This is a genomic window from Arthrobacter sp. 2762, from assembly GCF_040548745.1.
GTDB lineage: Bacteria > Actinomycetota > Actinomycetes > Actinomycetales > Micrococcaceae > Arthrobacter.
On sequence record NZ_JBEPSI010000010.1, the window covers coordinates 57328 to 168423 of the forward strand.

At 61.6% G+C, this 111096-nt stretch carries 115 protein-coding genes, 1 pseudogene and 1 riboswitch (2 of these 117 cut by a window edge); of the genes and pseudogenes, 48 read left to right on the forward strand and 68 right to left on the reverse strand.

Annotated elements, in window-relative coordinates:
* The 4 genes from ABIE18_RS17815 to ABIE18_RS17830 all read right to left on the reverse strand — a co-directional run.
* Positions 1 to 1313, reverse strand: partial view of an ABC transporter ATP-binding protein gene (locus ABIE18_RS17815; protein WP_499723952.1) — the 5' portion only. 421 nt of this gene lie to the left of the window's left edge; only the first 1313 of its 1734 coding nucleotides appear in the window; its start codon is at positions 1311 to 1313; its stop codon lies beyond the left edge, outside the window.
* Between the two features lie 72 nt (positions 1314 to 1385).
* The gene (locus tag ABIE18_RS17820) at positions 1386 to 2288 is read right to left on the reverse strand and encodes a helix-turn-helix transcriptional regulator (RefSeq protein WP_499723953.1); all 903 of its coding nucleotides are present in this window, start codon (positions 2286 to 2288) and stop codon (positions 1386 to 1388) included.
* A 106-nt stretch (positions 2289 to 2394) separates the two neighbouring features.
* Positions 2395 to 3099: an AAA family ATPase gene (locus tag ABIE18_RS17825; RefSeq protein WP_499723954.1), complete on the reverse strand. Its 705-nt coding sequence runs from the start codon at positions 3097 to 3099 to the stop codon at positions 2395 to 2397.
* 9 nt (positions 3100 to 3108) lie between these two features.
* Positions 3109 to 3786, reverse strand: a complete 678-nt coding sequence (locus tag ABIE18_RS17830; protein ID WP_477513829.1) for an FMN-dependent NADH-azoreductase — start codon at positions 3784 to 3786, stop codon at positions 3109 to 3111.
* A 166-nt stretch (positions 3787 to 3952) separates the two neighbouring features.
* Here ABIE18_RS17830 and ABIE18_RS17835 point away from each other — a divergent pair, with 166 nt between their 5' ends.
* From ABIE18_RS17835 to ABIE18_RS17845, 3 genes are all read left to right on the forward strand, one after another.
* Positions 3953 to 4585 (forward strand): HAD-IB family hydrolase, encoded by a 633-nt coding sequence (locus ABIE18_RS17835; protein ID WP_499723955.1) that lies wholly within the window; start codon positions 3953 to 3955, stop codon positions 4583 to 4585.
* A 78-nt stretch (positions 4586 to 4663) separates the two neighbouring features.
* Positions 4664 to 5071, forward strand: a complete 408-nt coding sequence (locus ABIE18_RS17840; protein ID WP_431116661.1) for a winged helix-turn-helix transcriptional regulator — start codon at positions 4664 to 4666, stop codon at positions 5069 to 5071.
* Between the two features lie 15 nt (positions 5072 to 5086).
* On the forward strand, positions 5087 to 5773 hold the full coding sequence (locus ABIE18_RS17845) for a thioesterase II family protein (RefSeq protein WP_499723956.1): 687 nt from the start codon (positions 5087 to 5089) through the stop codon (positions 5771 to 5773).
* Between the two features lie 91 nt (positions 5774 to 5864).
* On the opposite strand, the gene ABIE18_RS17850 is transcribed toward ABIE18_RS17845, so the two are convergent.
* From ABIE18_RS17850 to ABIE18_RS17865, 4 genes are all read right to left on the reverse strand, one after another.
* The gene (locus ABIE18_RS17850) at positions 5865 to 6476 is read right to left on the reverse strand and encodes a flavodoxin family protein (protein ID WP_499723957.1); all 612 of its coding nucleotides are present in this window, start codon (positions 6474 to 6476) and stop codon (positions 5865 to 5867) included.
* Between the two features lie 47 nt (positions 6477 to 6523).
* Complete coding sequence (locus ABIE18_RS17855; RefSeq protein ID WP_499723958.1) at positions 6524 to 6769, reverse strand: acyl carrier protein; 246 nt, start codon at positions 6767 to 6769, stop codon at positions 6524 to 6526.
* 89 nt (positions 6770 to 6858) lie between these two features.
* Entirely contained in the window at positions 6859 to 7833 is a 975-nt protein-coding gene (locus tag ABIE18_RS17860; RefSeq protein WP_499723959.1) for a beta-ketoacyl-ACP synthase III, read from the reverse strand.
* Positions 7830 to 8882, reverse strand: coding sequence for an AvrD family protein (locus ABIE18_RS17865; protein WP_499723960.1), 1053 nt, complete (start codon positions 8880 to 8882; stop codon positions 7830 to 7832). Before ABIE18_RS17865 ends, ABIE18_RS17860 begins: the two co-directional genes overlap by 4 nt.
* A 181-nt stretch (positions 8883 to 9063) precedes the next feature.
* On the opposite strand from ABIE18_RS17865, the gene ABIE18_RS17870 reads away from it, so the two are divergent.
* Positions 9064 to 9900, forward strand: coding sequence for an alpha/beta fold hydrolase (locus ABIE18_RS17870; RefSeq protein WP_499723961.1), 837 nt, complete (start codon positions 9064 to 9066; stop codon positions 9898 to 9900).
* A 6-nt stretch (positions 9901 to 9906) separates the two neighbouring features.
* On the opposite strand, the gene ABIE18_RS17875 is transcribed toward ABIE18_RS17870, so the two are convergent.
* The 9 genes from ABIE18_RS17875 to ABIE18_RS17915 all read right to left on the reverse strand — a co-directional run bounded on the left by ABIE18_RS17875 (position 9907) and on the right by ABIE18_RS17915 (position 16877).
* Positions 9907 to 11436 (reverse strand): CYTH and CHAD domain-containing protein, encoded by a 1530-nt coding sequence (locus ABIE18_RS17875; protein WP_499723962.1) that lies wholly within the window; start codon positions 11434 to 11436, stop codon positions 9907 to 9909.
* A gap of 96 nt (positions 11437 to 11532) precedes the next feature.
* The gene (locus tag ABIE18_RS17880) at positions 11533 to 12018 is read right to left on the reverse strand and encodes an SRPBCC family protein (RefSeq protein WP_499723963.1); all 486 of its coding nucleotides are present in this window, start codon (positions 12016 to 12018) and stop codon (positions 11533 to 11535) included.
* 176 nt (positions 12019 to 12194) lie between these two features.
* The gene (locus ABIE18_RS17885; protein WP_499723964.1) at positions 12195 to 12566 is read right to left on the reverse strand and encodes a hypothetical protein; all 372 of its coding nucleotides are present in this window, start codon (positions 12564 to 12566) and stop codon (positions 12195 to 12197) included.
* 126 nt (positions 12567 to 12692) lie between these two features.
* Positions 12693 to 13028: a PRC-barrel domain-containing protein gene (locus ABIE18_RS17890; protein WP_499723965.1), complete on the reverse strand. Its 336-nt coding sequence runs from the start codon at positions 13026 to 13028 to the stop codon at positions 12693 to 12695.
* Entirely contained in the window at positions 13015 to 13443 is a 429-nt protein-coding gene (locus tag ABIE18_RS17895; protein WP_499723966.1) for a hypothetical protein, read from the reverse strand. The genes ABIE18_RS17890 and ABIE18_RS17895 overlap by 14 nt, the downstream gene beginning before the upstream one ends.
* Complete coding sequence (locus ABIE18_RS17900; protein WP_498698958.1) at positions 13440 to 14669, reverse strand: NRAMP family divalent metal transporter; 1230 nt, start codon at positions 14667 to 14669, stop codon at positions 13440 to 13442. The genes ABIE18_RS17895 and ABIE18_RS17900 overlap by 4 nt, the downstream gene beginning before the upstream one ends.
* Entirely contained in the window at positions 14666 to 15172 is a 507-nt protein-coding gene (locus ABIE18_RS17905; protein ID WP_499723967.1) for a hypothetical protein, read from the reverse strand. Before ABIE18_RS17905 ends, ABIE18_RS17900 begins: the two co-directional genes overlap by 4 nt.
* A 552-nt stretch (positions 15173 to 15724) precedes the next feature.
* Positions 15725 to 15883 (reverse strand): hypothetical protein, encoded by a 159-nt coding sequence (locus ABIE18_RS17910; protein WP_216926527.1) that lies wholly within the window; start codon positions 15881 to 15883, stop codon positions 15725 to 15727.
* Between the two features lie 229 nt (positions 15884 to 16112).
* On the reverse strand, positions 16113 to 16877 hold the full coding sequence (locus tag ABIE18_RS17915; protein ID WP_499723968.1) for an IclR family transcriptional regulator: 765 nt from the start codon (positions 16875 to 16877) through the stop codon (positions 16113 to 16115).
* A 112-nt stretch (positions 16878 to 16989) separates the two neighbouring features.
* Between ABIE18_RS17915 and ABIE18_RS17920 the strand changes: the two genes are divergently transcribed.
* The 4 genes from ABIE18_RS17920 (at position 16990) to ABIE18_RS17935 (ending at position 21159) form a co-directional block, all read left to right on the forward strand.
* Positions 16990 to 18369, forward strand: a complete 1380-nt coding sequence (locus ABIE18_RS17920) for an SLC13 family permease (protein ID WP_499723969.1) — start codon at positions 16990 to 16992, stop codon at positions 18367 to 18369.
* 40 nt (positions 18370 to 18409) lie between these two features.
* On the forward strand, positions 18410 to 19639 hold the full coding sequence (locus ABIE18_RS17925) for a CaiB/BaiF CoA transferase family protein (RefSeq protein WP_499723970.1): 1230 nt from the start codon (positions 18410 to 18412) through the stop codon (positions 19637 to 19639).
* Positions 19636 to 20490 carry an enoyl-CoA hydratase/isomerase family protein gene (locus tag ABIE18_RS17930; protein ID WP_499723971.1) on the forward strand — a complete coding sequence of 285 codons (855 nt, stop codon included), beginning with the start codon at positions 19636 to 19638 and terminating at the stop codon, positions 20488 to 20490. Before ABIE18_RS17925 ends, ABIE18_RS17930 begins: the two co-directional genes overlap by 4 nt.
* 87 nt (positions 20491 to 20577) lie before the next feature.
* Positions 20578 to 21159, forward strand: coding sequence for a dTMP kinase (locus ABIE18_RS17935; protein WP_499723972.1), 582 nt, complete (start codon positions 20578 to 20580; stop codon positions 21157 to 21159).
* A gap of 37 nt (positions 21160 to 21196) precedes the next feature.
* On the opposite strand, the gene ABIE18_RS17940 is transcribed toward ABIE18_RS17935, so the two are convergent.
* The 4 genes from ABIE18_RS17940 to ABIE18_RS17955 form a co-directional block, all read right to left on the reverse strand.
* Positions 21197 to 21559 (reverse strand): hypothetical protein, encoded by a 363-nt coding sequence (locus ABIE18_RS17940; RefSeq protein WP_477513843.1) that lies wholly within the window; start codon positions 21557 to 21559, stop codon positions 21197 to 21199.
* A 140-nt stretch (positions 21560 to 21699) separates the two neighbouring features.
* On the reverse strand, positions 21700 to 23016 hold the full coding sequence (locus ABIE18_RS17945; RefSeq protein ID WP_499723973.1) for an MFS transporter: 1317 nt from the start codon (positions 23014 to 23016) through the stop codon (positions 21700 to 21702).
* A gap of 30 nt (positions 23017 to 23046) precedes the next feature.
* Positions 23047 to 24234: a M24 family metallopeptidase gene (locus tag ABIE18_RS17950; protein WP_499723974.1), complete on the reverse strand. Its 1188-nt coding sequence runs from the start codon at positions 24232 to 24234 to the stop codon at positions 23047 to 23049.
* Positions 24231 to 25268, reverse strand: coding sequence for a succinylglutamate desuccinylase/aspartoacylase family protein (locus tag ABIE18_RS17955; RefSeq protein WP_499723975.1), 1038 nt, complete (start codon positions 25266 to 25268; stop codon positions 24231 to 24233). Before ABIE18_RS17955 ends, ABIE18_RS17950 begins: the two co-directional genes overlap by 4 nt.
* A gap of 220 nt (positions 25269 to 25488) precedes the next feature.
* Here ABIE18_RS17955 and ABIE18_RS17960 point away from each other — a divergent pair, with 220 nt between their 5' ends.
* The 3 genes from ABIE18_RS17960 to ABIE18_RS17970 are packed head-to-tail and all read left to right on the forward strand — an operon-like array spanning position 25489 to position 26632.
* The gene (locus tag ABIE18_RS17960; protein ID WP_499723976.1) at positions 25489 to 26283 is read left to right on the forward strand and encodes a GntR family transcriptional regulator; all 795 of its coding nucleotides are present in this window, start codon (positions 25489 to 25491) and stop codon (positions 26281 to 26283) included.
* The gene (locus ABIE18_RS17965; protein ID WP_499723977.1) at positions 26265 to 26429 is read left to right on the forward strand and encodes a glycerate kinase; all 165 of its coding nucleotides are present in this window, start codon (positions 26265 to 26267) and stop codon (positions 26427 to 26429) included. Before ABIE18_RS17960 ends, ABIE18_RS17965 begins: the two co-directional genes overlap by 19 nt.
* Positions 26426 to 26632, forward strand: coding sequence for a glycerate kinase (locus ABIE18_RS17970; RefSeq protein WP_499723978.1), 207 nt, complete (start codon positions 26426 to 26428; stop codon positions 26630 to 26632). Before ABIE18_RS17965 ends, ABIE18_RS17970 begins: the two co-directional genes overlap by 4 nt.
* Here ABIE18_RS17970 and ABIE18_RS17975 read toward each other — a convergent pair.
* From ABIE18_RS17975 to ABIE18_RS17995, 5 genes are all read right to left on the reverse strand, one after another.
* The gene (locus ABIE18_RS17975; protein WP_499723979.1) at positions 26577 to 27080 is read right to left on the reverse strand and encodes a hypothetical protein; all 504 of its coding nucleotides are present in this window, start codon (positions 27078 to 27080) and stop codon (positions 26577 to 26579) included. The genes ABIE18_RS17970 and ABIE18_RS17975 overlap by 56 nt on opposite strands.
* A gap of 336 nt (positions 27081 to 27416) precedes the next feature.
* Positions 27417 to 28325 carry a nucleoside hydrolase gene (locus tag ABIE18_RS17980; protein ID WP_499723980.1) on the reverse strand — a complete coding sequence of 303 codons (909 nt, stop codon included), beginning with the start codon at positions 28323 to 28325 and terminating at the stop codon, positions 27417 to 27419.
* 63 nt (positions 28326 to 28388) lie between these two features.
* Entirely contained in the window at positions 28389 to 29249 is an 861-nt protein-coding gene (locus tag ABIE18_RS17985; RefSeq protein WP_499723981.1) for a carbohydrate ABC transporter permease, read from the reverse strand.
* Complete coding sequence (locus ABIE18_RS17990) at positions 29246 to 30139, reverse strand: carbohydrate ABC transporter permease (RefSeq protein ID WP_499723982.1); 894 nt, start codon at positions 30137 to 30139, stop codon at positions 29246 to 29248. Before ABIE18_RS17990 ends, ABIE18_RS17985 begins: the two co-directional genes overlap by 4 nt.
* A gap of 53 nt (positions 30140 to 30192) precedes the next feature.
* Positions 30193 to 31494, reverse strand: coding sequence for a sugar ABC transporter substrate-binding protein (locus tag ABIE18_RS17995; protein ID WP_499723983.1), 1302 nt, complete (start codon positions 31492 to 31494; stop codon positions 30193 to 30195).
* 169 nt (positions 31495 to 31663) lie between these two features.
* Here ABIE18_RS17995 and ABIE18_RS18000 point away from each other — a divergent pair, with 169 nt between their 5' ends.
* Positions 31664 to 32656: a LacI family DNA-binding transcriptional regulator gene (locus ABIE18_RS18000; protein ID WP_499723984.1), complete on the forward strand. Its 993-nt coding sequence runs from the start codon at positions 31664 to 31666 to the stop codon at positions 32654 to 32656.
* Positions 32657 to 32793: 137 nt separating this feature from the next.
* On the forward strand, positions 32794 to 34635 hold the full coding sequence (ggt, locus tag ABIE18_RS18005) for a gamma-glutamyltransferase (RefSeq protein WP_499723985.1): 1842 nt from the start codon (positions 32794 to 32796) through the stop codon (positions 34633 to 34635).
* 8 nt (positions 34636 to 34643) lie between these two features.
* Here ggt and ABIE18_RS18010 read toward each other — a convergent pair whose 3' ends face one another.
* The 12 genes from ABIE18_RS18010 to ABIE18_RS18065 form a co-directional block, all read right to left on the reverse strand.
* Complete coding sequence (locus ABIE18_RS18010; RefSeq protein ID WP_499723986.1) at positions 34644 to 35243, reverse strand: NUDIX hydrolase; 600 nt, start codon at positions 35241 to 35243, stop codon at positions 34644 to 34646.
* A complete protein-coding gene (locus ABIE18_RS18015; protein WP_499723987.1) occupies positions 35240 to 35425 on the reverse strand; it encodes a hypothetical protein in 186 nt (61 codons plus the stop codon). The genes ABIE18_RS18010 and ABIE18_RS18015 overlap by 4 nt, the downstream gene beginning before the upstream one ends.
* A gap of 192 nt (positions 35426 to 35617) precedes the next feature.
* Positions 35618 to 37300 (reverse strand): daptide biosynthesis intramembrane metalloprotease, encoded by a 1683-nt coding sequence (gene mpaP, locus ABIE18_RS18020; protein WP_499723988.1) that lies wholly within the window; start codon positions 37298 to 37300, stop codon positions 35618 to 35620.
* Positions 37297 to 38544 (reverse strand): YcaO-like family protein, encoded by a 1248-nt coding sequence (locus tag ABIE18_RS18025; protein WP_499723989.1) that lies wholly within the window; start codon positions 38542 to 38544, stop codon positions 37297 to 37299. Before ABIE18_RS18025 ends, mpaP begins: the two co-directional genes overlap by 4 nt.
* Positions 38541 to 39359, reverse strand: coding sequence for a daptide-type RiPP biosynthesis methyltransferase (mpaM, locus tag ABIE18_RS18030; RefSeq protein ID WP_499723990.1), 819 nt, complete (start codon positions 39357 to 39359; stop codon positions 38541 to 38543). Before mpaM ends, ABIE18_RS18025 begins: the two co-directional genes overlap by 4 nt.
* 82 nt (positions 39360 to 39441) lie before the next feature.
* The gene (locus ABIE18_RS18035) at positions 39442 to 39579 is read right to left on the reverse strand and encodes a daptide-type RiPP (RefSeq protein WP_499723991.1); all 138 of its coding nucleotides are present in this window, start codon (positions 39577 to 39579) and stop codon (positions 39442 to 39444) included.
* Positions 39580 to 39641: 62 nt separating this feature from the next.
* Positions 39642 to 39767 (reverse strand): daptide-type RiPP, encoded by a 126-nt coding sequence (locus tag ABIE18_RS18040; RefSeq protein WP_263422335.1) that lies wholly within the window; start codon positions 39765 to 39767, stop codon positions 39642 to 39644.
* 46 nt (positions 39768 to 39813) lie between these two features.
* Positions 39814 to 39957: a daptide-type RiPP gene (locus ABIE18_RS18045; protein WP_431116704.1), complete on the reverse strand. Its 144-nt coding sequence runs from the start codon at positions 39955 to 39957 to the stop codon at positions 39814 to 39816.
* Positions 39958 to 39961: 4 nt separating this feature from the next.
* Positions 39962 to 41176, reverse strand: a complete 1215-nt coding sequence (gene mpaC, locus ABIE18_RS18050; RefSeq protein WP_499723992.1) for a daptide-type RiPP biosynthesis dehydogenase — start codon at positions 41174 to 41176, stop codon at positions 39962 to 39964.
* Positions 41173 to 42453 carry a daptide-type RiPP biosynthesis aminotransferase gene (gene mpaD, locus ABIE18_RS18055; protein WP_499723993.1) on the reverse strand — a complete coding sequence of 427 codons (1281 nt, stop codon included), beginning with the start codon at positions 42451 to 42453 and terminating at the stop codon, positions 41173 to 41175. The genes mpaC and mpaD overlap by 4 nt, the downstream gene beginning before the upstream one ends.
* Positions 42450 to 43478, reverse strand: a complete 1029-nt coding sequence (gene mpaB / locus ABIE18_RS18060) for a daptide biosynthesis RiPP recognition protein (protein WP_499723994.1) — start codon at positions 43476 to 43478, stop codon at positions 42450 to 42452. Before mpaB ends, mpaD begins: the two co-directional genes overlap by 4 nt.
* 144 nt (positions 43479 to 43622) lie before the next feature.
* Positions 43623 to 44147: a hypothetical protein gene (locus tag ABIE18_RS18065; RefSeq protein WP_499723995.1), complete on the reverse strand. Its 525-nt coding sequence runs from the start codon at positions 44145 to 44147 to the stop codon at positions 43623 to 43625.
* Between the two features lie 106 nt (positions 44148 to 44253).
* Between ABIE18_RS18065 and ABIE18_RS18070 the strand changes: the two genes are divergently transcribed.
* Positions 44254 to 44610 carry a hypothetical protein gene (locus tag ABIE18_RS18070; protein WP_499723996.1) on the forward strand — a complete coding sequence of 119 codons (357 nt, stop codon included), beginning with the start codon at positions 44254 to 44256 and terminating at the stop codon, positions 44608 to 44610.
* A 279-nt stretch (positions 44611 to 44889) separates the two neighbouring features.
* The gene (locus tag ABIE18_RS18075) at positions 44890 to 45099 is read left to right on the forward strand and encodes a hypothetical protein (RefSeq protein ID WP_499723997.1); all 210 of its coding nucleotides are present in this window, start codon (positions 44890 to 44892) and stop codon (positions 45097 to 45099) included.
* An 821-nt stretch (positions 45100 to 45920) separates the two neighbouring features.
* On the opposite strand, the gene ABIE18_RS18080 is transcribed toward ABIE18_RS18075, so the two are convergent.
* Genes ABIE18_RS18080 through ABIE18_RS18090 form a run of 3 tightly spaced genes read right to left on the reverse strand, consistent with a single transcriptional unit; the run spans position 45921 to position 49613 of the window.
* Entirely contained in the window at positions 45921 to 47243 is a 1323-nt protein-coding gene (locus ABIE18_RS18080) for an MFS transporter (RefSeq protein WP_498687592.1), read from the reverse strand.
* Complete coding sequence (locus ABIE18_RS18085) at positions 47240 to 48832, reverse strand: acetate--CoA ligase (protein WP_499723998.1); 1593 nt, start codon at positions 48830 to 48832, stop codon at positions 47240 to 47242. Before ABIE18_RS18085 ends, ABIE18_RS18080 begins: the two co-directional genes overlap by 4 nt.
* 16 nt (positions 48833 to 48848) lie before the next feature.
* Positions 48849 to 49613, reverse strand: a complete 765-nt coding sequence (locus ABIE18_RS18090) for an enoyl-CoA hydratase/isomerase family protein (RefSeq protein ID WP_499723999.1) — start codon at positions 49611 to 49613, stop codon at positions 48849 to 48851.
* 118 nt (positions 49614 to 49731) lie between these two features.
* Between ABIE18_RS18090 and ABIE18_RS18095 the strand changes: the two genes are divergently transcribed.
* On the forward strand, positions 49732 to 50625 hold the full coding sequence (locus ABIE18_RS18095) for a LysR family transcriptional regulator (RefSeq protein WP_499724000.1): 894 nt from the start codon (positions 49732 to 49734) through the stop codon (positions 50623 to 50625).
* A 101-nt stretch (positions 50626 to 50726) separates the two neighbouring features.
* Here ABIE18_RS18095 and ABIE18_RS18100 read toward each other — a convergent pair whose 3' ends face one another.
* Positions 50727 to 51068 carry a PadR family transcriptional regulator gene (locus ABIE18_RS18100; RefSeq protein WP_499724001.1) on the reverse strand — a complete coding sequence of 114 codons (342 nt, stop codon included), beginning with the start codon at positions 51066 to 51068 and terminating at the stop codon, positions 50727 to 50729.
* Positions 51069 to 51197: 129 nt separating this feature from the next.
* Here ABIE18_RS18100 and ABIE18_RS18105 point away from each other — a divergent pair, with 129 nt between their 5' ends.
* A complete protein-coding gene (locus tag ABIE18_RS18105) occupies positions 51198 to 51611 on the forward strand; it encodes a hypothetical protein (RefSeq protein WP_499724002.1) in 414 nt (137 codons plus the stop codon).
* 287 nt (positions 51612 to 51898) lie between these two features.
* Here ABIE18_RS18105 and ABIE18_RS18110 read toward each other — a convergent pair whose 3' ends face one another.
* The 7 genes from ABIE18_RS18110 to ABIE18_RS18140 form a co-directional block, all read right to left on the reverse strand.
* A complete protein-coding gene (locus ABIE18_RS18110) occupies positions 51899 to 53110 on the reverse strand; it encodes a Gfo/Idh/MocA family protein (protein ID WP_499724003.1) in 1212 nt (403 codons plus the stop codon).
* 4 nt (positions 53111 to 53114) lie between these two features.
* On the reverse strand, positions 53115 to 53864 hold the full coding sequence (locus ABIE18_RS18115) for a ThuA domain-containing protein (RefSeq protein ID WP_499724004.1): 750 nt from the start codon (positions 53862 to 53864) through the stop codon (positions 53115 to 53117).
* A gap of 1 nt (position 53865) precedes the next feature.
* Positions 53866 to 54969, reverse strand: coding sequence for a Gfo/Idh/MocA family protein (locus tag ABIE18_RS18120; protein ID WP_499724005.1), 1104 nt, complete (start codon positions 54967 to 54969; stop codon positions 53866 to 53868).
* A gap of 47 nt (positions 54970 to 55016) precedes the next feature.
* Positions 55017 to 55916 carry a carbohydrate ABC transporter permease gene (locus ABIE18_RS18125; protein WP_167267307.1) on the reverse strand — a complete coding sequence of 300 codons (900 nt, stop codon included), beginning with the start codon at positions 55914 to 55916 and terminating at the stop codon, positions 55017 to 55019.
* Positions 55913 to 56848, reverse strand: coding sequence for a carbohydrate ABC transporter permease (locus ABIE18_RS18130; protein WP_499724006.1), 936 nt, complete (start codon positions 56846 to 56848; stop codon positions 55913 to 55915). The genes ABIE18_RS18125 and ABIE18_RS18130 overlap by 4 nt, the downstream gene beginning before the upstream one ends.
* Positions 56849 to 56850: 2 nt before the next feature.
* Complete coding sequence (locus ABIE18_RS18135; RefSeq protein WP_499724007.1) at positions 56851 to 58161, reverse strand: ABC transporter substrate-binding protein; 1311 nt, start codon at positions 58159 to 58161, stop codon at positions 56851 to 56853.
* A gap of 199 nt (positions 58162 to 58360) precedes the next feature.
* Positions 58361 to 59356 carry a LacI family DNA-binding transcriptional regulator gene (locus ABIE18_RS18140; RefSeq protein WP_499724008.1) on the reverse strand — a complete coding sequence of 332 codons (996 nt, stop codon included), beginning with the start codon at positions 59354 to 59356 and terminating at the stop codon, positions 58361 to 58363.
* 441 nt (positions 59357 to 59797) lie between these two features.
* On the opposite strand from ABIE18_RS18140, the gene ABIE18_RS18145 reads away from it, so the two are divergent.
* Positions 59798 to 60694, forward strand: coding sequence for a hypothetical protein (locus ABIE18_RS18145; protein WP_499724009.1), 897 nt, complete (start codon positions 59798 to 59800; stop codon positions 60692 to 60694).
* Positions 60695 to 60961: 267 nt separating this feature from the next.
* Here the strand turns inward: ABIE18_RS18145 and ABIE18_RS18150 are convergent, their stop codons facing one another.
* Both ABIE18_RS18150 and ABIE18_RS18155 read right to left on the reverse strand, forming a co-directional pair.
* Positions 60962 to 61897, reverse strand: coding sequence for a hypothetical protein (locus ABIE18_RS18150; protein ID WP_499724010.1), 936 nt, complete (start codon positions 61895 to 61897; stop codon positions 60962 to 60964).
* A gap of 203 nt (positions 61898 to 62100) precedes the next feature.
* Positions 62101 to 63627: an nSTAND1 domain-containing NTPase gene (locus tag ABIE18_RS18155; RefSeq protein WP_499724011.1), complete on the reverse strand. Its 1527-nt coding sequence runs from the start codon at positions 63625 to 63627 to the stop codon at positions 62101 to 62103.
* Between the two features lie 352 nt (positions 63628 to 63979).
* Between ABIE18_RS18155 and ABIE18_RS18160 the strand changes: the two genes are divergently transcribed.
* The 14 genes and pseudogenes from ABIE18_RS18160 to ABIE18_RS18225 all read left to right on the forward strand — a co-directional run bounded on the left by ABIE18_RS18160 (position 63980) and on the right by ABIE18_RS18225 (position 77697).
* Positions 63980 to 64783, forward strand: a complete 804-nt coding sequence (locus tag ABIE18_RS18160; protein ID WP_499724012.1) for a hydroxypyruvate isomerase family protein — start codon at positions 63980 to 63982, stop codon at positions 64781 to 64783.
* Positions 64784 to 64836: 53 nt separating this feature from the next.
* Positions 64837 to 65733, forward strand: a pseudogene (locus tag ABIE18_RS18165) (2-hydroxy-3-oxopropionate reductase); the annotation flags it as partial.
* A gap of 127 nt (positions 65734 to 65860) precedes the next feature.
* Positions 65861 to 67636, forward strand: a complete 1776-nt coding sequence (gene gcl / locus ABIE18_RS18170) for a glyoxylate carboligase (RefSeq protein WP_498602063.1) — start codon at positions 65861 to 65863, stop codon at positions 67634 to 67636.
* Positions 67637 to 67661: 25 nt separating this feature from the next.
* Positions 67662 to 68828 (forward strand): glycerate kinase, encoded by a 1167-nt coding sequence (locus tag ABIE18_RS18175; protein WP_499724013.1) that lies wholly within the window; start codon positions 67662 to 67664, stop codon positions 68826 to 68828.
* Entirely contained in the window at positions 68821 to 70170 is a 1350-nt protein-coding gene (allB, locus tag ABIE18_RS18180) for an allantoinase AllB (RefSeq protein ID WP_314325763.1), read from the forward strand. The genes ABIE18_RS18175 and allB overlap by 8 nt, the downstream gene beginning before the upstream one ends.
* A gap of 11 nt (positions 70171 to 70181) precedes the next feature.
* Positions 70182 to 70913: a winged helix-turn-helix domain-containing protein gene (locus ABIE18_RS18185; protein ID WP_499724014.1), complete on the forward strand. Its 732-nt coding sequence runs from the start codon at positions 70182 to 70184 to the stop codon at positions 70911 to 70913.
* An 81-nt stretch (positions 70914 to 70994) separates the two neighbouring features.
* Positions 70995 to 71465, forward strand: a complete 471-nt coding sequence (bcp, locus tag ABIE18_RS18190) for a peroxiredoxin (RefSeq protein ID WP_498698867.1) — start codon at positions 70995 to 70997, stop codon at positions 71463 to 71465.
* Between the two features lie 178 nt (positions 71466 to 71643).
* The gene (locus ABIE18_RS18195; protein ID WP_499724015.1) at positions 71644 to 72813 is read left to right on the forward strand and encodes a PP2C family protein-serine/threonine phosphatase; all 1170 of its coding nucleotides are present in this window, start codon (positions 71644 to 71646) and stop codon (positions 72811 to 72813) included.
* A gap of 18 nt (positions 72814 to 72831) precedes the next feature.
* Positions 72832 to 74820 (forward strand): glycosyltransferase family 2 protein, encoded by a 1989-nt coding sequence (locus ABIE18_RS18200; protein ID WP_499724016.1) that lies wholly within the window; start codon positions 72832 to 72834, stop codon positions 74818 to 74820.
* Positions 74810 to 75142, forward strand: coding sequence for an STAS domain-containing protein (locus ABIE18_RS18205; RefSeq protein ID WP_224089065.1), 333 nt, complete (start codon positions 74810 to 74812; stop codon positions 75140 to 75142). Before ABIE18_RS18200 ends, ABIE18_RS18205 begins: the two co-directional genes overlap by 11 nt.
* Positions 75135 to 75554 (forward strand): ATP-binding protein, encoded by a 420-nt coding sequence (locus ABIE18_RS18210; protein ID WP_499724017.1) that lies wholly within the window; start codon positions 75135 to 75137, stop codon positions 75552 to 75554. Before ABIE18_RS18205 ends, ABIE18_RS18210 begins: the two co-directional genes overlap by 8 nt.
* Before the next feature lie 217 nt (positions 75555 to 75771).
* Positions 75772 to 76347 (forward strand): hypothetical protein, encoded by a 576-nt coding sequence (locus ABIE18_RS18215; RefSeq protein WP_499724018.1) that lies wholly within the window; start codon positions 75772 to 75774, stop codon positions 76345 to 76347.
* A 52-nt stretch (positions 76348 to 76399) separates the two neighbouring features.
* Entirely contained in the window at positions 76400 to 77410 is a 1011-nt protein-coding gene (locus ABIE18_RS18220; protein WP_499724019.1) for a C2 family cysteine protease, read from the forward strand.
* 8 nt (positions 77411 to 77418) lie between these two features.
* The gene (locus ABIE18_RS18225) at positions 77419 to 77697 is read left to right on the forward strand and encodes a hypothetical protein (protein ID WP_499724020.1); all 279 of its coding nucleotides are present in this window, start codon (positions 77419 to 77421) and stop codon (positions 77695 to 77697) included.
* 64 nt (positions 77698 to 77761) lie between these two features.
* On the opposite strand, the gene ABIE18_RS18230 is transcribed toward ABIE18_RS18225, so the two are convergent.
* The gene (locus tag ABIE18_RS18230; RefSeq protein WP_499724021.1) at positions 77762 to 78856 is read right to left on the reverse strand and encodes a pyridoxal-phosphate-dependent aminotransferase family protein; all 1095 of its coding nucleotides are present in this window, start codon (positions 78854 to 78856) and stop codon (positions 77762 to 77764) included.
* A 134-nt stretch (positions 78857 to 78990) separates the two neighbouring features.
* Here ABIE18_RS18230 and ABIE18_RS18235 point away from each other — a divergent pair, with 134 nt between their 5' ends.
* The 6 genes from ABIE18_RS18235 to purM all read left to right on the forward strand — a co-directional run bounded on the left by ABIE18_RS18235 (position 78991) and on the right by purM (position 84173).
* Complete coding sequence (locus tag ABIE18_RS18235; protein WP_499724022.1) at positions 78991 to 79821, forward strand: phosphatase PAP2 family protein; 831 nt, start codon at positions 78991 to 78993, stop codon at positions 79819 to 79821.
* A 155-nt stretch (positions 79822 to 79976) separates the two neighbouring features.
* Positions 79977 to 80486, forward strand: a complete 510-nt coding sequence (gene uraD / locus ABIE18_RS18240; protein WP_499724023.1) for a 2-oxo-4-hydroxy-4-carboxy-5-ureidoimidazoline decarboxylase — start codon at positions 79977 to 79979, stop codon at positions 80484 to 80486.
* Positions 80483 to 80824: a hydroxyisourate hydrolase gene (uraH, locus tag ABIE18_RS18245; RefSeq protein ID WP_499724024.1), complete on the forward strand. Its 342-nt coding sequence runs from the start codon at positions 80483 to 80485 to the stop codon at positions 80822 to 80824. Before uraD ends, uraH begins: the two co-directional genes overlap by 4 nt.
* A gap of 90 nt (positions 80825 to 80914) precedes the next feature.
* Entirely contained in the window at positions 80915 to 81259 is a 345-nt protein-coding gene (locus ABIE18_RS18250; protein WP_499724025.1) for a hypothetical protein, read from the forward strand.
* Positions 81260 to 81393: 134 nt separating this feature from the next.
* The gene (gene purF / locus ABIE18_RS18255; protein WP_431116741.1) at positions 81394 to 83019 is read left to right on the forward strand and encodes an amidophosphoribosyltransferase; all 1626 of its coding nucleotides are present in this window, start codon (positions 81394 to 81396) and stop codon (positions 83017 to 83019) included.
* A complete protein-coding gene (gene purM, locus ABIE18_RS18260; protein WP_499724026.1) occupies positions 83016 to 84173 on the forward strand; it encodes a phosphoribosylformylglycinamidine cyclo-ligase in 1158 nt (385 codons plus the stop codon). The genes purF and purM overlap by 4 nt, the downstream gene beginning before the upstream one ends.
* 189 nt (positions 84174 to 84362) lie before the next feature.
* Here purM and ABIE18_RS18265 read toward each other — a convergent pair whose 3' ends face one another.
* From ABIE18_RS18265 to ABIE18_RS18285, 5 genes are all read right to left on the reverse strand, one after another.
* Entirely contained in the window at positions 84363 to 85133 is a 771-nt protein-coding gene (locus tag ABIE18_RS18265; RefSeq protein WP_499724027.1) for a VOC family protein, read from the reverse strand.
* Positions 85130 to 85912: a VOC family protein gene (locus ABIE18_RS18270; protein WP_499724028.1), complete on the reverse strand. Its 783-nt coding sequence runs from the start codon at positions 85910 to 85912 to the stop codon at positions 85130 to 85132. Before ABIE18_RS18270 ends, ABIE18_RS18265 begins: the two co-directional genes overlap by 4 nt.
* A gap of 137 nt (positions 85913 to 86049) precedes the next feature.
* On the reverse strand, positions 86050 to 87321 hold the full coding sequence (locus tag ABIE18_RS18275; RefSeq protein ID WP_499724029.1) for an MFS transporter: 1272 nt from the start codon (positions 87319 to 87321) through the stop codon (positions 86050 to 86052).
* A gap of 76 nt (positions 87322 to 87397) precedes the next feature.
* On the reverse strand, positions 87398 to 89050 hold the full coding sequence (locus ABIE18_RS18280) for an amidohydrolase (RefSeq protein ID WP_499724030.1): 1653 nt from the start codon (positions 89048 to 89050) through the stop codon (positions 87398 to 87400).
* Between the two features lie 286 nt (positions 89051 to 89336).
* Complete coding sequence (locus ABIE18_RS18285) at positions 89337 to 89561, reverse strand: DUF3073 domain-containing protein (protein ID WP_024818182.1); 225 nt, start codon at positions 89559 to 89561, stop codon at positions 89337 to 89339.
* A 243-nt stretch (positions 89562 to 89804) separates the two neighbouring features.
* Between ABIE18_RS18285 and ABIE18_RS18290 the strand changes: the two genes are divergently transcribed.
* Entirely contained in the window at positions 89805 to 90674 is an 870-nt protein-coding gene (locus tag ABIE18_RS18290; protein ID WP_499724031.1) for a septum formation family protein, read from the forward strand.
* A gap of 8 nt (positions 90675 to 90682) precedes the next feature.
* Here the strand turns inward: ABIE18_RS18290 and clpB are convergent, their stop codons facing one another.
* From clpB to ABIE18_RS18315, 5 genes are all read right to left on the reverse strand, one after another.
* The gene (clpB, locus tag ABIE18_RS18295) at positions 90683 to 93340 is read right to left on the reverse strand and encodes an ATP-dependent chaperone ClpB (RefSeq protein WP_499724032.1); all 2658 of its coding nucleotides are present in this window, start codon (positions 93338 to 93340) and stop codon (positions 90683 to 90685) included.
* Between the two features lie 151 nt (positions 93341 to 93491).
* A complete protein-coding gene (locus tag ABIE18_RS18300) occupies positions 93492 to 94571 on the reverse strand; it encodes a sulfate/molybdate ABC transporter ATP-binding protein (RefSeq protein ID WP_499724033.1) in 1080 nt (359 codons plus the stop codon).
* Entirely contained in the window at positions 94568 to 95395 is an 828-nt protein-coding gene (locus ABIE18_RS18305) for an ABC transporter permease (protein WP_499724034.1), read from the reverse strand. The genes ABIE18_RS18300 and ABIE18_RS18305 overlap by 4 nt, the downstream gene beginning before the upstream one ends.
* An 8-nt stretch (positions 95396 to 95403) precedes the next feature.
* Complete coding sequence (modA, locus tag ABIE18_RS18310; RefSeq protein ID WP_499724035.1) at positions 95404 to 96195, reverse strand: molybdate ABC transporter substrate-binding protein; 792 nt, start codon at positions 96193 to 96195, stop codon at positions 95404 to 95406.
* Positions 96192 to 96602 (reverse strand): TOBE domain-containing protein, encoded by a 411-nt coding sequence (locus tag ABIE18_RS18315; RefSeq protein ID WP_416417530.1) that lies wholly within the window; start codon positions 96600 to 96602, stop codon positions 96192 to 96194. Before ABIE18_RS18315 ends, modA begins: the two co-directional genes overlap by 4 nt.
* Before the next feature lie 288 nt (positions 96603 to 96890).
* Here ABIE18_RS18315 and ABIE18_RS18320 point away from each other — a divergent pair, with 288 nt between their 5' ends.
* The 3 genes from ABIE18_RS18320 to ABIE18_RS18330 all read left to right on the forward strand — a co-directional run bounded on the left by ABIE18_RS18320 (position 96891) and on the right by ABIE18_RS18330 (position 99987).
* Positions 96891 to 98225 (forward strand): FAD-binding oxidoreductase, encoded by a 1335-nt coding sequence (locus ABIE18_RS18320; RefSeq protein WP_499724036.1) that lies wholly within the window; start codon positions 96891 to 96893, stop codon positions 98223 to 98225.
* A gap of 131 nt (positions 98226 to 98356) precedes the next feature.
* A complete protein-coding gene (locus ABIE18_RS18325) occupies positions 98357 to 99226 on the forward strand; it encodes a DUF4031 domain-containing protein (protein ID WP_499724037.1) in 870 nt (289 codons plus the stop codon).
* The gene (locus ABIE18_RS18330; protein ID WP_499724038.1) at positions 99223 to 99987 is read left to right on the forward strand and encodes a 2-phosphosulfolactate phosphatase; all 765 of its coding nucleotides are present in this window, start codon (positions 99223 to 99225) and stop codon (positions 99985 to 99987) included. Before ABIE18_RS18325 ends, ABIE18_RS18330 begins: the two co-directional genes overlap by 4 nt.
* Positions 99988 to 100058: 71 nt before the next feature.
* Here ABIE18_RS18330 and ABIE18_RS18335 read toward each other — a convergent pair whose 3' ends face one another.
* From ABIE18_RS18335 to ABIE18_RS18345, 3 genes are all read right to left on the reverse strand, one after another.
* The gene (locus tag ABIE18_RS18335; RefSeq protein ID WP_216926600.1) at positions 100059 to 100460 is read right to left on the reverse strand and encodes a YccF domain-containing protein; all 402 of its coding nucleotides are present in this window, start codon (positions 100458 to 100460) and stop codon (positions 100059 to 100061) included.
* 87 nt (positions 100461 to 100547) lie between these two features.
* The gene (locus tag ABIE18_RS18340) at positions 100548 to 100997 is read right to left on the reverse strand and encodes an SRPBCC family protein (protein WP_216926601.1); all 450 of its coding nucleotides are present in this window, start codon (positions 100995 to 100997) and stop codon (positions 100548 to 100550) included.
* Between the two features lie 285 nt (positions 100998 to 101282).
* Positions 101283 to 101879 (reverse strand): phosphoribosylanthranilate isomerase, encoded by a 597-nt coding sequence (locus ABIE18_RS18345; RefSeq protein WP_499724039.1) that lies wholly within the window; start codon positions 101877 to 101879, stop codon positions 101283 to 101285.
* Positions 101880 to 101975: 96 nt separating this feature from the next.
* On the opposite strand from ABIE18_RS18345, the gene ABIE18_RS18350 reads away from it, so the two are divergent.
* The 5 genes from ABIE18_RS18350 (at position 101976) to ABIE18_RS18370 (ending at position 105313) form a co-directional block, all read left to right on the forward strand.
* Positions 101976 to 102605 carry a HutD/Ves family protein gene (locus tag ABIE18_RS18350; protein ID WP_499724040.1) on the forward strand — a complete coding sequence of 210 codons (630 nt, stop codon included), beginning with the start codon at positions 101976 to 101978 and terminating at the stop codon, positions 102603 to 102605.
* Between the two features lie 57 nt (positions 102606 to 102662).
* Positions 102663 to 102728: riboswitch (guanidine-III (ykkC-III) riboswitch) on the forward strand.
* Positions 102729 to 102737: 9 nt separating this feature from the next.
* Positions 102738 to 103052 (forward strand): DMT family transporter, encoded by a 315-nt coding sequence (locus ABIE18_RS18355; protein WP_431116755.1) that lies wholly within the window; start codon positions 102738 to 102740, stop codon positions 103050 to 103052.
* A gap of 2 nt (positions 103053 to 103054) precedes the next feature.
* The gene (locus ABIE18_RS18360; RefSeq protein ID WP_499724041.1) at positions 103055 to 103441 is read left to right on the forward strand and encodes a DMT family transporter; all 387 of its coding nucleotides are present in this window, start codon (positions 103055 to 103057) and stop codon (positions 103439 to 103441) included.
* Between the two features lie 204 nt (positions 103442 to 103645).
* A complete protein-coding gene (locus tag ABIE18_RS18365) occupies positions 103646 to 104653 on the forward strand; it encodes an aldo/keto reductase (RefSeq protein ID WP_499724042.1) in 1008 nt (335 codons plus the stop codon).
* A gap of 9 nt (positions 104654 to 104662) precedes the next feature.
* Complete coding sequence (locus ABIE18_RS18370; protein WP_499724043.1) at positions 104663 to 105313, forward strand: MBL fold metallo-hydrolase; 651 nt, start codon at positions 104663 to 104665, stop codon at positions 105311 to 105313.
* A 130-nt stretch (positions 105314 to 105443) separates the two neighbouring features.
* Here ABIE18_RS18370 and ABIE18_RS18375 read toward each other — a convergent pair whose 3' ends face one another.
* On the reverse strand, positions 105444 to 107195 hold the full coding sequence (locus ABIE18_RS18375; protein WP_499724044.1) for a DEAD/DEAH box helicase: 1752 nt from the start codon (positions 107193 to 107195) through the stop codon (positions 105444 to 105446).
* A 285-nt stretch (positions 107196 to 107480) separates the two neighbouring features.
* The gene (locus ABIE18_RS18380) at positions 107481 to 108896 is read right to left on the reverse strand and encodes an MFS transporter (RefSeq protein ID WP_499724045.1); all 1416 of its coding nucleotides are present in this window, start codon (positions 108894 to 108896) and stop codon (positions 107481 to 107483) included.
* Between the two features lie 68 nt (positions 108897 to 108964).
* On the opposite strand from ABIE18_RS18380, the gene soxR reads away from it, so the two are divergent.
* A complete protein-coding gene (soxR, locus tag ABIE18_RS18385) occupies positions 108965 to 109426 on the forward strand; it encodes a redox-sensitive transcriptional activator SoxR (RefSeq protein WP_498698814.1) in 462 nt (153 codons plus the stop codon).
* A 5-nt stretch (positions 109427 to 109431) separates the two neighbouring features.
* Here soxR and ABIE18_RS18390 read toward each other — a convergent pair whose 3' ends face one another.
* Positions 109432 to 111096: the 3' portion of an FG-GAP-like repeat-containing protein gene (locus tag ABIE18_RS18390; protein WP_499724046.1), read on the reverse strand. Its footprint extends 333 nt past the window's final position; only the last 1665 of its 1998 coding nucleotides appear in the window; its start codon lies off the right edge, out of view; its stop codon occupies positions 109432 to 109434.

The following is a 111096-nucleotide window of genomic DNA, read 5'->3' on the forward strand; positions in this document are numbered from 1 at the left end:
TCGCTGGCGTCAGGTTTGCCGTATTGAAGGTTGCTGCGGACGGTGCCTGAGAACAGATACGGCCGCTGCGGTACCAGGCCGATGTGCCCCCACAAAAGGTCCGGATGCAGATCCCGGATGTCCACGCCGTCCATCCGTACCGCTCCAGCGGTGGCGTCAAACAGCCGCGGCATGAGGTTCACCAAGGTGGTCTTCCCGGCGCCCGTGCTGCCGATGATTGCTGTGGTCTGGCCGGCCAGGGCGGTGAAGGTGACGCCGCTGAGCACGGGCTGCTCGGCACCCGGGTAGGCGAATCCGACGTCGCGCATTTCCAGTTCTCCACGGCGGATACCGCCGGTAACAGGATTCGACGGCGGCTGGACACTTGAGGCGGTCTCCAGCACCTCCCCGATCCTGTCGGCAGAAACGGACGCGCGCGGGATCATCACGGCCATGAACGTGGCCATCATGACGGACATGAGGATCTGCATGAGGTAGCTGAGGAAAGCAATCAGCGTGCCTACCTGCATGGAACCGTCCTCAATCCGGAACGAGCCGAACCAGATCACCGCAACACTGGAAATGTTCATCACCAACATGACCACAGGAAACATGAGCGCCATCAAACGGCCGGCCCGCAGCGCGACGTCAGTGACGTCGTCGTTCGCCCTGCCGAACCGGGAGGTCTCCATGTCTTCACGCACGAACGCCCGGACCACGCGGATGCCAGTCAGTTGCTCGCGCAGGACGCGGTTGACGGCGTCGATGCGAACCTGCATTTTGCGGAACAGCGGCACCATCCGTGTCACGATCAACCCGACGGCCACCAGCAATACCGGAACACATACCGCGATCAGCCAGGACAGTTGGGCGTCCTGCCGCACCGCCATGATCACGCCGCCGATGCTCAGCATGGGCGCCGCAACCATGAGCGTGCAGGACATGAGGACCAGTTGCTGAACCTGCTGGACATCGTTGGTGGACCGTGTGATCAAGGATGGCGCCCCGAATTTGGTGACCTCCTGCTCTGAGAACTCCCCCACCCTGGCAAAGATGGCGTCCCGTAGGTCACGGCCCATTCCCATGGCTGCCTTCGCGCCGAAGTACACGGCCACCACGGCACACGCGATCTGCAACAGCGTGATCAGCAGCATGAGGCCACCCATGCGCAGGATGTAATCGGTATCGCCGGCAGCGACGCCGTTATCGATGATGTCGGCGTTGAGCGTAGGCAGGTAAAGGGACGCGATGGATTGCGCCAATTGAAAAACGACGACGGCTACCAGCAACCGCTGGTGCGGCTTCAGGAACCGGACGAGAACCTTCCAAAGCATGGGGACTCCGAACCAACGTAGTGAACCGAAGGCTAGTTTACGTCTGGTTGCTGTGGGCAACTAGAGGGAAAATCAGCCCACTGCTTTCCTGTTCAAACCTTGCAGGGCAGCCTGCGTTCCGGTACCGCTTTTTGGTAGGTAAGTGAAAAGACGGAGGGCAGGGAACTGCGGGACACCCAGCACCATGGGAGCGAAGCTGAGGCGGCCTGCCGCTGGGTGGTCGTACACAACGTCCACGTGGTACGAATCGCCAACCACTTGCCGCTGCCATAATTCCCGGAAGGCTTCCGAGACCTGGCATAGGCCGCGTGCCACGGCATCGAAACGGTGATCGTCCGGAAAGTTGGCTGACTGTGCACGGAACTGCGCCACCATGGAGCGGGCCATCATCTCCTTGTGCACGTGGGGCCGGGCGAGCTCCGGATCCGTGAAAAAGCGTTGGAGGCAGCTTTCACCCACACGGGTATCGAAGGTTTCTGCAGCCGCGGAATTCATGGCCACGACGCTCCAAAAAGGGTCAGCGACGTAGCTGGGGTTCGCCATGGCATCCACCAGTTGCTGCAGCAGAGCGAGCTGGGCGTCGTCTACGTCGAAGCTGTGACCGGTGGCCTGTCCCAAAGCCGGACCGCCGGCCGCGCTGTCCTTGCTGCCGGACAGGCCAGAGCGGCGCCCGGACGCAAGCCGCCGGACATAGGTTCGGTCCTCAGGACTAAGCCGCAGTGCGTTCGAAATGGCATCAAGGATTTCCTCCGAGGCGCCAATGGCCCGCCCCTGCTCCAGCCACGTGTACCAGGAGACACCAACATTCGCCAGGACGGCCACCTCTTCGCGCCTGAGTCCGGGAGTCCGGCGTCGTGGGCTGACCGGTAACCCGACATCCTGAGGACGGGTCTGCTCGCGGCGGGTGCGGAAGAACTCGCCAAGGCGGGCGTGGTTGGAGCGGGCTTGATGGGCAAGGGACTGGTCGGTAGGCAATGGGGTCTCCAGTAAAAAGACGAGCGTCCGGCCACCCGCTGGGCAGCTACGGCACAGCGGATGGCCGGACGAACCGGTGAGCAGGATCCAAACGGATGTTTCCTGGTTACTGCAGGACCCTCTCCCGCTCGGAGCGCACGTCCAGCTGCGCGTATTCCTCGGCTGCCAGGCGTGTGGCCTCCTGGGGACTCATGCGCGGCTCAAGGTTGAACAGGGAAGCAATCCGGACCAGACGCTCCTCCACGGAACCTGACACAACATGGAAGGGGATGCCCAACTCGTCCATGGTGTGCTGCAGGATCTCATCGGACATGTTCCGGAACTGATCGTTGACCGGGCGGTGTCCATCAGCAGAGAGCGGAAGCTCGTTCTTCAAGTGCACGAACACATCGAAGGAGTTCTTGACGTGCCTCTTGAAGCTGTTGCCCAGGCTGGTCATCACCTCTTCGAAGAATGCGAGTTCAGGAGTCTTCTCCACGCTCTCCCCCGCCGCCAGGTGGGCTGAGGCACTGGGGTTCAGCCCGAGGGAAACCCTGACGGACCCGTAGATCCATTCCTGCAGCGATGAACCGTCGGAGATGAAACCGGCCGAGAGCTTGTCCTCGTACACGGCACGCTCCACATGACGGGTCACGATCATCTGGATGAGCTCCGCCGCAGTGCATTCCTCGAGGGTCTTGCCAGGGGCGGCCTCGGGCAGGATTTCCCGCATGGTCCTGGCCTTGGTGCGGGGCAGCCCCGTGTAGTGGGACAAAGCCATGGACGTAAACGTCTTGCCCGAGGAATAGGTACCCGAAATGCCGATGCGCACAAGGAGCTCCTAGTCGTTGACGAGCTGGAGGGTACCCGCGGCGCTGAGCTTGCCGGCGAACTCGATTGCAGCGTCGCTCAGGTCCGCTTCTGCAACCTTGCGGGTGCCATCGACGTCGCCGTTCAGGACGGTGGGAGCGAAACGGACGTGGGTTGCGTCCTCGATGCCCACAAAGTTCAGCCAGTCAGCGAAGAACGTGCTGCTGAAGTCGGAGCCGAAAGCGGCCGGAACACCCGGGGCGTAGACCCCGCTGGTGTGGATCGCAAGGGCCTGCTTGCCTTCCATGAGGCCGCGGTAGCCCTGCTCCGGGTCGAAGCCGAAGCTCCAGCCAGGCTGGGTGATGATGTCGATCCACTGCTTCAGCACGTAGGGGACTCCCGAGTTCCACATGGGGATATTGAAGACATACGCGTCGGCTGCAGCGAACTGATCGAACACAGCGCGGGCGGATTCCCATGCGGCAACCTGCTCCGGCGTCTGGTCCTGTCCGGTGAAGACAGCCATCTTGGCGGCAGCCGCGATCCGACCGAAAACAGGCAACGCACCGTCGTCGAACAAGTTCAGGGTCTCCAGCTCAAAGCTCTCTGGACCGGCAGCCTGGACGGAGTCGATGAAGTGCCGGGCCAACCGCAGGGAGTCGCTGTTGGCGTAGCGCGGAGAGGCGTTGATGTGGAGGATGGTAGGCATTGGCTTCCTTTCGAGGCTTTGCTGCGGGGACGTTTTGTGCCCCGTATTCGATCCTCACGGACATCGCATCAGCGCGTAAGAACGCACTTTTTTGTGCCTAGGGCACCTCAAAGTGCCCTCCCTTGGAAGGCTTCCATGTGCCGGAGCGGTCCCTAGGATTCTTCCTGTGGAAGAATCCGGAAACCCCTTGCATGCCGCCTACACCGACATCGACGGCACCGTCACCGCCTACAACACCATCTTCGAATTCCTCCGCTTTGACGCCGGCAACTCCCGCAAAGCCGAAGCGGAGGTCTTCCTTGAGGGCCTGCGGGCTGCAGCCAGGAACGGCGTACCAAGGTCCGTGACGAACGCCCGGTACTTCAGCTGGTGGCGGGGCCGCAGCGTGAGCGAAGTCCAGGAACTCGGCGAGCGCTGGGCAGATTTCCAAGCCGCGTCACCGGACAGCTGGTCCTTCCTGGAACCCGTGACCTCCCTCCTGGACAAACACACCGCGGCGGGGCGGCGCATTGTGGCCGTTACGGCTTCGTTCGAGCCCGCTTTGGTACGTGTTCGACGGCGGTGGCCCCACCTCGAGCTGCTGTGCACGTTCCCTGCTGCTGCGAATGGCATCTATACCGGCGAAATCAAGGAAGCTCTGGTGGCCGACGCCAAGGCCCGGGCCGTGGCAGCGCACGCCGCCGAATTCTCGGTGGACCTGTCAGGCAGCTTCGCCTACGGGGACCACAGCTCGGATCTTCCTTTCATGGCATTGACCGGAGAATCGCTGCTGGTCACGCCAGCGGCAGTCAAGGGGTGAGTCGCCGTTTCCCCACCAGTAACAACCCCCAAGTAAACTGTGGCAAGCAGTCCACTTGATGAGGAAAGTATTGGGGAAATGACTCTCACGGCTGAACAGAAACGCATGAACGCCCAGAAGCACTACAACGCTTCCCTGGATCTTTGCCCGGCACGCCAACTGCTCGAGGCCATCAGCAGCAAGTGGGTCACCTTGGTGATGCTCGCACTGGAGGACGGGCAGCAGCGTCACAGCGACCTCCGCAAACGGATCCCCGGCGCAAGCCAGAAAATGTTGACGTCCACGCTCCGCTCGCTTGAACGGGACGGGCTGGTCCTAAGGCATGTGACCGTCTCCGTCCCCGTGCGAACTGACTACGAGCTCACTCCGCGCGGACATTCCCTCCTGCGGATCATCTTCGAGATGAAGGAGTGGGCCGAGGAACACATGGACGACGTCGCCGCGTCCCGCATGGAACACGACCGTCACCGACTCGCTTTCAACTAGCGCCAGGACGCCGGCATGCACCTGTTTTGCCTGCACCACGCCGGCGGAACCACAGCCAGTTTTGCCGGCTGGCGTTTCGACGGCGTGCACGTCACCAAGCTCGCATACCGCGGCAGGAATTTCCGTTCCGTTGGCGGTGCCGCGGCCGCCATGGCCGAACGAATCGCAAGCTCGCAGTCCGGGCAGGTGGCGCTCTATGGCCACAGCATGGGCGCCGTGTTCGCCTTCGAGGCCGCCCTTCGGCTTCAGGAAACCGGGCGGGTGGTGCACGTGTTCCTCGCAGCCGCGCGGCCGCCGTCGGGAGTGTACGACGGCGGTGCTGCCGCGGCAGCCGCTTCCAGCGCCCGGTCCGGGACGTCGCCCTCCGTGGCAGCCCTGTCCGAGCACGTGCTCAGCACGACCGCCCTGTCCGAGCGGGCCCGGGAAGTACTGCTTGAGGATCTGGCATTGTTGGAGAGCTATCCCGGCAGGCTGCCCGCCCGCCAGTTGGAGGTACCCGCCACAGTCCTCTACAGCTCTGACGATCCTGTGGTTACGGCTTCAGAGTCACTGCGCTGGGCGGACTGGTGCGCGCAGAAGCCACGATTGATCGAGGTGGTGGGCGGTGGCCATCTGTTCCATGTAGGCAACCCGAAGGTCAGGGCGATCGTGGCAGCCACCCTGTCCGCCGAGGCGACTCACGACACCCATGCCCCGTTATGACACGCAAACTGTTCGGCGCCACGGAAAAAGACTGGCGACGCCCGGATATGGGCGTCGCCAGGCTTTTCCGTGGCCCTGAAACGAGAAAGCCCTATGCTCCCGTGCTCACGAGTTCACGGTCAAGAGCGGTCTTGCCGGCAGCGAAGATAGCGGCCATCTCAGCAACCCGCCGCCCCAAGTGCCCTGCAGTAGCGATGTCTGCAGGGTGCACGCCTTCCACACCGACGTCCGAGAATGTCTGGGCGGCGGCACCGTTGAAGTAGCCAAAGCGGTTGAGATCATTTTCGCTGCCTTTGGTGCTCTTCCATCCCGGAAGCAGGCCCAGGTTGATCCAGTTCATGCCGTGCTGGGCTGCGAAAGTGGAGAAGTAGTCCAGGGTGGAATTCTTGTCACCGGCCTTGCAGGCGGCATTGGTAAAGCCGGCACCCAGCTTGTTGTGCCATTTCTGCACGGCCCAGCGGCCTGCGGTCTTCTCTGCGAACGCATGGAAGGCCGCAGGCGCGGTGCCCATGTAGGTGGGGGCGCCGAAAATGATGGCGTCCGCTTGGTCGATGAAATCCCAGGATTCCTGGGTCAGCTCATCCACGCGCAGGAGAGCCGTTGTGGCTCCGGTGGCGGCGGCAGCGGAAACCACTGCGTCTGCCAGGACCTTGGTGTGGCCCGAACCTGAATAATAAACAACTGCAATCGCGGGAGTGGCCATGGGTGTCCTTACTGTTTGTACTGTGTGGTCTTCTTGTGATGATGTGACTAGATGGCGGGCTGCAGGGCCAGCTTTTCCGTGAGCATGCTGGCTGCTGCGCGGGCACTGCCTGCCTCGGTGAGCTCGAATTCATCCACGCGAACCCCGAATTTGTTGCTAAGGATCACGGCGGCCTCAACAAGTGACAGCGAATCGATGTCAAGATCAGCGAACGAGTCGTCCGGCCCCATGTGGCCGAGCTCGTCCATGGTGGACCCGATCGCCCCTACGACGTCCATAGCTGTAATTTCCATTTGCTTCCCCCTTTTACAGGTGGCCCGGGTTAGCCGGCGCCACAGTGGTCCTGCACGGCACCCCGGCCTGCAGGAATCGGTGTCCGGCCCTAGTGCGGGTCGACAACCGAGATCGATGGCCATGTCATGGCAATGGCTCCCCAGGTGGTTCCTCCGCCAAAGGCAGTCAGGACCACCTTGTCTCCGGGGCTCCTGTGGCCTTTGGTTCCGGCGTCGGTCATGGCCAACGGGATGGATGCGGCTGAGGTATTGCCCACCCTGTCCAGGTGGACTTCGGCCCTGGATCCCGGAATGCCGGTCACGGAAGCAACGGTGTTCAGGATTCGAAGGTTCGCTTGGTGTGCAATCAAGGAATCCACGTCATCGGCAGCCCAGCCAGCGCTGGCGAGTACTGTTTCCACAGAACCGGACATCGCTGCGACTGCCTGAGTGAAAACCTCCTTGCCCTGCATCTCAAAAAATGAACCAGGACCTTCCGGCACGTGGATGAGCGTTTCGCCCTCGCCATCGGAGTGCAACGTTGACGCCTTGATGGCTCCGGGTTCGTCTGCTGTTCCAGCCGACAGGTAAGCCGCGCCCGCTCCGTCCCCGAAAATCACCGAAGTGGTCCGGTCCGTCGGATCGAGCAGGCGGGTGAAGGTGTCCGCACCGATGACCAGTGCCGAGTCCACGGATCCCGAGCGGATGGCCCACGTGGCGGTAGTCAATGCATAGACAAATCCGGAGCAAACCGCGGACACATCGAATGCAGCGATGCCCCTCAGCCCCAGGTTTGCTGCCACTTTGGGTGCCGTGGCCGGGCAGACCTTGTCCGGCGTCGAGGTCGCCACAATCAAGAGCCCAGCCGAATCGACGCCGGCACTGGCCAAGGCGCGCCGCCCGGCCGTGGTGGCCAGGACGCTGGTGCTTTCCGTTTCGTCAGAGTGGCGGCGTTCGGCGATGCCTGTCCTGCGCCTGATCCATTCGTCCGAGGTGTCCATGACAGCAGACAGATGCTCGTTGGTGACCACCTTCCTGGGCAAGGCGCCGCCCAATCCCCGCACGACTGCGGATGCCGCACTCATTTCTTATCTCCCACGGAAGCACTTGCGGCCACAAGGTGGGACGGCAGTTGGTGGGCAACGCTGCAAACTACTTCGCCGCCGTCGAACGTTCCTACGACGTCAGCGCAGCGCCACCATCCGCCGTCCTTTTGGATCACCCGGCTCTTCTGCAGCGCCACGGCAAGGCCGGTCCCCTGCCCGCCCCCATTCTTCGGGCAGGAGCCGCTGAGTGTGATGCGGGTTTTGCGCATCCACAAGGTGTTGCTGTCCGCGCGGTTCATGGAATCGAGCCGGTACAGGAGAACCTGTCCCAGCTGCAGCGAGGCAACAAAGTACTCGACGGCGGATAGCGCCTGTGGGTAGGCGGCCTCCAACCCGCGGCGGTCATCCAAGCGTCGGGACAGTGAGGGCTGCTGGCGGAATGAGAGCTGCGCGCGGGCCATTCCTTCGCCGGCGTCTCCTTCACTCGGATCCAGGACGACGTCCAGCAGCGAAACCTGCCGTTCTGCCCACAGCCCACCATAGAGTCGCGTGCTGGCGTCACCCACCAAAGCTTCCTCGGACGGCGATTGGACTGACGCGAGCCCGAGTTCGGCGTGCTCATGGGCTACTTCCAGTACTGCGGTCATGGACGCAACAGAGCAGCGAAGGACCGAAGCGTGTCCCAGGTCGTGCAGCGTCGCCCGGCATTCGAGATCGCCCAGCGTACCTTCCACCGGCTCACTGCCACCCGAGATGGTCACCGACGCCAGGTAGGCGGCAGCCAACAGTTCAGGAGAATACCGGCTGGCCAGCAAAGCCTCTGCCATCCTGGCAGCCAAAACAAGGACATCCGTGGTGCCAAGGTGTGGGGTTTGCTCGGAGTTCCCCTTGATGGACCACGTACCTTCTACGCCAAGGGCGGCGCGGGCCGTGAGCGTGGATTCGGAGACTGTATGGTTCACGCGGAGTTCCCGCAGCCGTGGGTTGGTGGTCTTGTAGCCGTGGCTGAAGAACCGACGGCGACCGTCGCCCAGGAGTTCGTCGATGGAGGTGTAACTCCGGGTGCTGGAGCGTAGGGCAAGTGGCATGGGTATTCCTAGGATCGTCATCGGCGGTGATCCTAGAATCCATCGCGCAGCCGCCGGCAACCAGTGTCCGTGGATGGTGGTGGTGGGAACACCACCCTCTGCGCTGACGGGCGTGTCTGCGGGTGCATGGACAGTAGGCTGGACGTGTTCCACCCATGACCGCTATGAAGGGACTTGAGTTTTGGCTTACATCACCGTCGGAAACGAAAACAGCACCGAGATTGAGCTTTACTACGAGGACCATGGGACGGGCCAGCCAGTGGTCCTTATCCACGGGTATCCGCTGGACGGTTCATCGTGGGAGAAGCAAACTGCTGCCCTGCTCGATGCCGGCTACCGCGTCATTACCTATGACCGACGAGGCTTCGGAAAGTCCAGCAAGCCCACGGTGGGCTATGACTACGACACCTTCGCCGCAGATCTCAAGACCCTCCTGGAAACCCTGGACCTGAACGATGCCGTGCTGGTTGGCTTCTCCATGGGCACCGGCGAAGTTGCACGCTACATCAGCACTTACGGTTCCGCCCGCGTGGCGAAGGCCGTCTTCCTTGGTTCCTTGGAGCCGTTCATGCTGAAGACCGATGACAACCCGGACGGCGTTCCGCAGGATGTCTTCGACGGGCTGTATGAGGCCGCCAAGGCCGACCGCTACGCCTTCTTTACCGACTTCTTCAAGAACTTCTACAACAGCGACACCTTCCTGGGGACAGAACGCCTCAGCCAGGAATCCGTGGACGCCAGCTGGAACCTTGCAAGCCAGGCGGGCGCCTTCGCGTCCGCGGCCGCCCAGCCCACATGGCTGACGGACTTCCGCGCGGACATCCCGAAGATCGATGTGCCGGCTTTGATCGTTCACGGCACCGCGGACAACATCCTCCCCATCGACGTCACAGGGCGGCGCTTCAAGAACGCGCTGCCCAGCGCCGAGTACCAGGAGATCGAGGGCGCACCGCACGGTCTGTTGTGGACGCACGGTGCCGAGGTCAACGAAGCGTTGCTGACCTTCCTTAAGAAGTAGCATCCCCTACTTCTTGAGGCGGAGCTTCCGGGCTTTCTTGCCGCTACGCAGATACTCCTGCTGCGCGGCGTCGGCCTTTGCGCGTTCGGCGGCATGAAGCAGACCGTACGTGAAGGCGCTGTTACCGGCGCCGGACGCAGACCCCAGCTTCAAAAGCTCGGCACGGGCCATGGCGCTGTCCTGATGTTCACCCAAAATGGTCTGGACATCATGGGCAGCGTCCGCGAGCTTTGCGGCGCTCTTCCCGTGGACACTTTCGGCGGTGGCCGCGGCGAAGCGCAGCTTCTTGGCAGTCTTTCGGACATCGTGAAATGCCGTGTCACGTGAAGGTCCGACGGCGGCACCCACCGCGGCGTCGTGGCGTTTGGTGAGGCGTTTAGCCGCTTTGTTAACGAGCTTCGCTGTGGTCTTGCGTGCGGGGCCGGTTCCTAGCGGCGCAATTGCGGGAGAGTCCAGGAAGGCTTCGAGCCCATCCAGAAGCCGGAAATAGCGGGGACTGTTGAGCCGGGTCCTGATTGCTGCCATCGCCGTGTCCGCCCGAACCTTCATCCGCTCACCCAGCTCAGCGTGAAGCGGACCCAAAACCAGCTTCATTGGCAGTTCGTCCACATCCTTTCGGAGCCGCTCATGAAGGACCTCTACATCCCGGTAGCGTCCAAGAGTCGTGGCCAACGATTTCAGTTCGAGCTCAAGTTCCTGGACCGGGGAACCCTTGAAAAGCTTGCGGTAACTGTGGAGCACCGAGCGGATCCGCCGGGTCAGTGAGCGCATCTTATGCACAGAATCGTCACGGTTCATTCGCACATGCGCGTCCTGCAGGAGCAACTTGGCCACCTGGGCGTCGAGGTAGTTCAGTACGGGTACAACGGCCGGGCCCTTGCCCCTGGGGACCTCGCGGCCGGCCCCCTTTGCACGCGGCCAGGAATCTCCCAGGGCCGTTGCCAGTTTGGAAGTGCGTTCGCTTGGACTTGCCCCTGCCTGTGTGAGCTGGGCTGCGACGGCATCCAGGATGTCATCGCCGTTTTCCGCGTGCCCGCTGCCGTTGAGTTCCACTTCCCATTCGCGCCACCGTTGTTCAGTGGAATTCCCCAGCGAAACAAGGGCCCGCACGTGGTCGTCCACGAACTCCGCCACCCGTCCGCCGTCGTCCTGATAGAGGGGGTAGCTGGTGCGTTCGGTGTTGAGTGTGGCGACTGCAATGACGGCGTGTCCGCGCGTGCAGGCAAGGATCCGATCCATCAGTTCCACCGGCACGGTATCGGCCTGGCCCAGGGGTGCGTGGATTTCGGTGCGACGTCCTGGGCTGTGGGGAAGCTTGAGGTGCCAGCCGGCGTCGGGACCACCTGTCCGCCGTCGCAAAGTTATTCCGCGGGCCGCAAGCGCGAGATCGCCGGTGTCGAAATAGACCGCTTCCAGGCTATGGGTGACTGGCTCTCCCACGCGGGCAACGCCGTCGATCTTTTCAAGCGTGGGAAGCGGCGTGGAAGGATCGACGTCGAACTTCCGTTCTGCCTCTACGTTGCTGGACGTTGCCATCACTTCTCCTTACTGGAGCTTATTCTTCGTGGCACCCGTGGAGGCCGGCCCGTTCGCTGGCCGACCTCCACCGGTAAGAGGCTTACACGAAAACCTTTAAGCCAATGCTCCTCCGCCTTCGTCCACATCGCCACCGGTTACTGTGCCACGCCAGGCTCCGGTCTCATGGCCTTGGGCCTCGATGAACTTCTTGAACTTGTCCAGGTCCGCGCCCACGCGCAAACTGTCCACTCCCACTGCCGAGCCGGCCTTTTCTGCGAGGGTGTCCGGCTCCCAGTCGATCTCTACATTGACGCGGGTGCGCCCGGCGTCCAACGGTTCAAACGTCACCGTTCCCGCATTGCGCGGTCCGTCCACGCTCGCCCAGCTGACCAGGGAATCAGGCACCTGTTCGATGATCTGGGCGTTGTATTCGCGCTTCACGCCACCCACGTTCGTTGCGAAGTGGAGGGCAGTATCATCGATCTGCTGCACGGACTCCACCCCGTTCATAAACTCGGGAAAAGTCTCGAACTGCGTCCACTGGTTGTAGGCAACGGACACGGGGACATCTACTTCAATTGATTTATTGACGGTAGCCATAAGGTGTCGCTCCTTCAATGTTCTCGTCTTGTAGTGCGTTTAGTCTTGTAGTGCTTTTATATGTACTGCGCTTTAATGTGCCGGCTCTTTTGAGCCAGGTAATGCCGGCGGCGCGCCAGCCGGCTGGCTGCATAACCGGTGGCGCGCCTGTCTTATGGGCGCGCCGGAGTTACGGCCTAACCTGCGTCGAAATTCTCTTCGTCGTCGTCCTTGGGTGACTCGTCCCGGGGCAGATCATTGCCGCTGCCATCGGCCAGGGAGTCGGCGGGCTGGTCCAGATTCTGCTCGGCATGGGACTGTTCGTCGATACCGCCAAAGCGGCCTGCCCCGGGTTCGCCTGCGCTGTCCGAGTCCTCGGGATCCAGATGGCTGAGATTTGGTGCGCCGGTTGCATATGTTTCGCCATCAGGGCTGTCCTCGCTCAGGCCGGCTTCGCTGAGATCCTCTTCCACGCGGGGCTGCGCCTGCGATCCGCCCGCTTCCTGCTCTGCGGTGGGGGTGCCGTAGCCTCCCGCTTCCTCTTCAGGCGTGGCGTTCTGCTTGTCCATGTGACCTGTCCTTTCCATGCGGTGGAACGTGTTAATGGAACACTTCGAACCTATAAGGACGATTGGCGACGTGTCCATGCTTTGAAGAAATTAGTCAGCAAACTTAGCAATTTCATGGTTGAGGCACTATCGTGGCAGCCCCGATTCGTAAGCCACGAAGTCCGGACGAAGCACCACCTCCTGTGAACCCATCATCGCGATGTCCTCCCACAGCACCAGGAACGATCCCCGATGCCACCAACGCAACAACTGCGCCACCGGCCATGGCTGCGTCATCCCTTGCCTCTCATACCCCAGGAAAGACGACGCAGTCCGCGGACTCACAATGATGCCCACCACGCGGGCTTGGCTCAGGAGCTGGGCCGGAGCCGAGTCCAAGGCGAAGCGGACATCTGAAACCTCTCCCAGCCGGTCACCATTGCTATCCACCACTTCACTGCCGAGCACGTCAGTCAGGATCATGGCTACCTCCGGGGATCCGGCCAATGACGTGGTTTCGAAGCCAGCGTTCCACCCACGAAGCATCGAGCGAGTCCGAGCGCACACCCACCGTGATTACGGTGTCCACACCGGACACGACGTCCCAAGGAATACGGATCAACCTGTTCGACGGCGGCCTGCCGCCGAAGATCCGCGTGCCCAGTACCGGACCTGTCAGCAATGCCGTTATGCTCGGCGGTGCAGCACCTTCCGGGATGGGCTCATCAGGCGCGGGACCGCTCAACTCGAGGTCGTCGACTGTGGTGACGGGCACGCCGTCGACGTCCAACACCTGCCGGTCCAGCAAGTGCAGCTGGGCGTCCAGGACCAAGCCTGCCGGGCGCGGCGCAGGCCTGATTTCGTGCGGCTGGATCTTCCTGCGTTTGGGCGTACTCATGCGCCTGCTCCGGTAACGATCATGAGTGGAATGGCGGCCAAGGACGCGGCAAGAATGATCACCAAATACACCAACCCGGCGATATTCACGGCCCTGTTATTGACGTGCTCGCCCATATATTGGGGATCGTTCGCGACAATCAGGATTGGCAGATAGGTGAGGGGCAGGGCGATCGCGGAGAACACCACCGAATACTCGGTCACAAGGATGGGATCCACCCCAGTAGCGAGGACAGCTGCGCCCGCCAGAAGGACCACGATCATGGACATGTGGAACCTGGCTGCCTGGGCCGGCCGCCGGAACTTTCCCCAAGACCATCCAAAGAACTGCGCCAACGTGTAGCCGCTTGAAAGCGTCGTCTCCAGAGCTGCCCCGAATGTAGCGGCCACAACGCCCAGAATCAGCACGGCCAAGGCCAGCTGTCCTCCCGCCTGGGCAACGGGCAACGCCACTTGCGACAGCGTGGTGACGCTGATCCCCGCAGGCAGGAGGACGACGGCGGCGCAGGCGGCGATCGCCACGGAAAGGAACCCACCCAGCGGGAAACCGAGCAGAACGTTCATTCGGGCCTGCAGCAGATCCTTGACCTTCCACTTTTCCTCCACAGCGCCCGAGGAGAAGAAGAACACCTCGTAGGGGGTCATGGCAGCTCCGAACAGTGCGATGGCAAAGTACCAATACACGCCGGGGCCTTCCTCCTGCGAAACGGACGGCGCGAATGCCTGGCTGGCCAGGACACCCCAATCGGGCTTGAGCAGGAAAAGCGCCACGGCAAAAACTATCAAGGAAAGTCCCAGGAGCCCGGTGACGTTTTCCATGATCTTGAACTTCACCCGCCAAATCACCAGCCACACGGCCAGCAACGCAACGGGGACCCAGAGCAGGTAAGCCACGCCGCTGGCCAACTGCAGGGCCAGGGCGATGCCGCCGATCTCGGCGGTGACCGTCATCAGGTTGATCAAGAAGGAAGCAGCGAGGTTGGCCAGCCCGGCACGCGGCCCCATGCGCTCACGAATCACCTCGAAGGTTGCCCGGCCTGAGACGGCCGCCACCCGTCCTGACATATTGGCAAAGAGGCAGATTCCGACGACGCCGACCACCACCACCCACGCCAGGGAAAGCCCAAAGCGTGAACCTACTACGGCGTTGGTCACCAAATCCCCGATGTCAACAAAGCCCCCGATCGCCGTCAGGATGCCCAGTGCAACACCGAGGAGCCGCTTCACTGGATGCCGGCCTTGGTCATGAGGGCTTTGAGTTGATCGGTGGCACCGCGCAACTCACCCAAGACTTCGGGCAGGCCGTGCGCGGCTGATCCCGGTTGCCCCTGTTCAGGGCCCCCGCTCGGGGCAGTCAAAGCATCACGGGCATGAAGCAAGGCGCGCGAGATGGTGGCGAAGGAGGTCAGCATGTCATCCCGCAGCGACTTTTCCTCCTCGGTGGGAGCGGTGAAACCTTCAACTTCATCGGTAGCGGACTCGACCTCGCCCAACATGTCATCTGCCGCAGTGGACCCGGCGGCCGCCGTCGTGCTGTTTTTGATCCTGAGGTCCACAGCCAAGGTGGCAGCTTGGACGGCGGAGAAGACGTCTTTCGCCGGTCCCTTAAGCGCCTCGGGGGAGGGACGCTGTGAGCATGCGGTCAGTGCTCCGGCGAGTACCGCCAGAGCCAGGAGAATCGTCGCTAGGCGCCTGCCGTACTGGCTCACGATGGCTGCGGAACCTGGCAACCGGCATGTGGATCCATCCCTGTGTAATTAAGGGGCCCGGCCACAATATTCAGGGCGATGGTCGCAAACTGCGAACACTGCGCGGGTGGGGCGTTGTAATAGCCGCGTTGGCCAGCCGCTATTGCTCCAATGACGAGCCACACAACTACGAACAGCCCAATAATTGAACCGATTCGCATTTCTTCCCCAATCGATAAAACGGAATTACGCCCAGCTATTAGTACCGGGTGGGTGACCAAAGGGCGCGGTCGGGGCCGGGATCCCTTCCCTGCCCGCGACCGCAAAACCCATGTCAATCCGAAGGATTGGTTTCGGTCGTCAAACCGCGATCGTCTGCGGTCCGCTCATCCTTTTCTTCTGCCGGCCCGGGTGGATTCGCTGATTCATTTCCCCCGGCATCGGCGGCATCTTCCGAACCTTCCCCGGATGCGTCGCCAACAGGTACCTGATCATTGGAGGCGGGTGCCCCAAGATCACGTGGGATCGGATGACCCGGTGTCGTGATCCCATCGTGTACCTGGCTGAAGCCGGCAACTTCGGTTGGATCAGTTGTCATACGCGTGACCGGCCCCGGCCGAGAACCCAGCCGATGAGCGCCAGGACCAGCAAGATAATTCCTACCCACAGCAGGAAACTCAGGGCCTGGTTAAAACCGCCAACAAGCAGCAGCACGATCGCAATGACGCCGGCAATCACCAATAGTGTGTTCATCTAAGCTACGCATCCCTTCAAACAAATTTGTCCAGTTAGGAAGGCGTCCGCTGGGACTCCAATTGGAGCTCCACCCCAAAGCAACGGGCACCGAACGGAGAAATGATCTCCTTATTCCGTACTTACCCCAAATGACAACAGTTCAAACAGAACCGCTGCCCTCCGAAGCACGTGCACAGCATCATGATAGGCGCGCATTCTGTTCCGGCGAAGTATTTCGACAGGAAACTTAGTACCTCTTCGCCGAAAAGGCTCCGAGTGCCTGGCTGATCTCCCGCGCAGTACCCGCAGCGGCCTCTCCGTATTCCTGATACTTGGCGGGCACGATCCTGCTTGACGGCCCCGAGATGGAGATTGATCCTGCCGCCACGCCGCCCGGTCCCAACAAAGGAACCCCGATTGAGGTAATCCCCGTACTGAGGCCCTGTTCATTGATGGAGTAGCCGCGGGCGCGGGTTTCCGCGATCATGGCCCGGAGCTGCGCCGGGTCCACGACGGTTTGCGGCGTTAGGGCTTCAAGGGGTGTGGCCAGATATTCATCCACGATTTCGTCCTCAGCGGCGGACAAGTAAGCAATCCCTGTGGAGGAGGCATGCATCGGCAGTCGGGACCCCAGAGGAAGGAAAGCCCTGAGGACGTGGGGCGTGTCGAGACGTTCGATGATGAGCATGTACCCGCGGTCCGGGACCGCGAGGTGAACAGTCTCCGTGGTGTCCAGCTGCAATGCATTCAGGGGCCCCATGGCGGCGTCGCGGATGACCGAGCCGCTGCTTCCCCGGCTGGCCACGGCAAAAGCATGGTTGGTCAGGACCCACTTTCCCGCCTGCGCTTCAGACTGGGCCACCCATCCCAATTCCGCCAGGGTCCTCAGCATGCGAAGGACCGTGGCCTTGGGGACGTCCACCTCACGGCTCAGCTCCGACAGGCCCGCCGGCTGGTTGTCCGACACGGCTTCAAGAACCCGGATAGCCGTGACCACACTCTGCGTACTCATTCACACTCCCCCTTGACCGCTCGCTTTCCTATGACCTACGGTACAGGCGATTTCCCAGAATGAACCATTGGTTCATCCAGTGAACCGACGATGTTTGATTGGAGAACGGGTCTTGGAACAACAAATAGCTGCCCTCGCCATCTTTGTGGGCGTCTTTGTCCTGGCAACCCTGCGCAAGGTGCACATTGGCGTGCTCATGTTCGCAGCGGCTGCCGGCGTTGGCGTTTGGATGGCGGGGATGACCATCGACAAAGTGGTGGCGGGCTTCCCCATTGGGATCCTCGTCCTGCTGGCAGGTGTCACGTATTTCTTCTCGATCGCCCAGGCCAACGGAACGATCGACCGCATCATCGAGATGGCCATCACCAAGGTAGGTGACCGCGCCTTCTTTCTGCCCATTGCATTTTTCGCGCTTACCATCGGTATCTCAGCCATGGGCTCCCCCTTGGCAGGCTTGGTCATGGCCCCCATCGGCATGCCACTTGCCAAACGCTATGGCATCGACCGCATGCTGATGGGGATCGCCATTGGGTCAGGCCTGAGCGCGGGTGGCTTCGCGCCAACCAGCCTGTTCGGCATTGTCACGTACGGCACAGCCCGGGCAGCGGGAATCGACCTTGATCCCCTGGTCCTCTTCAGCGTCGCCCTGGGAACCAATCTCCTTCTGCTGGCCGCCGCTTACGTCATGTTCGGTGGGTTCAGGCTGCTCAACACGCGTACCGCTGACGGTTTCGGCACCCAGCTGCCATCCTTCAGCGCAAGCCGCCCGACGCCGTCGCACCCCTTTGAGCGCGAAGGCAACATTGCGCGCGGCAAGCAAGCAGCCGTCCAGGTCCTTGACCCGGCAGCGGCGCCGGAGGTACCGGCGTCGGCCTCAAAGCTCAACCGCAACCAAATCATCACGGTGCTGTGCATGGCCGGGCTGGTTGTCACCGTCATCCTTATGTCTGTCCTGGGCTCAAATCCGGACATCGGCGTTCTCTGCTTCGCCTTCGCCTCAGTCCTCACCCTCTGCGATCCGCAATCCGGAAAATCGGCTGTCGCGAAGATCGACTGGTCCACCGTGTTGCTGGTGGGCGGGATCATCACGTTCGTCGGAGTGCTTCAGACCATGGGAGCCGTTGCAATGCTCGGCGAAGCAGCGGGCGCCGTCGGGACTCCCCTGCTGGCCGCGCTGGTGATCTGCGGGATCGGCGGACTCATCTCCGCGTTCGCCTCCACCACCGGAATGCTCGCGGCGCTGGTGCCGCTGGCACTGCCACTTGTGGCCTCCGGGGACATTGCCGGGTGGGCTGTCATCGCCGCGTTGGGCGTGTGTTCCTCGATCGTTGACGTCTCACCGTTCTCGACCGTCGGCGCCACCTTCGTAGCCACGGTCGATGCAGACGAGCGGCCCCGCATCACCAGGCTCCTCACCCGTTGGGGCTTGTCCATGGTGGTGGTCGGACCCCTCCTTCTGGTCGGTGCGCTGGTAGTTCCGTCCAGCCTCTAGCTTCCTTTGCACACTCTTCTACGCACGAAAGGTGCCCACCATGCTCAAACCACTCCGCGGAATCACCGTGGTCGATCTCAGCCGAGCCCTCGCGGGACCCTACTGCACTGCGCTCCTGGCCGATATGGGTGCCCGGATCATCAAGGTTGAAAGCATCAATGGGGGCGATACCGCCCGCCAATGGCCGCCGTTCCAGGATGGCCACAGCCTCTACTTCGATTCTGTGAACCGGAACAAATCCTCTGTATGTGTCGATTTCTACTCGGCCGAGGGGCGCGACATCCTCTCCACGCTGATAGCCGAAGCCGACGTCCTGGTGGAGAACTTCAAACCCGGCACCCTGCAGAAGATGGGATTCTCCTCGTCAAGATTGGACGAACTCAATCCCGAACTCGTCGTCGGATCCGTCACCGGGTTCGGCAATACTGGACCCCTTAAGGACGACGCCGGACTGGATCAGGTCATCCAAGGAATGTCCGGGTTGATGTCGGTCACGGGAGCAGGCCCCGGTGAAACGTACCGCGTGGGGATACCGATCGTGGATATCACCTCCGGAATGGTGTGCGCGTTTGGGATCCTCGCAGCGCTGCTCGGAGCCCGCAACGGTGAGAACGCCAGCAGGGTGTCCACTTCGCTTTTGGAAACCGCGCTGAACCTGTCCGCTTTTCAGGGGCAGAAGGCGCTCAGCCTCGGTGAGGCGCCCACACCGCAGGGCAATAACCATCCCGTCATCGCCCCCTACGGCAAGTTCGCCACTGCCACCGAACCCATCAATATCGCGGTGGGCAGCGACAAACAATGGAAGGCATTCTGTGGCCTGCTGGGCATTCCCTTGGCAATAGAGGATCCCCGCTTCATCACTGGGGCGGACCGCTCGGCCAACAGGCAGCTGCTTACCGAACTCATCGAAGCTGCTTTGGCGGCCAAACCGGCGGCCGAATGGGTGCCCTTGATCAGCCAGGCTGGGATCCCCTGCGGCCCCATCTACAACTACACACAGGCTCTGGCCTCCGAGCAGGTTGCCGCTCTGGGTCTTGTCCAGCACAGCCAGCGGCGGGATGGCTCTGAACTTCCACTCCTACGCGGGCCTCTGAGCTTGGACGGCGAGGCCAGCGAAATACTGTCGCCCCCGCCGCTTCTGGGCGAACACACCACCGAAGTACTCATGGAACTGGGAATGACCCACGACGACGTCACCCGGCTTGAGCGCGAGGGTCGCGTTCTGTGCGGGCCGGCATCGGTTTCGGCAAAGATTGGAGTCCTGCGATGAGCACAGTTTCCCAGGCGTTTCGTGTTTCCCCTGTTTCCCCCGAGGGCCTTGTGGGCCGCCTGGCGGTCTCGGTGGCTGATGGCATAGCGACCGTGGAAATCTGTAACCCTGCGCAGCGCAATGCCCTCACCAAAGCCATGTGCCTGGAAATCCAGGAGCTGATGCCCAAGCTCGACGCCGATCCCGATATTGCCGTGGTGGCTCTACGCGGTGCGGGCGACACTTTCTGCGCAGGGGCTTCCATCAGCGAGCTCTCGTCCGTGCTGTTGGATCCCCAGCCGGACGGTTCTGTGGTTGACCACCTCAGCCTGGCCGATCACGCCATTGCATCTCTTTCCAAACCCACAGTGGCCTTGGTTGACGGCGCTTGCATGGGCGGAGGGTGGCAAATCGCCTCTGCCTGCGACTTCATCATCGCCAACGAACGTGCCGTCTTCGGGCTGACCCCGGCAAAGATCGGCATCATCTACCCACGCCCAGGGATTGAACGGCTGGTCCGGCTGGTGGGGCACGCCAATGCCAAATACATCCTCCTTACCGGGCAAACATTCAGCGCAACGCAAGCCCAAGCGCTGGGCTTGGTGGCCGACGTCGTTCCTTCCGCGTCCTTTGAGCAACAGTGCGAGGCGCTTCTTGGTTCCCTGCGGAGCCGTTCGCGTTTCTCGGTGCATTCCATGAAGCGGTTGGTGGACCTGGAAGCTGCGGATGCTTCGGATGCCGGGCAGCCTGACATCGATCAGGAGTGGGCTGCCGCCTGGTCCGCGATGCCCGATAGTCCTGACATGGAAATTGGCATCAGCGCGTTCCTGAACCGCGAACAACCCCGGTTTACGTGGCGGCCTCTTGGGTGAGCAGGGCTTGCCCGAGACGTGATCTATGCCTCAATCAGGGACAAGGCCGGCCTTTCCTCCGTTGAACTGGAGACGACGGGAGGCCCCATGCTCATTGTTCTGACAGGAATAGACGGTTCAGGAAAGACGACGGCGGCCCGCGCCTTGGTGGATAGGGCCCGCGCTGAGGGGCGGAACGCGCTGCTCCTCAGCAACCACGCTGCACGGCGACGGATGTCGCTCATTTCGGACCGATTCGGGTGGAAGTTGCCGCCACGCGGTGCCGATTTTGTAGAGACGTGCATCCGCGTGGGCAACGTCCTTGTTTCACATGCGCGAGCCCGGAGTTTCAGCGGCCTGGTGGTCATGGACAGGCATCTATACTGCCAACTTGCGCTGCGCCGCGCTGCTGGATTGAGCCGGGGCCGGTTGCTCCCCTGGCTGCTGGAAAAGCTCCCCGATCCGGACCTCATCATCCAATTGGACGTTGACCCGCGCCGTGCTCATGAACGGGTCCTGGCGCGCGGCACGGACCAGGAAGAGCTGGCTGAGCTGGAAGCTTTCCGGGCCGCCTACCGCTCCCTCCCCGAGTTCGCCGACTTCCTCGGGGTTGACGCCAACGGAACCCCCGACGACGTGTTCGCCGAGTTGAACCAGGTCATCGCCGCGAAGGAGTGCGTCCGGGTTTGAACCCAACTGAGTCGCAGATGACGTCGTTTTCAGCGCTTTATTCGCCTGAGCTTGGCGTTGGCCACTTCCAACGGCCATCTTCTGTGATCTCGTAGGACACTTGGCCGAACAGAAGGTCACTGGTGCCCGCAGGGTTGCCGCCGTGAGCCCGGTATTTCGCCTTGCTCTCCACGCCACGTCGCTTGAGGAATCGCAAGAGCCACCACACTGACGCGGCCGCGCAGAGCAACGGGATAATGACCAGCGCCCATTGCCGCACACCAGCCCAGTGCAGGATGAACAAAGGGACCGCATAACCAAGGGCGCCCAAGACCACCACCTGAAACCCGACCCAAAACCGAAGCTCACCGTTCGACGGCCGGTTGTCAACGTCGAAGAGGTAGTCATCCAGTGATTTCACACTGCCTTTCCTATCAGATCGCGTCGGCTCAATTGCGGGATGAGGCGCGGATTTGAATTATCCCTTCCCTTCAGATGCAACTTGAGGGGAGGGACACTTCCGTTCCCTCCCCTCAAGCACGACGCTGTTTTGCCTTGCGGCTAATTTGATGCTGCAGCCGCGTCCCTGCCTTTCAGGGCAAATACGGCGACCAGTCCGACAATCAGCGCGGCAAAGATGACATAGTACGCCGGTGAGATTGGGCTGCCGGTGGATCCGATGAGCCAGGTTGAGATGAAGGGTGCGGTTCCTCCGAAGCCGGCCACAGCGATGTTGTAGCTGACGCCAAGTCCTGTGTATCGGACGTCTATGGGGAAAAGCCGGGTGGTGGTGGTGACCGCAGTTCCTCCAATGAGCGAGACAATAGCGGCAAACAGGACCTGTCCAAGTATCACGGAGCCCACCGTCCCGATCGCGATGAGCTGGAACAGGGGCACGACGCAGATGATCATGAGTGCTGCGAAGGCGATGAGCAACTTCCTGCTGCCGACTTTGTCGGCAAGAATCGCGGCGAATGGAATCAAGATCATCAGGACCAATAGCTGCAAGGAGTTCCCGAGCAGGGCGTCCGTCAGGCGTACCTGCGTTGTGGTCTTGATATAGGTCGGCAGGTAAGTAGAGAACATATAGATGCTTACCGAGTAGCCGATGGTAATTCCGATGGCGATGAGCCCTTCGGAGCGGTAGTTCCTGAACACCGAACCAAGTGGGGTCTTGTGCGGTTTCGGTTCTGATTGGGCTTTCCTGAATTCCGGAGTGTCTTCCAGTTTTGCCCGAAGAATAAGCCCCAGCACACCGATGATGCCGCCGAGGATGAAAGGAATCCTCCAAACCCAGTCACGGAGGGCCGCGTCCGAAGACAACAGGCCGCAGAGTGCTGCAGTCAGCGAGCCCACCAGGGTTCCCGCGGACGCGCTGACTTGAACCCAGCTGCCGTAAAGGAAACGACGGTTGCGCGGCGCATATTCGACTGTGTAGACGGAGGAGCCGCTCCACTCCCCGCCGGCCGAGAAGGCCTGGACAAAACGAAACAGGACGAGCAAAGCGGGTGCTGCAATGCCAATTGACGCATAGCTGGGTGTCAGGCCGATGGCGACGGTGGCTGCGCCCATGAGTGCAACAGTGGCCAGGAGTACGTTCTTTCGCCCGTGCTTGTCTCCAAAATGACCGAAGAAAACGGCGCCGAGGGGGCGGATAAAGAACGAGGCCGCGAAGACGGCAAAGGTCGACAGGAGGCCCGCCGTTGGGTCCTGATTTGGGAAGAAGTTCGCTGCGATGATTACGGCGAACAGTCCGTAGACAGCGAAGTCATACCATTCCACCATGTTGCCGATGGCGCCGGCGAGCACTGCACGTCGCCTGATGGAGCTGGTGACGGTTTCGCTCACCACGGGAGTTGCTTTCGTTGTTTCATTCATTTTATTTTCCTACCTTTCTGGGCAGCCGGGTCAGGACAAGAGGTCTTCGTCGTAGGGGAAGTTTGTAAGCATTTCGTAGCCGTTTTCCGTGACAAGTACGGTGTCTTCAATCTCGACGCCGCCTACTTCCGGCTGGTCAGGTGTGCAGGCGGCAGGCTCGATGTTGATGACCATTCCGGGCATCAACACGTCGTGCACTCCGGGTGCGATGACCGGAGCCCCGTGAAGGCCATAGCCGAGCTGGTGGCCGGACGCCCAGGGCATGGTGTACTCGCCGTATCCTTCCTGGATGAGGACATCGCGTGCGATCTTGTCGATGGAGGCACAGGTGACTCCGGGCCGGATAGCGTGGATGGCTTCCTGCTGGGCGAGCCAGGCGGCCCGGTAAAGCCGCTTTTGAGCTCGGGACGCTTTTCCGCGAACAGTCCCCCGTGCGAAATCTCCTGTGTAACCGCGGTAGACGCACCCAAGGTCCACGATGACCATATCCCCGTCGTTGATCCGTCGTTCGGTTGCAAGCCGTTCGAAGATGGCTGCGTTTGGTCCGGACGCCACGTTGGTAATGAAGGGCGTCATTTCCGATCCCGCGAGGCGCATTTCGTACTCCGCTGCGGCAGCAACATCAATTTCACGTGGCGCATCCGGCCGACGAATTGTGTCCAAGGCGACCCTCATTCCGTCCTGGGTGATGGCCAGCGCCTGCCTTAGGAGGGCGATTTCTTCGGGCTCCTTGATTTTGGTTGCCTCGGTCCACAGCGCCGATGCGTCCACGAACTCGGCCTTGGGGAGCCGGTTTTGGAGGTCTCGGTCCAGGTCATGGGTTAGGAAGTCAAAGCCAATCCGGCCCTTCGTCAGGCCGTGCAGGGTGAGAATGTCTTCGACGGTTCCGGCCCATGTGCTCCGGCTGCCAAGTTGCACAACCTCGTCAGCCCTTGAGCGTGACATTGCCCGGGCGCGTTCGCCGCTGAGTGCGGTTCCGAGAATTACCGGGCCATTGTTGATGAGTAGAGCCAGGTACTCGATCTCGATAAAGGGGCGGTACCCCTTTGCATAGAACCCGGTTATCCACCGCACGGCGTCGTGCTTAATGAACAGGATTGCATCAAGCCCCCTCTCGTCCATAAGGGTTCGCATGCGCCGGACTTTGGTTTCCTGTAGGCCGTCACCGCCGTAAAAGAGGGGTGACTCCATGGATGTCTCAACTGTTTTCATGTTCATGGCAAGGTCCTAAGGGTCTGCAGATCGGATCCGGTGGGCACTCTTCCTGCAACCGGCAGCACGGCGTGCGTCCAGTCACCGATCCTTGTGGCGGGAACTGTTCGCATTTCACCGATAAGACCGCCATGCGGGGCGCGAATTTCGTGAAGCTGCTCGCCGAAGGGATCCACAATCTCGCCCAGGACCTCTCCCGCCTCTACGGTCTGTCCCAGAGCTACACGGTGCAGAAGGAACCCGCCGGTTGGTGCCTGCAGGAACTCCCCTGTCTTCGCTGCGCGGACGATGGTGTGATTCTCTGTGTAAGGGATCGTCCATTTTTCCGATTCCGGAACCATGCCGAGCCGCAGGGCAACACCGGCAAGTGTCATTCTGGCCTGTTCCGCCAGGTCCTCCCGCATGCGCCCTTCCGACCCGATTTCGACCAGAATGGACGGCACTCCGCTCTCGGCAGCGACCAACCGCAGAACGTTCTTGAACGGCACGGCCGCATACAAAGTTTCAATACCGGTTGATTGAGCCAGCTTGAAGGACTTCTCACCGATTTCCCCTGGGCTGTCATCGAAACCGACAAACGGCATGAGGCCAAGAGTCATTCCGCCGCTGTGCATGTCAAGCAGGTAGTCCGCTCCGGCCATGATGTGCGTGACCAGCGCATCTGCAACGCGTTCAGTCAGGAAGCCATCAGGGTTACCGGGAAAGCACCGGTTTAGATCCAGGTGGTCTACCGGGCTGTGCCGGGAGAAGCTTTCAAATGCCGCGGGGTTGGCCTGTGGGGTGGCGACTATAGCCCCGGAAAGCGTGGATGGATCAACATCGGACAGAAACCGTCGAAGACCTTCGCAGCAGTCGTACTCGTCTCCGTGCACCCCAGCGATCAGAGCCAGTCTCGGGCCTGGCTTGGCACCGTTAATCACTACCAGTGGGATGCCCAAGGGCGTCCCATCCGGCCTGGTGCCCAGCTTGAGCCAGCCCTTCTTTTTCTCTCCTGGCTCCACTTCGAGCCCACCGACGGTCAAGTTCGGGTTTTCAGTCATCTGACAATGCCTCCTTGCGCAGTCCTGACAAACCGCTTATTTGTACGTTCATTTACGGTACATGTATTCTCTCGGTCTTGTCCAGAGATCTAAAAGGTTGTCTTTTAGTGGCCGGAGATCGTGAGGACTGTCCACAGGATTGACTGCAGAGCGCAGTGGCTGAAGCTGGCAGTATTAGCTATGGTTGTATTTGTACGTACAACCGAGCGAAGGCTGCAGTGTGACATCATCGATCGAAACCCTCGACGCCGAAACACTCCTCACCGACATCCGCGATGCCGGGCCGTTGCCAGGGGAAAAGCGACACGAATGGCTTGGCAGGGCATTGCGTGAAGCCATCAAGATGAACGTTCTGCCTGAGACCGCCATGCTGCCCACAGAAGCCCAGCTAGTGAAACAGTTCGGGCTAAGCCGCCAAACCGTCCGTAAGGCCTTGGAAGAACTCGCCAGGGAACGACTAATCGTACGAATCGCCGGCAAAGGTACGTTCCTGGCGCCGTCAGGGGAGACTGGACGGCAATTCAGCTCGGCGAGGGACCTGCTCTCATCGGTTCATGATTCGCGCTACGAACTCGTCATTCCCCTTCATAAGCGCATCGAACTGGCCGCGGCAGGCAGGCTCCGTCTGCCAACCGACGACGTTGCGTGCGCATCCTTCCGGCGCCTTAACGACCAAGGTGCCTTTTGCTACACCTCGGTGTTCATGCCCCCTCACATCGGCGAACTGCTCCAGAATGTAAGCGAACTAAAGGAACCCGGGACCGCATCGTATAGGACTGTGGCCGAAATCCTGGATGAACGCATCCCTGGAGGCATCGCAAGCGCAGAGCAGAGCATCACCGCATCGGGCTTGTCACCAGAGGCAGCCATGAACCTTCAACGCGAAGAGGGAGAAACTTCGCTGCGCATCGATCTTGCCTATTACGACGATCAGCACGCCATGGTCGAACTTCAATCCAGCTATTTCCTCCCGGAGTCCTACTCGTACAGGTCCCATTGGCAGCGGCTTTCATAGGAGTTCCACTCTGCGGACCACACGGGGCGCCGCCGGTATTTGGTCCGCAGAAGGGCTGCTGCCCCGCCGAAGTTTCAACGCTCGACGCCGGCCTGGCGCACTTCGTTTCGGTGCTCGCCGGCTCTGGGGCTACTGCGATCTTGTGATCACTGGCGAGGGCAGTATCGACGAGCAGACGCTCGCAGGGAAGCTGCCCGCCGCCGTCGCCCGCCGTTCCGGCACCCGGCCCATCATCGCCGTCGCCGGCCGCTCGCTGCTGCCGCGAGAGCGGTGGGCCGAGATGTCCTCCGCCGCTACTCCAGTTCTGCGCAGATGTCCCGCTGCTGGCCTGAACTACTCACCAGAGTGAAAACGCCTGTAACAGGATCGATGTCGTAGACCAATTTGCCGATGTAATGCGTAGTCGTAGGCCCTGCAGGAATGTCCGTCGGAAACAGGATCAGCCCGTTGTGGCCAGTTGCCGTGACCGTGAGCGTCCCATCAGCATTGACCCGCGTGCTGGCTACCGAACCGTCAGTCCGGATCGTGACTGACTCCCCGGTATCGAGGTTGGTGTAAGTCAGGAGGACGCCTTTGCCGGCTTCCAGGAGACGCACCACGTTGCCTTCTTCGTCCTTGAACTCTGTTGTGTGGATGATGCCGCCAGATCCATCAAGCTTCAGAGCAAACGCGCAGCCCTCCCCTGCTGGAAGGGATATGGGTAATTGCAAGGCGGCTGCCGCCGGCACAGTCGGGTAAAGCGTGGCAGCGACCAGCACTGCAACCGGCGCGAGCCTGAGCGCGTTTTTGTTTTTCATGGGGTTCCTCGATTTCGAGCGGAGCGAGTGTATTCCGCGGCACCATCCATGAGTTGTGGAAGGAGACCAAGTGCCTGCGCTCACGGGACAAGTCCCTAACAGCGGCCATTCCCCGAGACCGCCAAGCCAATGCCTGCGAAAAAGGGGCATCGGGCCAGAGATTACTCTCCATCGAATAGAAAAACCACACGTTGCGGCCTTCCTAAGAAAATCAGCCCGAGCCGTGAAGCGATCGGGCTGATCATGGGGACAGCAATCTAGCCCCGGCTACCGGCCGATCCCCGTAACTGCTGAACGAAGCACGCGCTTCGCCCAGCAATGACGGCATGGTCAGGCTCAGGGAGTTTCGACGTTGTGCAGCAGCCTGCCCGCCTTGACTATTCTGGTGCTGATTTCGTTCGCGACTGATTTCGCGTCGATCGTGGTGACACGGCGAACCCGGCCCTCGGAATCCGGGGTGAACGTGCTCAATCCCGCCGAGTCGCCGTCGCACGTGATCGAGACCGTGCCGGGTGCGGACACTTCGAAGAGCTCGGGGCGAAGCAGCGTCAGGACCGTGATGGGGTCGTGCGGAACATTCCATTCCTCGTTCCAGAACGCCCACCACTGCCGGATATCGGCGTCGAGCGCTTCCCCTAGCGGGCCGGCCGCAGCGATCAGTTCGAGCTGGTCCCGGCGCATCTCCACTTGGCGCGTCACTTCAAGGCCGGTGACGGTGATATTAAGGGCGGAAGCGAAAACGGTCCGCGCTGCTTGGTCATCACTGCGGAAGTTGTGCTCGGTTTCGCCCGTACCGAACGCTCCGCCCATGATCCACAGATGCCGCACATTGCGCTCGAACGTTGGATCAGTTTCAAGGGCCGCTGCGATGTTCGTCAGGGGTCCAATCGCTATGAGGTCGATCTGTCCGGGATTGTTGGCGACTTCCCGCACCAAATATGCCACGGCGTCCTCGGACTCGATGGTTTCCTGCGGGAGTCCGTCATGCAAGGAACCTTCGTGACCGGGCCACCACACTTCACGGCCTGACTTCGGGCTGGCAATTCCCTGATGCACGGTGATGTCTCGTCCCGACAGTTTGCCGAACCGCTTTGCGAGCCGCGCCCGCAGCAGAGTGTCGCCGTACACCGTGGTGACGCCAAGGAGTTCAGCCTCGGGTGAGCCAAAGATCAGGGCCAAAGCCAGTGCGTCGTCGACGTCGGATCCAATGTCAGTGTCAAGAATGATGCGGTGCTGAGCACCCATGGTTGTTCCTTCTGTAGTTTGCTTCGGGCAGGGCTGCGCCATGCCGAGGTGGTTGATGGGGAGTTACTTGAGCCCGGTGGTGGTCACGGACTGGATGAAGTAGCGCTGGAAGCCAATGATGATGGCGAGCGGAATCACCGTAAGGACTATCGATCCAGCGAACATCACGCCGTAGTCCACGTTGAATTGGCCTTGGAGATTGGACAGGGCGATGGGACCGAGAATGTGCTGCTCGTCCGTGCCGTTGAGCAACGGCCAAACGTAGGACTGCCATTGGAACAGGAAGAGCGTCAGTCCAGCGCCAATGAGGGACGGAACGGACAGCGGCAGATAGATCCGCCGGAAGATGCCCCACCAGCCCAAACCGTCCAGGCGGCCTGCCTCCACGAGGTCCTTGGGGATGGCCAGGAAGAACGTGCGTAACAGGAATATCGCCATGCCGTTTCCCAAACCCGGAAGGATCAGCCCGGCATACGTATTCTGCAGGTTCCAGTCACGGAAGAGATCCGCCAAGGGAATGGCGATCGCGTCGAACGGGATCAGGAAGCTCACCACCACTACCACGAAGACGGCGCCGCTTCCACGAAACGGGATGGCGGCAAGGGCGAAAGCTGCCATGGAACAAATCACGAGGCCGATCACCACGGTGGCCGCGCTGACGAATATCGAGTTCAGCATGGCCAGCCCCAGGTTGCTGCGCAGCAGCTCGGCATAGTTGTCCAGGCTCGGAGTCATGGTGAAGAACGTTTCCCACTGCAACGGGTTCAGGTACCGGAAGGTATCGCCACCGGGTCGCAGTGAATTAACGAACGTCCACCAGAGCGGGATCAGGAACAACAGTCCAACACAGGCGCCCAGGACACTCAGTGCGATGTAGCCAAGGCTCCGGCGCCCTGATGCTTTGGCCGCCGCGACCGCACTCATGCCGCATCAGAGCTCCGAAGCAGCCTGAATTGCAAGGCGACGACGGCGAGGGTCAGTAACACGAGAATGATCACTTCCGCTTGGGCTTTACTTAGGTCCCCGAGGGTGTAAGCCCGGGTGTAGATGTCATACATGAGCAGGTTGCTGGAACCTGACGGACCGCCTTTGGTGAGTATCTGGACGGGCGCGAAGATCAGGAAGTTGGAAACGGTGTCGGCAACCAGGACGAAGGCAAGGGGTCGACGGACCAAGGGGAACGTGACGGACCAGAGCTTCCGCCAGGCTGAGGCTCCATCGATGGATGCGGCCTCATAGAGCTCGTTGGGAACATCGTTGATACCGGCGATCAGGAACAGCATCCAATAGCCGACGCCGATCCAGCTCAGGAGCACCATGATGGACGCGAGCGACTGCTGCGGCGAGGTCAGGAACGGCTGCGCCGGAAGTCCCAGAAGGTCAAGGAATGAATTACCCAGGCCGTCGGGCCGGTAGATGACGCTCCACACGACCGCCGAAACTGCGGGCGGGACTGCTATGGGAAGGACCACCAGGGAGCGCCAAACCTTTGCGCCGGCAGCCTTGCGGGTGTAAAGGACAGCAAGCAGGAACGACACAGCAATCTGGAGAGGGTTCACGATTGCCGAAAAGACCAGCGTCACCAGGAGGGCGTTGTTGAAGTCTGCATTGCCAAAGAGGTCGGCATAGTTCTCAAAGCCCACAAACACTGTTCCACCACGCAGGAAGCTTTCACGGAACAGGCTCTCCCACAGGGCCACAGCCGCGGGTGCAAGACGAAGCACTATCAGGCTGATCAAAGCGGGAGCCAGGAACGCGGCCGCCACTGCCACCAACGATGCACGCCTCCTGCGACGGACCGGAGGCACCGCCACGGCTCGATGCTGCGTTGCAGGTGGACGATTGGTTGTTTGCGAGGGGGACATGGCTAGAGCTGCTTCCAAGCATCGGCGATCTGTTGGGATGCCTGCTTCAGTCGCTCGTTGACCGGAGTTCCGTTGCGGATATCAGCGAAGGCTTTGCCCATGATTTCTTCGAACTGGATATAGCCAACGCTGACCGGGCGCGGTTTCGCTGTCTGAGTATTTTCGTGGGCGATCAACTCGGCCAGTCCCTTGCTGTGGTCACCGCCCAGCGCTTCGAGCTTGGGCAGATACTGGGCCGTTGCCGCGCTGTTGGCAGGGATAATGGTGGTCGCCTCAGTGGTGGCGAGGTTTCCCGCCGTGTCCAAGGACGCAAACTCCAGGAACTTCTTTGCGGCTGCCTTGTTCTTGGATGCGGGATTGATGCCCCACGACCACGAGCCTGTTGGCGTTACCTGGCTTCCGCCGTCGAAGTACGGCATGGGTGCCACGCCCCAATCGATGTTCGTCTTGGCGAAGCCGCCAACATCCCAGGGGCCCCCAACGAAGTACGCCACATTGCCGGACGTGAAGACCGGGCTGGTCTGGAAACCGCCAACGCCGCGGGGAGAGAGCCCCGACGCGAACGTATCCGCATACCACTGCATGGCCTTTTCCCAGCCCGCGTTGTTGATGTCGGTGGTCAACATCTTGTCGCCCGTGATGCCGGATCCACCACCTGCAGACTCAGCCAGTGGCTGCAGTTGGTAGTAAGCCTCGACTTGTTCCAGGAGCAGGCCGTACTGCGTTCCCGCCGCCTGGACTTTCTTGGCATCCGTGGCTATCTGTTCCCACGTCATGCGCTGGGAGGGGTCAACCGATGGATGCTTCACGCCGGCCGCATCCAGGGCTGTCTTGTTGAAGAACAGCATTTGGGTGGAGTTCCAGATGGGCAGCGCCCATAGCTTGTCATCGTAAAGGTTCACACTGAACTGCGCGTCCGGAACAGCGGCTTTGGCCGGCTCCTTCAGACTGCTCAGGTCCTCAAGGAATCCTTGGGCGGCCAACTGGGACAGCCGGGGCTGATCCACGGTGTAGACATCGATCGTGTCGTCCTTGGCCCCAAGGCGCTGCTGAAGCGTTGGGTTGAGTTGGTCGAACGGCACCTGCGAATACTTGATGGAAATGTCCGGATTCTTAGCTTGGAAAGCGGCAATGACTGGGGCGAAAGTGGCGGGATCTTCAGGACCAAGAAGATTTACTGTGCCCGTTCCGGAGCCATCACTTCCTAGTGCAGATGGGGAGTTCTGGGGGCTCGTAGAGCAGCCGGCCAGGAAGATTGCTCCGGCCGCAAGCAGCGAGGTGGCTGCAAGGAGATTGTGCTTCACGGGAAGCCTTTCTGGAGATTGAGTCGGATGCGAAACGAGCATCTAACCGGTTAGACTACGCGGAGGAAATAGCTTTGACAAGAGATTTCCGAACAGTTGAATCACCGGGCCCGGCAGCTATGATCAACAGATCTACCCGGTTAGACCGCTAGCACATCAGGAGAAGCCCATGCCGACAGCCAGAGACGTGGCAAAACTGGCCGGAACGTCCAACGCTGTTGTCAGTTACGTGTTCAACAACGGCCCCCGCGCGGTTTCCGCAGCTGCCCGTGAACGCGTGCTCAAGGCTGCCAAGGAACTGGACTACAAGCCAAACGCTTTGGCGCGTGCACTGAGCGCAGGTAAGACGAGGTCCATCGGCCTGATAGTTCCGGACATCGCCAACCCGTTCTTCGCCGAACTTGCCAGGGCCGTCGAGATTGCGGCCGCCGAACGTGGCCATCTGCTGTTGATCGGCGACTCCGCAACGGTGGAGGAGCAGGAACGCCGCCTGATGGAGTCCTTCATCGAAAGGAAGGTGGACTCCATCATCCTCGTCTCACTCCTGGACGAGCCCGATCTCAAACCGATCAATGTGGCCGGCCTTCCCGTCGTGGCCCTCCACCCGCTCTCCGCCGGACAACACGCATCATCCCTGACCATCGATTACGAGGAGGCCGCGTACGTGGCCACCCGTCATCTGTTGGAAGAGGGCTACCAGAGCATCGGACTTCTGAACGGGCCACTCGACTCCGTGGGCACCAGGCAGCATGCCACCGGTTTCGAGCGAGCCGTTTCCGGAACATCCGTGACAATCTCCAGACGGGCATCGCCGATATCCAGGGCCGGAGCGGCCGAAGTTGCCTTGGAATGGCTCCGCGCTGCCGACGCACCCAGGTCCATTTATGCAACAACGGACGAACAGGCGCACGGCGTCCTGTTCGCCGCCTACACACTTGGCCTGAATGTTCCGGACGAACTTGCGGTGATCGGCGTCGATGGCACTGCCGCCTCCGAATTCTCCGTGCCTCCTCTGTCCTCCATTCGGCAGCCAACGCAGTCCATTGCGAACCGCGCCGTTGAGATCCTGGTCGACGGGAACGTCGACGCCGACGGGGACAAGACAATCGTCAACGAACTCTTTGACTTCGAGCTGATCGTTCGCAAATCGTCCCGCGCCTGACAAACCGGACCGTTCAGAGGCTGAGCCCCATGGCAGCTTTTGGCGGCGAAAACAACCGTTGAATCTCCCCAATGTCCCGAAGTAGGGTGGCCGGACCGTCCAACCACATCATCGTCTGGGAAAAATCTGGGAGAACCATGACACATGTGAGACGCCAACTGGCTGCGGTCACCGCAGCCCTGGCCCTGAGCGTGACTAGCGGAGCGGTGGCGAGTCCTGCCTTCGCCGATCCTCGCGAAACCGACAAAAACCCCACTGCCACCGGGTACGGCGGCGCCGTGAGTACCGTGGATCCGGAGGCTTCAGCAGCCGCTATCGAAGTCCTTCGCAAAGGTGGTAACGCAGCCGACGCCGCAGTCGCTGCGGCCGCCACTCTTGGTGTAACAGAACCGTATAGCGCCGGCATTGGAGGCGGCGGCTATTTCGTGTTCTACGACGCCAAGACCAAGAAAGTCAGCACCATTGATGGCCGCGAAACGGCGCCGGCAACCATGCCGAACGATGCGTTCATCGATCCCGCCACCGGCAAGCCCTATCTCTTTACGACCAAGAGGCCCGAACTGCCAACCAGCGGCGTCTCCGTCGGCGTCCCCGGCACCCCGGCCACTTGGGAACGCGCACTTGAGCGTTGGGGAACTTTGGACTTGGGCGAGGCACTAAAGCCGGCAATCAAGGTAGCCAACCGAGGGTTCGTGGTGGACGAGACGTTCCGAAACCAGACCCTGGACAACGAGTTCCGCTTCAATACGTTCACCTCCACGCAGGACCTGTTCCTCCCCGGCGGTGACGCTCCCGCCGTCGGGAGTATCTTCAAAAACCCCGAGCTGGCCGAGACGTACCGCCTCCTGGCGAAGCAAGGCACCAGCGCTTTCTACACGGGCCCGCTCGCGGAAGAGATCGTGTCCGCAGTAAAAGCGCCGCCGAAATCAGGCGAGACTGATCTGCCCGTGCCAATTGGGTTCATGACCACCGACGATCTGGCTGCGTACAAAGCCATCGACCAGGATCCGACGCACGTGAACTACCGCGGCTATGACGTCTACGGAATGGCGCCATCCAGCAGCGGGGGCACCACGGTTGGCGAGTCGCTGAACATCCTGAAAACCTTCGATCTGAAGGACATGCAGCCGGTGGACGCGCTGCACCACTATTTCGAGGCCAGCTCGCTGGCGTTCGCCGACCGTGGCGCTTATGTGGGCGATCCGGCCTTCGTCAAAGTCCCGACTGACGTCCTCACCGACCCGGTTTTCGGCAAGGAACGCGCTTGCGAGATTGATCCGACGGCGGCAGCGCCCAAACCGGTGGACCCCGGTAACATCACAACATACGACGGCGCGTGCCCGGCCGCGGCTGCACCGCTCGCCGATGAGACTGACACCGAGAACATTTCCACCACCAACCTGACGGTCGCCGACAAATGGGGAAACGTGGTGGAGTACACCCTGACCATTGAGCAGACGGGTGGATCGGGGATCGTCGTCCCAGGCCGCGGATTCCTGTTGAACAATGAGTTGACTGACTTCAGCGCCGAATATAAGGCGACTGATCCCAACAGGATCCAGCCAGGCAAGCGTCCCCGTTCTTCGATGTCGCCAACCATCATCCTGCAAGACGGTAACCCGTTCCTGGCCCTCGGCTCCCCGGGCGGATCCACCATCATCACCACCGTGCTGCAGACCATCCTGAACCGCGTTGACCTGGGGATGGATATCTCCGAGGCTATCGCCGCTCCACGAGCTGCTCCTCGAAACGGTCTCACCGTGAGTTCCGAGCCGGCGTTCATTGATGCTTATGGTCCCGCGCTGGAATCGTTGGGCCATGATCTGGTCCCGGCCGGTGATGCTTTCACCTCGGCAGCCGAAATAGGTGCAGCTACGGCGATTGAGTTCGGCGAAGGCGGAAAGCTCACGGCTGCAGCTGAGCCGACGCGACGTGGAGGTGGATCGGCGATGGTTTTGAAACCAAGTAGCGGGCCGTGATTGACGTATTAGCCGGGAAACAGGTCTCGGACCGTTGCCTGCAGCTTGTCCAATGCAGGGCTCCGTTGGGTGCTGGCAGCGAACTTCATGAGTCCGCGGCAAGCGAGTCCCGCGTCTGTCAGCTCACCGCTCAGCAGGAAATCCATCAGTTCATCGCTTGGCAATAGCCGTACGAAGCCCGCCTCGGAAGGGTCCCACGATGGGTCGCTGCCGAGGCGGGCTTCTGCTGCAATGATCAAATGCTTCCGCCGGGATGAGTTGGCGGACCACCATTCGGATCCTGCGTAGTAGACGGCCGACGATTCATAGCCTGTTTCCTCGGCCAACTCGCGTTGGGCGCCATCTACCGGAGTTTCGTTCTCATTCAGGTAGCCCCCGGGCAGTTCCAGCAACGTCTTTCCTGGGCCGACGCGGAACTGCTCAAACAGCACCACATCTGTTCCGCCCTCCGTGAAGGCGAGAACCGCTGCGGAGTCGGGGCCCGCGATGACGTCCCAGGTTGAAACTGAGCCGTCAGCCTCCAAGTAGGTGTCCTGATTGATGGTGACAAAGCCTTTGTACGCACGCGTAGTCCAGAGTTTTCGCCACAATTCGTCCGAATTGTTCACTCTTGGCGGTTGGTCTTGAGTTCCCGACAGAATCTCCACAACATCACCAACGAAGCTGCCGCGATGATGATTCCGGAAATGAGGGACCACACAGACTCGCTGCCGCTTGAGATGAAAATGTAAGCGGCGTAGGAGGCCATGACGAGGGCGAGAAGCAGCCATACCATCGGTTTACGATTCACAATGAGTTCCTTGATTGAGTGGTAGTTGTCAGGCCAAGTCACGCTTGGAGAACACAGGCAGGCTGCCCCCAAGACGATTAACCGCCAAGCAGCGGCCCCGAAGAAAGACTTCGACGCCGGTATGTGGACTGCCGCTTGATTCGCCCAGTCGGCAGTTTGGAACGGGAAATCCTTCGAAGCTGGCGTGCATTGTCATGGGTGCCCTTTCGTGTGGTCGTCGCGTTCGGGTTGTCCAGGCCATAACGGGGATTGTGAAAAGGTTTGCCAGAGCCACTCCCCCAAGGTTGCTTGGCCTCGGCTGGCTACTTCCGCCCGCCCCGAAGCAGGGAGGGATGTGCTTTCTGCCACCTGACCTACGTAGGCCAACACGGGCAACGTGGTGCCTGCGAGCGCCAAGGGAACGATGGTGTCCACAGGTGCAGTGGATGACGACGGCGGGTGGTCACCGATAGTGGCCCGCCCCAGGTTTTCGTGAATGACCATTCCCTGCGATTGCAAGGCGACGCTGTCGCCCGGTTCCAGCTCGCGATTGTCAGCTCCGTTGGGCGTCACGATGAGCAACTCGCCGTTCATGTAGGTGTAGCCCGCTACGGTCATCCGACTCACAGGCATCACGGCGAGAAGCGTCCCTATGGCAAGAGAGCTTATGAGCATGAAAAGGACACGCCTCCACAGTGGGCTGCCGTTCTTCGCAGCCGCGCGGAAAAACTGAACCACACTCCTGCACGCCATCACTACGAGCAAGCAGAGGATGGCAAACACCACGATGTGCCCTGTGTATCCGAGCTGCAGGAAGATCGGCACGATGCGTTGAAAGCCAATAATCATGAAGCCGACGCCCGCGATGAAGCTCGCCAATCCAAACCATGGAAGCAGACCGTTGCCGCGAAAGGTGGCCCGCGCTCCAAGAATCCGGGAGCCAACGACGTCGGCCAGCGCCTTAAGGGATTTCTGGCGAAGGTGGGGAATGTCCACAGCCGACATCAAGGCAACGTAGCCGTCCAGCTTGATGAACGGGAAGAGATTCAAAATGGCGACAGCCCAACAAATAACGCCATAGAGAAGAGCCGCATCCTTCACCGAGGATGCCGGAAGGAAAGTCTGTAGCGCCAACGCGCTGGCCCCTAGGCCAAGGTGCACCAGCGGCCCAGCGAGCGCGATCACCACTCGCTGCTTGCGTGAGCTCAACCGCCAGCCATCGGTTACGTCGCAGAAGAAGGCCGGAGATAGGTAGAACAGCATGATGCCAATTCGCCGGGGCGTGCCGCCAAAGTAGCTGAGGGCCATTCCGTGGCCGAATTCATGCAGCAACGTGGAGGCAAACATCGCCCCAGCAACATAGAGATACACCCCAAGTGGCAGCGGCGTCGCCAAGACCCGCCAAATGTTCGGGCCAGCCGTCAAGGCGCCCAGCATCCCGCCAATGAGAAGCAAGGCAAGTGGCAGCGCAGCGATTGGCCGCGCAAAGGCAGCTACCACTGGGCGGAACCGCAGTAGGAGCGGCGCCGGATTGAACAAGGTGAACTGCACCGTCAAGGGAGCCCGGAACTGAACGCGCCGGTCCCTCGGCGGGGGTGCACCGCCGTCGAAGATGCCAGTGTGCGCCAGCTGCCGAACGATCCCCATGACGTCGGCAGCCGTCCACGGCAACCCCAAAAGCTGGGCCACCTGGGCGGGGTTTCGCTCACCGTCAACGGCTCTGAGGACGGCGGCCACATCTGCTGAAACCCGGGATTTTGGGACACTGTTTATGGCAACAATCCAAGGACCACCGTCCACTAGCGGTTGATCAATGGAGGCCGATGGCGCCAACTGAACCGGCCACTGAACGGGTGTCCGAGTCTTGGGCGATCCGAGCATGGCGAGCTTTCTCATATCAGCGGGTGGGGTGTTAAGGACATACCGGAGGGGTCACAGACCGAACCGGACGGCATCTGGACCAGTCCTTTGGTTTCATCCATCGTCAGCGGAACAGCGCCAGGACAAATCGCCTTGCCCGCTACCCACCCGAGCTCCTGAATTGCCGCTGGGAGGCGGTGGGTGAGGCTGACCCAGTGTGATCGAATGTCTCGCCCCGCCAAAAACTTCACCAGGACGTCGACGTTCGGAATGGGCTTGACCTGCGGAAAGTGGGCAGGCCTGAAGGTTCGAACCCACAAAAGTAATTCAGCCAGAGCTTGCCCGGTGGTCCAGAACTCGGCGCGGGATTCGTCGTCGATCACTTGCGGCGATGGAACTGCCGACGGCATCCGTGAAAGGAAGAGTTCGCGAATCTGCAGGCCTTCCTGCAAGGCTCCTCTCAGAGCGGCGACGGGGTCGGCGGCCGCCTTGAGTCCAACAGCACCGAAGTGGCCGTGCCCGGTGTCACCAGTGATGAAGCAGACCGCAATATGCAAAGGACTTTTACCCTGTGGGATGAAGGCAAGTGTTGGGGCGATGTCAGTTTTGCGTGCAGCCTCCAGGAGCAGAAGTAGACCCCGGGTGCCCGGAGCGACGAGCACATCGGCCGGCATCGCCCCAGCCACGAACTCGTGGAGTGGAACCCTTTGGCGCCAGGCAGAAAGGAAGGCATCCCGTTCTATCACTTCACCGATGCCAGATGCTTGCGCGAAGCTTTCTGACGGACCGGACGCTGCGCCATTCGGCGATGGATCAAAGAACCCGCTCCATGGATCCGGATGCGTGGATCCACCAGCGGCGTAGTCCACCGCAGGAGCCGGTACGTGTGATTCCTGGCCTGTCAGCAAGTCCGTTGCCCGGTACCACGGGAAGTCGAAGGCGAGGGCGGAGGCACGTCCCAACCCGGCGGACACAAAATCGATGCGCTTGTCCGTTGCGTCTCTCGCCGCACGGTCTGTCGCCGCACGAAGGTGCTCAGAGTCCGCGGCCATGGGCGCCAACGCGAAACGCTCTACGGCCTCGCCTGCGCCCCGCGTCATAGAGGAACGCTTCTTCACGTCAAAAGCTCCGACGGCGGTCGCGAACCCCTTCCCGTCAGGCCTCCCATTAGCGAGGGAGGCTACGGTTCGCCAAAGCCCTACATCGTTGGGCAGATAGACCGTCGCCGAGGACACTAGTCCCAGCGAAGGATCAAGGGTAAGTACTGGATCGATGCTCATCTGCCACACACCCACAGCTCGACGTCATCCAAGCCAGGCACCTGCGTGGCGATGCGGACGGGCCGACGCTCGAGGATGGTGAGGCCTTCTGCCAGCACTTCTTCCTCGATGAGGCTGTTACTGACGAACGCGATGTCGCTTGAATACGCGGACGATCGGTACGTGCCGCCTTCATCGAAGCCAACGTGGATCATGGTTACGTGCCGGGCCCCGTTGACCGGATCACGACTTTCCACAGTGATAAGGAATGCGTCCTCGCCCAGCGCCGAAACCGTCGTTCCGCCGTCGTATCCTTCCGATGCCTCATGACTGTCGGCGTTGAGTACCGTCAACAGGAAGCGTCCGTCGGGCATCAAGCAGTCACGGACGCGGCGGAACAACTCCCTCCTGTCTTGGGGGTCCAGGAGCGTGATGGAACTGGCGCCGAGAACGACGCAACCGAAGCCGCCGTCGATCTCAAATCGGGACATGTCCGCCTCGAGCAATTCCACCGGCACTTCGCGGGGATTAAAGGCTTTGGTGCCGATCCTTTCCGCGAGCATCGCGAGCATTTCCGGCGAGGAGTCGACGGCGGTCAGAGGACGTCCCAAGGCGAGGAGCGGCCGGGTGATCCGGCCTGATCCCGCAGCCAATTCCAGAATGGGGCCGGTGGTTTTACGTGCTGCAGCCAGGATCTCGGGAAGTTCGGTCAGATCGTCAGCGGTGATCTGATCGTAAAGACGGGACCCTGCAACGCTGTATAGATCCTCGGGAGGATCCAGGTGGCCAAGGACGCGCAGGATGGCATCAGCAGATTTGTCGGGCGGGATATTCATCAGCTCGTGTTCTCCGGGAGTTGGTAGGAGTCGGGGATCCACGCGGGCGGCGGCGAAGCGTCGCGCCACCCGCGTGCACCAGCTAGGTGGCGGCGATTCCGATGAAGATGCCGGCGATGATGATGACGTCACCAACGCGCATGTACCACGGGGTATCGTCCGGGGTGTCGAGGTTCTCCAGTTCTTCGATGGTCAGCTGAAGGTTCGAGTTTGCGATCATTTGCGTTCTCCTTGCTCTTGTTGATCGTTCTGTTGTTGGGCCCTTCCGTTTCGCGGAGGGGGTTAGGTGATGCTGACGGCGATAATGCCGATTGCAACTCCCTGGGACACTCCGATGAACCAGTTGTTGAAGTCCGGGGTGTCCAGCGATTCGATCTCCTGGATGGAGATGTTGAGCTGTTTCTGCATTGCGTTCACCTCCCTTCGATGCGGGTTGAAGGACTGCGCGTATTCGTCAGGTGATGCTGACGGCGATCCCGATCAATGCGAGGCCAACGGTGATGCCGTGGATGCGTTCGCTCCAGTCGTCAGGGACGTCGATGCTTTCCAGTTCCTGGACGGTGAGGTCCAAAGTCCTGGGTGCAAGAGTGCTGCTCATGTGCTCACCCCCTTTCCCTTACCGCTCGTAGCTCACCCACTGGGCCTGGCAAGATTTGTTGTTCCAGCGCTGCCTTGGAGAGGACATACTGGACCTGCACGCCATCAAGGCCCCGCAGCATCGGCAGCCCGCCACCCCAGTTCCGGAGAGCGGCGGCAGTAGTCTTCATCAACGCCTTCTCGCTAATGGCGTCCAGGCGCGCGATGCCCCACCGCCACATCAATTGGTTGATGCCCTTGGCGGGGTTGGAGTCCAATGACGGATCCGCATCTGTAACCACTGACCAGAGCTTTAGAAGGCGGTTACGGTCACCCCAGGATGCCGTTCCGTGGAGAATCTCCTCCCAGATGGGACTGATCACGGAGGCTGTGGCGGTCATCTTTCTGGCCCCTGTCACATGGGCGAGTTCGTTGGCGACATACCAGTGCTTCGCTCCGTAGGGGTCCCGAGCTACCAGGGCCCAACCGGTGTGCGTCTCCATGCTGAGGTGGGCCGCCGTCAGTCTCAGCCCCGGCCCATCCTCACGCGTCACTCGATTGCCGAGCCTGACGATCCGCGCCAAGAGTGAGTAACCGTCGTCGTCGAAAATGTTGGAGCTGCTGCCAATCAGGGTCCCCGCCACCCGGAGGAACGCCTCCAGCAGCCCTTCGAAAAGCAGCTGCCTCGGCAGGGTGGCGAGATTGCCGGCGTCGAGCACTGCCACGTCACCTGACAGGTGACGTGAGGCGATCAAACGGCGCCCGACGGCGGTGTCCAGGCACGCTACAGCGCTGACTTCGGCGCCGGTCCCCACAGTTGACGGCAGGAGGACGGTCCGGGGACGCTCATTTGGATAAGCGACCGGAGGCAGAACGATGAGACCCGAGCGCTTGGCATGGCGTTCGACGAAGATCGTGAGGCTCGGGTCCGCGGTGAACAATGCCGCCAGTTTTACGGCGTCCATCACTGAACCGCCGCCAAGTCCCACAACGGTCTGAAGCCCTTGTTTGCGAATGAAGCCGCCTACAAGCCGCATGGTCTCGACGTTGACCGGGCCAGCATCCAACTCCAAGGTTGGCGCTCCCTTTAAGTCGCCGGCCAAGAGGGCATCCCTCTGTCCTGGGAGTGCACCATCCACCACGAGTCCGGTCCGGCCGCGGGTAAGTCCGCCGATGTATTTGGGTGCCATCCCTGAGTGGAGGACGACGCATCGCGTGCTCCATGTGCGATCCGCGATCATGCGAAAACTCCGTCGTGTTCTGCCTTTGCCAGCCCGTGGACAATGGCCGCGTGCAGTTCCTCGAAGTTCTCCTGCGTGAAGGTCAGCGCTGGCAGGAGTTGGATCCGACCTGGCCCAGGCTGCACGATGGCTCCGGCTTGATGGATCCGCCGCACGACGGCAAGGACACCGTTCGGAGAAAGGGGTGATCCACTCTTGGTTCGCAGCAGGATTCCCCTCATACAGCTGCGTCCTGAGGACTCGCCGACCCCTGGAACGTCCTGGAGATTGACAATGAGCGTGTCGAGGCCTTCTGATACCCGCTGAGTCAGAGTGCTGTGATCCAGCCGTTTCATCTCGGAGATCGTGCTGAGAATGGCGGCGCAGGTTGCTGGAGTTCCGGCTTGGGTTTCGCCGTGGACAAAGACGGCTTCATTCTTATCGAAGAGCTGGGTTATGCGCCGGCCGATCAGAAGGGCGGCGCATGCGCTGGTGCCGTTGGTCAGTCCCTTGGAACTAACAATGACGTCCGGGGCTTCCCGCCACTCATCTGAAGCGAACCATCCTTTAATACGGCCGAATCCGGTGGCGACTTCGTCAGCCACAACAAGGAAGCCATGCTCCTCCCGGTGTTTGAGGAGTGCGCTCACGAAAGCGTCCGGTACGACTTTCGCACCCGAACCTAAGACGGGCTCGACGATGACGGCCGCAATGCGATGCCCCTCCCTTTGCATGAGATGGGCCAACTGGGCGCCACCGTCGTCGAACCGGACATGCCGGATGTTGCGCCTGTCGACGCCATAGACGGCTTGACCGAGGTCGTCGCCGCTGAGTGCCTGGCTTCCGTACGTGAGCCCGTGGTAGCTCCCCCTTAACCCGACGACGAGTTTGCGTTCGGGTTGTTTGTCCAGGACAAAGTAGTGGCGGGCGAGCTTCATGACGGCGTCGTTGGCGGCACCTCCGGAGGTGGAGAAGAGTACGCGCTCGAATTGATGCTTGGGCAATTCAAGGAGGGCTTTGGACACCTCGATTGCCTTACTGTGCGCGGTCCGGAAGAGCGGGAGGTAGGACGCTGTTTCGAGTTCTTTGGCTATTGACTCCGCAATCCGTGCGTTGCCGTAGCCGAGGTTCGCGTTCCATAGGCCGCTCTTCGCGCAGAGCCGTCGTCGTCCGTCTTCGAAGGTCACGTGGACGCCTTGGGCACTGACCGCTGTGTGGCTTGCTGCCTCGAAATCGTGTTGGCTTACCAGCGGGACCCAGAGTGGGAGCTGGGTCCGGGGTTCCAGGGGTGGGGTCATCGTTTTGTGCCGATGAGATCAATACCGAGCTGCTCGAACTGATTCAGGATTGCCGTCACGGATCCTGCGGCCACGGCCTCTGAGACGTTGAGGGCGGGTGCTATGACTGCGGCAGCAGCGCTGACGTCCCGCAGGTTGGAGATGGCTTCGATGATGGTGGCGGCGTCAACCCCAATCTTGAAGACGCGACCCGACTTGGTGTCCAGCAGCGTGTACTCCCCTGCCCTTTGGACGATGAAAGGAGCCGAAGCCGAAGGGACTCCCGATGCTGCGCTGAAGAGGCTGGCTCCGAAGCCCACAAAGCTGGTGGTCTCGCGGGCTTCACGGGGGATGAACTTCCATGCATCCAAAGCGGCAAGGTAGCGCGGAATCCAAGGGTTGGCTTTGAGGGCCTCAATGTCCACACAGTTGGGCGCAGCCATGGCTGATGCGGGACTCAGGGCAGCTGACTCGGCGCGCAGGTCTTCGATCGCATCGCCGGTCCGGCCAATCTCTGCTCCATAGGGGCCGCTGAGAATTCTTCCATCCCAAGTGATGTGCAGCCTTGCCAAGGAGATGTTCTTCTGTTCTATCCCTGTGAGCAAGGCACGCTCGGCCAGAACAGCATTCACTTCCGTCAGCTGCCAGACGAAGTGTCCCGAACGCCGGGCTTCTTCAACATCGTCAAGGAAGGCCTGCCAGTCCTCTTTGGTGGTCATCCTGACCACTGTTACGCCCACCAGATTGACGAAAGGTATGGCCACGTAGTCCTGGATTTCCAGGCTGAGTGTGCCGTCTACCAGGAGTTCTTCCCCGGCGGCGTCGAACGAGCCGGACACTGTTGTGATGGCTTCATCGTCTTTGTCCCCGTTGAGAGCAAGGATGACCGAGCCCTCGGTTACCAGCGTCTTCACGTAGTCGATGTGCTCGGGATTCTCCACGAAAACGACGTAGCCTGCGATGCGCCCTGGCATGCCGGTAATCCACTGGTCCACAGCTGCGGCAATGGTCTGCTGCTGACTTAGCGTCAATTCCCCAACCCCCAATAGTCCTTCGTTCTTGAGACGAAGCTATGGGCCAGAGTGGGTGCCATGGTGCAGGAAATTGAAACTAGGTGGTGGAATGCCCCAAAGATAGGTGGTGCGTGGGGCTATCTAGGTGGAGGGGAAAGGTGGTCTAGGTGGTGGGAATCAATGCCCGACCATGTCGAGGCAACCGCCGTCCATGATGCCTCCACCCGTCTCCACTGTGGCCGGGCCCGTGAGCGGAACGTACCCGTACAGACAGCCTCCGATGGGTACTGTGACCCCGAACCTGACGCCGTTGCCGCCGTCGTCAGTCTGTACTTCCTTGAGGCTCAACGCCGTGAACGCCATCTCGACGTCGTCCGCGTTTGGCGGCCTCGTGAGCGAGTCCAGGGCTTTGCGCGCGGGACCGACGTACGCGTCAAGCTGTGCCCGCATTTCCGGGGTCAGCTTCCTGCGTTGACGGTAGGTTTCGTTGGCTGCCATGGCCGCTTCGCCGTCGTACTGGGCACAGGTACTGTCCGTCCGTGGTTCCGTGCCTGCGACCGGGCAAGCGGCGGTTGGCGACAGCGAGGTAAGGGTTGACCTTGAGGCCACCGTTCCTGGAACACTGCACCCGACCACGGCGGAAAGCACGACGGCGGTGATCGTAAGTCCCGCTGCCACGTGCCATGAACTTGTTTGCCCCATCCAAGGGACCTTACGGGAAGGGTTGTGCGCGGGGTAGTTAATTTGTCCAACGATTTGAATATGTTACTTTGGAGTCCGCATCGTCGAACGATTTTGGGGGAAATCAATGACAGCGAAGCCCAGCAAAAAGGCGAAAAACTACTGGATGGCCGTGTCCGCCGCGTATGGCGGGACGTTGGCGATTGTGGTGATCACCGAATGGCCCTGGCCGCTCATCGCAGGTGCCGCGCTTGTCCTACTACTAATTCTGCAGCGATTCCATGGGCATGCAGGACACAAGGACAGGGCTGAACCCGGAACGGAAAGCGCCACGCTGGGATTGTTGAGCTCCACCTTCGGTGCGGCTGCCATCCTTATCCACGGATCCGATATCGCGATCTGGGCGGGGCCTCTTCTGGGTCTGATCACATTTGTTGCCTTGTACTTCTGGCTTGCCAGGCAGGGCATGATCCACCAGCACTGAATGCGAGAAGGGCTGGGCCGAACGCCAATGTGCGCCGAATTTGGCGGTGGCATGCGTGCTGTTCGGTTGGTTCTTTGCGGTTTTGTCAGCGTTGCACTGATGATGTTGGGTCTGGTTCCGGCATCCTTTGCGGCAGGACCATCGCCCACTGCCTCACGGGCTACCGACCCCAAAGTCAGTCCACCGGCCGCTCTACCCAAGGTGAAGGCACCACAGTCGGTACTGCCAGTTGCCAACAGGGAGACGGCGGCATCGGCGCCGTGGCTAATGAGTTCGCGAGTGGCCTCTGACGTGGTGGTGACCAATCCCAGTGACTGGACAGTGAGCCTGGCGATGGTGGTTGACACCGAAGTCCACCGGACGGCGACCGTCAACAAGACTTTGACTGGATCCGGAATGACTGTGGAGATCCATTCGCTGACGGACAGCCCATGGAGCAGGCCGGCATCAGCGACGGCGATCCGACTCACTCGTCTCAGCGGCCGCTGAATCGGTCAAAGTGCCTCCGGCGCCACATGCGGTAAGACCCCCAACCAGCAGAGTGGACATCGTAACTGCGCGCGCCGGCAGGCCTACTGTGGGCGAGAGTCCTCGACGGTTGCTGGCGAAGCAAGGGGTTCCTGAGCGCCGGCAGGGTGACGATAGGAAACTACGGCAAAAGCAATTCCGACCAAGATTCCCGCTATCCACCCAATTACTCCGGCGCCGCCGGGCACGGGCACGTCGTGAAGTACGGAAGAAACTATTAAGCCACCGCAGAGTAGAGCCACGGCGCCTGTGACGGCGGCTTGCAGCATTCTTGACGCTTTCTTGGGGACCAAGATTCGTGCCATGAGGACGAGCAGCGCCACAACGAGCCCAAGAAGGATTCCCCCCGGTATCTCGAAAATGAAGAGGTTAGCCATACCCCACATGAGAGTGGCAGCGTTGACGTGCCCGATCATGTAATTGAGGTTGAAGGCAAGTGCCCCGGCTGCCCCGGAAAATGCACCGAGCCACAAAAGCCTCGATGGCAATTTTCCGGAGCGCCACCAACCAAGTGGTTTACTTTTCGCCATATTTTAGAACCGCCTGTCGAAGGTTTGCCGCTTGGTTCTCTGGTCAGCCTTGTACTTGACCAGTTGAAGGGGTCTTCCATGTGAAATTCCAGGCCAAACATTGCGTCATCGTCTCGGTCCTCGAAAGCCTCGCCCGAGAGCTTGTATGACGAAACCAACTCGGACATTTCTTCTGCAGTGAGGTTGTAGAAGTCATTAGTGTCTGTTGGCCCAGTGTAAGGACGCAACCCAGCCCCTCGCCAACGGAACGAACTACAAAACCGTCGTCCTCGACAACGATAGGTTCTTCGTCTCACGGAAGAACAGGACCACGACCACCGCGGACACTAGAGCCATGCCCATCAGGTAGAAGGCCGGAGCCAGCGGCGTCCCAAAGCCAGCCACCAATCCCGTAGCAACGAACGGAGCGGTTCCACCGAATAGAACGTAGGCCAGCGTGTAACCAATAGCGGACCCCGAAGCCCGAACCGAGGAAGGGAACATCTCCACCAAAGCCGGAACATTTGAGGTACCGATCACAGCGACCAAAGCGCCCAGGATGCTCGTGCCCAGGATTGCGAAGCCGAGACCCAGCGGCATGATCGAGAAAGCCGGAATCGTCATGACGACGAATCCCACACACGCCACCAGCAGCATCCGCTTGCGTCCGTAGCGGTCGCTGGCACGGGCGGCCAGAGGGCAGACCCCCGTATAGACGAGCATCGTGATCACACTCGTGATCATCGATTCCGTGCTGGAGTAGTGGAGGCTCGAGGTCATGTACGCAATCATGTAGCTGCTCATCAGGTAGTAAGCGATGGCGTTTGTGATGCTGTAGCCGAAGAGCGTGAAGATCTGCCGTGCGCAGAGACGAATGGCGTCACCCAAGGGCTTCTTGGCTACGTTGCCCTTTTTCTCCAGACCACGGAAAACGGGAGTGTCGTCCACTCTGGACCGAATGTACAAACCGATCAGACCCAGCGGCGCTGCGAGCAGGAATGGGATGCGCCAGCCCCAAGCCTGAAGGTCGGCGGGGCTCAGTGTCGCGGTGATCGCGGCACCCAGCAGCGCACCTGCAACTGAAGCCAGGCCGACTGTTGCAGGGATAATACTGGCGTACGTCGCCCGCTTGCCTTCCGGCGCATACTCAACGATGAAGGCGGACGAACCCGTGTACTCGCCACCGGTGGTGAAGCCCTGCACGGCGCGGAACAGGAACAGCAGGATCGGAGCCCACACACCGATCACCGCAAACGTCGGCAGGATACCAATGCAGAACGTCGCCGCGCTCATGATCAGCACGCACAGGCCGAGCATCTTGTTGCGGCCAATCCGGTCACCGTAGCGTCCAAAGAACGCCGCCCCGAGCGGCCTGGCGATGAAGCCGCCGGCGAAGATCGCCCACACGGCCAGAAGTGACGCCGTCGTGGAGTAATCGGGGAAGAAGAGCTTCGCGATGGTGACGGACATGACCGCATAAGCCGCGGAGTCGAACCATTCGACGAAATTTCCGACGGCGGCTGCCGCAGCGACGCGCTTCAGGCTGCGCCGGGGGGAAGACTCAGTTTCAGCAACTTTCTCGGTCATCGTATTCATGATTGTTGTCCTTCGAGGTGGGGAGAGGCTACAACGTGTGGGAGTTCGCGGAGCTGGGCCCGCTGGACTTTTCCGGTGGCCGACTTCGGCAGTTCGGATACGTACTCAATGAATCGTGGGTACGCGAATCGGGAGAAGTTCTCCTTCACGTGCGCCACGATGATTTCGCTCAGGTCCGCTCCCCCAGCGTGACCGGGCATCAGTTCGATCCAGGCCTTGATGGACTGGCCGCGCAGCTCGTCGGGCACGCCAGTCACGGACACGTCCCGCACGGGATCGAGTTCGCGAATGACTGCCTCCAGCTCATACGGCCCCACACGGTAGCCGGACGTTTTGATGACGTCGTCGGTCCTCCCCAGGAACCAGAAGTAGCCGTCGTCGTCCGCGTAAGCCTGGTCCTTGGTGTGGTACCAGACGCCCCCGAATGCGGCGGCTGACGCCTCCGGCATCTTCCAGTATCCCAAGGGAAATTGCGGGTTGGAGCGTGCACGAAGGCAGATCTCACCGGTCTCACCGATCGGGACTTCCTGCTCGTTTTTGTCCAGTAGGCGGACTTCCCATCCAGGAAGTGGACGCCCCATGGACCCGGGCTTCACTGGCACATCCGGGTAGTTGCCGAGCAGAGGGTACGACTCGGTAGAACCGTAGTAATCGAGCAACGTCACGCCGTACTGCGACTCGAACCACGTGATCAGGTCCGGTGTCAGCGGCTCATTGGACGAGCAAACCGTCCGCAGGGACAGCGGGAACCGAGTACCGGCGTCGGGCACGTCTTCGCGCATCTTGCGCAGAAAAGTCGGGTTGACCAGAGCGCTGGTGACGCCCTGGCGACTCATGCTGTCCAGCAGGGCTGCGGGGTCGAAGCCGCCGTTGGGCCGGAAAACCAAGTGTGTTGCGCCTAGCCGGAGCGGTCCCATGAGCTTGGCCAGCGACCATGCCCAATCCCCCGCACCGTAGAAAACATCGCCGTCGCCGATCTGGTGGCAGTACTCGAACTCGTTGTGGCCCAGCAAGGTCCGGTGCGCGTGGACGATTCCCTTCGCCCGGCCGGTGGTGCCCGAGGTGTAGAAGATGAGCGCGGCGTCGTCGGCTTTGGTTTCGACATCCTGGAACTCCGTGGGCGCTTCTTTGATGGCCGAACCATCGATGTCGATGAAAGTGCCTTCGTAGTCCTTGAACAGATGCTTCGCGGACTCCTCGGCGATGATCACCAACGCGCCACTGTCCTCAAGCCGAAAACGGATAGGTTCCGCTGCCCAGAGCAGGGACATGGTGACCAGGATGGCGCCGGTTCGCAGCACGCCGAGGTACGCGGCCGGGGTGTCGGAACGCTGGGGCAACAGAACAGCGACGCGGTCGCCCTTCTTGATGCCGGCTTTTTGGAGAGTGGCCGCGATCTGCCGGGAGCGGTCCTGGATTTCGCCCCAGCTCACCTCTCGTTGACCTTCGACGGCGGACTCCAGTATGAGTGCCAGCTTTTCTCTTGGGTGCCGGTCGGCGACGTCGACGGCCATGTTGTAGAGCTCCGGAACTTCCCAGCGGTGGCTGTTCCGCAGTTCGGTGTAGCGGTCCTGGGTTGCTGTTTTCATGGTGTTATCCGTCCCTTCAGCGGCGGCCGGCGAGGAAGCGGGCCATTTCGCGCTGCGGCTCACCGGTGCCGTAGGCCTCGCGGTGCACGCGCTTGGCTTCTGCCATGGCATCGCTGAGGTCGTCGTCTTCCAGGCTGCGCAGGCGGTTCTTGGTCAAGCGGACGGCACCCGGAGGAAGGAGGCTCAAGCGGGCGGCGAGGTCCCGTGCGTAAGCCAACACGCCGCCGTCGTCCGCCAGGTAATTAAGGAGGCCGAGCCGCTGGGCCTCGGCAGCGTCCACGAGCTCGCCGGTGAGGACGAACTGGGAGGTCTTGGACTTGCCGAGGATGCTCCACATGGCCCAAATTCCGGTGATGCTGGGGATGCCGGAAAGGACTTCGGGCTGGCCCATGCGGACTTTGGAGTCGCCGACGCGGAGGTCCGCGAGCAGTGAGTACTGGAAACCGGAGCCGGCGGCGACGCCGTTGACCGCGGCGATGGTGATCTGGTCGAGGTTGCGGACGGCGCGGTAGAGGCGGTCGAAACCGTCGATCCAAGCTTCTGCGGACTCGTGGTCCTCAGGGTTCATGGACGCGGTCTCGGCCAGGTCCTGACCGGCGCAGAACGCCCGCCCACTGCCTGTGAGGATAACCGTGCGGACCTCCTCGTTGCCCTTGAGGCCTTCGAGGTAGTCGATGAGTTCGCTGCGCATGGCCTCGGTCCAGGCGTTGAGCTTGTCCGGGCGGTTGAGCGTGATGATGGCGGTGGGGCCGGTCTGTTCGAAGAGGACGTCCTGGGACATTGGGGCGTTTCCTTTGCTGGTTTGCTGGGCTTCTTGAGTCCCATCAGACCACCGGCGAATGTGACCCGTCTAACATCAATATCTACTCGTCTTGATATCAAACTGATATGGTGCGGCGATGGACCTTCACCATCTCAAGTACTTCGTGGTGCTCTCCGAGGAGCTGCATTTCGGGCGTGCGGCGCAGCGTTTGCACATGGCCCAACCGCCGCTCTCGCAGCGGATCAAGGACCTGGAGAAAGAGCTCGGGGTTCAGTTGTTTCACCGTCGACGGACGGGCGTGGAGTTGTCCGAGGCTGGGGCGTTGCTGCTGGAACACGCGCGCGGGGTGCTCGATCACGTGGCCATGGCGCAGGAATCGATGCGGCGGATCCGGCCGGGCGCTTCGGGTGTGCTGCAGGTGGCGGTGCCGCCGGATACGAACCCTCTGGCTCTATCCACGATGGTCTCTTCGTTTAGCTCGCTTGCCCCTGATGTCCTGTTGAACTTGCACGAGCTCACCACCGTGGAGCAGGTTGAGCGACTGCGCGACGGCGAACTGGACGTTGCGGTGGTCCGTCACCCTTTGAGCAGCGTGGGTTTCGAGTCGGGGCCGGTGTTCTCGCGTGCGCTGGGGGTGGTGCTGAATGCTTCGCATCCGCTGGCTGCTCTTTATGCCGTGCGGCTGGGCGACCTGGCAGGGAATCCGCTGATCATCTTCCCGCGGCACATGGCCCCCACACTGTACGACTCGTTCCTGCACACGTGCCGGGACGCTGGGTACTTACCGGCGGCGATCGTTCACGCCAGAAACCAGCACTTCACGCACGGGCTGATCATGGCCGGCCGTGGGGTGCACTTCAATGAGGATCCCTGGACGCCGTTGCCTTCGGGAATTGTGTGGCGGCCGCTGGTTGGTGATCCGTTGGCTTGGCGGACGTCGGCACTGTGGTTGAAGAGCCGACGGTCAGCTGAGACGGATGCGTTTGCTGCGGCTGTGGGGGCGGGGTTGGCGGCGGGTGGGCATGGATAAGTGCCCGCCGCGGCGGCGCATTAATAAAGGTTGAAACTCCATCAAGGCTCTTCGAGTACCCAGGCGTTCGATGATGCGGCACCCCAATGTAAAGTTACGCTCTATTCCGCGCTCAATAAGGCCAACAGCGCCTTTCGCAACTCCTTCCACGTGGCATGTCGCTGCTCTAAAGCTTCATACCCCGCTGGCGTCAATTCATATCGCTTTCGGGGCGGACCGGTCGGCGACAATTCCCATCTGTAACGCACTAGGCCTTGTCCGCTAAGTCGATTCATGAGCGCGTATAAGTCACTCTCGCACGCAAGTAGCTCATGGGCGTCCCGCAACTGGCGAGTCATCTCATATGCATGAGTCGGGCCCTTTCGCAGAACCGCGAGTACCGCGAGTACTACCAACGCACGACGAATGCTGCTTCGATCTCCGGCTTGCCCCCAGCTAACCATGCACGAACGGTACCTCCTACAGCGTTGTAGATCAAAGTCAAGTCTCACTTATGTTCAAACCATCAAAGCAATTCGGCTTTGACCCGAACGATGAGACTCGGCCTCAGGCCGTTTTCAATAGGGGGAACCATGCAGACTGAAGTTCTTAAAGCGCAGCCAAACAGTGAGTGGAAGCACTCCAGGAACGGCACGGTGAGAAACACAATTCTTGCTTCCGTCATCGCTATCGGCGCGGTGCTGTTACCGCTGACCGCGGCGCCTGCCCAAGCCTCAACCGGTGGTGTCGACTATTTTTGTTCGAGTAGCTGGGGAACAACCGTTTGGAACGGTCACGACCCGTATGCATGCAGCGGTACTCTGACGGGTTACCGGGATGGCTACAACGTGGGCTCCGTCAACATGGTGCAGCTAATCGCCGACCAGCCCGCGCGCACCGAAATCGATTTGAACCAGTGGTGCACCAACAACTCGTTTTACTGCATGACGGCCGGAGGAGCATTCTGGGCCTTCGTCAGTGGCGTCTGGGGAGCGGCAACTAGCTGAACTTCGAATCGATATGACGCTACCAGGGCACTGTTGCCGTGGTAGCGTCATCTCATGAAAGTGACTCCTCGAATGCGTCGCACTCTCATCGTTTTCCTAGCGGGATTTGTCCCATTCGCCGTATTCTGGCCAATTTATGGCGCCCTTGCGGCCCTTGGTATCGGCCTTATGGTGGCAGCCGCGGTGATGGCAATTGATGCCTTAGTAATTTCGCGTCGTAAAACTCGAAGAGAAGCGTAGGCCATCGCCGTTTTGCGCGGTAAGGACTGGCGTAATCCCGGACTCGCCTATGCTACGCCAGCGATGAGAGCGCGTTGAGCCATGGTCTCGCCCGCAAATGCCGATCCTTCCACTGCCGTCACCGTGCTCCTGTTTCCGGCAGACTCTTCCACCGCAGCCAACACTCGCTGGATTTGCAGCCCGTCACTGAACGACGGCGAGGGCGCCTCGCCCGCGCTGATGGCCAACAGGAAGTCCCGGATCTGGTGCGTGAACGTGTGCTCCCAGCCGATGATGTGTCCCTGCGGCCACCAAGCCGCAGCGTACGGGTGTTCGGGCTCGTTGACCAGAATCCGCCGGAAACCCTGCTCCCGCACGGGAACCGTAGCGTCCAGGAAGCCGAGTTCGTTGAGGTTCTCCAGGTCAAACGTCAGCGAGCCCAGCGACCCGTAGATTTCAATCTTGAGCGAGTTCTTCTGGCCCGTGGCCACACGGGATGCTTCCACCGAAGCACTGATGTTTCCTGTCATTCCAAGAGTCGCCCACGCGGCGTCGTCGACTGTCACTTTCTCCAGCCCAGCGGCACCGGGGCGTTCGGCCACAAAAGTCCGCAACGTCCCCGTCACCTCGGTGACGGTTTGCCCCGTAAGGTGCTGGACCTGGTCGATGGCGTGGGAAGCTATATCCCCCAAGGCCCCGGAACCGGCGGTTTCCTTGCGGAGCCGCCAACTCATGGGGGCGTCGACGTCGGAAAGCCAGTCCTGCAGGTACGCGGCACGGACGTGCCGCACAGTTCCGAGACGTCCTTCGGCAATCGACTCCCGAGCCAATGCCAGCGCAGGCACGCGGCGGTAGTTGAACCCGATCATCGACTGCACGCCCCGGGCCCGCGCCGAAGCAGCCGCTTCCGCCATCAACTCAGCCTCACCCAGAGTGTTGGCGAGCGGCTTCTCCACTAAAACGTGCTTTCCGGCTTCCAAAGCCGCGATGGCGATCTCGGCGTGCATCCAGCCGGGCGCGCAGATATCCACGATGTCGATGTCGTCCCGTTCAATTACGGAACGCCAATCCGTCGCGGACTCGGCCCAGCCATACTTGGCGGCAGCCTCTGCAACCAGGACTGCGTCCCGGCCAACGAGCACTTTCTGCTCGAAGGCCGGAACGTCGAAGAAGCTGGCCACGTTCCGCCACGCGTTCGAATGGGCCTTCCCCATGAAGGCGTAACCGATCGCGGCCACGCCCAACGGATGGCCGGCGGTAGGGGTGAGAGATGTGGTCATTTTCCTAGGCCTCCTCGAACCACCCACGTGCAGGGTTGGAGACCTCGGGCGCATCACGGAAAACGCCAGGCTGGGCCACCCAACCAACACCGTTGGCGATGACCTTCTGAATCTGCGGCTGGTGGTACACCGGGTATTCCTGGTCGCCGGGGCTGAAGTAGAAGATCTTGCCCTTGCCGCGGGAGAACGTCACACCGGAGCGGAACACCTCTCCCCCGGCAAACGAGCTGATGAAGATCAGGTCATCGGGTTCCGGAATGTCGAACAGCTCCCCGTACATTTCCTGCTTGGGGATGACGATGGGGCTTTCAATCCCGGCCGCGATCGGGTGCGACGGCTTGACCGTCCACACGAGTTCGCGTTCGCCCTCGTTGCGCCACTTCAGGGAGCAGGTGGTCCCCAGCAATCGAGTGAAGATCTTGGCGAAATGCCCGGAATGCAGCACCACCAAGCCCATGCCTCCCAGCACGTGTCGCTGCACGCGCTCCACTACTTCGTCGCTGACTTCCTGGTGCGCGATATGCCCCCACCACAGCAGCACGTCGGTCTGCGCAAGGACCTCCTCGGAGAGCCCATGCTCGGGATCGGCCAGAGTGGCTGTCGAGATTTCGGAGTCAGGGTAGAACCCACGAAGGCCGGCGGCGATGGCACCATGGATCCCTTCCGGGTACATCTCGCCGATAGAGGCGGGCTCGTTCCGGGCCTCGTGCACGGCCTCGTTCCAGACAACAATCTTCAATTTCGAATCAGACATTTCAGAGCACCACTTCACGTTGTTCGAGGGCGGATTTGTAGCAGGCATCAAGCACCAGGGCGCGGCTGAGGGCAAGGGACCCGTCGTGGCTTCCCCATACAGTCTCGCCACCGCGAACGGCGGCAATGAAATCGTCGACGACGGCCTGGTGGGCTCGCCCGGGTTCGGCCACCACCTCGAAGTCGGCGTTCTCGCCGTCCTTCTCGGTGAAGACGTGGACGTCCGCTACCGGATTCTCGGAGGCGCCGACCGAGCGCAAGTCCGCACCGCCGTCGGTCCCGTAAACGGTGAAGTCCATCAGGTCCTTCTCGTCGCGGTACGTGGCCCATCCCGCTTCCAGGATCAAGGTACCGCCGCCTTCCAGCCGGATGAACGCAGATGCGAAGTCTTCCACTTCAAACTTATGACTGGAGTTCGAAGCTGTGTAGCGGGCGTTGCCGCCGAGACCGCGCGGGCCGAGTTCGGAGTGGGTCGACGCCGAGACGGCCAGAACCTTGGGTTCTCCGAGGAGGTGCAGCGAGTAGTCGAGGACGTGCACGCCGATGTCAGCCAGCGGACCGCCGCCAGCGAGTTCCGGGTTGGTGAACCAGCTGCCCAGCATCGGGATACCTTGCCTGCGGAGCCAGGATGCCTTGGCGTAATACGGACGTCCCAGCGTTCCGGCGTCGATCACTTCCTTCAGCGCCTGGATGTCGCCGCGGCGGCGGTGGTTGAACGCGACATCCAGCACGCGGCCAGCTTTGCGGGCAGCGTCCACCATCTGTTGGCCTTCGACGGCGTTGCGCGCCAACGGCTTCTCGCTCAGCACATGCAGCCCTCGCTCAAGCGACGCAATGGCGATCGGCGCGTGCAGGAACGTGGGCACGGCCACGCTGACGGCGTCGAGGCCTTCGAGCTCGATCATGTCTTCCCAGCGGGCGAAGGCGTGGGGAATGCTGTATTCCTCCTTCAGCTGGGCGAGAAGGTCAGCTTCCATGCCCGCGACGGCGACAATTTCGACGCCGTCGATGTTGCTGTACGCCTTGAGGTGCTGCTGGCCGGCCCAACCGATGCCCACAACTCCCACCTTGAGGGTTGCGGACGGGGCCTGCTGCTGAATGCTCACGTTGTTCCTGTTCTTTCTGGGGTTTCTAGGTTCGGGTTGAAAAAGGACTAGCCCTTGACGGCGCCAGCCGTCATGCCGGAAACGATGCGCTTCTGGCACACGAGCACCAGGATCACCAGCGGGACGGTGATGATCACCGACGCGGCGCTGATGGTGCCGAGGGGTTGGTCGAACTCGCTGGTGCCGCTGAAGAACGCAATCGCGACCGGTACGGGCCGGGATTCCGGCGAGGTGGTCAGCGTTACAGCCAGGAGGAATTCGTTCCAGACCGAGATGAACACCAGGATCGCCGTCGTCGCCAAGCCGGGGACCGCCAGCGGCAGGATCACCTTGCGGAAGGCGACAAAGGGCGTGGCGCCATCCATGTACGCGGATTCCTCAAGCTCACGCGGGATCTCCTTGAAGAAGGACGTCAGCGTGTAGATCGCCAGCGGCAACGCGAACGTCAGCTTCGGGATGATGAGGCCCAGCAAGGTGTCGTACAGGCCGATTTCGCGCCAGATGGAGAACATCGGAGCCGCGATGGCGATGGCCGGGAACGTGGTGACCGAGAGGATCAGCGTCAGGATCATCGCCTTGCGGCGCATCTTCAGCCTGGCCAGCGCATAGGCGGCAAAGGACGCGAAGACCAGCGCCACTGTTGTAGTTACGACGGCGATAATCACCGAGTTGCGCAAGGCCAGGAGGAACTCGGGGTTCTGGAAGACCACAAGATAGTTCTCGAGGGTCGGCTGGCTCGGGAAGAGCTCGCCCTGGGACAGGCTCGCGCCCTTCTTAAGGGAGGTGTTCACCAGCCAGTAGAACGGGATGAGCGAGAAAGCCATGACGGCCACCACGAACACCCATACCAGGGGGTGCAGTTTTGATTCCCCACGCAAGCGACGCTTCGGTGCCTTGGGGCGCGTGGCGAGTTCCGCCGTCGGGCGTTCTGCAATCAGTGTGCTCATTGTTCCTCCTTCGCGACGTCGCGGATGTTGCCGCCGGCGAAGCGGACGTAGATGACCGAGACCACCATGACAGTGAGGAAGGTCAGGATGGACAGCGCCGAGCCTTCGCCCACCAGCCGGTTTTCGCGCAGTTGGGTGTAGGCGAGCATGGACATGGATTCGGTGCCGTTGGCGCCGCGGGTGAGGACGAACGGCAGGTCGAAGACGCGGAGGGCATCCATGGTGCGGAAGATCGCGGCGAGGACGATTGCCGGGCGCAGGAGCGGCAGGGTGACGTTCACGAAGGTCTGCCATTTGCTGGCGCCGTCGAGTTCCGCGGCCTCGTACGTTTCTGCGGAGATGATCTGCAGGCCGGCCAGGATGATGAGCGCCGCGAACGGGGTGGTCTTCCAGACGTCGGCCATGACGATCACGGCCATCGCGTAGCCGTGCTCGCCGAGCCAGACGACATCGCCGCCCGGCAGTCCCAGCGTGGAAAGGACGTTGGTGACCAGGCCCATGTTGGGCTGGAACATCGTTTGCCAGGTGATGGCGCTGACCACGGTGATGATCGCGTACGGCAGCAGAACCACGGTGCGCAGGACGGCGCGGCCCTTGAACGCGAGGTTGAGCAGCAGCGCCATGGCTGTACCGAGGACGAGTTCCAGGCTGACCGAGAGGCCGGCGAAGAGGAACGTCTGTCCGAACGCTGCCCACCACTCTTGGCTTGCGAGGGCGTTGATGTAGTTTTCCAGTCCGACAAAGCGGGACAGGCCGGCGGTGCGGACGCTGTACTGGTTCAGCGAGAGCCAGATTGCGTAGCCGATGGGGACCGCCGCCACCAGCGCCATGATGACCAGCGACGGGGCAGTCATGCGGAACGCGAGCTTGCGCTCTGCGCGGTCGCGGCCGCTTTGCGTCTTGCCTCCGGGGTGGAGTGTTTTGATGGCCATGGCTAGAAGCTCGCCTTGGCGGCAGTGATTTCCTCGGACATCTTCTGCACGGCTTCCTCGGTGGAGGCGGTGCCGGAGAGGACGGCGTAGACGTTCTTGTAGATCGCCTGCGAGATCTGCGGGTAGACGGGGGAGATCGGGCGCGGCTTGGCACCCTTCACGGAGGCGAGGAGTTCAGTGGCGAACGGCATCTTCTGCAGAACCGCGGGGTCAGAGTAGGCAGCTTCGTTGACCGGGGCCTGCGAGTAGTCCATGGCCACGTGCTTCTGCCATTCCGGGCTGGTGGCGTAGTCGATGAACGCGACGGCCCCGGCCTGGTTGGTGGAGTGGGTCGAGATCGCGAGATTCCAGCCGCCGAGCACGCCGGAGGCCTCGCCGCCTTCCCATGCCGGCAGCGGCGCGACCGCGAAGCTGGACGCCAGCGGTGTCGCGTTCAGCAGGCGGTAGACGTGCGGCCAGTTGCGCTGGTATCCGAAGTCGCCGGACTCGTAGGCGAGGCGGGCCGGGTCTTCGTTGTAGGTGAGGACGGCGCGGTCGGCTGAGCCGTTCTTGAGTCCGTCGCTCATGAAGTTGAGGACGTCGCGGGTTTCCTTGGAGTCGATTGTGACGTCGCCCTGGTCGTTGAGAACTTCGCCGCCTGCGCTGTAGAGCATTTCGAGGAAGTTCACCGTGAGGCCCTCGTACTGCTTGCCCTGGTAGACGTAGCCGTTGCCGGGAGCCTTGGCGGCTTCAGCGTAGAGCTGCTGCCAGGACTCGGGTTTGGCTACCTTGTCCTTCTGGTAGTAGATCAAACCGGCGTTGGTGAAGAACGGCGAGCCCCAGTACTTGTCCTGGTACTTGGTGGTTTCCACAGTGGAGGGAATGAGCCGGTCCTTGTTGGCCTCCACCAGCTTGGTCTGATCCAGCAGCCAGCCCTGGGAGGCAAACTCGGAGGTCCAGATGACGTCCGTGAGGAAGAGGTCGCACTCGGTGGACTTGCCCTCAAGCCGCTGCACGATCTGCGTGCGGGCTTCGTCCGTGGTGGCGCCGATCTCGGTGTACTTGGCCGTGACCTTGCCGTTCGCCTTTGTGAACGCCTCAGCCGTGCCCTTGTAGATGCCGCTCGCGTCCTTGACGCCGCAGATGTTGACGTCACCGCTGGCATTAGCGCCCGACGCCGGATCGGCAGCTGCCACTTGTTCGGCACCTTGGGGTGCGGCTCCCCCGCCGCACGCGCTGAGGAGAAGGGCTGCTGCTATTGCGGTGGCCGCTAGGGCTTTGCGGTTTCGTGCGGCTTTGTTCTGGAGCGGGAGAGCAGGTCGGTTCAAGTCCACAAGTGGCTCCTTTGGGGTCTGTGGGCGGAGGATTTCAATGCGCGCTTTTGGTGTCCCGCGTGCTGAGGGTGGCTTCTTTGCAGGGTGCTTTTGTTGAGTTGTGGAATCGATTCCAAATGTTGATCGGAAAAACGGCCTTGCGGCCGTGGAATCGATTCCAAAGTAGTGTGACAGGGACCACTCGGGCTGTCAACCCTCTTTATCTGGTGGAGTCCCTTACGACGAGTTCGTGCGGGAGGAACGTTCTTCCGCGGCGATGGGCGCCGGGGATTGTCATGCGTTCGAGGAGCTCGGCGAAGGCTACGCGACCCATTTCGTAGGCTGGTTGTCTTACCGTTGTTAGCTCTGGGACGCACATCTCGGCTTGAGCCGAGTCATCGAATCCGGCTACGGCGATGTCCTCGGGGACCTTTAGCCCGGCGTCCGTGAGTTCCCGAACGCAGCCCGCAGCGACTACGTCGGTTCCGCAGAAGACCGCATCAGGAAGGTCTTTTGCTTTGAGGAGCTTCTTTGTGAGTGCTCTGCCCGAGTGGAAACCGAAGTTGCCTTCGCCGAGCAGGATCTGGTCTTCTTCTAAGCCCGCCTCCCTGAGTGCTTGGCGGAACCCTTCTTCGCGTAGCCGGCCCGAGCGGGCACCTCTATGGGCGATCATGGCCAGCTTCTTGGCACCGGTGTTGATCAGGTGTTTGGTGATGTCGTAGGCGGCCAGGCGGTCATCGATGGACACCCCGAACGCAGCTTCGGCATCGACGATTTCACAGACCTGAACGACACTGAGTTGCTCGGCGACGGTGTTGACGTCCTCGTCCGGCATCGTCGGCGAAAAGATGACTAGTCCGTCCACGGAGCCGTTCCTGAGCATATCGACCAGTTGCTGTTCTCGATCCAAGTCCCCGTCGGTCGCTGCGATGAGGCTGACGTAGCCAGAGTCTGCAGCCGCGTCGCCGACACCACGGAAGACTTCGCTGATGACGAGCGAGTCCAAGTTCTTGGCGAGTGCAAGGACGCGCATTGTGCGGTCTCTTCGAAGATCCCTCGCTGAGGCGAGAGGCCGATAGCTGAGCTCCCGAATGGCAGCGTTGACCTTCTCCTTGGCCGCCTCGCTGACGGCCGGACTCCCGTTCAAAACGCGGGACACCGTCCCTACAGACACGCCCGCCGTCTTGGCGACGTCCTGAACTGTCGGCCGAGCCATTCGAATTTTCCCTCCGCGAGCATCGCCGATGATCCTTGCCGCCGCCCACTGCCGCGCCAAGTGGCGTTCCTCAGCTTAGCTGTAGCGGACAACAGCCGGAGGGCCGCGCTCCTAGAGAAGGCAACCGCGCCATGACGGCAATTGGCCGCGCCGCTCATATGCTAACCGCCGATGCATCAGCGTCGAGTCGCCCGTAACGCGACAGCGCCGCTGAAGGAGCGCGAACCTGGGAGTGGGTCATTGACCATGGTTTCCAATCCCATCGGCCCGTACATGGACGGCTGACGAAACCGATAGTTCATGGCGTGTTGCCTGAGCTGGACAATATCCGTTGCGTACTCTGTAAGGAGTGCTGATGGTCTAAATGGCTAAGACGGCAGCCTTCATTTGCCTTCTGGCCTCTAAGAGCTGCAGATGTTCGTTCGAACCGAACCAGCGCACGTGTCCACAATTGAACTTGGAATTAATCGCACCCCTGCACGCGTGAGCTTTAAGAAGAATGCCGGGCAAAACAACCACTTCCTCATCACGGTCTTGGTCGGTTTAGACTCTGTGCGCGAGGGGAAGGCTGGTCTCAACGATGAATTTTCGACATCTTGGAGTCCCAAGGACGTAGAGCGTTCTGCTCTTCGTAGTCGCGACTACGCACTCGTAACATCACTTGCTTGGATCACCGATCTCATTGATGTTTATCGAAAGCGGCTTCAAGGAATGAATTCGGTGTTTGAGAGCGCATTTTCTGCGAAGATCAATGCGATCGAGGGGCGTGCAAATCGCCTATCTGGTGTCGCTTCAGCTCTGGACATTTCGAAAACTGATTCAAACCTGCTCCTGACACTATTCGCGATCAAGTGGCGGAACACGATCGTGCACTCAGATGCTGTTACTCGCGTTAGCAGCACCCTGAAAGCGCATCTCTTGAACGCGGCAGATGAGATCTCAGAGGCTCATCGTGGCATGGACGTTGAACGATCCATTGCTGCTTTCGAGCAAGGGCATGCACCAACGTTCAAGGAAGTGGCTTCTTTCATCTCTGCCGCCCAGGGGCTTGTGCAGGCGTTCGACGCTGCAGCACTCGCCAAAATGGACATCGATAAGTACGCGGAGTCGACGCTATCTGCATACTTCTCCCACGTGTTTTCAAAGAACACTCAAGTCTTTTCCCAGTTCTGGCCCGGGAATCCTTCGAAAAGTCACCAGAGACTGGCCAAGTTACTCACGCAGTGTGGGTTCAGTGAGGCGCCTGGAATTTCGCAATTGAGTTCTGATTACTTGGGAGCTCTCGCAAATTTGACGGCAAGGAATGCTCGCAGCCGATTCTCCCAACCACCCACGTAGTTGTGACGGCCACCCCAGGGCCGAACTCGAGGTGGACATCAGCGCAGGTCGAATATTCTCCTTGCGCTGAGAAGTACCGCCAACAAAACAGCTCGTTGTAGTCCTTGTCAAAGTGGATTCCCAGGATGAGTCCCATGCCGCGGTCCGGACGGTAATTCCGAAGAGTATCGCTGACGGTTGGCTGGTTTAGATAGCTGCTGTCCGGCGAAACATTGGCCATATTTGTCCAAGGCCAAATTGTGAACAGAAGCGTTTCGCAAGCTCGTACTATTGGACGCGCTGTCTAATTAGGCTGGCCCACATCGTAATGATCTCAGCGTCATCGGCTTTGAGTATCCGAACATGTGCTAGTCGATTCCTAATAGGCAGCACTTGCTCTTGAAACTTGCGCCAAACAGCGGAACCCAAACCTAGGTTGTTGCACCTGTCAGACTTCACAATATCCATGAGCTCGCCCAGAGTCAGCCATTCCAAGGGATCGCGAAGATCGGACACAGACTTCGCGGTTACGACAGAGTCCAATTGCGCCCGCCGGAGGATCTCATCCTTCAATCCACCGACGATCGAAGATCGCCAGCCAGACGAAAACTTGGTCATGGCCGATGCTCGGACTGCGTTCCGAATTCGTCGCTCGATGTACCATAGTCCGCTAGTTACCTCAGCGAGACTGTTTGCCGGCGCTACGGTCTCACTCACATGGCCCGCCAAAGCCTCACGCAGCTCTTTGACCTGCCGAGGTAGAGCCAGAGCTGGCCGGCCGCCTTCATCGATGAGCAGGATTCCGGCCCCTCGCAGTGCCTCAACTTCACGAGCTGCGAGAAATTCAAGTCCTTCAACACTCTTGGGGCTAACTTCGTACAATGCATGGTCCAAGGCTGCTATTGTCCCCTGCCCAGCCTCCGCCAGGACATCTCGGAAAGTATCAACACTAATTGGTGAACCGAAAGCTACCGACGGCCACAAGCAACCTGCCGGCGGATATTCTCCGGAGGCAAGGCTCAACTCTGACACATCTAACAGCGGTAGAGTGACGAGCGCAGCATCCTCCAGTATCGAACTTCCCGGGACCGATCTAAAAGAAAGCCTAGGAGCCCTTGAAATGAGGCAGACAGCCTTTCCTTCATCAAGTAGTTGAAAGACAAGTTCTCTTACCTCACCAAGAACCTCAGCCGCGGTTTCAACGCACTGCTCCAAATCAGTCACGAGTACGGTGTTGGCGTCTGCCCCTAACTCCTTCCAGTCTGACCTCTGCCCCACCGATACGTTGACACCACGCAAGCCATCGAGAATTCCGGCTCGTAACGGCTCAAACGCCGCACCCACTTGGACAAACACGAGCCTATGACGCGTTAGACTCCTCGCGATCGCCTTAGCCCGAGCTGAACAAGCAGCAGCGATTTGGCCTGTCACAGAAGCCCCAGCACGGTTGCGGCTTGATACTCATTTTTGTCCTTCTCTATGAGTCCAAGACTCAGCAGATGTTGCAATTCAAGTGGATTCTCGTTTGCCAACGACCCAAATTCGTGCGGTTCATCAATGAGTAATTCCAGCATCACGGCTTCAATAGGATAGTAGCGACGAACATAATTCATCATTTCATTGATGTTCCCGGCAACAGAACGCTTCCAATCATCAATTGTCCGCAAAACGTCTGGACGTGAGATGCGGCGTTGAAAAACATCAACCGGCAGCTGTTGCACCACCGCCGAAGCAAGGCTTCGATAAAGGAATGCATGTCCACCTGTTGCCTCAAAAAAACTTTCCAGCGCGGCGGGCTCAATCTGGATTCCCATCCGTCCACCAACAGACGTAGCAAGTTCGTCAGCTTCTTGTCGGTCAAATGGGGCCAAAAAGTGTGTTTTTGCCCAAGAAAATAGAGGATTCGGACGCCCAAAGAGACGCCCATTCTCCACAATCGCACTTGTCAACCCGGAGAGGACGAATGTGAAATTTTGGTTTTCCTGAACAAGACTCCGGAGCGCACCCAAAAACTGCGAGACAGAAGTCATATCACCTTCGCTAATGTCAATACGGTCAGAAGGAGTTAAATATTCTATTTCATCCAAGAGAAGGACTATGCTTACGCCGCTGGTTTCAAGCTTGCGGAGCACACTCTGCATAGATCGTCTGAAATCAGAAATGTCTGCGCTTTCTCCTAATTGACTGAGAGCACGATGATTAAGGTTTTTTGATTTTAGTACCTCTATGAGGTCAAATTTGAGATCCTTAATTAGGCTTGGAATAGGATCGACCGGCGGTGAGGGAAGACTTTCCAAGTCCCTTAGAACTACGACGCGCTTTTCCGTAGAGATATCATCAGCCAGCTGAGTTAAGACACTCGTCTTACCAGCTTTGCGGAGTCCAAAGAGTCCCGCAACACGCTGGTTACGTACATCATCCCGAAGCGCCTGCATTAGTTGCCGGCGGCCAAAGAATCTGTCACCGCGGACCGGCGTTGATTCGTAAAAGAGGTCTCGCGCATAGATATAGTCCCGAAGCAGCGATACTAGCGCAACAGGATCCGTGTCTTCGATACTGGCAAAGGGGATGGCGAGGAACCCTCCTTGTGACCAATCATCGAGCTTTTGGCGCGCGCGAGGGTCAGGCGACCATACAAAAATGATGTCTGGGGTGACATCCCTTTTTAGTTTGCTGATGGCGCTCTTCGCGGCCTCCAATTCCCGAATCTGAAGGTCGGGGTAGGGGCTGTAGAAGACCATGACTTCCCTGGTAAGCCCGAAAGCCGCTTCGATGGCTCCACTAAATCTGACCAGCGAGATACTGCATCGCTGCAGACCGCTAACTGAACACTTCTGGGCATGCACCATCTGAGATCCCAGTTCAGCAAGCGCCTTGCGGTGTTGGCGAACAATCGGAAATCTAGCTTCCAATTCAGCGATGTGTACCCGGAGATTGTCATTGAAGGGAGGCATTATTGCTCCCGCGCGCCATCCACTCGACATCGGCACTGTTGGCATTCCGTTCCAATCCCCTACGAGCAACTCATTGAGCACGACGTTACATGGTGTCGCGCGCTCAAAAGCGCCCGCCACGCGTTATAGGGACGCCCAGCCAGTGACTTGCCATCGTCCTGCCACCCGACTACCCCTGCTGGTATCCCAAACCCCACCTCCCCGCCCACCCCCTTGACTCCCACCCTTACCTTCCCTAAACTTTTCATAAAGCAGAATCTAAATTCCACAAAGCGGAAACTCAAGCCAAGCACTAAGGCAGCAGCCAAGCACCCGGAAGATAGATCAAAGCCCCTCCTCGGAAGGACCTACGATGACGTACACAGTGAACTGCTCCATCCTCCTGACGGAGCTGCCCTTGCTCGAGCGCCCCGCCGCCGCTAAGGCAGCCGGGTTTGACGCCGTCGAGTTCTGGTGGCCCTTCGAGACCTCCGTCCCCAGCGACGCACAAGTAACCGAATTCGAGAACGCCATCAAGGACGCCGGCGTTCAGCTCACGGGCCTGAACTTCAATGCAGGCAACATGCCCGGCGGAGACCGCGGCCTGGTTTCCTGGCCCGCACGATCCACCGAGTTCCAGGACAACATCGACGTTGTTGCAGGCATCGGTGAGCGCCTCGGCTGCAAGGCCTTCAACGCCCTCTACGGCAACCGCATCGACGGCGAATCGCCTGAGAAGCAGGACGCCATCGGTGCCGAGAACCTCGCAACCGCAGCAGCCGGCGTCGCACGTATTGGCGGAACCGTCCTCCTCGAACCGGTGAGCGGCGCACCCAAGTACCCGCTCCTCACGGCTGAAGACGCACTCAAGGTCATCGCCCGCGTCAAGGCAGAATCCGGGGCACAGAACATCAAGCTCCTCGCCGACTTTTACCACCTGGCGGTCAACGGCGACGACGTCGAATCCGTCATCGAGAACCACGCCAAGGACTTCGGCCACATCCAGATCGCCGACAACCCGGGCCGCGGCGCTCCCGGAACCGGCACGCTCCCCCTCGGCGAGTGGATCGCCCGCAGCCGCGAACTCGGCTACGACGGCTACATCGGCCTCGAGTACAAGGAACCGCAGGAATCGGCCTTCAGCTGGGCCATCCGCCAGCGCGCCAACGCCAACTAACGCACGACGGCGGCACTCGCCAAAGCATTCAGCACACCTGAGCTAAAAAGACTTTCAGAAAGAGAACCACAATGAGCAACGTTGCAGTCATCGGACTCGGAATCATGGGCCTCCCCATGGCCATCAACCTCGTCAAGGCCGGCCACACGGTCACCGGTTTCAACCGCAGCCAGGACAAGATCGACAAGCTCGTCTCCGAAGGCGGCCAGGGTGCCACGAGCATCGCTGACGCAGTCAAGGACGCCGACGTCGTCATCACCATGGTCCCGGACTCCCCCGATGTTGAAGGCGTAGTCAGCGGCAAGGACGGCGTCTTCGCCAACGCGAAGAAGGGCACCATCTGGATCGACGCTTCCAGCATCCGCCCGGACGTCGCCAAGCGCCTCTCGGACGACGCAGTAGCAGCAGGCATCCGCCCGCTCGACGCTCCCGTATCCGGTGGGGAACAGGGTGCAATCGACGCCGTCCTGTCCATCATGGTCGGCGGCGAGGCAGCAGACTTCGAGGCAGCACAGGATGTCCTCAACGCAGTGGGCAAGACAATCGTCCACGTCGGCCCGTCCGGCTCCGGCCAGACCGTCAAGGCAGCCAACCAGCTGATCGTGGCCGTCAACATCCAGGTCCTCGGCGAGGCAATCGCCTTCCTTGAGGCCTACGGCGTCGACACCGACGCAGCACTGAAGGTCCTCGGCGGCGGCTTGGCCGGTTCCAAGGTCCTCGAGCAGAAGGGTCAGAAGATGCTCGACCGCAACTTCGACCCCGGCTTCCGCCTGGCCCTCCACCACAAGGACCTCGGCATCGTCACCTCCGCAGCCCGCGAAGCCAACGTCTCCGTCCCGCTCGGCGCAGTCGTCGCACAGCTCGTCGCCGCAACCGTCAACCAGGGCGACGGCGGCCTCGACCACTCGGGCCTCTTCAAGCAGGTCCTCCAGCTCAGCGGCCGTAAGTAAGCCCAAAAGAGCACCAAGCAACAAACAGCAGGGAACCCGCCGTCGTACTTAAACGACGGCGGCTCCCTCACCACACCCAAAAACACCACAGACTTCGCCCGCAAGGGCAAAAAACAAGGAGTACACCATGGCTAAGATGCGCACCGTTGACGCGGCAGTCGCCATCCTGGAAAAGGAAGGCGCCACCGAGGCTTTCGGCCTGCCAGGCGCAGCGATCAACCCCTTCTATTCAGCAATGCGTGCCCACGGCGGCATCCGCCACACGCTGGCCCGCCACGTTGAAGGCGCCAGCCATATGGCTGACGGCTACAGCCGCGCAGCTGATGGCAACATCGGCATCTGCATCGGCACGTCGGGCCCCGCTGGCACGGACATGATCACCGGCCTGTACGCAGCATGGGCAGATTCCATCCCCATGCTCTGCATCACCGGCCAGGCACCCGTTGCCAAGCTGCACAAGGAAGACTTCCAGGCTGTGGACATCGAGTCCATCGCCAAGCCGTTGACCAAGTTCGCCATGACCATCCTGGAGCCGGGCCAGGTTCCCGGTGCTTTCCAGAAGGCATTCCAGCTGATGCGCTCGGGTCGCCCGGGCCCGGTCCTGCTGGACCTGCCCATCGATGTTCAGATGGCCGAGATCGAGTTCGACATCGACGCCTACGAGCCCCTGCCGGTGGAGAAGCCCAAGGCTTCCCGCAAGCAGCTGGAAAAGGCTTTGGACCTGCTGACCGCATCCCAGCACCCGCTGATCGTTGCCGGTGGCGGCATCATCAACGCCGGCGCTTCGGCCCAGTTGGTTGAGCTGGCCGAGATCCTGAACGTTCCCGTGATCCCCACCCTGATGGGCTGGGGCGCCATCCCGGACGACCACCAGCTGATGGCCGGCATGGTTGGCCTGCAGACCTCGCACCGCTACGGCAACGAGACCTTCCTGCAGAGCGACTTCGTGATCGGCATCGGCAACCGTTGGGCCAACCGCCACACCGGCGGCCTGGATACCTACACGGCTGGCCGTAAGTTCGTGCACATCGACATCGAGCCGACGCAGATCGGTCGCGTTTTCTCCCCGGACTTGGGCATCGCGTCCGACGCCGGTGCGGCGCTGGACGGTCTGTTGGAGCTGGCTCGCGAACGCCAGGCTGCCAAGACACTGCCGGACTACTCAGGTTGGGTTGCCGAGTGCCAGGAGCGCAAGGGCTCCCTGCACCGCAAGACCAACTTCGACAACGTGCCCATCAAGCCGCAGCGCGTTTACCAGGAGATGAACAAGGCCTTCGGCCGCGACACCACCTACGTGTCCACCATTGGCCTCTCGCAGATCGCCGGCGCACAGATGCTGCACGTATTCGGTGCGCGCAAGTGGATCAACGCTGGCCAGGCCGGCCCGCTGGGTTGGACCGGTCCCGCCGCCTTGGGCGTTGTTCGTGGAACCCCGGACGCCACCGTTGTTGCCCTGTCCGGTGACTACGACTTCCAGTTCATGATCGAGGAACTGGCCGTTGGCGCACAGTTCAACCTGCCGTACATCCACGTTGTGGTGAACAACAGCTACCTGGGCCTGATCCGTCAGAGCCAGCGTGGCTTCAACATGGAACAGAACGTTTCCCTGGCCTTCGAGAACATCAACTCCCCGGAGACCAACGGCTACGGCGTGGACCACATCAAGGTTGCCGAGGGCTTGGGCGTCAAGGCCATCCGCGTTGAGGACCCCAACGATCTGCCTGCCGCTTTCGACAAGGCCAAGGCACTGATGGGCGAATTCAAGGTTCCCGTGGTTGTTGAAGTGATCCTGGAAAAGATCACCAACATCTCCATGGGCGTTGAAATCAGCGGCGTGAACGAGTTCGAAGAATTGGCAGAAACCGCGGCGGACGCACCCACCGCGATCCTGACCAAAGCGTAAGTAAGTAAAGGAAGGAGGCACCGGAATGCGTGTTGTCATCGCCCCGGACAAATTCAAGGGCTCGCTGTCCGCGCCCGACGTCGCCGAGCACCTGGCAACAGGACTGCTGGCGGGGTTCGGCCACGGCATACAAGCAACACGCATTCCGGTGGCCGACGGCGGCGAAGGAACCATCGACGCCGCCATCGGCTCCGGCTTCACCCGCCGGACCACCACCGTCACCGGCCCGCTCGGCGAGCCAGTGAAGGCCGACTTCGCAGTGCGGGACCAGGAAGCTGTCATCGAAATGGCGGCGGCTTCCGGTCTCGCCCTCCTCCCGGACGGCCCGACGAGTGAAACAGCCAAAACGGCGACCAGCATCGGCACGGGCGAACTCATCCGCGCCGCGCTGGACCTCGGCTGCCGCAAGATCATCCTGGGTGTCGGCGGCAGCGCCAACACCGACGCCGGCGCGGGAGTCCTGCAGGGCCTCGGCGCCGTCTTCCTGGACAAGGACGGCAACGAGCTCCCCGGCGGCGGTGCGGCACTCGCGGAAATCGACAGCATCGACTTCTCCAACTTCGACGTCCGCGTCGAAGCAACGGAATTCGTGTTGGCGTCCGACGTCGACAACCCCCTTCTGGGGGCCAGCGGAGCCCCAGCCATCTTCGGTCCGCAAAAAGGCGCGACGCCGGACGACGTCACCGAACTGGACGCCGCAGCGAGCCACTTCGTGGACGTCCTGGCGGCAACATCCGGCCAGCATGCCAAGCACGCAGCGAAGGCGCCGGGCGCTGGAGCAGCAGGCGGCGTTGGCTACATTGCCATCGCGGCACTGAAGGCAGAGCGGCGGCCGGGTATCGACGTCGTGCTTGAATTCACCGACCTTGAACAGAGACTGAAGGGCGCCGATCTGGTGATCACCGGAGAAGGCAGCCTGGACGAACAAAGCCTGCTCGGCAAGACCCCCATGGGCGTCTCGCGCGCAGCACAGAAGGCCGGGGTCCCCGTGATCGCAGTCTGCGGCCGGAGTACCCTGAGCCGGGAACAACTCACGGATGCCGGCTTCCACACGGTCCACGCTTTGACCGACATGGAAACTGATGTCCAGAAATGTATCGCTGAAGCCGGTCCGTTGCTTGAACAATTAGGTAAGCACATAGGCGTGTACCTGGCGGAGCGGACCGAAAACAAGGAGTACCTCAATGTCTGAAGCAATCGGCGCCTATGACCTCGTTATCCGGGGCCAGCGCATCCTGACCACCGCCGGCCTCGCAGCGCGCGAAGTTGGCATCCGCGATGGCATCATCGTCGCCATCGAACCCCTGGGCAACGGCCTGACGGGCAACGAGGTCATCGAACTCGCAGACGACGAAACCCTCATCCCCGGCCTGGTGGACACCCACGTCCACGTCAACGAGCCCGGCCGCACCGAGTGGGAAGGCTTCGCCTCCGCTACCCGCGCCGCAGCCGCCGGTGGCGTGACCACCATCATCGACATGCCGCTGAACAGCATCCCGCCCACCACCACCGTTGACGGCCTGGAGCAGAAGCGCGTGGTCGCCAAGGACCAGGCGTTCGTGGACGTCGGATTCTGGGGCGGTGCCATCCCCGGCAACAAGAGCGACCTCCGCCCGCTGCACGACGAAGGCGTCTTCGGCTTCAAGTGCTTCCTCCTGCACTCCGGCGTGGACGAGTTCCCGCACCTGGACGCAGACGAGATGGAAGAGGACATGGCTGAGCTCAAGTCCTTCGACTCGCTCATGATCGTGCACGCCGAGGACTCCCACGCGATCGACCGCGCCCCGCACCCGGGCGGCGACCACTACGAGACCTTCCTGGCCTCCCGCCCCCGCGGTGCCGAGAACAAGGCAATCGCCGAGGTCATCGAGCGCGCCCGCTGGACCGGCGCCCGCGCCCACATCCTGCACCTTTCATCCTCCGACGCGCTGCCGATGATCGCCTCAGCAAAGCGCGACGGCGTCAACCTCACGGTTGAGACGTGCCCGCACTACCTGACGCTCATGGCCGAAGAAATCCCCGACGGCGCCACGGCCTACAAGTGCTGCCCGCCTATCCGTGAGGCTTCCAACCGCGAGCTCCTCTGGAAGGGCCTGCAGGACGGCACCATCGACTGCATCGTCTCGGACCACTCCCCCTCCACACTGGATTTGAAGGACCTGGAAAACGGCGACTTCGCGGTAGCTTGGGGCGGCGTTTCCTCGCTGCAACTGGGCCTGTCCCTGATCTGGACCGAAGCCCGCCACCGCGGCATCCCGCTGGAGCAGGTCGTGTCCTGGATGGCCGAGAAGCCCGCTGCCCTGGCCCGCCTGCACAACAAGGGCCAGCTCGCCCTGGGCTACGACGCCGACTTCTCCATCTTCGCCCCGGACGAAGCCTTCGTTGTGGACGTCACCAAGCTCAAGCACAAGAACCCGATCACGCCGTACGACGGCCGTCCCCTGGCCGGCGTCGTCCGCAAGACCTACCTGCGCGGCACTCCGATCGACGGCCAGAACCCCGGCGGCAAACTGCTCCGCCGCGGCAACGTTTAGGGTCCACCGCCATGGCAGTCAGTGCCTACGGGCCGCCGCCTTTCCGTGATCCCGCAGCGCGGGCCATGGGCCGGCGGCCGGGCCTCGGCGAACGCAACGGCCTGAGCGCGCGGGGCCTCGCCCTCTGGGTCAACCCGGCCGAGGGCGACGAGATGGATCCAGCAGTCTGGGAACGGGCAGCACGCCTAGTGCTCGCCCGGGCCATGAAACTTGCCCCGGAGGCGGAAGTCCGCATCTGGCCCGCCATCGGGGCAGAACACTCCGGCGTCGGCGATACTTCCTGGGGCGGCACTCCGCAGGAAGCCGCCGACGCCGGTACCCACCCTCTGTCCCTCGCCGAGGCTCTCGAGGACGGACAGGACCGCGACGCCGAAAGTGGCGGCAGCACCGCCGTCGAGCCCGTCATGTTGGCCGGGCGCCGTAGTCAACTTGCAATCGACCTCGCCGCTGAAGTAGTGCTGCTCGACGGCGAGCCGGTTGCCTTTACTGGCATGGAATACAAGCTGTTGCGCTACCTCGTGGTGAACTGCTCGCGCGCCATCAGTCGTGAAGAATTGCAACGCTTCCTGGAGTCATTTGACCTCCCCGGCGCGGCATTTCGCTCCATTGACGTTTATGTTGGAAGGGTGCGGCGGAAGCTCGGAAGTGCCCGCCACACTGTCGCCACCGTCCGTGGTGGTGGCTACCAGTTCGTGCCAGGGCCTTATGCCACAGTGCGCGGACCTGCGGAATACAGCATCTGACTTCGCTGTTCTGTCTTTAGACAATCCGTTTTTTTGAATGACCAATGCCGGCTGCGCGCCGGTGAAACGCAAAGGATCGCCATGACCCAGAAACTCCTCGTCGGAACGCAAGCACCTGACTTCGCGCTGCTCGACGCCGACGGCACCAAGGTCTCGCTGTCCGATTACCGCGGACGCAACGTCATTGTGTACTTCTACCCCAAAGCGGCCACCCCCGGCTGCACCACCGAGGCCTGCGATTTCCGCGACAACCTCGCAAGCCTGCAGGGCAACGGCTACGACGTCATCGGGATCTCCCCTGACGGCCCCGAGGCCCTCGCCAAGTTCACTGGTGAATTTGCGCTGACCTTCCCGCTGCTCTCCGACGAGGACCACTCGGTGGCCCTCGCCTACGGTGCCTGGGGCGAGAAGCTGGTTGACGGCGAGATCGTCGAGGGCCTGGTCCGCTCCACCGTTGTGCTCGACGGCGAAGGCACCGTCAAGCTCACCCAGTATCAGGTCAGCGCCCAGGGCCACGTCCAGGCCCTGAAGGAAGAGCTCTTGGGCGTCTAACCCTCTCTCACATCCTGCGGCTTTGAGACCATCCTTCTCTCACATCCTGCGGGTTTGAGGGAATCCCTCTCGCACATAACTGCACAATTTTTGTAACGCCCGCCCACTATTGTGAGCGGGCGTTACACGTCTCTTTACTAAACGTGACAAAACCTCCGCGGCAGTAGTTAATGGAGCCATGGTCTCAACCGCGTCCCCTCGCCATGCTGTAGTCGTCGAAGATGACGCCGACATCCGCGGCCTCCTCGTTCTGGTCCTTGAGCAGCTCGATTTTGTGGTGACGGAAGCACCCGACGGTCTTTCCGGCGTCGAGGCTGTCCGTAACACCAACGCCGAACTGGTGACGCTGGACATCAACCTCCCGGACATCGACGGCATGGAAGTCTGCCGGCGCCTCCGGGAATTCTCCGATGCCTACATCATGATGCTCACGGCCCGTGCCGACGAGATTGACAGGCTGACCGGTTTGGACACGGGCGCGGACGATTACATCAACAAGCCGTTCAGCCCCAAGGAACTGCAGGCCCGCATCCGTGCCCTGTTCCGCCGGGCCCGGACGCCCGCGGCACCCGCCGAGGACACGCGCCAGACGGACGAACTCGCCCGCGCTACGGTTGTGCAGAAAAGCCTCCTCCCGCAGGAAACAGTGCGGCTGAATGATTACGACGTCGCTGGCGCCTTCCGCCCATCCCGCAGCGTAGGTGGGGACTTCTACGACTGGTACCAGACCAACGACGGCATGCACCTGACGTTCGCCGACGCCATGGGCAAGGGAATGGGCGCGGCCTTGATAGCGGCCACCGTCCGTGCGGTGATGCGGTCCGTGGCGGACACCCCGGCAATTGCTGACGCTTTTGAGTCCGCCAGCGCCACCCTGACCTCCGATCTGGACCAGTCGGGGTCCTTCGTGACCATGTTCCACGCGCGCTTGGACAGTGCCTCGGGCAAGCTCAGCTACATCGACGCCGGTCATGGACTTGGCCTGCACGTCCCGGCCGAGGGGGCGGCACGGAGGTTGGTTTCCGCCGGGCCACCTGTCGGGATCCTGGAAGAACAGCAATGGCCGGCCGCGGAACTGCAGCTGGAGCCCGGCGATTCGCTGGTGATCGTCAGCGACGGCGTGCTCGACGCACACGATTCCCTGGAAGAGTTCGTGAGAAACGTAGAGAAGGCGGCGCGCAGCGGGGGCAGCTCGGACCAGGTCTGCGCTGCCCTGCTCGAGCTGGCACCGGCGGACACAGCGGAAGATGACGTGACCGCCGTCGTGGTTCACCGACGGCGCGAGTCTGGCCGGGATGTTGGGCTAGAAGGCAACCACAGCGGAGTTGCTCAGACCATCCGGTACTAGCCACAAAAAGGGGGGAACATGACGCGATTCTGGACTCGGCTTTGTGTTGTCCTAACGGTCGTTCTGGGCGTGAACTATGTGGCGTGGCGCTGGCTGGCTTCGCTGAACTGGGAAGCGTGGTGGATCGCCGTTCCGTTGGTGATTGCCGAGACGTACAGCCTCATTGACGTCATGCTTTTCGGCCTGACCGTGTGGAACCTGAAGATTCGCAAACCACCGCCCGCGGCGCCGGATACCGCCACAGTGGACGTTTTCATCACCACGTACAACGAACCGCTGGACCTGGTGATGACCACGGCCCTCGCCGCCAAGGACATCCGCTGGCCGCACAGTACCTGGATCCTGGACGACGGCGACCGCCCTGAGATGCGCGAGCTCGCCGAGTCGAACGGGATCGGCTACGTGACCCGCGGCGCCGACTGGACACCGGACATGCCGCGGCACGCCAAGGCCGGCAACCTGAACAACGCGCTCATGATTACGTCGGGCGAGTACCTGTTGATCCTCGACGCCGATCAGATCCCCGAGCCGGACATCCTGGACAAGACGCTGGGCTACTTCAACGATGACCGCGTGGCGTTGGTCCAGACGCCCCAGTACTTCATCAACGTTCCCGCCGACGATCCCCTGGGCAGCCAGGCACCCCTCTTCTACGGCCCGATCCAGCAGGGCAAGGACGGCTGGAACGCGGCGTTCTTCTGCGGCTCCAATGCAATCCTGCGCAGGGAAGCCCTCATGCAGCTTGGATTGGTGGGCTACGTCAAGGCCACGGAGAAGAGTGTGCGTCGTGCTCTGGCTGCGTCGCGGTCTGCCATCAAGAAGGCCCGGCGTTCGGCGGAGGCGGAGAACCCGCTGGTGGAACAAATGCTCAACGAGGTGGAAGCCGCCACGGAAAGCGCGCAGCAGGAGCTCGAAGCCGGGGCATCTCTGAGCGAGATCACGTACCGCGTACGCCGCAAAGTGGACGACGCCGTGCGCACCCTGGTGGCCGCAGACTTCTCAGCGCTCCAATCCGACCTCGAAGAAATCGCAGCCATGGAACTGGCCCACGTCGGCGAGTCTGGCGTCACGACTGTGGCGAGTGACGCCGTCGACCGGATGTCCGGACGCGACTGGTCCCCGCTGGGCGCCCTCGAGTCCGTCCACGCAGTCCTGGACGCCATCTCTGTGGAACGTACGGACGAAGCCCAGCCGATCATGCCCTTGGCCACTATCTCAGTCACCGAAGACATGGCCACAGCGATGCGCCTGCACGCCCTCGGCTGGAAGAGCGTCTACCACCACGAAATCCTCGCCAACGGCCTGGCTCCCGAGGACATCAAGACCATGCTGACCCAACGCCTTCGCTGGGCCCAAGGCACCATGCAGGTCCTCCTGCGCGAGAACCCGCTGGTCCAACGCCGCCTCACCTGGGGCCAGCGGCTCATGTACTTCTCCACCATGTGGAGCTACCTGAGCGGGTTCGCGGCCGTCGTCTACTTTGCGGCACCCATCATCTACCTGACGCTCGGCATCCTCCCCGTCAGCAGCCTGAGCTTTGAGTTCTTCGCCCGTTTCATCCCGTTCATGGTGGTAAACCAACTGCTGTTTGTCATCGCCGGGCACGGGATCCCCACCTGGCGCGGGCAGCAGTACAGCCTCGCGCTGTTCCCCACTTGGATCAAAGCCTGCACGACGGCGGCACGTAACGTCTGGTTCGGCCGTCCACTCGGGTTCGCCGTCACCCCCAAAGCCAGGCAGAGTGGCGGCCCCAGCTGGAGCCTGATTCGCCCCCAGATCGTCGTCGCTGTGTTGCTGACCGTTGCGCTGGTTGTTGGGCTTGCCCGGCTTCTTTCTGGCCTGTCGGAGCCCCTCGGAACCCTGGTGAATGTAGCGTGGGTAACCTTCGACCTTGTGGTCCTGAGCGTCCTGGTCAAGGCAGTTTTGTATAAGGGCTTTGTCCCTGAGGAATTGGCGGGTCCGGAAGGTCCTGGACGCCCCGAAGAGAGGAATGTTGATGCAGTTTAGCTACGAGGTCAAAGACTCCTACGCGGAGGTGAAGAGTGTCGGCCGGTTGAACATGGTGGCCGCTCCGAAGCTGCGCGAACTAGTGGCCGAGGTTGTGGCCGGTGGATCCAGCCGCGTTGTGGTGAACCTTGCAGAAACCGACTTCATGGATTCCTCCGGCCTCGGCGCCCTCATCGGTTGCCTCAAAGCTGCCCGCCAGGCAGGCGGCGATTTGCGGATCTCGGGCGTGCAGCCCCAAGTCAAGATGGTCCTGGAACTCACCAACATGGACCGCGTTCTGACTGCGTACTCATCAGCCGAGGAGGCGTTCGGAAATGACTGAGGTCATCGCCCGCAGGGGCTACCACGGACCGTCCAACGAGGAAGCAATCGAAGCCATCCATGGCGAGCTCGATGCTCTGTGGGACGACGCCTCCTTCGTTCCGGACATGGACCGCATGACGTTCGCCACCGCAGTCATCGAGGCCGCCGCAAACATCGTGCAGCACGCCCTTCCCGTGGCGGAGAAGCCCGTGGAGATCGGTGTGGATATCAGCGTCCGGCCCACCCGCCTGGTGGCGAAGGTCAGTGCGTTCAACGCCCGCGAGCCCTTCGCTGAGGACATGCAGCCCACCATGCCGGACGAGGACGCCGAATCCGGACGCGGCCTGGCGCTCATCGAGGCCTTGGTGACAACGGTGACCTTCGAGCGCCAAGACGGCACCAACACGTGGATCCTGACCCGCGAGACCTAACCTTCTCTCACATCCTGCGGCCTTTCGGGCGATGCTCTCTCACATCCTCCCTACTTCCACGGGTCCTTCTCCCACATCCCGCGGGCTTTTGGGCGATGTTCTCTCACCTCCCGGGCCGTCCCAGGCCGAGGGGTGTTCTCCCCATCGCCAAGCGCAACCCAGCGTGACAGCATTCGGTGAGGACCGCCGTCGAGCGCTAAATGAAACTGGGGATGACATGAACCGCCTGCACCGAAAGCCTTGGGCGCTGGCTGCTGCCCTGTTGGTGGGGACCGTTGCTGCGGGATGCAGCAGCACCCCCGGCGGACCCACCCGGGAACCCAGCAAGGCACCGCCCGTAACTTCCGAGCCTGCCCCGGTGGCAGAAAGCATCGCCAAGTACGACGCCCTGACCACCGAACTTGTTGCCGCCCTTGAGGCGAAGATGCCGGACATCACGTGGTCCGTGGATGATCCCGCGCGCATGAGCCGCACTCAAGATGGCCGATGCATGCTTTTCCCGCAGAGTATGAAAAGCAGCGCGGACATTGTGGAGCCCTCAAGGAACTTCGAAGAGGTTTTCGCCGTCGCCGATCCCGTCCTCAAGAAGCACGGTTTCCCAGCCTTTGACGGCACTGACCCAGTCCCGGGCGGCTGGGTGGTGGCCCGCAGTACCGACGGCGTTGGCGCTACCGTCACCATCCGATCAAAGAGCCCGGCCTACCTCGACGTCACCGTTCCGGTGAAGTCCGAGAGCTGCGATACTAACGAGCTACCTCAGGGGACAACTAATGCCGGGATTTTACGGTGCTGACATTGAACAGTTGCGGGCTCTCGCAAAGACGATGTCGAGACAATCAGAAAGAATGAGCTCGTTGTCCCTTGAGCTGGGCAACCTCATCGCCAATGCCCGCTGGGATGGACGCGACGCCGCAACATTTCGGGCTTCCTGGAACTCCGAGCACCGCCCCATGCTGAAGAAGATCTGTGTCGAGCTGCAAAATCAAGCCCATGAGCTGGAGCGCAATGCGGACGAGCAGGACAAGTCCAGTTCGGGGTCCTCAGGTTCCGATCGTTCCGGGCGGGGAGACTCGAACCCGCCAGGCGATCCCGGCCCGCTGGATCCAGACAAGCCCGACGTCGATGTGCCCGGCGATGTCCGCAAGGACCCTAACGCCGGCGATCCCAGCGATATCAACCAAGGACAGATTGGCGACTGCTGGCTGCTGGCTGGAATCGGCTCCGTGGCCCAGGCGCTGGAGCGTGAAGGCAAACTGGACGAATTCCTCGAAGAGCACATGCGTCCAGTGGGTGATCCGCCTACCCATTGGGTGGTCACTCTGTACGAAGACGGCGAACCCGTGGAAGTTACTGTGGAGGCCAAGTCGGTTGATGGCGGAGTCCGCGGTGCCGATGGCCAACCCAACTGGCTTTCCATCTACGAACGCGCGGCAGCCGAGCATCGCGGCGGGTCCTATGAGGACATCGACGGCGGCTTCAGCAACGAGGCCATGGAGCTGATGACCGGCCAGTCCGCTGACAAAGACGGCGAGCTGGACCTGGACGAGATCGAGGAAAAACTCTCGGACGGTCAAGCTATTTCCGTGGGCACCGAGGACGTCAAGGACGACGACTTCGACTGGGTCTGGGAGTCCGACGAAGTCAACCGCACCGACGTGGTGCCCAATCACGCGTATGTTGTGGTTGATGTGAAAACCAACGACGACGGCGAGAAAGTGATCGTCCTGGCCAACCCCTGGGGACCCTCCGGCGGTTACATGGAAGGCGACGACGACCATAAGTCCGGCACGCTGGAATTGACCGAGGATGAGTACAAGGAGAACTTCGATTCCGTGTACTCCGTGGACGTGAAGTAAGGATGCCCGTGGAACAGCTCGTGACAGTCAAGCAAGGCATGCAGCCCACCTTCGACGGTGTCAAAGTTGGCGTCGTCAAGATCGGTATCGCCGATGGCGCTCCTGCAGTCCAGTTCTGGATCCGGACCGCCGAACTACAACGGAAACAGGCCTTCCGTGAGGGCCAGTCGGTCACCCTGCCGGGTGCTGGCCGTTTGACAGTTCAATCGATTCAGCCCGCCGAAGGCACCACCGCCGCCACCGCGACTTTAACGTACGACGCCGGTCACGTCACCGCCGGTATGTGAGAGAGCATCCGCCGAAACCGGTCAGGATGTGAGAGAACGTCCGAAAGTGCGGAGGTTCACTCACTTACGCCTTGTCGATGGCCTCTTTCAATGCGCCCAGCACCAGGGTCACCGAGGCGCTGTTCGCGTTCGGCCCCATCATTCCGATGCGCCAGACCGTATCCGCGAACTCGCCCACCCCGGAACCGATCTCCATACTGAAGTTCTTCAGAAGGTAAGCGCGGACGGCGGCCGAGTTGACGCCGTCGGGCACTTTCACGGTGGTGAGGCTCGGCAGCCGGGCGCCTTCAGCGGCAAACAGCTCAAGTCCCATCTCCTGCAGTCCGCTCTGCAGAGCAGCGCCGGCAGCGCGGTGGCGGGCTTGGACGACGTCGAGCCCCTCGGCGAGGATGCGGTCGAGCGCCGCTTCGAGACCGGCGATCATGGTCACCGGCGCCGTGTGGTGGTAGGTGCGGACGCCGCTCGCAGCCCCGACGTAACCGCCGAGCAGGCCGATATCCAGGTACCAGGAGCGCGGATCCTTGACGCGCCGCTCGAACGCGCGGTCGGACACGGTGAATGGCGACAGTCCCGGCGGAACGCCCAGGCACTTTTGAGTCCCGGCATATCCGACGTCGATCCCCCAGTCGTCTGCCAAAAGCTCCAGGCCGCCGATGGACGTCACGGCGTCGGTGATCAGCAATGCATCGCCCTTCCCTGCCCCCAGCACGGCGATGTCAGAGAGGACGCCAACGGAGGTTTCGGCGTGGACGGCGGCAATCACCTTGGGATTCGGATGGGCCGAGAGCACGCGGTCAGCATCCACCGGCTGGCCCCACTCGTGGTCGACCCGAACGACAGTTGCCCCGCACCGCCGAGCGACCTCACACATGCGCGCCCCAAAGAGTCCGTTGACAGCGATCACTGCCACGTCGCCGTCGGACACGGTGTTCACGAAAGCGGCCTCCATCCCGCCTGAACCAGTGGCACTCAAGGGGAGCGTTCGGGCATTCGAAGTACCCCAGACAGCCCGCAAACCCTCGCACGTGTGGTCCAAGCGTTCAATGAAGACGGGATCCAAATGCCCGAGCACCGGATAGGCCAGCGCGGCCATTGCCTCGGGGTAGCAGTTGCTCGGGCCCGGACCGAACAGGAACCTGGACGTCAGTATGTCTGGCATGTGCGAACTCCTTCAGCTGGTTCTCGTCATTCTGCCCCAGCGTGCGGTGCGGGGCGAGCCTCATCAGCTGCCCCAAAGCCCAAACTGCTAAGGTTACTCACCAATACGGAGGCCGCCACGGTGAGGGGACAAGGGTGACGACTGAAGGAAAAGAGCAGCCAGAGCAGGGTGTCCGCGGCGAGGTGAGCCAAGACCGGTTCGTCGCAGGGCAGGACCTCACCCGGTGGAAATCTCCGGTTGGCCGTTTTTTGGCGGGGGCCGCACAGCGGATCACCGCCCTTCTGGGCCCTTATGCAGCGCTGATCATCACGTTGGCTGTGGGACTTGTCATTGCTGTGTCCCTCGCAGTGGCTTTCGGCGAGGTCTACGAGTCGGTCACCGAAGCCGACGGGGTCGCGGGCCTCGACCACCCTGTCCTTGACGCCGCCAAGACCGTTCGCTCCCCCGCACTGGACCTTGCCATCACGGCCTACACGAATGTGGGCGGCACGGTTGGCATGCCCATCATCGCGGTGGGGATCATGATCGCGTTGGCCACGAAGCGCCGCTCCTGGACTCCTGTCATCCTGATGCTGACAGCAGGCCTGGGCTCACTCCTCATGACTATCCTGGGCAAGCCTCTGTTTGGCCGCACCCGCCCGGACCTCGCGGACGCCATTCCGCCGTACGAGCACTCGCCGTCGTTCCCCAGCGGCCACTCCCTGAATTCAATCGTGATCGCAGGAATCGTGGCTTACTTGATCATTCTTCGCCTCAAAACGGCCAAGGCCAGAATCACCACCGTCATCCTTGCATCAGCGTTTGCCGCAACCATGGGCTTGAGCCGCGTCTACCTCGGGCACCACTGGCTCACTGATGTCCTGGCCGCGTGGACTCTTGGCATAGCCTGGCTTGCCTTGGTTATTACGGCGCACCGCCTCTACCTCACCGTGAGAACGCGGCGCTCCAACGCGGTACTCTCTTGACACCAGGCCAAGTGCTCGGCTTAACTATTTACGTATGCTGAAATAACAGTTCCATGATGCGGAAGCTCTAGAAGCAAGCTTCCTCCTGCTGGAAAGCAGGAGTTCCGCATAGCCCACACCATGGATGCCAGCATTTGCACGAGGATGACACGAGCATGGAGCTTGCAGTATTCAACAGTGTTGACCGGGACGAGGCCATCAGGACCCTGACCCCTTGCCTGGACATCAGCCGCTGGGTTGAGGACGTCGCAGACGCCCGACCCTTCACGAGCGTCGGCGAACTGCTGGGGCAGGCCCGCCAAGCCGCCGAGCCGTTCACGCCGGAAGAGGTGGAGTCCGCACTCGCCCACCACCCCCGGATCGGCGAACGGCCCAAGGCCCAAACCACCGAAGCGGCCATGTCCCGTTCGGAACAGTCCGGAGTGGACCCCAGCGACGACGGCACGGCCGCCGCCCTCGCCGAGGGAAACCGCGCCTACGAAGAGAAGTTCGGCAGGGTCTTTCTGATCCGCGCGGCAGGACGCAGCGCCCAGGAGATCCTCAGTTCCCTTCAGGAGCGGCTCACCCACACCCCCGAAGAAGAAGACGCAATCGTGGCTGGCCAGTTGCGGGAGATCGCCTTGCTGCGGCTCGCAGGCGTGATCAGCGAAGGAGAAAATGCATGAGTGTTTCACAGGTAACCACGCACATCCTGGATACCGGTTCCGGACGTCCGGCGGCGGGGGTCGCCGTCGTACTTTACGTCCGCGAAGGCGATAACTGGACACTGATCGCAAAGGGCGAGACCGACGCCGACGGCCGCATCAAGGACCTCGGTCCGGAGCGGAATCCCGGCGGTGCCTACCGTCTTAACTTCGCCACGGGCGCCTATTACGAGGACCTTGGCACGGAGACGTTCTTCCCTGAAGTGGACTTGAACTTCACAGTTTCGGATGCCGGCGAGCACTATCACGTGCCGCTGCTGCTGAGCCCATTCGCGTTTTCGACGTACCGCGGCAGCTGACTCCGCCGAACTTATGTGCAGCTGATGCCCCTCCGGAGCAATCCGAGGGGCATTATCTGTACACAAACCCGGAACGGTAGGCTGGAAGGCATGGCTTCTGAGGACCCCAACGCCCAATCCGGAAATGGCACTGCCCGCCGCGAAATTACAGTTCGCCGCGCACCCAAGTTTGTTCCGTTCATGATTCTCGGTGCCATTGCGGGTGCAATCGCCGCCGCCTTCATCGCGTACGGCCGTCCCGCGGACCCCGCCTTCGACGCCAGCACCGTCTTCGGCTTCTTCCTGGTGGCCTGCGTTTCCGGAGGCGTCATCCTGTTCTCGATCCTCGCCCTGGTTCTGGACCGGATCAGCCTCAAGCGGTCCAAGCGTGCCGTAGTCGAGGCCGTTCCGGATTCGGTTCCGGATGAGGGTCCAGAGCACGACGGCGGCCGCTAAGCAGGCAGCCCGTCGCACCTCTTTTGGAGGTACCACTGTGAGACACACCGCATTTTGGCCGAATCGGGCCTGTTCGTGGGGTCACAAAGCCGGAGCGGGAACTTACCACGGCCACAACATGAGACAATCGACCAGTGGCACGTGGCGACGGAAAACTTTCTCATGATCTTCTCCCCGGCGAAAAAGGCCCTCAGGACGCTTGTGGCGTCTTTGGGGTCTGGGCTCCCGGTGAAGAAGTAGCAAAACTCACCTATTACGGGCTGTATGCGCTGCAGCACCGCGGACAAGAGTCGGCTGGTATTGCTACCAGTGACGGCAAGCGCATCAATGTCTATAAAGACATGGGCCTTGTGTCCCAGGTCTTCGATGAGACAACCCTGAATACCCTCACCGGGCACCTGGCCGTTGGCCACTGCCGGTACTCCACCACTGGTGCAAGCCACTGGGCCAATGCGCAGCCCACCTTGGGCGCAACCGCGACCGGCACGGTTGCCTTGGCCCACAACGGCAACCTGACCAACACTGCTGAACTCCGGGAAATGATCCTTGAGCGCAACGATGGCCAGTTGACCGGTGAAATGAAGCAGGGCAACACCTCGGACACCGCCTTGGTTACCGCCCTTCTTGAGGGCGAAGAGGGCAAAACCCTGGAGCAGACCGCTCTGGAGCTGCTGCCCAAGATCAAGGGTGGCTTCTGCTTCGTCTTCATGGATGAAGGAACTCTCTACGCCGCACGCGATACCTACGGCATCCGGCCGCTGTGTCTGGGCCGCCTGGAGCGCGGCTGGGTTGTTGCTTCCGAGCAAGCTGGCCTGGCCACAGTTGGTGCGAGCTTCATCCGTGAGATCGAGCCCGGCGAGTTCATTGCCATCGACGAGGACGGCGTCCGCTCCCAGCGTTTTGCCGAGGCAACGCCCGCTGGCTGTGTCTTCGAATACGTTTACCTTGCCCGCCCGGACGCTGCCATTGCCGGCCGCTCCGTGTACGAAGCCCGTGTTGAGATGGGCCGCCAGTTGGCCCGCGAAAACACCCACGAGGCCGACATCGTCATTCCGGTCCCTGAATCGGGCACGCCAGCCGCAGTTGGTTACGCCGAGCAGTCTGGTATCCCCTTCGCCCATGGCTTCGTCAAGAACGCCTACGTGGGGCGCACCTTCATCCAGCCGTCGCAGACCCTGCGCCAGTTGGGTATCCGCCTCAAGCTCAACGCCTTGGAATCAGTCATCCGCGGTAAGCGCGTTGTTGTGGTGGATGACTCGATTGTCCGTGGCAACACGCAACGCGCCATCGTTCGGATGCTGCGCGAAGCAGGTGCCGCTGCTGTCCACGTGAAGATCTCTTCTCCCCCGGTCCAGTGGCCCTGCTTCTACGGCATCGACTTCGCCTCCCGCGCAGAGCTGATTGCCAACGGCGCCACCATCGAGGAAATCTCCCAGGCAATCGGCGCCGACTCGCTGGCCTACATCTCCGAAGACGGCATGATCGGCGCAACCCAGCAGCCGCGCGAGCGCCTCTGCACGGCTTGCTTCACCGGCCAGTACCCGATCGAGCTGCCGCACGCTGACAAGCTGGGCAAGAACCTGCTGGAGCGCACGGACCTGGGCGGATTGCCCCCTGCTGCCGAGTCCCCCGATGACACCGAGGATCCGGCCGAGAAGCCCGGAGCCACCGGCTGCGATCCGGGCCCGGATGCTGAATTCGAGAACCTGCTGACCGACGCTGATCGTTTGACCGACGCCGACAAGAAAGAGTCTGTATGACCTCCGCAACCCCCGCCGCTGGAAGCACCCCGAATTCAACAGGCATCACCTACGCCTCCGCGGGTGTCGACGTCGAAGCGGGAGACCGCGCAGTCGAGCTCATGAAGGGCGCCGTGAAGGCGACCCACAACACCTCGGTGATTGGCGGCGTCGGCGGTTTCGCAGGCCTGTACGACGTCTCGAAGCTGCTCACCTACAAGAAGCCGTTGCTGGCCACGTCCACTGACGGTGTGGGCACCAAGGTAGCTATCGCGCAGGCCATGGATATCCACGACACCATCGGTTTCGACCTCGTGGGCATGGTTGTGGACGACATCGTGGTGGTTGGCGCTGAGCCGCTCTACATGACGGACTACATCGCTTGCGGCAAGGTTGTCCCGGAGCGCATTGCGGACATCGTCCGCGGTATCGCAGCTGCTTGCTCCGTTGCCGGTACCGCCCTGGTTGGCGGCGAGACCGCTGAGCACCCGGGCCTGCTGGGTGAGCACGAGTACGACGTCGCAGGTGCCGCTACCGGTGTTGTGGAAGCTGACGCCTTGCTGGGTCCGGACCGCGTCCGCGCCGGCGACGTCGTCATCGGCATGGCCTCCTCCGGCCTGCACTCCAACGGCTACTCCTTGGTTCGCCGCGTCATCAACCACGCCGGTTGGGCCTTGGACCGCCAGGTTTCCGAGCTCGGCCGCACACTTGGCGAAGAGCTCCTGGAGCCGACGCGCGTCTACGCAGCCGACTGCCTGGACCTCGCCCGCACGTTCCCGGTCTCAGCCGGCGCGGCTGTCCACGGCTTCAGCCACGTCACCGGTGGCGGCCTCGCTGCGAACCTGGCGCGTGTCCTCCCGCAGGGCCTGGTTGCCACGGTTGACCGCAACACGTGGGAACTGCCGGCTATCTTCAAGCTGGTTTCCGAGCTTGGCAACGTGCCCCTCGCCGACCTTGAGCGCACGCTGAACCTTGGCGTCGGCATGGTGGCGATCGTGTCCCCGGAGGCCGCTGACGCTGCCGTGGCGCGCCTGAATGAGCGCGGCTTGCCGTCCTGGATCATGGGTACGGTTACTGCCGATTCTGACTCGATCGACAAGACCGGCCCGGACTATGTCCAGGGTGCCAAGGGCGTCGACGGCGGTGCCGTACGTTTGGTGAATGCCTACGCCTAGGCGCGTTTGGTCTTAGCGAAAGAGCGGCCGGGCAGTTGATCTCCAACTGCCCGGCCGCTCTTTTGTTCTGCTGCTTGTATGGCCGTGACCATCTTTGATCGTTCGAGCCTGCCGACACGCCGGAATCCCCGGCGAGTCCTGGGATGTGCTGGCTCAAAGATGGTCAGGACGCCACACCCACCCGCGAAGTCAGATCTGAATCAAACTCAGAACGCCGCCTTGCGGATCCTGGATGGTTGCCAAAGATCCTGCTTCTGGCCTGTCTTCCGGCTCCACGAGCAGCGCTCCACCCGCGGCTACCGCTACTTCAGCGGCTTTTCGGAGGTCCGCCACACCGAAATAGATCTGCCAACCGGCTTCTTCGCCCTCTTCGGCAGGGACAATCCCGGCCACCTCTTCGCCTTTGACCATCAGCGTGCTGTAACTGCCGCCGTCGTCCTGTGGATATTCGGTGACTTCATGTCCGAAAAGCTGCTGGAAAAACGCGATGGCTGCCTGCGGTTCCGGAGTCAGGAGCTCAGCCCAAGCCAAGGCGCCGGCCTGATTGAACAGATGGCTTCCAATGTGGGTACCCGCTTGCCAGATCCCCGTTGTCCCGCCGCCGGGCGCCTCGATGAACGCCAGGACGCCTGTGTCGGCCACCTGCTCCGGACCAAACGCGAGCTTCCCACCAGCATGGACGGCGTCTTCCGCTATCTCCTCAGCGTCCGTTGCAGCGAGGTAGATGTTCCATTGGCCATGTTTGCCCGCAGCCTCCTGCATAGGGTTCTGCGGAGCGATGACCGCTACCAGGTCCTTGCCGATAAAGGCCTGTGCGTAGCTGCGGCCGTCAGGTGTGGGCAGGTCAGTGAACGTCCAGTCGAACAGCTTTCCATAGAAGTCCTTGGCTGCGGGAACGTCCGGGGTCTGCAGATCGGCCCAGCAGGGTTCACCGCTTGAATAGTGGGTCCGGGAAGTCATGCGGCAAGTCCTGTCATGATGCTGAATGCAGCGCCGGCGGGGTCCATGAGTACTGCCATTCGTCCTATCCCGGGAACATCGAAAGCCGGAGCGATCACGTGCGCCCCAAGCTCAACAGCCCGCTCCACTCCAGCATCCACGTCCTCGACGCCGAAGTACGTCATCCAAAACGGCGAAAGTCCTTGAATCGGCAGCTTGAGGGCACCGGCTATCCGCCTTCCGTCCACGAGCAGGCTGGTGTACTCCTGAAGATCTCCTGCGGGTGTGGTTTCGCTGCTGCACCCCGTGACGGCCTCGTAGAACTTCACGGCTCTCGGGACGTCGTCCGTCTGTAGTTCATTCCATATCATGGTGCCAGGCTCGTTGACCAAGCCGGATCCGGGATGGGTTCCAGCTTCCCAGAAGCCGATCTGTGCCCCCGTGGGATCTATGGCGAAGAACATTCGTCCGCTGCCGTTCGGCACGTCGTCAGGCTCGAACAAGATGGACCCGCCTGCCGCCACAGCCCGTTCTGCCGCGTCATCCGCGGAGTCTACGGCAATGTAATTGGCCCAGTAAGACGGCATTCCCTCCGGGGCATCCGGCATTTGCTGCATCATGCCGACAACGTTCCGGCCGTGGAGTTTCGCCATGTAGTACGTCATGCCGTTACCGGCGTCCATGGGATCCAGCTCCCAGCCAAAGAGCTCAGTATAAAACTTCCGGGAAACTTCGACGTCGGTGGAGGACAGGTCCACCCAACATGGAGTCCCCTGCTTATAACTCTCGACCACCGGCATGCCGTTCCCTTTCCTAGCAACGCGGGGTCACTTATGGCCCATGTTGAGGCCTGGATTGGACCCTAAGTGACCCCGCGTCGGAGTCCATGGGGACTACGCTATGGCGCTTCCACTGCTTGCGCCAGACGTGCACCTGATTACCCGGGCAGCCGGACCCGTTCGACGGTGTCTTCCGTGGTCTGGCGCGAAAGGCGACGGGACAGCGCCACCATAACGACCACGGCCAGCAAAACTGGAACGCAGACCGCAAGGACGATGTTCTGCGGTGATTGGCCTGTCGACACTAGGATTCCGCCCAACGCGGGGCCGGCAATCGAGCCCAAGCGGCCCAGCGCGGCGGCCCATGCGACCCCGGAGGTGCGCGACGTGGCCGGATAGACGGACACAGCCACCGCAGCCTGTCCCACCATGCTGCTGGCCAGCCCCATGCCGACGCCCGCGAACAACAGTAAGAGTTGCCATTGTCCGGGGTGCCCCAAGGCAATCATGAGCAAGAAGCAAATGGCTACAAAAGCAGCAACGACCAGCATCCAACTGGTTTTGAATCGCACTGAAAAGATCATGAGTAAGAGGGCTCCCAGGATTCCGCCGACACCAAGTGCGGCTGCCCCGAGAGGAGCCATGGTCAGACCCAGGCCGAAGTTTGTGAGCAGGGTTGGGAGCCACGACGAGAACGCGTAGAACGTGGCGAAGATCAAGAACGCAAAGAGCCAGAGAAGCACAGTGGGCACCGCGAAACCACGCCTGAAGAGGCTCTGGACAGTCTCTTGGCCCGCCTTCTGCGACGGCCTGGGCGCATCCGCCTCCCTGATTCCGAACCACATGACAGGCAGCAGGACGATAGGAAGCACCGCCCCGAGCCAGAAGATAGATTGCCAGCCCAGGTCGCTGATCAACTTTCCTCCACTCAAACCAGCCGCCAAAGATCCCGCAGACAGGCCCATGGTCACGAAAACGGCAATCCGTTCGCGCTGACCTCCGTCCCTGCCTGCCGTCGCGAGGGAAATAGCCGACGGCAGCACAGCTCCCAATCCGACTCCTGTCAAGAAACGGGCAATCGTCATAAGGGGAATCCCTGAAGACATGGCAGTCACAGCGGACCCCAGGGCAAATACCACCACACCCGCAAGCAACATGCGACGGAGCCCAAACCGAAGGGAGAGGCGCCCAGAGACCATATAGCCCGCTACCACTCCGGCGTTTGTGGCAATCAGGGGGGCAGCGAAGGCTGCGGGCGACAGAGACCAGTTCTTGGCCAAGCTCGGCACCGCCAAGCCCAACGACGCTGTGTCGAAACCGTCGAGCAGCACGGCAAGGAAAGCGAGGACAATGACTAGCCAGCGTGACAGCCCTATGGCTGCAGCCACTGGCGGAACGGGGTTCCCGGCGGGCGTACTGGATTCAAGCATGATGATTCCTTTCGAGGGCGCGGAAGATCAGCCGCCGTACCGATGTCCGGCAGCGTAGGGAAGAGTTGGTTGTGGACTAGTAACCCAGTGAACCGTGGGTGATGGTGCCGGCCGCCATGGTCAGTTCCACTTCAATACTTGGAATTTCCTCGGGCTCCACGGCCCGCGGGTCTTCCGAGAGGACTACGAGGTCCGCGAGCATTCCCGCGCGGATTCTTCCAGTTCTATGCTCGTCGGCTGCGCACCAAGCACTGCCGTAGGTATACATTGCTAAGGCTTCCGATGTGCTGACAGCCCATTCGAGCCCCAGCACTCCTGCTGAGCGGCTACGCCGGGTGACGGAACTCGACATGCCGCGAAGTGGCTGGTAGGGCGCAACCGGACTATCCGAACCTCCACCCACAGGCGCCTCGACGCGGGAAAGGTACTGCGACAATGGCGCGATATTTGCCGCTCTTTCCCTACCCAGATACTCGACGAATCCGCCACCCAGGGCAAAGTGGAGCGGTTCCTGCGCTGCCACCCCTACACCCATGGCATTCAACCTGTTCCAGTGTTCATCGTTGGGGTACAGCATGTGAATGAGGGTCCATCTGGCATCGGAGATGGGGCTCGACGCATGAGCTGCCTCAAAGGCGTCAAGGGCAATATCAATTCCAGCATCGCCAACGCAGTGCGCACCTACGGGAAGGTTCGCACGATTGGCTGCCACACAAATGGCTTTCAGCTCAGCTGCCGATTGAAACGACTTGCCACACGGAAAGTCGGGATCATCCTGCCGTTCATACGGTTGCCGGTAGAAGCCGGTCTCCACACCGCCATCCACACAAACCTTCACGCCCAGGGTACGAAGCCAGACGTCGTCGAGCTGTGCTACTACTGCACCGGAATCGAGAAGTTCCACTGCCTCCTCAGCTGTACCGGCCGGCGTCGGAAGCTTCCACATCATGGATACCCGGACCTTCTGCGGTCCGTCCCCGTAGATAACTCTGTAGGCAGCCATTTCATCCAAGGTCAGCCCGGGGTCGATGACTGAAGTAATGCCCGCCGCGGCATACCGCTTCTGGACTTCCTCCAGCGCCGCACGGTAGTGGTCAATGCTGGGTTTGGGGAGCTGGCTAAGCAAACCGGCAACGTATCCGCTCCCTACGATCTGGCCGGTAAGCCTCCCGTTGTTACGAAGGTAGCTCGCTCCCTCAGGAGCGTGGCTGTCGTCCCCTATTCCGAAGAGCGACATGGCAAGGGAATTCAGCACAATGTTGTGTCCACCCCGACGGAGGACCACCGGATTCTCAGGGGCTACGGCATCAAGCTCGGTCCGCGTTGGCATTCGGCCCTCAGCCAAGCCGCTTTCGTGCCAGTCACTTGCGGTTACTACCCACGTTCCATTTTCGGCGGTTTCGGCTTGCCCTTGAACAACGTCCATGAGCTCCGCGAGAGTACTGGCGCGGGCAAGGGAAGGCAGCAGCATTCCCATACCTGTGGACAACATGTGGTTGTGGGAGTCTTGGAAACCCGGACAGACGAACCGAGCGCGTAGGTCCACTTTCTTCGTATCAGGTCCGGCCAGGGCCAGTGCCTCTATGTCATTGCCTGCATACACTATCCATTGGCCAGTTATCGCAATAGCCGACACCAGCCCGTTGGGGCTCGATGGGTCCGCCAGGACGTTTCCATTATGAAAGATGACATCGGGCAGCTTGCCCTCAATTTGTGGCGTCCGTTTCACTTATGCCTCCTACTGGCCGCAGCCTGGTGTTTCGAATTCTTTATGACCGTCACAAAGAGTCGATACCTTGGTTGAGACTGTAGACCCGAGACGGGACCTGCGCAATAGTTTTGACGATTTTGGTATACCAGATTTCCAGACGCAAAAAAGGCCCGCAGGGTACGCCAATGAATGGCGTGCCCTGCGGGCCTCTTTCAGAGATATTCGGCATCCGGGGATGCGCGACGACCTTAAGTACGACGGCGGTACGCAACTCAGTGCCAGAGGCACCGATTGTTTGCGACAGCTATCCGATACGGCGGGTGTCTACCTCGTCGTCATCGTCTTCCGCGTACTTGTCCTCATAAGCCGAGTAGTCCGGCTCCGGGGGATCTTCGGGGAAGTGGCTCTTTACACGACTGGATGGGCCCGTGAGCTCACGCTCAAGTGCCGAGTAGTCAGTGTTCGGGGAGTAGTACTTGATGTCCCGAGCCTGCTTGGTAGCTTTTGCCTTTTGACGGCCGCGCCCCATGGCGTGACCCCCTTTTGTACTTGGACCGGAGGTGGTCACCTTGGCTATCGGTGAGGCCCCGGAATGTTTGGTCAATTTGTCGTATGTCTAGATTACATGCTTTCGGGGGTGCCTGCGTGCCACCCTGGACCTGCGTCGGGTACAACTACAGCCCAAACCGCTCCCCACCACCTCCAATACACCCAAAAATTGGGTAGAGTCTGCCTCAATGCGGCTCCAGAGCAGGAAGGCAGACTCCGGGATATGAGCGAGGACAACACCCCACCACGTGATGATTCACCGCGCGACAAAGGCGAGGCCGGGGTGCCACCTGCGTCCAAGATACCGCCCACGCCGCCGCAGGCTCCCGGAGAGCAGCCGAAGCAACCTTCGGGAACACAGCCCGAAGCTTCAGGCCTGCAGCCCGATCCTGCGCCGGATCTTGACCCGGACTTCGTACCTAATCCCAGCAACCAGCCTGATCCTGCGCTGCCCGCTGACTCAGGCCAACCAGAGCACTCAGGCCAGCCAGATTATCCTGGCCAGCCACAGTATCCGGCCCAGCCAGCAGGTCCCTCCCAGCCAGGTGATCCCCGTCAGCAGCCCCAACCCGCCCCGCATGGGGACCCTGTGAAACGCCAGCGGCTGGTCATCGGCGGAATCGTGGTGGGTGTCCTGGTGCTCATCGGCGTCGTGATCTGGGTGCTGTTGAACCTGCTGGGCACCCGGCCGCAGGCTGTGGTCACTACTCCGAGCCCCACGGTAAGCCTCGGCCCGCTTCCGCGGGATACGGAAGCAAAGGATTTCCAGGTGGGCGATTGCTTTGCCGACTTCGATCCCAATGCTCCCAAAGCTCGGGCCGTGCCCTGTGACACGGAGCATTCAGCCCAACTGGGCGCCGTCCACATATACCCAGCGGATGATTCCTTCCCCGGCACCAATGCGCTGAAGGACAAGGGTCGTGAGGTCTGCGGCAAAATAAAGCTGAATCACGCGGCGGCCGATAAGTACGTACTGCTTCAGCAGAACGTCTACCCGAGCACCACCAGTTGGGATCGGGGCGACCGCCGCGTTGATTGCTTCATCGTTGTGGATTCGGGCAACACCATCAAGGAAGACCTCCTCAACAAGTAGCCCCCGAGCTACTTCTTCCGAACCAGTAGCCCAGTGCCCACGGACGGGCCGCCGTCGGGACCTGTCAGCGACTCAAATCCCTCGATCGTGAGTTCGTCAACATCGGCCGCAGTATCCACCAGGACGGTATCGCCGTCGGTGATCTCGCCGGCAAGGATCTCCTTGGCCAGGCGGTCTCCGATCTCGCGCTGGACGAGGCGTCGAAGAGGCCGCGCGCCGTACGCGGAGTCATAACCGGACATCGCGAGCCAGGCGCGGGCTCCGTCGGTCACCTCGAGGGTCAAACGGCGGTCCCGCAGACGCTTGGTGAGTTCGGCAACGTGGAGCTCCACGATCCGGGCCAGCTCCTCCACGGACAGGGGGTCGAACAGCACGATCTCGTCCAAACGGTTCAGGAACTCCGGCTTGAACGAGGCCTGTACCACCGCCATGACGGCATCGCGCTTGGCTTTGGCATCCAGGGACGGGTCAACCAGGAACTGGCTTCCGGAGTTGGACGTCAGCACCAGGATCGTATTGCGGAAGTCCACCGTCCGTCCTTGACCGTCTGTGAGGCGGCCATCATCCAGAACCTGCAGGAGGATGTCGAACACCTCTGGGTGGGCCTTTTCCACCTCGTCGAGCAACACAACAGAGTACGGGCGACGACGCACGGCTTCCGTCAGCTGACCGCCTTCTTCGTATCCGACGTATCCCGGAGGGGCTCCGACCAAACGCGCTACAGAGTGCTTCTCTCCGTACTCGGACATATCGATCCGGATCATGGCGCGTTCGTCGTCAAAGAGGAAGTCGGCCAAGGCCTTTGCCAGCTCGGTCTTGCCGACGCCCGTGGGCCCAAGGAACAGGAACGAGCCCGTGGGACGGTTGGGATCGCTAATGCCCGCCCGCGCACGGCGGACGGCGTCCGAAACTGCCTGCACTGCCTTGGTTTGGCCGATCAGGCGCTTGCCGAGTTCTTCTTCCATGTGCAGCAACTTTTGGGATTCACCCTGCAACATGCGCCCAGCAGGAATGCCGGTCCACGCTGAGATGACCTCCGCAATGTCGTCTGCTGTCACATCCTCTGCGACCATGAGTTCGGGCTTTGCGTCGCCGCGCGCGGACTCCTCCTCGGCAGCCGCATTGAGCTCACGTTCGAGGGCAGGCAGCTCGCCATAAAGTATGCGTGATGCCGACTCGAGGTCGCCTTCGCGCTGGTACTTTTCGGCGGCTGACCGCAGTTCGTCGATCTTCGCCTTAAGGTCACCCACCCTGTTGAGTCCGGCCTTCTCGGCTTCCCAACGGGCGTTGAGGGCCCGGAGTGCTTCCTTCTTGTCAGCCATGTCGGCGCGGAGGGCAGCCAGCCGCTCAACGGACGCAGGATCAGTTTCACCCTGAAGCGCCAGTTCTTCCATGGTCAGGCGGTCGACGGAACGGCGGAGCTGATCGATCTCCTCCGGCGCTGAGTCAATCTCCATGCGAAGCCGTGACGCGGCCTCATCCACGAGGTCGATCGCTTTGTCCGGAAGCTGACGGCCCGAGATGTAGCGGTTGGACAGGGTTGCTGCTGCGACCAAGGCGGAGTCGGCGATCGCCACCTTGTGGTGGGCCTCGTACCGTTCCTTGAGTCCGCGCAGAATGCCGATGGTGTCCTCGACGCTGGGCTCGCCCACGTAGACCTGCTGGAAGCGGCGTTCCAAGGCAGGGTCCTTCTCGATGTTTTCGCGGTACTCATCCAAGGTGGTGGCACCAATGAGGCGCAGCTCGCCGCGGGCCAGCATCGGCTTGAGCATGTTGCCCGCATCCATGGCACTCTCACCCGTAGCGCCAGCGCCAACAACGGTGTGGATTTCATCGATGAACGTGACGATCTGGCCGTTGGAGTTCTTGATCTCCTCCAGAACCGCCTTGAGCCGTTCCTCGAATTCACCGCGGTATTTGGCACCGGCCACCATGGACGCCATATCCAAGGCAATGAGGGTCTTGCCGCGAAGGCTCTCCGGGACGTCCCCGGCGACCATGCGTTGGGCGAGGCCTTCAACGACGGCGGTTTTGCCAACGCCAGGCTCACCAATCAGCACAGGATTGTTCTTGGTGCGCCGGCTTAGGACCTGAACCACGCGACGGATCTCGCTGTCCCGCCCGATGACCGGGTCCAGCTTTCCTGAGCGGGCAATAGCAGTGAGGTCCGTGCCGAACTTCTCCAGGGCTTGGAACGTATTTTCTGGATCCGGCGAGTTGACCTTTCGATCACCCCGGACACCCGGCAGCGCGGCAAGCAGTGCTTCGTGGGAGGCACCGGCGTCGCGCAATAGCTTTCCGACTGCATCGCTGCCAGCCGAAAGCCCCAGCAGCAAGTGCTCGGTGGAGACAAAGGAGTCGCCGAGTTTGTCGGCCTCGTTCTGGGCAGCCTGAATGGCCTGCATGGACTGCCGGGACAGCTGGGCTTGCTGGACCGAGCTGCCCGAAGAGGACGGCAGCGACTTGATGGCCGAACTGGCTTGAACGCTCACGGCATCAGGATCAGCACCCGTGGCGCGCAGGAGCGCAACAGCAACGCCCTCGCGCTGGTCCATGAGGGCCTTCAGCAGATGAGCTGGCTCCAACTGCGGGTTGCCGGCGGTAGAGGCATTCATGGCGGCCGCAGAAAGGGCCTCCTGGCTTTTGGTGGTGAATTTGACGTCCAAAGAGAGCTCCCTTTCTGGAGTAAGACCAATACTTTCAAAGTTGAGTCTACTACGCTCAACTTTGCTTTGCGGCCCATGTGTTCCATGTTTGCCGACGGCGAAACACCTGTCCAGACGAAACCATGGTTATGTGAATAACAGGGAGGAAACCCTAGGCAGGATAGATCGAAACCAGCGCGGACTTCACGACGAACCGCACGTTCATGCCGGGCACCAGGCCTAGATCGGCAGAGGCCGCAGGAGTGATATCGGCGGATAACGTGCTGCGCTCCCCCAGGCCCGCTCCGCCCGCCCTCACGCGGATCTGGTCGCCGTGCGGCTCCAAATCCCTGATGGTGACGGCAAACGAGTTGCGCGGGCTTCCGTGGACTTCGCCAAGGAAAACGGAAACGGCCGACGGCGGAAAGGCCGCCACGCCTGCGTGGCCGGGTGCAGGTGACCACTCGGGATCGTGCTGTCCGGCGAAAAGCCGGCCATCCGGCGTCGTGATTCCCTGTTCCGTGATGATTCCGCTGACGAGGTTGAGTCCCGCAAGTCCAGCCGCGAAGTGGCTTCGGGGGCGTTCGAGGACTTGGCGGGTTGGGCCCTCCTCGGAGATGCGCCCGTTCTCTACGACGATGATGCGATCGGCGAGCATGTAGGCGTCCAGGACATCGTGCGTGACGATGATGGCGTTGCGTCCGGCCAGGACCCGTTTGAGGACTCGGCGCAGCAGCGGTGCTGCATGGATATCCAGGGCAGACATCGGCTCGTCGAGGAGCAATAACCCGGGCTCGGCAGCGAGCGCCCGGGCAACGGCCACACGCTGCGCCTGACCACCGGACAACTCCGCTGGTTTGCGCGATTCCAGGTGAAGGGCGTCCACCTCCGTCAGCCAAAGCCTGGCGGTTTCGCGGGCCGCGGCTTTGCTTGCGCCCTTGCTGCGCGGCCCGAAGGCGACGTTGTCCAGCACGGTCAGGTGCGGAAACAGCAGTGCCTCCTGAGCGAGCAGCGCAGTGCCGCGCAGGTGCGGGGCGCTCCATTGGTGGGTGCCGCCGTCGAGGTCAAAAAGCTGCCGGCCGCCAATGTGCGCACGCCCCGAATCCGGCCGCAGCAGGCCCGAAATCACGCCAAGAAGAGTTGATTTTCCGGCGCCGTTGGGACCGAGAATGGCTAGCGTTTCGCCGTCAGAAAGTTTGATTGACATGTCGAAGTTGCGGGCTCGAAGGCTCGCTTCCAGTTCAAACGTCATGGCTGGACGTCCGCACGGGCGCTTGCACCAGTGTTGCTGGGGCGTCGACCGTAACTGAGGGCTACTACTGCCGCGGCCACCGCCACCAAAACCAGAGACAGAGCGACGGCGGCGTCGGCGTCAGTTTCGCGCTGAAGGTAAATCTCCAAGGGGAGGGTGCGCGTGACGCCCTGCAAGCTGCCGGCGAAGGTCAGGGTAGCGCCAAACTCTCCGAGACTGCGCGCAAAGGACAAAACGGCGCCCGACGCAAGCCCTGGCAGGACCAAGGGAACTGTGACGCGGCCCAGGACCGTGGTTGGCCGAGCGCCCAAGGTGGCTGCCACGGCCTCATACCTGCTTCCCGCGGTCCGCAGGGCGCCTTCGAGGCTCACTACCAGGAACGGCAAGGCCACGAATGTTTGTGCAAGCACCACGGCGGTAGTCGAAAACGCGATCTGAATTCCAGCCATTTCGAGCGACTTCCCGAGCAAACCTTGCCGCCCAAACGTGTACAGCAGGGCGATACCTCCGACGACGGGCGGCAGCACGAGCGGCAACAGCACGAAGGAGCGCAACAGCCGCTGCCCGGGAAACTCCGCGCGGGCCAGGACGAGGGCCAACGGCACACCAAGCACGATGCACAACAGGGTGCTTGCTGCTGACGTCTTCAGACTGAGGCCCAACGCATCGAGGGACGATTCAGAAGTGATGAGCGGAAGGAACTGGGACCAGTTCACCCGCACCAACATCGCGAGCAGTGGCAGTACCACCAACAATCCGCCCACAGTGGCGATCACATAGATCCACCGCGGGAAGCCGTGATAGCCGGAGACGTGTTTTCTCATGGCCGATCCTACGAGGGGCCGAAGCCGGCATCGCTGAGAACCTTCCGGCCGTCCCTGCCGGTGACCATGGCAATGAAGGCGCGGGCGAGTTCCTTGTTCTTGCTGGTGCCCACTGTGGCAATCGGATACGTATTGACAGCCTTGCCCGACTCCGGGAACGGGATGCCCTTGACCTTGCTCCCGGCACTCTTGATGTCCGTGACATAAACCAGTCCGGCGTCCGCCTCCTGCGAGACCACCTTGCCGAGCACGTCGCTGACTGACGACTCTTCGCTGACCGGGCTCAAGGTGGTCCCCGAGCCCTTCTCGATGGTCTCCGTTGCCGCACCGCAAGGAACCTGGCTGGCACACACTACAACTTTGACGCCTGGCTTGGACAGGTCCGCAAAGGAAGAGATCGACGCCGGGTTGCTGGGCGGGACGACGATCTCCAGTACGTTCGTGGCGAAGTTTTGGGCAGTGCCGTCCACGAGCTTCGCGTCGGCCAGTTTCGCCATATTTCTGTTGTCGGCGGAGGCAAACACATCAGCTGGTGCACCCTGAGTGATTTGCGTTGCCAAGTCTGAGGATCCGGCGAAGCTAAGGTTCACTTTGGTGCCGGGGTTTTTGGCTTCGAAGTCTTGAGCCATTTGGGTGAAGGTTGTTTTGAGGGACGCTGCGGCGAAGATTGTGATGGTTCCGCCCAGCTGGCCGCTCCCGGTTGCCGTTGGGCCCGCGGCGTTGGAAGCGCACCCGGCCACGCTTGCCGCCAGAGCTGCCGCAACCAAGAGCGCGGTGACCTTGGTGCGAGCGTTCGTCATACGACGCTCTTTCCCTGCGGCGTTTCGATGATGACAGTTGTGGCCTTCACCACCGCTGTAGCCACTGACCCAAGTTCCAGTCCAAGCTCGCGCACGGCTTCGCTGCTCATCAGCGACACCACACGGAACGGCCCACATTGAAGCTCCACCTGTGCCATGACCTTGTCCGCGGTAATGCCCGTGACCAGACCGACGAAGCGGTTCCGGGCTGAACTGCCTGTACGGGCGGGATCGTCCGGAAGGTGGGACTGATCGCGGGCAACCTTGGCGAGTTCCAGCCCGTCCACGGCGAGTCGGCCTGCGGCATCCTTCCGGGCAGTGAGGGTTCCATTCTCAGTCCAGCGCCTCACAGTGTCATCGCTGACACCAAGGAAGCGGGCTGCTTCGGAAATCCGTATTTGCGGCATGGAACGAGTCTAGTTCCGCAGATGCGGATTGTGCAGCTTGATTCGTTCGCAAACGAAAAATGACAATTTTCAGTGTGGCAGGCCGCGGCGCCGGGTAGCGCGGCTGGTGCGCCTCTTCCCGCCCGACGCAACCCTAAGCACTGGCGCCCCGGGCATGAAGAGGTGTGGGCCGCCGTCGTCCGCTCCGAGAAGCACCCGAAAGGGATCCGTAAGCAGTACCCATGGCTCCTTGGCAGGCGCAGCCGTACCCTGATCTAGGGAGAGAGTCTCGACGCGGAGGAGCGTCCCATGGAATGGATTCGTCCGGACAACCCGGACTACGAGCAAACCCGAAAAGTGTTCAACGCCATGATCGACCGTCGCCCGGCCGTGATCGCTAAATGTTCAAATCCCGACGAAGTGGCTGAGGCTCTTAAGTACGCCCGGATCCACAACCTCGACGTTGCGGTGCGTTCGGGTGGGCACTCGGTGGCGGGCATGTCCACCAACGACGACGGACTGGTGGTTGACGTCCGGCCCATGAAATCCATCAGCGTGAACCCTGAAATGAAGACGGTCAAAGCCGGGGCAGGACTCACCTGGGGCGAATTCGACCGGGCCACCCAGCAACATGGTTTGGCTGTCACAGGCGGCCGCGCCTCCACCACGGGCCTCTCCGGTTTCACTTTGGGCGGTGGATCGGGCTGGCTGGAACGGGCCTACGGCTTCGCTTGCGACAACCTGCTCTCCGTGGACCTGGTCACTGCGTCCGGCGAGCAGGTGACGGCGAGCCCTGGCGAAAACCCGGAGTTGTTCTGGGCTCTGCACGGGGGCGGTGGCAACTTTGGTGTGGCGACGTCCCTCACTTTTCAACTCCACGATCTTGGACCTACCGTCATGGCCGGACTCATGTTGTTCCCCGGCGAAGCGGCCACGGACTTGTCGAGGGCTTTCCGTGGGCTTGCTCTAGAGGCTCCGGACGCGGTGGGCACAGCATTGGTCTACCTGACTGCTCCGCCGGAGGAGTTCGTCCCGGAGGACATGGTTGGCAAACTCGCCGTCGGGATGGCCTACATGTATGCAGGCGACGTGGAAGCCGGCGAGGAGCATGCCAAACCGTTCAAGGAACTCGGACCCTCTGCGGACCTGGTTGCACCCATGGAATACGCCGACTTCCAGTGCATGATCGATGACCCTCCAGACCACTACAACTACTGGAGCGCCGACTATCACAACGAACTCAACGACGACGCACTGGACCTCCTGGTTGATTCAGCACATAGGCTTCCCGGGCCACATTCGCAGCAGCTGTTAGCCCGTTGGGGCGGAGCCGTGGGAGGACCTGCCGCTGCGAACACGCCATTGCAGCACCGTGGCGCAGCCTGGGTCAGCCATCCTTTCGGCTTGTCCGAGACTCGAGAGGGCGGGCAGGAGGCCAAGGCCTGGGTGAAGCAGTTCCGCAAGGACATTGCCCCGCACACCACCGGCGGAGTCTGGCTGAACTTCATTGGTGACGAAGGCCAAGACCGCATCATGGCAGCATACGGAGAGCAGAACTACAGGCGCCTGTCCTTGGTCAAGCGCGAGTTCGATCCCGATAACGTGTTCAGGGGCAACCAGAACATCCTGCCGGCCGAGCACTGAGATTCCTTATGCTCCTTCCCAGTTGCTGTGAACCACACAGGCAGTGAAGCCTGTGTTCCGGGGCGGACGCTCGGCGGTAGCCGCTCCGATAGCCGGTAACTGGGAAGGATCGTTTGGCTTACACTTTGGCAATGGCCGTATATGTCGATCCGCCCCTGTGGCCCGCCCACGGCACCGTGTTTTCGCACCTCGTATCGGACAAGTCCCTGGACGAGCTTCACGCTTTCGCCGAGGCTGCCGGAGTCCCTGAAAGGGCGTTCGACGGCGACCACTACGATGTCCCTGAACGCCGTTACAACGACCTCGTCGCGGCGGGTGCCATTCCCGTGGAGGCAAGGGTGCTGGTGCGGAAACTCATCGCGAGCGGCCTTCGCATTCCAGCGCGCGAACGCAGCAGAGCCCTCACTGTTCCCTTGATGGAGCGCTGGAACAGCACCTACCCTGGGCACGAAGAACTCGGCTTGGAACTCCTCGAAAGGTGGGGGGACGACAGCCGAAAATACCACAGTCGGACCCACTTGCTCGCCGTCCTCGAAGCCCTGGACATTTTGACGGAGCCCGCCCTCCCTGCCCGCACAGTCACACTGGCGGCCTGGTTCCACGATGCAGTCTATGAAGGTGTCGCAGGGCAGGACGAGGAAGAGTCCGCGCTCCTTGCGGAGGACCGATTGACTGCTGCGCGCCTGGCCCCGGACGACGTCGCCGAGGTCGCCCGATTGGTTCGGCTCACAGCCGAACACAATCCCAAACCCGGCGACCATGCCGGAGCCCTCCTCTGCGACGCCGATCTCTCCGTACTCGGAGGCGACGAACAGTCCTACGCTCGCTACCTGGCTGCCGTTCGGGAAGACTACGCCCACGTCAGTGACGACGACTTCGCCAAGGGGCGTGCCGCCGTCGTGCGTCATCTGCTCTCACTGGACCCTCTCTTCCATGGCGAACGGGCCAAGGCACTCTGGCTCGAGGCGGCCCGCCGCAACCTCACGGCCGAACGCGCATGAGCGAAGCCGGAGCGCCCCAGCGGCAGTTGCCGTACTCGGTCCGGTTCGAATGGGGTCTCGACGGCGCCCGCGCCATAGTGCCTCGGGCCGACCTTGCCGTGGTGGTTGACGTTCTATCGTTCACCACCTGCGTGAGCGTCGCCGTGGATCGTGGGGCGGCCGTTTTTCCCTACCCGATGCGGGATGCTGCAGCGAGTGAATTTGCTGCCCATCATCAGGCTGCGTTGGCGGGGCCGCGTGGCGGGGAGGGGTTGAGTTTGTCGCCGTCGAGCCTGCGTCATGCGCCGCATCTGGAGCGTGTGGTCCTGCCATCGCCCAACGGCTCGACGCTGAGCCATGAGCTCGCCAACTCAGCACGGCAAGTAGTGGCTGTGTGCCTCCGCAACGCCGCAGCGACCGCCGATTGGGTCCATTCGAACCTGCCGGATGACGCCGTGATAGCTGTCATCGCCGCAGGCGAGAAGTGGACCAATGGCTCGTTGCGGCCAGCTTTGGAGGACGAACTTGGAGCAGGAGCCTTCATCGCCGGACTAGCAGGATCGGGGCGGCGGAATTTCTCGCCGGAAGCCGGATCTGCGGCCGCGGCCTTCGACGCCGCTGAGCCCAAGCTGGCCTCGGTGCTGCGCGGCTGCTCCAGTGGGCGGGAACTGATAGATGCGGGCTTCATTGAAGACGTGGCAATTGCCGCCGAGTTGGATGGCAGCACGGTGGTTGCTTTGCTGACGGATGGGGCTTTTCAGGGCGTCGGTCCCACCGATTAGACGACTCGCTGCAGGCCGGACGGTAGGAATCGTCTGCCGCGCTGCGAGTCGTCTAAATGGACCGGATCGGCTCAGCGATAGGTGCTGACGAACGGCTGGTTGGTCGGCACAATCTGCTTGCCGAGAGGCATGAGGGACACAGGGATCAGTTTCAGGTTGGCGATGGCAAGCGGGATGCCGATGATGGTGATGGCCATGGCGAAAGCAGTGACCACGTGTCCGATCGCAATCCAGATACCAGCCACCAGCAGCCAAATCACGTTGCCCAGAAGTGCAAAGACACCCGTTCCACCGGGCTTCTCCACCACCATCCGGCCAAACGGCCACAAGCAATAAGCGCCGATCCGGAACGAGGCGATGCCCCAAGGAATGGTCACAATGAGCACGCAGCAGATAATGCCTGCTGCGAAATAGCCCAATGCCAACCAGAAACCACCGAAGACCAGCCAAATGATGTTGAGCAGCGTTTTCATAGTCTCAATTCTCCCTTGCCGGACCGACATTAAGCCTAAGGGTCTGCCCTGAATCGGCCCTGACTTTGTTGACGTATCAGGGGCGATTCAGTCCAGCAACGCGTCCAGCTTGTCGAACGAGGTGCCCCAGCCGTCCCGTGTCATTTCCACCCATTCTTCCGATGCGAAGGGGCCCTGGGTGAGATGCATCCGGGTACGTCCGTTGAGGTCTTCGAATTCGAGGTGCATTTCCTCGTACTCATGATCTGCGTCGGGAGCAGCCTTTGCCCTTGCTACAAGGAGCGCGGGTGCGTCCAGCTCCGTGATGACAGCTTCGATGGGTGCTTCCTGCTCACCCTCATCGTCCGTCCATGCCATGACCACTTGCCAGATTCCGCCCACGCGGGGCTCCACGATGATCTTGTCGCGGGGAGCATCCACTTCCACGGGACCGAACCACTTGGTGAGCTGATCGGGGTCCATCCAGGCGTCGAAGATCCGCTCACGCGGGGCGTCGAACTCGCGGATCATGGTCAGGGTGTGCTGTTCCGTGCTCATTGCTTGGGCTCCTGGTGTCGTGTGGTCCGTTAGCTTGGTTCCGCGTTTAGTTCCGTATGTAAAGTCCAGTGGCGTGTTCCAGTGAATCGTGTCGTCGTGAGCGAGTCTAGGCTTTGCCAGCGCTAAGTCCGATGCTCTCTCACATCATCACCCGATTTGCCCAACGTTCTCTCACATCATGACCCGTCCGCGGGTGTCCGCCGGCAGGAGGTGAGAGAGGAACGCACCAAAAGCCGCAGGACGTGAGAGAGGAACGCACCAAAAGCGGCAGGACGTGAGAGAACGTCAGGCCTTTGCGGCTTCCACGAACGCGCGGATCTTCGCCAGGTCCTTCACGCCCCGGGACGACTCCACACCCGAAGAAACGTCCACGCCCCAGGCATCCGCCGCAGCGGCAGCGAAGGCAACGTTGCCGGGTTCGAGACCGCCTGCGAGCAACCACTCCCGGCCGCCGAGTCCCTTCGCACGCACTGACGCATAGTCCCAGGACTCTCCCGAACCCGGCACGGCTGCATCAATCAAGAGCAGATCCTCGCCCAGATCACTGAACTCGCCGGGCGCGGCACCCATGGTGACCGCCCGGATGAGCCGCATCCCGGCGTCGTGCACTGTTTTGACGTCCTCGGCAGTCCGGGTGCCGTGCAGTTGAACCCAAGTGAGTCCCGCGGCGCGCGCAACAGAAACGGCGTCGGAGGCAGGCTCATGCCGGAACACCGCCACGGCATGAACACGTGCGGGCACCAGCGGCAGCAGGATACGCACTTGGTCAGGACTGACTTCACGTGGGCTGGACGTCAGCACGAAGCCGACGGCGTCCGCCCCGGCATCCACGGCGGAGCGCACGGATTCGGGCGTGCTCAAGCCGCACACTTTGACGAACATTCCGTGCCTCCAGCCATACTCACAACGTTTTCCACATATGACGTTAGCAAGCCATGCTGACAACGCAGAAGCTGTGTCCACCACTAGGCTGGTCGGATGGAGATCATCCGCTTTGCCGACATCCACCCCGAACCGTGGCGCAACGGAGGCGGGGTGACGCGCGAATTAGCCAGCCACCCGAAGGTCGCCTCGGCCCAGGACGGGGCATGGGATTGGCGTGTCAGCATCGCCGATGTCTCCAAGGCCGGCGACTTCTCCAATTTTCCTGGCATGGAACGCGTCATCACCATCATTGACGGTGAATTGCTGTTGCTGACCGTCGACGGCGAAGAGCATCCGCTGGAGAAGTATCGTCCGTTCCGTTTCTCCGGCGAGGCAGCATCGTCAGCGACGCTACCTACCGGAGATATCCGCGACCTCAACGTCATCGCTCGCGCCAGCGCGTTCAAGGGGTACACGTCCATCGTCGAGATCTCCAAGAAACGCGCACACCCGGTCTTCGAGGGCCAGTTGGCCGTCCTCCTGGAAGGCAAGGCCACGGTCGCGCCTGGTGCAGATCCGGAGGAAGAGTCCGACGGCGCCAGCGCGGCTCCCAGCGTGGCCGAACCGGTTGAGTTGAACCGGTACGACGCCGTGGTGGGCTCGGATACTCGGAGCCCCGAGATTTCGGGCCGGGGTTTTGTTGCCGTGATCTCCATCGACAAAGTGGACCCCGCAAACGCCTGAGCTGGTGACTTTGGCCACCAGAAGTGGCCACGGTCCGCAGGAGTTGCTAGCCTGAAATGAAGGTTCCGCTCTGGAACCTCCGGACGACGGTTCAGTACCCGGCACGCGACAAGACTGGCCAAAGGATCTGTCATGTCGTGGTTAATTCTCATTCTCTCCGGAGCGCTCGAGGCCGTTTGGGCTGCTGCCCTTCACCGCTCAAAGGGCTTCCGCAAGCCCGTCCCCACAGTCGTTTTCCTGATAAGTGTCATCGCCAGTACCGGCGGCCTCGCGATCGCCATGCAATCCATTCCTACTGGTACGGCGTACGCGGTGTGGGTGGGTGTCGGCGTCGTCCTGACGTCTGCTTACGCCATGGTCACCAAGGTGGAACGGGCGACGACGGCCCGGCTGCTGCTGCTGGCAGGTATCGGCGCGTGCGTGGTTGGACTGAAGGTGGTGGCGTAGCCATGGCTGCAACAACCACCACGACCCAGAACTCTGCGAAGAACGGCGTCTTCTGGCTGGTCCTCCTTGCTTCAGCCGTCCTCGAAGCCGTGTGGGCTACTGCTCTGGGACTCTCCAACGGCTTCACCCAGTTGATTCCGACACTGGTCTTCGCCGTGACAGCAACATTGAGCATGCTCGGACTAGGGATCGCCGTGAAACGGATCCCGTTGGGCACGGCCTACGCGGTGTGGGTTGGAATCGGCGCGGCACTGACTGTTGGGTGGGCCATGGTTACAGGGGTAGAGCCTGCCAGCCCGCTGAAGCTGCTCTTTATCGCCGGAATCGTGGGTTGTGCTGCCGGTTTGAAGGCCCTGCCTGCTGAGAAACCTGTAGCCAAAGCCGAGTAGCCACGCTCCTCCCCAGTTGCCGCCACTCGCACCTGCCCCGGTCGCTGGTAAATCCCCGGACACACGGGGGCCGCGCAGCTTCGGAGTTCGTCAGGACCCGAGCAACCGGGAAGGAGCGCAGCCTCGCGCAGGAATACCCATCGCGTCCATGGAGTTCACGCCAACAAAGGGCACTTCGAATACCAACACGCATGGGAGAAGTTCATGACTGCAGTTCAACTCGGCGATGGCCTTACTGTTAGCCCCCTCGGCTTTGGCGGCATGGCCCTGACACCGGTCTATGGGGGAATCGACCCCGATGAAGCCCTCCAAACCCTGAGGCATGCGGTGGATGCGGGAATCACCTTCATCGACACCGCAGATGTATACGGAGCGGGCAGTAACGAGGAACTCGTGGGCAGGCTCCTGAAGGAGCGGCGCGACGAGATCCAATTGGCAACGAAATTCGGGATAGAGGGCAACGCCGCGAACGGGTACACGGGAGTTCGCGGCGATGCGCCCTACGTCAGGCAGACGGCAGAAGCCAGCCTCCGCCGCCTGGACACTGACGTGATTGACCTCTACTACCTGCACCGCCGTGACCTCCGCGTTCCGATAGTGGAAACCGTGGAGGCCATGGCGGAGCTGGTCCGTGAGGGCAAGGTTCGGCACCTCGGACTGTCTGAGGTGACAGCCGAGGAGCTCCGGCAGGCCAACGCCGTCCATCCCATTGCCGCGGTCCAGAGTGAATGGTCAATCTGGAGCAGGGATGTTGAGCAAAACGTTGTTCCTGCAGCGAAGGAACTCGGTGTTGGCTTTGTGCCTTATTCGCCGCTCGGCCGCGGGTTCCTCACGGGAACCATTAGCGCGAGCGACCTGGGCGAAAACGACTTCCGCCACAAGATTCCCCGCTTTGGTGGCGAGGCCCTCGATGCAAACCAGGCCGTCGTGGCCGCGGTTCGCGAGGTAGCCGATGACCTGGGTGCAACTCCTGCCCAGGTAGCACTGGCTTGGCTGCTCACCCAAGGCAAGCGCCTTGGGCTGCCGGTGGTCCCCATCCCCGGTACGCGCAAAACGCACCGCATTGACGAGAACCTTGGCGCACTGTCCCTGCAACTCGGAACAGCGCAACTTGAGGTGCTCGACCAAGCCGCGGACGCCGTCGTGGGTTCACGTTCTGCCGATCCCAACTGGGTGTCGCAAGGCCGCGAAACCAACACGGCCACTGCATAGACTGAGCCGATGGATTCGCTTATTCACTCATCGCGTGACGTCACCATCCGGAGCATCTCGGTCAGCGAGATGAACAACAATGTGTATCTGCTGACCTCGAAAGCCACAGGCGTGCAGCTGTTGATCGACGCCGCCGACGACCTTCCAGCCATTCAGCAACTCCTGAAGGACAGCGAAACGGATACTTCCGAGATGCCGAAGCTCGTTCGAATCGCTACCACCCACCAGCATTGGGACCACATCCGCGCCTTGGGTGAGCTGGTGTCGGCTACCGGCGCCAGCACTTCTGCGGGAGCGGACGACGCCGATGCGCTGCCCGTTCCGGTAGATATCCGGCTTGGTCACGGCGACGTCGAGCAGTTCGGCGACTTCGAGATCACGGCGGTCCACCTGCGTGGACACACCCCTGGCTCGATCGCTTTCGTTTACCAGGATCCGGACGGGCCTGCCCACATTTTTAGTGGGGACTCATTGTTTCCTGGAGGCGTCGGCAACACACAGGGCGATCCTTCACGTTTCACTTCACTGTTGAACGACGTGAAAGAGCGGCTGTTCGACGCCTACCCGGACGAGACCGTGGTGCACCCGGGCCATGGATTGCCCACGACCCTCGGAGCCGAGCGTCCACACCTTGAGGAGTGGCGCGCCCGCGGCTGGTGAGGCATGCGTTGCGGGGCCTGCTCTGCGTTCCAAAGCCTTGGCAGGGCCGACGCCGCCCGGGTTCCCTGACTGAGCTTGCGAAGTCAGGGAGGCGGTGGGGATGCAAAGCGGGCCTCACAACGTGGACGTATTAGCGGCCGCGACGCTCGTTCGAAGCCGGTGCCGATGCACGGCGCGGGCCACTGCGTGCCGGACGACCGGCGCCGGAGCCCCCGCGACCGGAGTTGCCGGATGCACCCGAGCCCGAACCGTAGGATCCGCCGGACGTAGCGCCCGTTGCGGAAGACCAAACAGCCTTGTTTCCGCCAGTACGGGTGCTCGTGGTGGATGCCGTGCGCGGAGCCGAAGCTGAGCGCTGGCCACCGGTAGCAGAGCGCTGGCCGGTAGCCGGACGACCACTGCGGCCACCCTGCCCCTGCGAGCCCGGAACGTCGTTGCGGTGAGTTGCCGCAGCCTTGCCGCGACCGCGTGAGCTGCGGGCGACGTCGTCGTTCATTGCTGCGCGACGATCGGCGCGGTTGATGTCGGTGCGAACCGGCTCAGCTGAGACCTTGCCGCGTCCGCCGCGGCCGCCACGGCCGCCCGTGGTGGGTGCAGCCTGGCCGCCGGTTCGGCGTGCGCGCTTTCGCTGGGCGTTGGCGCCGGTGGACGTGCCGCCACCCTGCGGTGCTTTCGCCGCGAGGAGCGCTGCACGGGTGCGGGGATCAACCTTGTCCGCGATGTCGCCCACGAGCTCGGCGACCAACGGCGAGTTGGCAGTGACGCGCTCGAACGATACATCGACGCCGGCAGCCTTCATGAGCTTCTTGACGTCGCTCTGCTGCTCCGGGAGCGTCAACGTGACAACGGTGCCATCGGAACCGGCGCGGGCCGTGCGGCCTGAGCGGTGCAGGTAAGCCTTGTGCTCTGTGGGCGGGTCAACGTGGATGACGAGTTCGACGTCGTCAACGTGCACGCCGCGGGCTGCGACGTCGGTGGCCACCAGGACGCGAACGTCACCGTTGGAGAACTCAGCCAAGTTGCGGTCGCGGGCGTTCTGCGACAGGTTGCCGTGGAGGTCGACGGCGGGGATGCCGGCGTCGGTGAGGGTCTTGGCAAGCTTGCGGGCGTGGTGTTTGGTCCGCATGAAGAGGACGCGGCGGCCGGCGCCGGAGGCCAGTTCGACGATGAGCTGCTTCTTGACGGTCTGATCGTTGACTACCAGGACGTGGTGTTCCATGGTGGTGACCGCAGCCTGCGGGTCATCAACGGAGTGCGTGAGCGGGTTGGAGAGGTAACGGTTGACCAGCTTGTCAACACCGTTGTCCAACGTCGCGGAGAAGAGCAGGCGCTGACCCTGGGCGGGGGTCATGTCCATGAGCTTCTTGACTACCGGAAGGAAGCCGAGGTCAGCCATGTGATCGGCCTCGTCCAGCACGGTGACCTCTACGGCTTCGAGGGTCAGGATGCGCTGGCGGATCAGGTCTTCGAGGCGGCCCGGGCAGGCGATGACGATGTCGACGCCGGCGCGCAGCGCCTTTTCCTGGCGTGCCTGGGAAATGCCACCGTAGATGACCGTGGTGTTCAGGCCCATGGCCTTGGCCAGCGGCTCGATGGTGGCGTTGATCTGGGTCGCCAGTTCACGCGTCGGTGCAAGGACGAGGCCCATGGGGCGGCCCGGCTTGCGGAAGTGCTTTGCCTCGCGCTCGGCCAAGCGGGCCACGAGCGGGATGGCGAAAGCGATGGTCTTGCCGGAGCCGGTGCGGCCACGGCCCAGGACGTCGCGGCCTGCGAGCGTATCCGGGAGGGTCTTCACCTGGATGGGGAATGCCTCTTCGATGCCGTCTGCGGCGAGGGAATCAGCAATAGCCTTGGGCGTGCCAAGGGCAGCAAAAGTAGTCATGTACTTATGTCTTTCGGGCGGTGTCCAGTTGCGGACATCGGCCCCCGACGCCGGTTGGGCCAGGGGTTCGCCGAGGAAAAGTCAGGTGGTCTACCGGTTCGCTGCTGGAGCGTTGGCCGGGACCAAATGGAAGCGTTCATCGACGCAGGATGTGCCTCTCACATGAAAAATGCCCCGTCACGTAGCCTGTTGGGCCACCTGCTTCAGGGCGTCACCGCACATCAAGTGTTCCCAGTCTAGCAGTGTTCGGCGTCCAGCCCTGCATCGGGCTGGTTCAGGCCCGCGTTACTTGGGTTGGGTGAGCGTGAGTCGGGGTTCGGCGTTGGGGGTGTTCGGGGTTTTGGAGGCCCCTTTCCGGGTGGCGACCCGTGGGGCTATGACAACCCCGGCGACGGCGATCACCGCCGTCAGTGCGAAGACCCCCGCAAACGGGTTCGTCGTCGTAAATGCTGCGAAGACGAGTCCAGTGGCAGCGAGGGCCAAGGCGCCGCCCAAGGAGTCGGAGATGGACATCGCTGCGCTGTTGAAGCCCTGGTTATCGGGAGTCGAGAGTGCCAACGTCATGACGCTCAGCCGCGGGTACATGAGTCCCATGCCGCCGCCGGCAAGGATCCAGCCTCCGATGGCAATGGCCGCCGGCAGCGCCAATGCCGCTGTCACCAACGCCAGCACGATGGCCACCAGCACCAGCGCAGCACCAATTTTAACGGCGAGTGCATCGGCCAGCTTGGAACCCAACCGGCCCTGCAGAGCGGATGCTCCTGCCCATGCGAGCGCGGCGCCGGTTAGCGTGAGCCCGGCAAACGTCGGAGTGAAATCGTACTGTTCCGTCAGCAGGTACGGCAGGTAGACCTCCGCGCCGAAAAATGCCGCCGATGCCAAACCACGGGTGAGGATCACGCTGGGAAGGCCTCGGCGGGCAACCAGGGTTCCGCGCGGGACCAACGGCCTGACCGCCACCACAGCAAGGACGAGCGCGACGACGGCAATCACCCCGCCCGCACCCGGCACCTCTGCTGACAGGTTCAGCGCGAGGACAGTCAGGGCAGCCAGCGCAGCCCAGCCCATGCGTCCAAAAGCCCATGGCACGCGCTGGGTATCTGTTTCGGCGTCGGGAGCCATCCCCCGCACAGCCGGCACCACCATCAGCAGTGCAGGAACAACCAGCCCCACGACGCCCAGGAATACCCAGTGCCAACTGCTGAGCTGTGCCACGATGCCTGCCGCGAACGGGCCCACCAGAGAAGGGATCACCCAGGAAGCGGCAAAGGCGGCAAAGATTTTGGGATGCAGAGCAGGCGGGTAGACCCGTGCCACGAGCACGTACAACGCAACGGTCATGGCACCGCCACCAAGTCCCTGCACGAGCCTTCCCAGCACCAGGACCTCCATGCTCCCGGCTGTTCCTGCAATCAGCAAGCCCGCAACGAAAAGTGCCACCGACGCGTACAGCGGCGCCGTCGGACCACGACGATCAGACCAGTTACCTGCTCCCACCATGCCCATCACGCCAGTTGCCAGGGGGCCGGCGAAGGCAAGCGCATAAAGGCTGGCTCCGTCCAGGTCCCGGCTGACGAGCGGCATGATGGTGGTTACCGCCAGGGACTCGAAGGCGCTGAGGAAAACGAGCGCACAAGCACCAACGGTGGCCAGCAGGTATGGACGGCGGAGTATCCCCGCCGTTGAGGTATCAGAGGTCATGGACGTTACCCTAGAACCTCAACTAATGTTGAGGTCAATCCACCACGCCCGCCACCGGAGGACCAGCCATGCCACAGGTTCCAGGCAGCGCCCACCGGCCCCTGAGCATCGGTGAGCTTTCCGAGCGCAGCGGAGTATCGCCGTCGGCCCTTCACTTCTACGAACGCAATGGGCTCATCACCGCTGAACGCACGGCCGGCAACCAGCGCCGGTACCGGCGCGAAACGCTGCGTCGGGTGGCATTCATCAAAACATCGCAAAGAGTTGGCCTTCCTCTGAAGGACATCCGTGAGGCGCTGGACTCCCTGCCGGACGGGCGGACGCCCACCAAACGGGACTGGACACGGTTATCGTCGCGGTGGCGCAAGGAACTCGATGAACGGATTGCTGCCCTGCAACACCTGCGGAACGATCTGGATGGCTGCATCGGCTGTGGTTGCCTCAGCCTGAAATCGTGCACACTTCAGAACCCCGCCGACGAACTGGGGGCGACCGGGGCAGGAGCGCAACGCTGGAACCAGCCCGGATAATCCCCTTAGATGATCGCCGTCATGACATTCCAGCCCACCCCCACCTGTACTCGCGGCGAATATCCCCCGAAGTCCTGCCCTGGGTAGAGCCAGAGAGTGCCACTGGCGTCGCGGGCAAGGATGTCCGGCACGTCGTCGCTGTCGAAGTCGCCCGGGGTGACGATTGCCGACATCACGTTCCACTCGATGCCAACCAGCAAGGGTGGGTACCAACCACCCGAGCCGTCGGGTTCGTAGAGAAACAGCGTGCCCCAGGTGTCGCGGGCAAGGATGTCCCGTCCCGGGTAGCGGAGGTTCCCCGGGCCCATAATGGCTGTCATCATGTTCCAGTTTGTACCCACCTTCGATCTCGGAAGCCACCCGCCCGAGCCGTTCCCCGGATACAGCCAGAGGTCACCGGCACTATCCCTGGCAAGGACATCGGCTTTGCCATCATCATCAAAATCGCCAGGGGCCACGACGGCGGTCATCGCGTTCCAGCCGACGCCGACTTTGGAGCGGGGCAGCCAATCAGAACTGCCGTCGCCCGGATACAGCCACAAATCACCGGCATCGTCGCGGGCCAGGACATCGGGTTTGGTGTCTCCGTCAAAGTCGCCTGATGCCATCAACAGGTTCATGATGTTCCAACCGGAACCAACCTGCGAACGGGGCAGCCAGCCTTTGTTGCCGTTTCCGGGGTACAGCCACAGGGCGCCGGCCGAGTCGCGGGCGAGAACGTCCGTGGCGCCGTCGGAGTTGTAGTCCTTCCACACGTTCTCCGGTCCTGCCGTGGTGATAGCCAAGAGGTAATCGCCCTGGTTGCCCGGAACTACATATCCCTTGGAACCGTCCGGGAGCATGACGAACTGGCGGGGAAGCAACCCATCTTCCAACAGAATGACGCCTGCTGGTTTGAGCGTCGGCAGGCTAAGCACGTTGATGTCGTGGCCCAGCACATAGAGCCGCCCACCGTCCGGACTGACTTGGACCGTAAGGGATCCCATGTTCATGACCGGACCCTCACCGAGGCTGACCCGCGTCAGTGAATTCCCCTGCAGATCGACTTCAGCCACGTGATTATCATTGGGAATCTGGTCCACGACGAACGCCCGCGACCCATCCGGAGTGAAGCTTGGCGCCGTGGCCACGGCTTGGGTTACCACTTCCCCGATCACGGTATCCGTGGTGACGCTTGCGATGGCGATCCCGCCTTCGAGCTTGGGGTAGTACAGTTTGGATCCGTCCGGGGTCATGGACCCCCCGGTTGACGTCCCGCCGAGCGGAATAGTGCTGGTCACGATGTTTGTAGACGTCTCGATGGCGGAGACCGATTGGTCCAGGAGATTCAGTGCGAAGACCTTGGCCCCATCCGGCGTCACAAGAATCTGCGTTGGCTCGCGACCAACGGGAATCGAGGAAACCACGGACGCCGCCGCCACATCGATCACCGCAACCGATCCCGGCGTCGAGCCCGTGTCCGCAGGGGTCCCGTACACGGCCGCGTAAACGCTGGATGCGTCAGGAGTAAATGCGAGGCTGAAGACCGGGCCGTCCACGGGTATGTCCGCGACTGTGATGGCCGCGGTGTCCACGACGGTGAGGAAATGTTCCTGGAACTCGCTTGTTGCCAGGTAAACCTTGGCGCCGTCCGGGCTGACCTCCATAGCCGTAACATCCCGAACATCGAT

Bases quoted from the DNA above. Each gene is read 5' to 3' on its own strand.
- ABIE18_RS17830 (WP_477513829.1), bottom strand. From the start codon at position 3,786: ATGCCTACCATCCTCCACATCAACGCCTCTCCGCGCTACGCCAACAGC.
- ABIE18_RS17840 (WP_431116661.1), top strand. From the start codon at position 4,664: ATGACTCTCACGGCTGAACAGAAACGCATGAACGCCCAGAAGCACTAC.
- ABIE18_RS17845 (WP_499723956.1), top strand. From the start codon at position 5,087: ATGCACCTGTTTTGCCTGCACCACGCCGGCGGAACCACAGCCAGTTTT.
- ABIE18_RS17850 (WP_499723957.1), bottom strand. From the start codon at position 6,476: ATGGCCACTCCCGCGATTGCAGTTGTTTATTATTCAGGTTCGGGCCAC.
- ABIE18_RS17855 (WP_499723958.1), bottom strand. From the start codon at position 6,769: ATGGAAATTACAGCTATGGACGTCGTAGGGGCGATCGGGTCCACCATG.
- ABIE18_RS17860 (WP_499723959.1), bottom strand. From the start codon at position 7,833: ATGAGTGCGGCATCCGCAGTCGTGCGGGGATTGGGCGGCGCCTTGCCC.
- ABIE18_RS17865 (WP_499723960.1), bottom strand. From the start codon at position 8,882: ATGCCACTTGCCCTACGCTCCAGCACCCGGAGTTACACCTCCATCGAC.
- ABIE18_RS17875 (WP_499723962.1), bottom strand. From the start codon at position 11,436: ATGGCAACGTCCAGCAACGTAGAGGCAGAACGGAAGTTCGACGTCGAT.
- ABIE18_RS17880 (WP_499723963.1), bottom strand. From the start codon at position 12,018: ATGGCTACCGTCAATAAATCAATTGAAGTAGATGTCCCCGTGTCCGTT.
- ABIE18_RS17885 (WP_499723964.1), bottom strand. From the start codon at position 12,566: ATGGACAAGCAGAACGCCACGCCTGAAGAGGAAGCGGGAGGCTACGGC.
- ABIE18_RS17890 (WP_499723965.1), bottom strand. From the start codon at position 13,028: ATGATCCTGACTGACGTGCTCGGCAGTGAAGTGGTGGATAGCAATGGT.
- ABIE18_RS17895 (WP_499723966.1), bottom strand. From the start codon at position 13,443: ATGAGTACGCCCAAACGCAGGAAGATCCAGCCGCACGAAATCAGGCCT.
- ABIE18_RS17910 (WP_216926527.1), bottom strand. From the start codon at position 15,883: ATGAACACACTATTGGTGATTGCCGGCGTCATTGCGATCGTGCTGCTG.
- ABIE18_RS17915 (WP_499723968.1), bottom strand. From the start codon at position 16,877: ATGAGTACGCAGAGTGTGGTCACGGCTATCCGGGTTCTTGAAGCCGTG.
- ABIE18_RS17925 (WP_499723970.1), top strand. From the start codon at position 18,410: ATGCTCAAACCACTCCGCGGAATCACCGTGGTCGATCTCAGCCGAGCC.
- ABIE18_RS17930 (WP_499723971.1), top strand. From the start codon at position 19,636: ATGAGCACAGTTTCCCAGGCGTTTCGTGTTTCCCCTGTTTCCCCCGAG.
- ABIE18_RS17935 (WP_499723972.1), top strand. From the start codon at position 20,578: ATGCTCATTGTTCTGACAGGAATAGACGGTTCAGGAAAGACGACGGCG.
- ABIE18_RS17945 (WP_499723973.1), bottom strand. From the start codon at position 23,016: ATGAATGAAACAACGAAAGCAACTCCCGTGGTGAGCGAAACCGTCACC.
- ABIE18_RS17950 (WP_499723974.1), bottom strand. From the start codon at position 24,234: ATGAACATGAAAACAGTTGAGACATCCATGGAGTCACCCCTCTTTTAC.
- ABIE18_RS17955 (WP_499723975.1), bottom strand. From the start codon at position 25,268: ATGACTGAAAACCCGAACTTGACCGTCGGTGGGCTCGAAGTGGAGCCA.
- ABIE18_RS17975 (WP_499723979.1), bottom strand. From the start codon at position 27,080: ATGAAAAACAAAAACGCGCTCAGGCTCGCGCCGGTTGCAGTGCTGGTC.
- ABIE18_RS17980 (WP_499723980.1), bottom strand. From the start codon at position 28,325: ATGGGTGCTCAGCACCGCATCATTCTTGACACTGACATTGGATCCGAC.
- ABIE18_RS17985 (WP_499723981.1), bottom strand. From the start codon at position 29,249: ATGAGTGCGGTCGCGGCGGCCAAAGCATCAGGGCGCCGGAGCCTTGGC.
- ABIE18_RS18000 (WP_499723984.1), top strand. From the start codon at position 31,664: ATGCCGACAGCCAGAGACGTGGCAAAACTGGCCGGAACGTCCAACGCT.
- ggt (WP_499723985.1), top strand. From the start codon at position 32,794: ATGACACATGTGAGACGCCAACTGGCTGCGGTCACCGCAGCCCTGGCC.
- mpaP (WP_499723988.1), bottom strand. From the start codon at position 37,300: ATGAGAAAGCTCGCCATGCTCGGATCGCCCAAGACTCGGACACCCGTT.
- ABIE18_RS18025 (WP_499723989.1), bottom strand. From the start codon at position 38,544: ATGAGCATCGATCCAGTACTTACCCTTGATCCTTCGCTGGGACTAGTG.
- mpaM (WP_499723990.1), bottom strand. From the start codon at position 39,359: ATGAATATCCCGCCCGACAAATCTGCTGATGCCATCCTGCGCGTCCTT.
- ABIE18_RS18035 (WP_499723991.1), bottom strand. From the start codon at position 39,579: ATGATCGCAAACTCGAACCTTCAGCTGACCATCGAAGAACTGGAGAAC.
- ABIE18_RS18040 (WP_263422335.1), bottom strand. From the start codon at position 39,767: ATGCAGAAACAGCTCAACATCTCCATCCAGGAGATCGAATCGCTGGAC.
- ABIE18_RS18045 (WP_431116704.1), bottom strand. From the start codon at position 39,957: ATGAGCAGCACTCTTGCACCCAGGACTTTGGACCTCACCGTCCAGGAA.
- mpaC (WP_499723992.1), bottom strand. From the start codon at position 41,176: ATGATCGCGGATCGCACATGGAGCACGCGATGCGTCGTCCTCCACTCA.
- mpaD (WP_499723993.1), bottom strand. From the start codon at position 42,453: ATGACCCCACCCCTGGAACCCCGGACCCAGCTCCCACTCTGGGTCCCG.
- ABIE18_RS18065 (WP_499723995.1), bottom strand. From the start codon at position 44,147: ATGGGGCAAACAAGTTCATGGCACGTGGCAGCGGGACTTACGATCACC.
- ABIE18_RS18070 (WP_499723996.1), top strand. From the start codon at position 44,254: ATGACAGCGAAGCCCAGCAAAAAGGCGAAAAACTACTGGATGGCCGTG.
- ABIE18_RS18080 (WP_498687592.1), bottom strand. From the start codon at position 47,243: ATGAATACGATGACCGAGAAAGTTGCTGAAACTGAGTCTTCCCCCCGG.
- ABIE18_RS18085 (WP_499723998.1), bottom strand. From the start codon at position 48,832: ATGAAAACAGCAACCCAGGACCGCTACACCGAACTGCGGAACAGCCAC.
- ABIE18_RS18090 (WP_499723999.1), bottom strand. From the start codon at position 49,613: ATGTCCCAGGACGTCCTCTTCGAACAGACCGGCCCCACCGCCATCATC.
- ABIE18_RS18095 (WP_499724000.1), top strand. From the start codon at position 49,732: ATGGACCTTCACCATCTCAAGTACTTCGTGGTGCTCTCCGAGGAGCTG.
- ABIE18_RS18100 (WP_499724001.1), bottom strand. From the start codon at position 51,068: ATGGTTAGCTGGGGGCAAGCCGGAGATCGAAGCAGCATTCGTCGTGCG.
- ABIE18_RS18105 (WP_499724002.1), top strand. From the start codon at position 51,198: ATGCAGACTGAAGTTCTTAAAGCGCAGCCAAACAGTGAGTGGAAGCAC.
- ABIE18_RS18110 (WP_499724003.1), bottom strand. From the start codon at position 53,110: ATGACCACATCTCTCACCCCTACCGCCGGCCATCCGTTGGGCGTGGCC.
- ABIE18_RS18115 (WP_499724004.1), bottom strand. From the start codon at position 53,864: ATGTCTGATTCGAAATTGAAGATTGTTGTCTGGAACGAGGCCGTGCAC.
- ABIE18_RS18125 (WP_167267307.1), bottom strand. From the start codon at position 55,916: ATGAGCACACTGATTGCAGAACGCCCGACGGCGGAACTCGCCACGCGC.
- ABIE18_RS18130 (WP_499724006.1), bottom strand. From the start codon at position 56,848: ATGGCCATCAAAACACTCCACCCCGGAGGCAAGACGCAAAGCGGCCGC.
- ABIE18_RS18140 (WP_499724008.1), bottom strand. From the start codon at position 59,356: ATGGCTCGGCCGACAGTTCAGGACGTCGCCAAGACGGCGGGCGTGTCT.
- ABIE18_RS18155 (WP_499724011.1), bottom strand. From the start codon at position 63,627: ATGCCTCCCTTCAATGACAATCTCCGGGTACACATCGCTGAATTGGAA.
- ABIE18_RS18160 (WP_499724012.1), top strand. From the start codon at position 63,980: ATGACGTACACAGTGAACTGCTCCATCCTCCTGACGGAGCTGCCCTTG.
- gcl (WP_498602063.1), top strand. From the start codon at position 65,861: ATGGCTAAGATGCGCACCGTTGACGCGGCAGTCGCCATCCTGGAAAAG.
- ABIE18_RS18175 (WP_499724013.1), top strand. From the start codon at position 67,662: ATGCGTGTTGTCATCGCCCCGGACAAATTCAAGGGCTCGCTGTCCGCG.
- allB (WP_314325763.1), top strand. From the start codon at position 68,821: ATGTCTGAAGCAATCGGCGCCTATGACCTCGTTATCCGGGGCCAGCGC.
- ABIE18_RS18185 (WP_499724014.1), top strand. From the start codon at position 70,182: ATGGCAGTCAGTGCCTACGGGCCGCCGCCTTTCCGTGATCCCGCAGCG.
- bcp (WP_498698867.1), top strand. From the start codon at position 70,995: ATGACCCAGAAACTCCTCGTCGGAACGCAAGCACCTGACTTCGCGCTG.
- ABIE18_RS18195 (WP_499724015.1), top strand. From the start codon at position 71,644: ATGGTCTCAACCGCGTCCCCTCGCCATGCTGTAGTCGTCGAAGATGAC.
- ABIE18_RS18200 (WP_499724016.1), top strand. From the start codon at position 72,832: ATGACGCGATTCTGGACTCGGCTTTGTGTTGTCCTAACGGTCGTTCTG.
- ABIE18_RS18205 (WP_224089065.1), top strand. From the start codon at position 74,810: ATGCAGTTTAGCTACGAGGTCAAAGACTCCTACGCGGAGGTGAAGAGT.
- ABIE18_RS18210 (WP_499724017.1), top strand. From the start codon at position 75,135: ATGACTGAGGTCATCGCCCGCAGGGGCTACCACGGACCGTCCAACGAG.
- ABIE18_RS18215 (WP_499724018.1), top strand. From the start codon at position 75,772: ATGAACCGCCTGCACCGAAAGCCTTGGGCGCTGGCTGCTGCCCTGTTG.
- ABIE18_RS18220 (WP_499724019.1), top strand. From the start codon at position 76,400: ATGAGCTCGTTGTCCCTTGAGCTGGGCAACCTCATCGCCAATGCCCGC.
- ABIE18_RS18230 (WP_499724021.1), bottom strand. From the start codon at position 78,856: ATGCCAGACATACTGACGTCCAGGTTCCTGTTCGGTCCGGGCCCGAGC.
- uraD (WP_499724023.1), top strand. From the start codon at position 79,977: ATGGAGCTTGCAGTATTCAACAGTGTTGACCGGGACGAGGCCATCAGG.
- uraH (WP_499724024.1), top strand. From the start codon at position 80,483: ATGAGTGTTTCACAGGTAACCACGCACATCCTGGATACCGGTTCCGGA.
- ABIE18_RS18250 (WP_499724025.1), top strand. From the start codon at position 80,915: ATGGCTTCTGAGGACCCCAACGCCCAATCCGGAAATGGCACTGCCCGC.
- purM (WP_499724026.1), top strand. From the start codon at position 83,016: ATGACCTCCGCAACCCCCGCCGCTGGAAGCACCCCGAATTCAACAGGC.
- ABIE18_RS18265 (WP_499724027.1), bottom strand. From the start codon at position 85,133: ATGACTTCCCGGACCCACTATTCAAGCGGTGAACCCTGCTGGGCCGAT.
- ABIE18_RS18270 (WP_499724028.1), bottom strand. From the start codon at position 85,912: ATGCCGGTGGTCGAGAGTTATAAGCAGGGGACTCCATGTTGGGTGGAC.
- ABIE18_RS18275 (WP_499724029.1), bottom strand. From the start codon at position 87,321: ATGCTTGAATCCAGTACGCCCGCCGGGAACCCCGTTCCGCCAGTGGCT.
- ABIE18_RS18285 (WP_024818182.1), bottom strand. From the start codon at position 89,561: ATGGGGCGCGGCCGTCAAAAGGCAAAAGCTACCAAGCAGGCTCGGGAC.
- ABIE18_RS18290 (WP_499724031.1), top strand. From the start codon at position 89,805: ATGAGCGAGGACAACACCCCACCACGTGATGATTCACCGCGCGACAAA.
- ABIE18_RS18300 (WP_499724033.1), bottom strand. From the start codon at position 94,571: ATGACGTTTGAACTGGAAGCGAGCCTTCGAGCCCGCAACTTCGACATG.
- ABIE18_RS18305 (WP_499724034.1), bottom strand. From the start codon at position 95,395: ATGAGAAAACACGTCTCCGGCTATCACGGCTTCCCGCGGTGGATCTAT.
- modA (WP_499724035.1), bottom strand. From the start codon at position 96,195: ATGACGAACGCTCGCACCAAGGTCACCGCGCTCTTGGTTGCGGCAGCT.
- ABIE18_RS18315 (WP_416417530.1), bottom strand. From the start codon at position 96,602: ATGCCGCAAATACGGATTTCCGAAGCAGCCCGCTTCCTTGGTGTCAGC.
- ABIE18_RS18320 (WP_499724036.1), top strand. From the start codon at position 96,891: ATGGAATGGATTCGTCCGGACAACCCGGACTACGAGCAAACCCGAAAA.
- ABIE18_RS18325 (WP_499724037.1), top strand. From the start codon at position 98,357: ATGGCCGTATATGTCGATCCGCCCCTGTGGCCCGCCCACGGCACCGTG.
- ABIE18_RS18330 (WP_499724038.1), top strand. From the start codon at position 99,223: ATGAGCGAAGCCGGAGCGCCCCAGCGGCAGTTGCCGTACTCGGTCCGG.
- ABIE18_RS18335 (WP_216926600.1), bottom strand. From the start codon at position 100,460: ATGAAAACGCTGCTCAACATCATTTGGCTGGTCTTCGGTGGTTTCTGG.
- ABIE18_RS18340 (WP_216926601.1), bottom strand. From the start codon at position 100,997: ATGAGCACGGAACAGCACACCCTGACCATGATCCGCGAGTTCGACGCC.
- ABIE18_RS18345 (WP_499724039.1), bottom strand. From the start codon at position 101,879: ATGTTCGTCAAAGTGTGCGGCTTGAGCACGCCCGAATCCGTGCGCTCC.
- ABIE18_RS18350 (WP_499724040.1), top strand. From the start codon at position 101,976: ATGGAGATCATCCGCTTTGCCGACATCCACCCCGAACCGTGGCGCAAC.
- ABIE18_RS18355 (WP_431116755.1), top strand. From the start codon at position 102,738: ATGTCGTGGTTAATTCTCATTCTCTCCGGAGCGCTCGAGGCCGTTTGG.
- ABIE18_RS18360 (WP_499724041.1), top strand. From the start codon at position 103,055: ATGGCTGCAACAACCACCACGACCCAGAACTCTGCGAAGAACGGCGTC.
- ABIE18_RS18365 (WP_499724042.1), top strand. From the start codon at position 103,646: ATGACTGCAGTTCAACTCGGCGATGGCCTTACTGTTAGCCCCCTCGGC.
- ABIE18_RS18370 (WP_499724043.1), top strand. From the start codon at position 104,663: ATGGATTCGCTTATTCACTCATCGCGTGACGTCACCATCCGGAGCATC.
- ABIE18_RS18375 (WP_499724044.1), bottom strand. From the start codon at position 107,195: ATGACTACTTTTGCTGCCCTTGGCACGCCCAAGGCTATTGCTGATTCC.
- ABIE18_RS18380 (WP_499724045.1), bottom strand. From the start codon at position 108,896: ATGACCTCTGATACCTCAACGGCGGGGATACTCCGCCGTCCATACCTG.
- soxR (WP_498698814.1), top strand. From the start codon at position 108,965: ATGCCACAGGTTCCAGGCAGCGCCCACCGGCCCCTGAGCATCGGTGAG.